Annotated in this window: 112 protein-coding genes, 4 tRNA genes and 1 other RNA gene (2 of these 117 only partly in view); 71 read left to right on the top strand and 46 right to left on the bottom strand. The window is 58.6% G+C overall.

Annotation, left to right across the window (positions count from 1 at the left end; genetic code table 11):
- The 4 genes from JZI28_RS10740 to JZI28_RS10725 all read left to right on the top strand — a co-directional run.
- A protein-coding gene (locus tag JZI28_RS10740) for an ATP-binding protein (RefSeq protein WP_297340534.1) crosses the window boundary here: on the top strand, positions 1–1,314 show its 3' portion. It extends 459 nt beyond the left edge of the window; only the last 1,314 of its 1,773 coding nucleotides appear in the window; its start codon lies beyond the left edge, outside the window; it ends in the stop codon at positions 1,312–1,314.
- 33 nt (positions 1,315–1,347) lie between these two features.
- The gene (locus tag JZI28_RS10735; RefSeq protein ID WP_295451642.1) at positions 1,348–2,685 is read left to right on the top strand and encodes a sigma-54 dependent transcriptional regulator; all 1,338 of its coding nucleotides are present in this window, start codon (positions 1,348–1,350) and stop codon (positions 2,683–2,685) included.
- A 658-nt stretch (positions 2,686–3,343) separates the two neighbouring features.
- Entirely contained in the window at positions 3,344–6,442 is a 3,099-nt protein-coding gene (locus tag JZI28_RS10730) for an Rne/Rng family ribonuclease (RefSeq protein ID WP_375697576.1), read from the top strand.
- Positions 6,443–6,543: 101 nt separating this feature from the next.
- Complete coding sequence (locus JZI28_RS10725; protein WP_375697575.1) at positions 6,544–6,936, top strand: DUF4440 domain-containing protein; 393 nt, start codon at positions 6,544–6,546, stop codon at positions 6,934–6,936.
- A 104-nt stretch (positions 6,937–7,040) separates the two neighbouring features.
- Here JZI28_RS10725 and JZI28_RS10720 read toward each other — a convergent pair whose 3' ends face one another.
- Complete coding sequence (locus tag JZI28_RS10720) at positions 7,041–7,274, bottom strand: sulfurtransferase TusA family protein (RefSeq protein ID WP_375700090.1); 234 nt, start codon at positions 7,272–7,274, stop codon at positions 7,041–7,043.
- A 127-nt stretch (positions 7,275–7,401) separates the two neighbouring features.
- On the opposite strand from JZI28_RS10720, the gene JZI28_RS10715 reads away from it, so the two are divergent.
- From JZI28_RS10715 to JZI28_RS10705, 3 genes are all read left to right on the top strand, one after another.
- Complete coding sequence (locus JZI28_RS10715) at positions 7,402–8,154, top strand: cytochrome c biogenesis CcdA family protein (RefSeq protein ID WP_295451635.1); 753 nt, start codon at positions 7,402–7,404, stop codon at positions 8,152–8,154.
- A 234-nt stretch (positions 8,155–8,388) separates the two neighbouring features.
- Positions 8,389–9,699, top strand: a complete 1,311-nt coding sequence (locus JZI28_RS10710) for a hypothetical protein (protein WP_375697574.1) — start codon at positions 8,389–8,391, stop codon at positions 9,697–9,699.
- Positions 9,696–11,123: a cytochrome P450 gene (locus tag JZI28_RS10705; RefSeq protein WP_375697573.1), complete on the top strand. Its 1,428-nt coding sequence runs from the start codon at positions 9,696–9,698 to the stop codon at positions 11,121–11,123. Before JZI28_RS10710 ends, JZI28_RS10705 begins: the two co-directional genes overlap by 4 nt.
- Here the strand turns inward: JZI28_RS10705 and JZI28_RS10700 are convergent.
- From JZI28_RS10700 to fumC, 3 genes are read right to left on the bottom strand one after another with little or no spacing between them, the layout of a single operon-like run.
- Positions 11,120–11,347, bottom strand: a complete 228-nt coding sequence (locus JZI28_RS10700) for a ribbon-helix-helix domain-containing protein (protein ID WP_375697572.1) — start codon at positions 11,345–11,347, stop codon at positions 11,120–11,122. The two genes, JZI28_RS10705 and JZI28_RS10700, sit on opposite strands and share 4 nt — an antisense overlap.
- Entirely contained in the window at positions 11,344–11,520 is a 177-nt protein-coding gene (locus tag JZI28_RS10695) for a DUF4169 family protein (protein ID WP_348150571.1), read from the bottom strand. The genes JZI28_RS10700 and JZI28_RS10695 overlap by 4 nt, the downstream gene beginning before the upstream one ends.
- The gene (fumC, locus tag JZI28_RS10690) at positions 11,520–12,914 is read right to left on the bottom strand and encodes a class II fumarate hydratase (RefSeq protein ID WP_375697571.1); all 1,395 of its coding nucleotides are present in this window, start codon (positions 12,912–12,914) and stop codon (positions 11,520–11,522) included. Before fumC ends, JZI28_RS10695 begins: the two co-directional genes overlap by 1 nt.
- Positions 12,915–13,235: 321 nt before the next feature.
- On the opposite strand from fumC, the gene JZI28_RS10685 reads away from it, so the two are divergent.
- Positions 13,236–13,775 carry a hypothetical protein gene (locus JZI28_RS10685; RefSeq protein ID WP_375697570.1) on the top strand — a complete coding sequence of 180 codons (540 nt, stop codon included), beginning with the start codon at positions 13,236–13,238 and terminating at the stop codon, positions 13,773–13,775.
- A 309-nt stretch (positions 13,776–14,084) separates the two neighbouring features.
- On the opposite strand, the gene JZI28_RS10680 is transcribed toward JZI28_RS10685, so the two are convergent.
- The 4 genes from JZI28_RS10680 to JZI28_RS10665 all read right to left on the bottom strand — a co-directional run bounded on the left by JZI28_RS10680 (position 14,085) and on the right by JZI28_RS10665 (position 17,668).
- Complete coding sequence (locus JZI28_RS10680) at positions 14,085–14,564, bottom strand: SspB family protein (protein WP_297341806.1); 480 nt, start codon at positions 14,562–14,564, stop codon at positions 14,085–14,087.
- A gap of 149 nt (positions 14,565–14,713) precedes the next feature.
- On the bottom strand, positions 14,714–16,030 hold the full coding sequence (gene chrA / locus JZI28_RS10675) for a chromate efflux transporter (RefSeq protein WP_375697569.1): 1,317 nt from the start codon (positions 16,028–16,030) through the stop codon (positions 14,714–14,716).
- 400 nt (positions 16,031–16,430) lie between these two features.
- Positions 16,431–16,781: a transfer-messenger RNA gene (gene ssrA, locus JZI28_RS10670) on the bottom strand.
- Positions 16,782–16,936: 155 nt separating this feature from the next.
- Positions 16,937–17,668: a FadR/GntR family transcriptional regulator gene (locus JZI28_RS10665; RefSeq protein ID WP_295451615.1), complete on the bottom strand. Its 732-nt coding sequence runs from the start codon at positions 17,666–17,668 to the stop codon at positions 16,937–16,939.
- Positions 17,669–17,992: 324 nt separating this feature from the next.
- Here JZI28_RS10665 and JZI28_RS10660 point away from each other — a divergent pair, with 324 nt between their 5' ends.
- The 9 genes from JZI28_RS10660 (at position 17,993) to JZI28_RS10620 (ending at position 28,385) form a co-directional block, all read left to right on the top strand.
- Positions 17,993–19,096: a dimethylsulfoniopropionate demethylase gene (locus JZI28_RS10660; RefSeq protein ID WP_375697568.1), complete on the top strand. Its 1,104-nt coding sequence runs from the start codon at positions 17,993–17,995 to the stop codon at positions 19,094–19,096.
- A 29-nt stretch (positions 19,097–19,125) separates the two neighbouring features.
- Positions 19,126–20,121 (top strand): acryloyl-CoA reductase, encoded by a 996-nt coding sequence (gene acuI / locus JZI28_RS10655; protein ID WP_295451610.1) that lies wholly within the window; start codon positions 19,126–19,128, stop codon positions 20,119–20,121.
- A 206-nt stretch (positions 20,122–20,327) separates the two neighbouring features.
- Positions 20,328–21,548, top strand: a complete 1,221-nt coding sequence (locus tag JZI28_RS10650; RefSeq protein WP_375697567.1) for an aminotransferase class V-fold PLP-dependent enzyme — start codon at positions 20,328–20,330, stop codon at positions 21,546–21,548.
- Positions 21,549–21,663: 115 nt separating this feature from the next.
- The gene (locus JZI28_RS10645) at positions 21,664–22,104 is read left to right on the top strand and encodes a TrgA family protein (RefSeq protein ID WP_375697566.1); all 441 of its coding nucleotides are present in this window, start codon (positions 21,664–21,666) and stop codon (positions 22,102–22,104) included.
- 100 nt (positions 22,105–22,204) lie between these two features.
- Positions 22,205–23,176, top strand: coding sequence for an IS481 family transposase (locus JZI28_RS10640; RefSeq protein ID WP_375697565.1), 972 nt, complete (start codon positions 22,205–22,207; stop codon positions 23,174–23,176).
- Between the two features lie 16 nt (positions 23,177–23,192).
- The gene (locus JZI28_RS10635) at positions 23,193–24,317 is read left to right on the top strand and encodes an NUDIX domain-containing protein (RefSeq protein WP_375697564.1); all 1,125 of its coding nucleotides are present in this window, start codon (positions 23,193–23,195) and stop codon (positions 24,315–24,317) included.
- Positions 24,318–24,387: 70 nt separating this feature from the next.
- Positions 24,388–25,422: a cysteine synthase A gene (locus JZI28_RS10630; protein ID WP_375697563.1), complete on the top strand. Its 1,035-nt coding sequence runs from the start codon at positions 24,388–24,390 to the stop codon at positions 25,420–25,422.
- Positions 25,419–27,998, top strand: coding sequence for a DUF3772 domain-containing protein (locus JZI28_RS10625; RefSeq protein ID WP_375697562.1), 2,580 nt, complete (start codon positions 25,419–25,421; stop codon positions 27,996–27,998). Before JZI28_RS10630 ends, JZI28_RS10625 begins: the two co-directional genes overlap by 4 nt.
- 297 nt (positions 27,999–28,295) lie before the next feature.
- Positions 28,296–28,385 (top strand) — tRNA-Ser (locus JZI28_RS10620).
- Positions 28,386–28,933: 548 nt separating this feature from the next.
- Here the strand turns inward: JZI28_RS10620 and JZI28_RS10615 are convergent.
- A complete protein-coding gene (locus JZI28_RS10615) occupies positions 28,934–29,446 on the bottom strand; it encodes a TetR/AcrR family transcriptional regulator (protein ID WP_158524522.1) in 513 nt (170 codons plus the stop codon).
- 55 nt (positions 29,447–29,501) lie between these two features.
- Positions 29,502–29,900: a multidrug efflux SMR transporter gene (locus JZI28_RS10610; protein ID WP_281302332.1), complete on the bottom strand. Its 399-nt coding sequence runs from the start codon at positions 29,898–29,900 to the stop codon at positions 29,502–29,504.
- Between the two features lie 284 nt (positions 29,901–30,184).
- On the opposite strand from JZI28_RS10610, the gene JZI28_RS10605 reads away from it, so the two are divergent.
- A complete protein-coding gene (locus tag JZI28_RS10605; RefSeq protein ID WP_375697561.1) occupies positions 30,185–31,042 on the top strand; it encodes a DUF3800 domain-containing protein in 858 nt (285 codons plus the stop codon).
- A 201-nt stretch (positions 31,043–31,243) separates the two neighbouring features.
- Here the strand turns inward: JZI28_RS10605 and JZI28_RS10600 are convergent, their stop codons facing one another.
- From JZI28_RS10600 to JZI28_RS10580, 5 genes are all read right to left on the bottom strand, one after another.
- Positions 31,244–31,633, bottom strand: a complete 390-nt coding sequence (locus JZI28_RS10600) for a hypothetical protein (protein WP_375697560.1) — start codon at positions 31,631–31,633, stop codon at positions 31,244–31,246.
- On the bottom strand, positions 31,633–32,955 hold the full coding sequence (locus tag JZI28_RS10595) for a recombinase family protein (protein WP_375697559.1): 1,323 nt from the start codon (positions 32,953–32,955) through the stop codon (positions 31,633–31,635). The genes JZI28_RS10600 and JZI28_RS10595 overlap by 1 nt, the downstream gene beginning before the upstream one ends.
- Entirely contained in the window at positions 32,952–33,407 is a 456-nt protein-coding gene (locus JZI28_RS10590; RefSeq protein WP_173495939.1) for a DUF2924 domain-containing protein, read from the bottom strand. Before JZI28_RS10590 ends, JZI28_RS10595 begins: the two co-directional genes overlap by 4 nt.
- A 275-nt stretch (positions 33,408–33,682) precedes the next feature.
- Positions 33,683–34,045 carry a DUF3127 domain-containing protein gene (locus tag JZI28_RS10585; RefSeq protein ID WP_375697558.1) on the bottom strand — a complete coding sequence of 121 codons (363 nt, stop codon included), beginning with the start codon at positions 34,043–34,045 and terminating at the stop codon, positions 33,683–33,685.
- 73 nt (positions 34,046–34,118) lie between these two features.
- Complete coding sequence (locus JZI28_RS10580; RefSeq protein WP_375697557.1) at positions 34,119–34,787, bottom strand: S24 family peptidase; 669 nt, start codon at positions 34,785–34,787, stop codon at positions 34,119–34,121.
- Between the two features lie 2 nt (positions 34,788–34,789).
- Here JZI28_RS10580 and JZI28_RS10575 point away from each other — a divergent pair, with 2 nt between their 5' ends.
- The 20 genes from JZI28_RS10575 to JZI28_RS10480 all read left to right on the top strand — a co-directional run bounded on the left by JZI28_RS10575 (position 34,790) and on the right by JZI28_RS10480 (position 51,910).
- Positions 34,790–35,608, top strand: a complete 819-nt coding sequence (locus JZI28_RS10575; protein WP_375697556.1) for a hypothetical protein — start codon at positions 34,790–34,792, stop codon at positions 35,606–35,608.
- Positions 35,609–36,015: 407 nt separating this feature from the next.
- Positions 36,016–36,474 carry a sigma factor gene (locus tag JZI28_RS10570; RefSeq protein WP_375697555.1) on the top strand — a complete coding sequence of 153 codons (459 nt, stop codon included), beginning with the start codon at positions 36,016–36,018 and terminating at the stop codon, positions 36,472–36,474.
- A gap of 27 nt (positions 36,475–36,501) precedes the next feature.
- The gene (locus JZI28_RS10565) at positions 36,502–36,834 is read left to right on the top strand and encodes a hypothetical protein (RefSeq protein ID WP_375697554.1); all 333 of its coding nucleotides are present in this window, start codon (positions 36,502–36,504) and stop codon (positions 36,832–36,834) included.
- Between the two features lie 24 nt (positions 36,835–36,858).
- Complete coding sequence (locus JZI28_RS10560) at positions 36,859–37,347, top strand: hypothetical protein (RefSeq protein ID WP_375697553.1); 489 nt, start codon at positions 36,859–36,861, stop codon at positions 37,345–37,347.
- The gene (locus JZI28_RS10555) at positions 37,347–38,093 is read left to right on the top strand and encodes an ATP-binding protein (RefSeq protein ID WP_375697552.1); all 747 of its coding nucleotides are present in this window, start codon (positions 37,347–37,349) and stop codon (positions 38,091–38,093) included. Before JZI28_RS10560 ends, JZI28_RS10555 begins: the two co-directional genes overlap by 1 nt.
- 21 nt (positions 38,094–38,114) lie before the next feature.
- Positions 38,115–38,630 (top strand): DUF669 domain-containing protein, encoded by a 516-nt coding sequence (locus tag JZI28_RS10550; protein ID WP_375697551.1) that lies wholly within the window; start codon positions 38,115–38,117, stop codon positions 38,628–38,630.
- 65 nt (positions 38,631–38,695) lie between these two features.
- On the top strand, positions 38,696–39,058 hold the full coding sequence (locus tag JZI28_RS10545) for a hypothetical protein (protein ID WP_375697550.1): 363 nt from the start codon (positions 38,696–38,698) through the stop codon (positions 39,056–39,058).
- Positions 39,058–40,002, top strand: coding sequence for a hypothetical protein (locus tag JZI28_RS10540; RefSeq protein ID WP_058243103.1), 945 nt, complete (start codon positions 39,058–39,060; stop codon positions 40,000–40,002). The genes JZI28_RS10545 and JZI28_RS10540 overlap by 1 nt, the downstream gene beginning before the upstream one ends.
- Positions 39,996–41,732: a DEAD/DEAH box helicase gene (locus tag JZI28_RS10535; protein WP_375697549.1), complete on the top strand. Its 1,737-nt coding sequence runs from the start codon at positions 39,996–39,998 to the stop codon at positions 41,730–41,732. Before JZI28_RS10540 ends, JZI28_RS10535 begins: the two co-directional genes overlap by 7 nt.
- The gene (locus JZI28_RS10530; protein WP_375697548.1) at positions 41,729–41,953 is read left to right on the top strand and encodes a DUF6511 domain-containing protein; all 225 of its coding nucleotides are present in this window, start codon (positions 41,729–41,731) and stop codon (positions 41,951–41,953) included. The genes JZI28_RS10535 and JZI28_RS10530 overlap by 4 nt, the downstream gene beginning before the upstream one ends.
- On the top strand, positions 41,953–44,277 hold the full coding sequence (locus JZI28_RS10525) for a DUF3987 domain-containing protein (RefSeq protein WP_375697547.1): 2,325 nt from the start codon (positions 41,953–41,955) through the stop codon (positions 44,275–44,277). The genes JZI28_RS10530 and JZI28_RS10525 overlap by 1 nt, the downstream gene beginning before the upstream one ends.
- Positions 44,278–44,622: 345 nt before the next feature.
- The gene (locus JZI28_RS10520) at positions 44,623–45,096 is read left to right on the top strand and encodes a crossover junction endodeoxyribonuclease RuvC (RefSeq protein ID WP_375697546.1); all 474 of its coding nucleotides are present in this window, start codon (positions 44,623–44,625) and stop codon (positions 45,094–45,096) included.
- Positions 45,093–45,293 carry a hypothetical protein gene (locus JZI28_RS10515; RefSeq protein WP_375697545.1) on the top strand — a complete coding sequence of 67 codons (201 nt, stop codon included), beginning with the start codon at positions 45,093–45,095 and terminating at the stop codon, positions 45,291–45,293. Before JZI28_RS10520 ends, JZI28_RS10515 begins: the two co-directional genes overlap by 4 nt.
- Positions 45,283–45,708 (top strand): DUF6362 family protein, encoded by a 426-nt coding sequence (locus tag JZI28_RS10510; protein ID WP_375697544.1) that lies wholly within the window; start codon positions 45,283–45,285, stop codon positions 45,706–45,708. The genes JZI28_RS10515 and JZI28_RS10510 overlap by 11 nt, the downstream gene beginning before the upstream one ends.
- A gap of 487 nt (positions 45,709–46,195) precedes the next feature.
- Positions 46,196–47,428: a DNA modification methylase gene (locus JZI28_RS10505; protein WP_375697543.1), complete on the top strand. Its 1,233-nt coding sequence runs from the start codon at positions 46,196–46,198 to the stop codon at positions 47,426–47,428.
- Positions 47,425–47,721: a hypothetical protein gene (locus JZI28_RS10500; RefSeq protein WP_370701665.1), complete on the top strand. Its 297-nt coding sequence runs from the start codon at positions 47,425–47,427 to the stop codon at positions 47,719–47,721. The genes JZI28_RS10505 and JZI28_RS10500 overlap by 4 nt, the downstream gene beginning before the upstream one ends.
- A gap of 31 nt (positions 47,722–47,752) precedes the next feature.
- Positions 47,753–48,046 carry a hypothetical protein gene (locus tag JZI28_RS10495; protein WP_058243021.1) on the top strand — a complete coding sequence of 98 codons (294 nt, stop codon included), beginning with the start codon at positions 47,753–47,755 and terminating at the stop codon, positions 48,044–48,046.
- Positions 48,047–48,266: 220 nt separating this feature from the next.
- Positions 48,267–48,863, top strand: coding sequence for a hypothetical protein (locus JZI28_RS10490; RefSeq protein WP_058243020.1), 597 nt, complete (start codon positions 48,267–48,269; stop codon positions 48,861–48,863).
- A complete protein-coding gene (locus JZI28_RS10485) occupies positions 48,778–49,287 on the top strand; it encodes a phage terminase large subunit family protein (RefSeq protein WP_306345408.1) in 510 nt (169 codons plus the stop codon). Before JZI28_RS10490 ends, JZI28_RS10485 begins: the two co-directional genes overlap by 86 nt.
- Positions 49,244–51,910 (top strand): terminase gpA endonuclease subunit, encoded by a 2,667-nt coding sequence (locus JZI28_RS10480; protein ID WP_375697542.1) that lies wholly within the window; start codon positions 49,244–49,246, stop codon positions 51,908–51,910. Before JZI28_RS10485 ends, JZI28_RS10480 begins: the two co-directional genes overlap by 44 nt.
- 25 nt (positions 51,911–51,935) lie before the next feature.
- On the opposite strand, the gene JZI28_RS10475 is transcribed toward JZI28_RS10480, so the two are convergent.
- The gene (locus JZI28_RS10475; protein ID WP_375697541.1) at positions 51,936–52,829 is read right to left on the bottom strand and encodes a DUF1186 domain-containing protein; all 894 of its coding nucleotides are present in this window, start codon (positions 52,827–52,829) and stop codon (positions 51,936–51,938) included.
- A gap of 136 nt (positions 52,830–52,965) precedes the next feature.
- Between JZI28_RS10475 and JZI28_RS10470 the strand changes: the two genes are divergently transcribed.
- From JZI28_RS10470 to JZI28_RS10440, 7 genes are read left to right on the top strand one after another with little or no spacing between them, the layout of a single operon-like run.
- Positions 52,966–53,109, top strand: coding sequence for a phage head-tail joining protein (locus tag JZI28_RS10470; RefSeq protein WP_375697540.1), 144 nt, complete (start codon positions 52,966–52,968; stop codon positions 53,107–53,109).
- Positions 53,110–53,113: 4 nt separating this feature from the next.
- Entirely contained in the window at positions 53,114–54,634 is a 1,521-nt protein-coding gene (locus tag JZI28_RS10465; RefSeq protein ID WP_375697539.1) for a phage portal protein, read from the top strand.
- A 4-nt stretch (positions 54,635–54,638) separates the two neighbouring features.
- The gene (locus JZI28_RS10460) at positions 54,639–55,715 is read left to right on the top strand and encodes a head maturation protease, ClpP-related (protein ID WP_375697538.1); all 1,077 of its coding nucleotides are present in this window, start codon (positions 54,639–54,641) and stop codon (positions 55,713–55,715) included.
- A gap of 6 nt (positions 55,716–55,721) precedes the next feature.
- Positions 55,722–56,093, top strand: coding sequence for a head decoration protein (locus JZI28_RS10455; RefSeq protein ID WP_375697537.1), 372 nt, complete (start codon positions 55,722–55,724; stop codon positions 56,091–56,093).
- A 38-nt stretch (positions 56,094–56,131) separates the two neighbouring features.
- Positions 56,132–57,145, top strand: coding sequence for a major capsid protein (locus JZI28_RS10450; RefSeq protein WP_375697536.1), 1,014 nt, complete (start codon positions 56,132–56,134; stop codon positions 57,143–57,145).
- Positions 57,145–57,456 (top strand): hypothetical protein, encoded by a 312-nt coding sequence (locus tag JZI28_RS10445; RefSeq protein WP_375697535.1) that lies wholly within the window; start codon positions 57,145–57,147, stop codon positions 57,454–57,456. The genes JZI28_RS10450 and JZI28_RS10445 overlap by 1 nt, the downstream gene beginning before the upstream one ends.
- Positions 57,453–58,088 carry a DUF6441 family protein gene (locus tag JZI28_RS10440; RefSeq protein ID WP_375697534.1) on the top strand — a complete coding sequence of 212 codons (636 nt, stop codon included), beginning with the start codon at positions 57,453–57,455 and terminating at the stop codon, positions 58,086–58,088. The genes JZI28_RS10445 and JZI28_RS10440 overlap by 4 nt, the downstream gene beginning before the upstream one ends.
- Positions 58,089–58,095: 7 nt before the next feature.
- On the opposite strand, the gene JZI28_RS10435 is transcribed toward JZI28_RS10440, so the two are convergent.
- From JZI28_RS10435 to JZI28_RS10425, 3 genes are all read right to left on the bottom strand, one after another.
- Positions 58,096–58,185 (bottom strand) — tRNA-Ser (locus JZI28_RS10435).
- 3 nt (positions 58,186–58,188) lie between these two features.
- A tRNA-Leu gene (locus tag JZI28_RS10430) sits at positions 58,189–58,275 on the bottom strand.
- 2 nt (positions 58,276–58,277) lie between these two features.
- Positions 58,278–58,354 (bottom strand) — tRNA-Ile (locus JZI28_RS10425).
- A gap of 42 nt (positions 58,355–58,396) precedes the next feature.
- Between JZI28_RS10425 and JZI28_RS10420 the strand changes: the two genes are divergently transcribed.
- The 21 genes from JZI28_RS10420 to JZI28_RS10320 all read left to right on the top strand — a co-directional run bounded on the left by JZI28_RS10420 (position 58,397) and on the right by JZI28_RS10320 (position 74,314).
- On the top strand, positions 58,397–58,816 hold the full coding sequence (locus JZI28_RS10420; protein WP_375697533.1) for an acyl-CoA transferase: 420 nt from the start codon (positions 58,397–58,399) through the stop codon (positions 58,814–58,816).
- A 25-nt stretch (positions 58,817–58,841) separates the two neighbouring features.
- Positions 58,842–59,780: a phage tail tube protein gene (locus JZI28_RS10415; RefSeq protein ID WP_375697532.1), complete on the top strand. Its 939-nt coding sequence runs from the start codon at positions 58,842–58,844 to the stop codon at positions 59,778–59,780.
- 192 nt (positions 59,781–59,972) lie between these two features.
- Positions 59,973–60,353 (top strand): hypothetical protein, encoded by a 381-nt coding sequence (locus JZI28_RS10410; RefSeq protein ID WP_375697531.1) that lies wholly within the window; start codon positions 59,973–59,975, stop codon positions 60,351–60,353.
- A 161-nt stretch (positions 60,354–60,514) separates the two neighbouring features.
- Positions 60,515–60,751 (top strand): hypothetical protein, encoded by a 237-nt coding sequence (locus tag JZI28_RS10405; RefSeq protein ID WP_375697530.1) that lies wholly within the window; start codon positions 60,515–60,517, stop codon positions 60,749–60,751.
- On the top strand, positions 60,705–63,113 hold the full coding sequence (locus JZI28_RS10400; protein WP_375697529.1) for a phage tail tape measure C-terminal domain-containing protein: 2,409 nt from the start codon (positions 60,705–60,707) through the stop codon (positions 63,111–63,113). Before JZI28_RS10405 ends, JZI28_RS10400 begins: the two co-directional genes overlap by 47 nt.
- Positions 63,110–63,703 (top strand): hypothetical protein, encoded by a 594-nt coding sequence (locus tag JZI28_RS10395; RefSeq protein ID WP_375697528.1) that lies wholly within the window; start codon positions 63,110–63,112, stop codon positions 63,701–63,703. Before JZI28_RS10400 ends, JZI28_RS10395 begins: the two co-directional genes overlap by 4 nt.
- Complete coding sequence (locus JZI28_RS10390) at positions 63,703–64,263, top strand: hypothetical protein (RefSeq protein WP_375697527.1); 561 nt, start codon at positions 63,703–63,705, stop codon at positions 64,261–64,263. The genes JZI28_RS10395 and JZI28_RS10390 overlap by 1 nt, the downstream gene beginning before the upstream one ends.
- A complete protein-coding gene (locus JZI28_RS10385) occupies positions 64,263–64,667 on the top strand; it encodes a DUF6950 family protein (protein WP_375697526.1) in 405 nt (134 codons plus the stop codon). The genes JZI28_RS10390 and JZI28_RS10385 overlap by 1 nt, the downstream gene beginning before the upstream one ends.
- A gap of 3 nt (positions 64,668–64,670) precedes the next feature.
- A complete protein-coding gene (locus tag JZI28_RS10380) occupies positions 64,671–67,328 on the top strand; it encodes a phage tail protein (protein WP_375697525.1) in 2,658 nt (885 codons plus the stop codon).
- Positions 67,328–67,558 (top strand): hypothetical protein, encoded by a 231-nt coding sequence (locus JZI28_RS10375; RefSeq protein ID WP_375697524.1) that lies wholly within the window; start codon positions 67,328–67,330, stop codon positions 67,556–67,558. Before JZI28_RS10380 ends, JZI28_RS10375 begins: the two co-directional genes overlap by 1 nt.
- A gap of 22 nt (positions 67,559–67,580) precedes the next feature.
- On the top strand, positions 67,581–67,892 hold the full coding sequence (locus JZI28_RS10370) for a phage holin family protein (protein ID WP_375700089.1): 312 nt from the start codon (positions 67,581–67,583) through the stop codon (positions 67,890–67,892).
- 78 nt (positions 67,893–67,970) lie between these two features.
- Positions 67,971–68,213, top strand: a complete 243-nt coding sequence (locus tag JZI28_RS10365; RefSeq protein ID WP_375697523.1) for a hypothetical protein — start codon at positions 67,971–67,973, stop codon at positions 68,211–68,213.
- A 120-nt stretch (positions 68,214–68,333) separates the two neighbouring features.
- Positions 68,334–68,978 (top strand): TIGR02594 family protein, encoded by a 645-nt coding sequence (locus JZI28_RS10360; protein WP_375697522.1) that lies wholly within the window; start codon positions 68,334–68,336, stop codon positions 68,976–68,978.
- A complete protein-coding gene (locus tag JZI28_RS10355) occupies positions 68,978–69,232 on the top strand; it encodes a hypothetical protein (RefSeq protein ID WP_375697521.1) in 255 nt (84 codons plus the stop codon). Before JZI28_RS10360 ends, JZI28_RS10355 begins: the two co-directional genes overlap by 1 nt.
- Before the next feature lie 126 nt (positions 69,233–69,358).
- Positions 69,359–69,703, top strand: a complete 345-nt coding sequence (locus tag JZI28_RS10350) for a hypothetical protein (RefSeq protein WP_375697520.1) — start codon at positions 69,359–69,361, stop codon at positions 69,701–69,703.
- Between the two features lies 1 nt (position 69,704).
- Entirely contained in the window at positions 69,705–69,932 is a 228-nt protein-coding gene (locus JZI28_RS10345; RefSeq protein WP_375697519.1) for a hypothetical protein, read from the top strand.
- On the top strand, positions 69,932–71,191 hold the full coding sequence (locus tag JZI28_RS10340) for a head decoration protein (protein ID WP_375697518.1): 1,260 nt from the start codon (positions 69,932–69,934) through the stop codon (positions 71,189–71,191). Before JZI28_RS10345 ends, JZI28_RS10340 begins: the two co-directional genes overlap by 1 nt.
- Before the next feature lie 43 nt (positions 71,192–71,234).
- On the top strand, positions 71,235–71,996 hold the full coding sequence (locus JZI28_RS10335; protein ID WP_375697517.1) for a hypothetical protein: 762 nt from the start codon (positions 71,235–71,237) through the stop codon (positions 71,994–71,996).
- Complete coding sequence (locus tag JZI28_RS10330; RefSeq protein ID WP_375697516.1) at positions 71,997–72,428, top strand: hypothetical protein; 432 nt, start codon at positions 71,997–71,999, stop codon at positions 72,426–72,428.
- Between the two features lie 3 nt (positions 72,429–72,431).
- Positions 72,432–72,947: a hypothetical protein gene (locus JZI28_RS10325; RefSeq protein ID WP_375697515.1), complete on the top strand. Its 516-nt coding sequence runs from the start codon at positions 72,432–72,434 to the stop codon at positions 72,945–72,947.
- A 356-nt stretch (positions 72,948–73,303) separates the two neighbouring features.
- On the top strand, positions 73,304–74,314 hold the full coding sequence (locus tag JZI28_RS10320; RefSeq protein ID WP_375697514.1) for an NAD-dependent epimerase/dehydratase family protein: 1,011 nt from the start codon (positions 73,304–73,306) through the stop codon (positions 74,312–74,314).
- Between the two features lie 47 nt (positions 74,315–74,361).
- Here JZI28_RS10320 and JZI28_RS10315 read toward each other — a convergent pair whose 3' ends face one another.
- Positions 74,362–74,661, bottom strand: a complete 300-nt coding sequence (locus JZI28_RS10315; RefSeq protein ID WP_375697513.1) for a hypothetical protein — start codon at positions 74,659–74,661, stop codon at positions 74,362–74,364.
- Between the two features lie 326 nt (positions 74,662–74,987).
- Here JZI28_RS10315 and JZI28_RS10310 point away from each other — a divergent pair, with 326 nt between their 5' ends.
- Positions 74,988–76,097, top strand: coding sequence for a glycosyltransferase (locus JZI28_RS10310; protein ID WP_375697512.1), 1,110 nt, complete (start codon positions 74,988–74,990; stop codon positions 76,095–76,097).
- 278 nt (positions 76,098–76,375) lie between these two features.
- Here JZI28_RS10310 and JZI28_RS10305 read toward each other — a convergent pair whose 3' ends face one another.
- The 20 genes from JZI28_RS10305 to JZI28_RS10210 all read right to left on the bottom strand — a co-directional run bounded on the left by JZI28_RS10305 (position 76,376) and on the right by JZI28_RS10210 (position 96,912).
- Positions 76,376–77,743: a phosphomannomutase gene (locus tag JZI28_RS10305; RefSeq protein ID WP_375697511.1), complete on the bottom strand. Its 1,368-nt coding sequence runs from the start codon at positions 77,741–77,743 to the stop codon at positions 76,376–76,378.
- Positions 77,740–78,636: a glucose-1-phosphate thymidylyltransferase RfbA gene (rfbA, locus tag JZI28_RS10300; protein ID WP_375697510.1), complete on the bottom strand. Its 897-nt coding sequence runs from the start codon at positions 78,634–78,636 to the stop codon at positions 77,740–77,742. The genes JZI28_RS10305 and rfbA overlap by 4 nt, the downstream gene beginning before the upstream one ends.
- Positions 78,633–79,487: a dTDP-4-dehydrorhamnose reductase gene (gene rfbD, locus JZI28_RS10295; protein WP_375697509.1), complete on the bottom strand. Its 855-nt coding sequence runs from the start codon at positions 79,485–79,487 to the stop codon at positions 78,633–78,635. The genes rfbA and rfbD overlap by 4 nt, the downstream gene beginning before the upstream one ends.
- Entirely contained in the window at positions 79,484–80,536 is a 1,053-nt protein-coding gene (rfbB, locus tag JZI28_RS10290) for a dTDP-glucose 4,6-dehydratase (protein ID WP_375697508.1), read from the bottom strand. The genes rfbD and rfbB overlap by 4 nt, the downstream gene beginning before the upstream one ends.
- Positions 80,533–81,093 carry a dTDP-4-dehydrorhamnose 3,5-epimerase gene (gene rfbC / locus JZI28_RS10285; RefSeq protein WP_375697507.1) on the bottom strand — a complete coding sequence of 187 codons (561 nt, stop codon included), beginning with the start codon at positions 81,091–81,093 and terminating at the stop codon, positions 80,533–80,535. Before rfbC ends, rfbB begins: the two co-directional genes overlap by 4 nt.
- Entirely contained in the window at positions 81,090–82,235 is a 1,146-nt protein-coding gene (locus JZI28_RS10280) for an NAD-dependent epimerase/dehydratase family protein (protein WP_375697506.1), read from the bottom strand. Before JZI28_RS10280 ends, rfbC begins: the two co-directional genes overlap by 4 nt.
- Before the next feature lie 99 nt (positions 82,236–82,334).
- Entirely contained in the window at positions 82,335–83,357 is a 1,023-nt protein-coding gene (locus JZI28_RS10275; RefSeq protein ID WP_375697505.1) for a hypothetical protein, read from the bottom strand.
- A 118-nt stretch (positions 83,358–83,475) separates the two neighbouring features.
- Positions 83,476–84,981: a lipopolysaccharide biosynthesis protein gene (locus JZI28_RS10270; RefSeq protein WP_375697504.1), complete on the bottom strand. Its 1,506-nt coding sequence runs from the start codon at positions 84,979–84,981 to the stop codon at positions 83,476–83,478.
- Positions 84,971–86,182: a glycosyltransferase family 4 protein gene (locus JZI28_RS10265; RefSeq protein ID WP_375697503.1), complete on the bottom strand. Its 1,212-nt coding sequence runs from the start codon at positions 86,180–86,182 to the stop codon at positions 84,971–84,973. Before JZI28_RS10265 ends, JZI28_RS10270 begins: the two co-directional genes overlap by 11 nt.
- Positions 86,183–87,103 carry a hypothetical protein gene (locus JZI28_RS10260; protein WP_375697502.1) on the bottom strand — a complete coding sequence of 307 codons (921 nt, stop codon included), beginning with the start codon at positions 87,101–87,103 and terminating at the stop codon, positions 86,183–86,185. It lies immediately after the preceding gene.
- 17 nt (positions 87,104–87,120) lie between these two features.
- Entirely contained in the window at positions 87,121–88,251 is a 1,131-nt protein-coding gene (locus JZI28_RS10255; RefSeq protein ID WP_375697501.1) for an EpsG family protein, read from the bottom strand.
- A 13-nt stretch (positions 88,252–88,264) separates the two neighbouring features.
- Entirely contained in the window at positions 88,265–89,203 is a 939-nt protein-coding gene (locus tag JZI28_RS10250) for a glycosyltransferase family 2 protein (protein WP_375697500.1), read from the bottom strand.
- Positions 89,196–89,993, bottom strand: a complete 798-nt coding sequence (locus JZI28_RS10245) for a glycosyltransferase family 2 protein (protein ID WP_375697499.1) — start codon at positions 89,991–89,993, stop codon at positions 89,196–89,198. The genes JZI28_RS10250 and JZI28_RS10245 overlap by 8 nt, the downstream gene beginning before the upstream one ends.
- A complete protein-coding gene (locus tag JZI28_RS10240) occupies positions 89,990–90,559 on the bottom strand; it encodes an acyltransferase (protein ID WP_375697498.1) in 570 nt (189 codons plus the stop codon). The genes JZI28_RS10245 and JZI28_RS10240 overlap by 4 nt, the downstream gene beginning before the upstream one ends.
- A gap of 173 nt (positions 90,560–90,732) precedes the next feature.
- Positions 90,733–91,005, bottom strand: a complete 273-nt coding sequence (locus tag JZI28_RS10235) for a UDP-N-acetylglucosamine 2-epimerase (protein ID WP_375697497.1) — start codon at positions 91,003–91,005, stop codon at positions 90,733–90,735.
- A 14-nt stretch (positions 91,006–91,019) separates the two neighbouring features.
- Positions 91,020–92,360 carry a nucleotide sugar dehydrogenase gene (locus tag JZI28_RS10230; RefSeq protein WP_375697496.1) on the bottom strand — a complete coding sequence of 447 codons (1,341 nt, stop codon included), beginning with the start codon at positions 92,358–92,360 and terminating at the stop codon, positions 91,020–91,022.
- A gap of 165 nt (positions 92,361–92,525) precedes the next feature.
- Positions 92,526–92,894 (bottom strand): MarR family EPS-associated transcriptional regulator, encoded by a 369-nt coding sequence (locus JZI28_RS10225; RefSeq protein ID WP_375697495.1) that lies wholly within the window; start codon positions 92,892–92,894, stop codon positions 92,526–92,528.
- Between the two features lie 448 nt (positions 92,895–93,342).
- Complete coding sequence (locus JZI28_RS10220; RefSeq protein ID WP_375697494.1) at positions 93,343–94,440, bottom strand: plasmid partitioning protein RepB C-terminal domain-containing protein; 1,098 nt, start codon at positions 94,438–94,440, stop codon at positions 93,343–93,345.
- 20 nt (positions 94,441–94,460) lie between these two features.
- Positions 94,461–95,342: a ParB N-terminal domain-containing protein gene (locus JZI28_RS10215; RefSeq protein ID WP_375697493.1), complete on the bottom strand. Its 882-nt coding sequence runs from the start codon at positions 95,340–95,342 to the stop codon at positions 94,461–94,463.
- A 70-nt stretch (positions 95,343–95,412) separates the two neighbouring features.
- Positions 95,413–96,912 (bottom strand): recombinase family protein, encoded by a 1,500-nt coding sequence (locus tag JZI28_RS10210; protein ID WP_375700088.1) that lies wholly within the window; start codon positions 96,910–96,912, stop codon positions 95,413–95,415.
- A gap of 266 nt (positions 96,913–97,178) precedes the next feature.
- On the opposite strand from JZI28_RS10210, the gene JZI28_RS10205 reads away from it, so the two are divergent.
- The 4 genes from JZI28_RS10205 to JZI28_RS10190 all read left to right on the top strand — a co-directional run bounded on the left by JZI28_RS10205 (position 97,179) and on the right by JZI28_RS10190 (position 104,551).
- Positions 97,179–97,691 carry a transcription termination/antitermination protein NusG gene (locus JZI28_RS10205; RefSeq protein ID WP_375697492.1) on the top strand — a complete coding sequence of 171 codons (513 nt, stop codon included), beginning with the start codon at positions 97,179–97,181 and terminating at the stop codon, positions 97,689–97,691.
- A gap of 40 nt (positions 97,692–97,731) precedes the next feature.
- A complete protein-coding gene (galE, locus tag JZI28_RS10200; RefSeq protein WP_375697491.1) occupies positions 97,732–98,715 on the top strand; it encodes a UDP-glucose 4-epimerase GalE in 984 nt (327 codons plus the stop codon).
- 8 nt (positions 98,716–98,723) lie between these two features.
- Entirely contained in the window at positions 98,724–99,623 is a 900-nt protein-coding gene (gene galU / locus JZI28_RS10195) for a UTP--glucose-1-phosphate uridylyltransferase GalU (RefSeq protein WP_375697490.1), read from the top strand.
- 1,697 nt (positions 99,624–101,320) lie between these two features.
- Complete coding sequence (locus JZI28_RS10190; RefSeq protein WP_375697489.1) at positions 101,321–104,551, top strand: Hint domain-containing protein; 3,231 nt, start codon at positions 101,321–101,323, stop codon at positions 104,549–104,551.
- A gap of 178 nt (positions 104,552–104,729) precedes the next feature.
- Here JZI28_RS10190 and JZI28_RS10185 read toward each other — a convergent pair whose 3' ends face one another.
- The 6 genes from JZI28_RS10185 to JZI28_RS10160 all read right to left on the bottom strand — a co-directional run.
- Entirely contained in the window at positions 104,730–105,311 is a 582-nt protein-coding gene (locus JZI28_RS10185; protein WP_375697488.1) for an NTP transferase domain-containing protein, read from the bottom strand.
- Between the two features lie 227 nt (positions 105,312–105,538).
- On the bottom strand, positions 105,539–107,956 hold the full coding sequence (locus JZI28_RS10180) for an FAD-dependent oxidoreductase (protein ID WP_375697487.1): 2,418 nt from the start codon (positions 107,954–107,956) through the stop codon (positions 105,539–105,541).
- Between the two features lie 146 nt (positions 107,957–108,102).
- Positions 108,103–109,725: a hypothetical protein gene (locus JZI28_RS10175; RefSeq protein ID WP_375697486.1), complete on the bottom strand. Its 1,623-nt coding sequence runs from the start codon at positions 109,723–109,725 to the stop codon at positions 108,103–108,105.
- Positions 109,722–111,032, bottom strand: coding sequence for an HlyC/CorC family transporter (locus JZI28_RS10170; RefSeq protein WP_353400993.1), 1,311 nt, complete (start codon positions 111,030–111,032; stop codon positions 109,722–109,724). The genes JZI28_RS10175 and JZI28_RS10170 overlap by 4 nt, the downstream gene beginning before the upstream one ends.
- A 135-nt stretch (positions 111,033–111,167) precedes the next feature.
- Entirely contained in the window at positions 111,168–112,154 is a 987-nt protein-coding gene (locus tag JZI28_RS10165; RefSeq protein WP_375697485.1) for a tyrosine recombinase, read from the bottom strand.
- Positions 112,155–112,944: the final stretch of a hypothetical protein gene (locus JZI28_RS10160; RefSeq protein WP_375697484.1), read on the bottom strand. The gene runs 854 nt beyond the window's last position; 790 of the gene's 1,644 nt are visible here — the last part of the coding sequence; its start codon lies beyond the right edge, outside the window — the gene reads right to left on this strand; its stop codon occupies positions 112,155–112,157. It abuts the gene before it with no gap.

Here is a 112,944-nt window from a genome sequence, read left to right as displayed (position 1 = left end):
ACGGTGTTTTCGGTAATCAAGCGCGAGGTGGGCGGGTATCGTTTCACCTATTCGCGTCGCATGGTTGATACCTCTGGGCTGTTGGGGGTGATCGTCATCGAGGTCGACCTGCGCAAGTTTGAGCGGGCCTGGGCCGGGGTGTCGGATGCGGTGATGGTCACCGACAGCAAGGGCAATATCGTGCTCGCCACCGAGGCGCGCTGGCGGGGTCTGAAAGAAGAGGAGGCCCTGGTCCTGCAAACGCCCGAAAGCGCCATTCAGCGTGCCATCCGGGCGACGGCGGACTGGAGCACCCTGCCACCGGATGCCTATTTGCAGGGCGAGGCGGTGATGCGGCTGGAAAACCGGGTGCCGTTTCAGGGCTGGCGGATGACCTCTTTCACCACCTTTGCCTCGATCCGCGAGAAGGTGAACGCGGTATTGGCGCTGGAAATCATGGGATTCGCTATCCTGTTGGCGCTGGCCTTTTATGCACTGAGCCGGAAGACGGCGATCCGGATGGCGCTGTTCCAGCGCGAGTCGGCGGAGCTTCGCGTATTGAATGCGCGCTTGCAGCGGGAAATTGCCGAGCGTGAGCGCATGCAAAAGACCCTCGCCGTGGCCGAACAAAGCCTCGCGCAGAGCTCCAAACTGGCGGCTCTGGGTGAGATGTCTGCGGCTGTCAGCCACGAGTTGAACCAGCCCCTTGCGGCAATGAAAACCTACCTCGCCGGGGCGCGGCTTTTGCTCAATCGCAACCGCCCTGACGAGGCGCTGGCCTCCTTTGGCCGGATTGATGATCTGATTGAGCGCATGGGCGCCATTACCCGGCAGCTGAAATCCTATGCCCGCAAAGGCGGTGATGCGTTCAGCCCTGTAAACCTTGGCGATGCGCTGGCCTCAAGCCTGTCGATGATGGAACCGCAACTGCGGCAGCGCCATGTCAAAATCACCCGCATTCTGCCCGAAGATCCGGTTTTTGTCATGGCGGATCGCATGCGGCTGGAACAGGTTATGGTCAACCTCTTGCGCAATGCCCTGGATGCTACCAAATCCGTAGAGGAGCCGGAGGTCGAGATCCTGTTGGCCGCAGGGGAGACCGCGACCCTGACGGTGCGCGACAATGGGGTGGGGATCGAGGATTTTGGCAGCTTGTTTGATCCGTTCTACACCACCAAACAGGCCGGCGACGGGGTCGGGCTGGGGCTTGCCATCTCCTCTGGGATCGTCAACGACCTAGGGGGCCGGCTCGCGGCGCGCAACGGGCAAAAAAACGGCGCCGTGTTTGAGATGCAATTGCCGATCCTTGTGGACGGCATCGAGGCCGCTGAATAGCGGCCCGTGAAAATAACAAAGAAGGGGTGTCCTATGGCACAGGCCATGAAAATTGCGATCGTTGATGATGAGCAGGATATGCGCCAGTCAATCAGCCAATGGTTGGCGCTTTCGGGCTACGACACCGAGACCTTTGCCAGCGCCGAAGATGCGCTAAAGGAGCTTGGGGCGGATTATCCGGGTATCGTGATCTCGGATATCAAGATGCCCGGCATGGATGGGATGCAGTTCCTGAAAAAACTGATGGGCAGCGACAGTGGCTTGCCGGTGATTATGATCACTGGCCATGGGGATGTGCCCATGGCGGTTGAGGCGATGCGGGTCGGGGCGTTTGATTTCCTGGAGAAACCGTTCAACCCCGACCGGATGTCAGAGCTGGCCAAACGTGCCACCGGTGCCCGCCGCCTGACCCTGGACAACCGGGCCCTGCGCCGGGAGCTGTCTGACGGTGGTCAGATCATGAAGAAACTCATTGGTATGAGCCCGGTCATGGAACGCCTGCGCGAAGACATCCTGGATCTGGGCCAGGCCGACGGCCACGTGCTGATTGACGGGGAAACCGGCACCGGCAAGACGCTTGTCGCCCATGCGCTGCATGCGGTGGGCAGCCGTGCTGGCAAGAAATTTGTGCTGATCTCCTGCGCCGCGCTGGAAGAAGAGGCCCTGTCCAAACGTCTGTTTGGCCCGATGCAGCCAGAAGACAGCCTGTTGCCCGCCCTGGAAGAGGCGCGGGGTGGTACCCTGGTTCTGGAAGGGATCGAGGCGCTGAGCGAAACCTTGCAGGCCAAGCTGTTGAGCGCGATCAACGAGCAAGGCATGCCGGGGGAGACGCGGATCATCGCGATCTCGAACCTGCAGGAAGCCGGGAAAACCTGTGAAGACGCCCTGCGCCCGGATCTGTTTTATCGCCTTGCGGCCCTGCGCATCATGGTGCCACCGCTGCGCCAGCGCGGCGAAGACATCCTGACGCTGTTTACCCGGCTGTGCGAACAGTTTGCCGAAGAATACGGCTGCGACGCTCCGCAGGTCTCGGCGCAGGAGGCGGCGCAGCTGTTGCAGGCGCCCTGGCCGGGCAATGTGCGTCAGCTGATCAATGTGGCAGAACGGGCCGTGCTGCAGGCGCGCCGCGGTTCCGGCACCATTGCATCGCTATTGATGTCCGATCACGAAGAGATGCAGCCGGTGATGACCACCGAAGGCAAGCCCTTGAAGGAATATGTCGAAGCCTTTGAGCGCATGTTGATCGACAACACCATGCGCCGTCACAAGGGCTCTATTGCCAGCGTGATGGAAGAGCTCTGCCTGCCGCGCCGGACACTGAATGAAAAGATGGCAAAATATGCGCTGCAGCGCTCTGACTATCTGGGATAGCGCTGTCCTGCCCACGGGGCACAGGATGTCCTGTGGGTAAGATTGCTTTTTGGTGTAACGCCAGTGATTTGGCCTGGGGATGGCCTCAGCGGAGTGGCGTCGACCCCAGGTTTTTTAATGAAACATTCATCATTTTGCTTTTTACCCGCATTGTTGTGCCATCGATCGGCCTGCAATGACGAATGTCCATTGTCATTTCTGCAGCGCTGGTCTTATGGTGATAACATGGACCGAGGTCTGACGACTGACCCACCATTTTTGAGATTCGCTGTCTCGCACTTTTGACTGGCGCGATCCGACATCGGAACAACCCGACATCGGAACAACCCGACATCGGAACAACCCGACATCGGAATGAACCGAAAAGGCGAGATAGACCGATTGGCTCCGAATTCATACGGAGCAGCTAAGCGCCTCTTTGATCAATCAAAGAGGGATAACAAGGCAGGCAACGGGGTCTCCCGACCTGTCGGAGAAGAAACGCGATGACGCGCGCGCGAGCGAAGAGCATACAGGCACGAGGACCGGACGCAAGTTCCAGGGCCATCTCCTGTAGTGCGCCGTCCCAGATCGCCCTGACAAGACACCCCCCAATACATGCGCGGCCTCCTGATAAGGCAAGGTTTGCGTCTGCGCAGGGCAGGTGCACTAAGGAAACATGGCAAAGAAGATGCTTATTGATGCCACCCACGCGGAAGAAACCCGCGTCGTGGTGGTCGACGGAAACAAGGTTGAAGAGTTTGACTTTGAATCTGAGAACAAACGCCAGCTAGCTGGCAACATTTATCTGGCAAAAGTTACACGGGTAGAGCCTTCGCTACAGGCCGCCTTTGTGGAATATGGCGGCAATCGCCATGGCTTTCTCGCCTTTTCGGAAATCCACCCCGACTATTATCAGATCCCGGTTGCTGACCGCGAAGCCCTGATGGAAGAAGAGCGCGCCTATGCGGAAGCACAGCGTGCCCGCGAGGAAGACGAAGAGGCCAAGCCTTCACGGTCGCGCTCTCGCGGTCGCAAGGGTTCCCGGTCCAAGGCTGCTAAGGTCTCATCTGGGGATGCGGTCGAGACCAAAGAGGTGGCACCCGCGACTACACCTGCCGCTGAAACCAGTGCTGATACGCCGGTGGTTTCGGAAATCGCTGGTATGGAAACCATTGATTTGGTCGACGAAATGGCGCGCGATGAGGCCAAGTTGGCCGAGGTCCCCGAAGGCTCCTCGCCGATGGAACGTGTTGCGGACACCCCGGTAGAAGAGCCCTCCAACCCGGAAGAGACGCGCCCGGAACAGGCCGGCCCAGACGCAGCAAGCGCTGAAGCCGCCAGTGCAGAGGAGCCTGCGCAAGAGGCAACTGCGCCAGCCGCTGCGGATGTAACCGCTGAGGACGCAAGTGTTGAACCCACCGGCGGTGACGCTGCCGAGGATGACGCCGCCCAGAACGACACTGACAAAGGCGCCAGCGATGAGACCGGCGACAAGGCTGAGCAGGACGATGCGCGTGTTGATGCCAGCGCCAAAGACGAAACCATTGAATCGGTTGCTGACGAAGACGACAGCGAAGACATTCGCCCGGCCCGCAAGCCACGTCCACGTCGGTATAAGATTCAAGAAGTCATCAAGGTCCGTCAGGTTCTGCTGGTCCAGGTTGTCAAAGAAGAGCGCGGCAACAAGGGCGCTGCTCTTACCACCTATCTGTCGCTGGCGGGGCGCTACTGCGTTCTGATGCCCAACACCGCGCGCGGTGGCGGCATCAGCCGCAAGATCACCAATGCCGTTGACCGCAAGAAACTGAAAGACATCGCAACCGAAATCGACGTGCCATCGGGTGCGGGGCTTATTGTGCGCACGGCTGGTGCCAAGCGTACCAAGGCGGAAATCAAACGCGATTATGAATATCTGCAGCGTCTCTGGGAACAGATCCGCGCGCTGACGCTGAAAAGCATCGCCCCCGCCAAGATCTACGAAGAGGGCGACCTGATCAAGCGCTCGATCCGCGACCTTTATAATCGTGAGATTGACGAGGTTCTGGTCGAAGGCGAGCGCGGCTACCGCATCGCCAAGGACTTCATGAAGATGATCATGCCGTCCCACGCCAAAAACGTTAAGAACTACCAGGAAACCCTGCCGCTCTTTGCCCGCTTCCAGGTCGAAAGCTATCTTGGTGGTATGTTCAACCCCACTGTGCAGCTGAAATCCGGCGGTTATATCGTCATCGACACCACCGAAGCTTTGGTGGCGGTTGACGTGAACTCTGGCCGGGCGACAAAACAGTCCTCGATCGAAGAAACCGCGCTCAACACCAACCTGGAGGCCGCCGAAGAGGTGGCCCGCCAGCTGCGTCTGCGTGACCTTGCCGGACTGATCGTCATCGACTTCATCGACATGGATGAGCGTAAGAACAACGCCGCCGTTGAAAACCGGATGAAGGACAAGCTGAAGACGGATCGTGCCCGCATTCAGGTGGGCCGGATCTCTGGTTTTGGCCTGATGGAAATGTCGCGCCAGCGTCTGCGTCCCGGCATGATCGAAGCCACCACGGCGCCCTGCCCACATTGCCACGGCACCGGCCTGATCCGTTCGGATGATAGCATGGCGCTGTCGATTCTGCGTCAGATCGAAGAAGAAGGCACCCGCCGCCGTTCGCGCGAGGTTCTGGTGCGTTGCCCGATTGATATTGCCAACTATTTGATGAACCAGAAGCGTGAACATATCGCGCAGATCGAAGCCCGCTACGGCATGTCGGTCCGCATCGAAGGCGATGCACATCTGGTCAGCCCGGATTTCACGCTGGAGAAGTTCAAAACGGCCACCCGTGTGGTGACAGTTCCTGACGCTTCGGTTGTGTCGGCTGATACCTCCCTTATGGCGCAGATCGACGCTGATGAGGCCGAGGCGGATGCTGAGGTTGCAGAGGAAGAACAGCCTCAGGAGGCTGCGGCTCCTGAAGCAGACGAAAGTGAGAACAACGGAGAGGACAAGCCCAAGCGCAAGCGGCGGCGGCGTCGGCGGCGCAAGTCCGGCAACGGCGGGGAAAACTCCGATTCCGATAGCAACGCAGCCGAGGCTGGCGACAAGGCTGAACCCACAGCGGACGGGGAAGAAAAAGCCGACGCAAAAGCAGGTGAAGAGGCCGATTCTGAAGAGAAGAAGCCCGCCCGCAGCCGGACCCGTACCCGCACCCGTGGTGGTCGTTCGCGCAACAAGAAAAGCGAAGAGACCGCAGTTGAAGAGACCCCAGTTGAAGCCGCGCCGAGCGCAGACACAGCTGCCGAGGCGACTGGCGAGGCCCCCAGCGCAGAGCCGGAAGCCACAGCAGCGACCAGTGCCGATCCAGCCAGCAAAAGTGATGGCGAGACCGTAACTGCTGCTGCCACTGAAGAGCCAATTCAGGCTGACAGTGTCGTGCCGGAGCAGACCACAGCTGAACCTGAGGCATCGCAAGCTGAGACATCGCAAGCCGAGGTGTCAGAGGCTCCCGTCGCGGCGGTCGCTGCTGAACCAGTCGCTGAGACACAACCGGTTGCATCTGACACACCGGATTTGGAAACGGCAGCTGCCGCCCAAGCGCCTGCGGATCAAGAGAGTGCAGCTGAGGCCGCCGTTGAGCCAGAGGTGACAGCACAGCCAGAGGTCTCTGACGCAGCTGCTGCTGACCCCGCGCCGGAACCTGTAGCGCCTGCAGATGTGGAAGCCGCGGCTGAGCCAGAACCGACAACCCCGCCCAAGCCCAAGCGGCGCGGATGGTGGTCCATCGGATAAGATAAAAAGGCGGCCTCTGGGGTCGCCTTTTTCTTTGCTGCCGGGGTTTGCGACGCTGGCACAGAGGCGAAACAAACCGACAATACCGGAGGACCGAACACGTGGATCACAACGGGCATTCAACTGTGTTGACAGAAATCCTGGAGCAGGAAACACGGGTCTGGCAGACCCTGGTTGAAGGCAATGCCGAGGCGGACAAGGCGGCACTGCATGCTGATTTTCTTGGCGTCTACCCCAGCGGTTTTGCCACCCGGGCGGATCATTGCGACCAGCTGCAAGAGGGGCCGACAGTCAGCTCATTCGAGCTCACCGACCCCAGGCTGCTACAGCTGGGCAAGGATCATGTCTGCCTGTCCTATTTGGCGGTCTATCATCGGCCAGGAGCCGCCAGCAGGGATACAATGTATGTGTCATCTATTTGGCAGCGTCAGGGGCAGGGCTGGCTGAACCTGTTTAGCCAGGACACGCCAACTGCCGGATCAACACCTGTGTGATCCTGCGTGCCTATCCCTGCGTCCCTGCGAGCTGCATTGGCTCTGGATCTACGCGACCGGGGCCAAAATGGGGCAGCTACCAGGGCAGTTACCGGGGCTGCTGATCAGCCGGTCTTGCGAATTTGATAGATCTGATGGCCATCACCCGTGCCCTGTCCAAGGAACTCATACCCAGACTCGGTGCAGAAATGCGGGATGTCGATGAGCGCAGCGGGGTCATCCGCAAGCACCTGCAGAACCTCGCCCGCAGCCATGGACTTGAGGCGTTTGCGCGCTTTTAGCACGGGCAGGGGGCAGAGCAGGCCAATGGCGTCGAGGGTGGCATCGCTGTCGGAGATAAATTCAGTCATGTCTTTCAGATAATCCGCCACTCACGCGCTGTCCACAAGGATGTGACCAATGCGCCTCGTGACCTTTGGTACTGGCTGGTCTATGGATCGGGAAAGCCTGTTTTAGGGGAATGAGATGTTTGGAATTGAGATCATAGATGCAGCGCTTTTGCCTGCAATGTTTGTGGCGCTCCTGGGCGGTTTGGTCAGCTTTTTGTCACCCTGTGTGCTGCCGATTGTGCCGCCCTATCTTGCCTATATGAGCGGTGTCTCCATTGGTGAGATGCAGGGCACGGCTGCAGCGCGGCGCAAGGTGATCCTGTCGGCGCTGTTTTTTGTTCTAGGCCTGTCGACAGTGTTCCTGCTTCTGGGCTTCACCGCCTCCTTTTTTGGTGCTTTTGTGCTGCAAAATCAGGAACTTTTCGCTCGGGCTTCCGGTGTTGTGGTGATCATCTTCGGCCTGCATTTTTTGTCGGTGTTCCGCATTCCTATCCTGGATCGCGAGGCACGGGTTGACGCCGGTCAGGCCGGTGGATCAGTGCTGGGGGCCTATGTGCTGGGGCTGGCCTTTGCCTTTGGCTGGACGCCCTGCATTGGCCCACAACTGGGGGCGATCCTGTCGCTTGCCGCCTCCGAGGCCTCGGTCAGTCGCGGCACCTTGCTGTTGGGGATTTATGCGCTTGGCCTTGGGGTGCCGTTTTTGCTGGCCGCGATCTTCCTGAACCGCTCGATGGTGGTGATGAACAAGATGAAACGCCATATGGGGTTGATCGAGAAACTCATGGGCGGGCTGTTGCTGTTGGTCGGCTTTATGTTGGTCACCGGCTTGTTCTCGACCTTCTCCTGGTGGTTGCTCGAAGCCTTTCCGTTCCTTGCTACCCTCGGATAATACTAAGGCTCAGGTCACTTAAGGCTCGGGCGACCATTACGAACTTAGCTCCAAACCTTCCTCTGGTAGCCGCCTGGGGGAGGTTTTTCTCTTTGCGCCCAGGCTGGCCCGGTCTTTGTCCATCCATAACCCTGTCTTGGTCCAGTCTCGGCCTTACTCTGGCCGGAAATCTCGACTACTCTGGCGTCAAAGGCAACGAGGCCAGTAAATGAGGCCAGACAACGAGGCCAGGGAATGGATAGCATAGTGCGGGGCGCAACCGGGCAGCAGCCACAGGATAGGCCAGATGACCCAGCCCAGCCGGTGCGGGCGCGGCGGGTTTTCTATATTCCCGGCTATGACCCCATTCATCCCCGGCGCTACCGGGAGCTTTACCGCAAGGAATCAGCCGTTCAGGCAGAGATCAGCGCCTATCAGATATCCATACAGGCGCAGGCGACCGGCAGCAAAGGACAGGGCCAGCGCCCCTATGGCTGGCAGGTCACCGCAGAGATAGACGGCGCGCAGGTGCAGACAGAATTCAGCGTGCTTGTCTGGTCTGACATTGTGCGCGACAGCATGGATGCCTCGATTGCGGGCACCTATCTGCAGCTGGCCCGTACCACCTGGATCTACATAGCCTCTGGCACGTTGCGCCGCCTGATGCGTCTGCGCAAAGGCCCGGTGATTGCCGCGCTCTACCCTGTTGGCATGCTGCTGGTGCAGGCGTTGTTGGCCCTGCTGCTGCTCTGGGCCTGTGGGGCTGCATGGGCGGCGGCGATTGCGCTGCTTATCGATCAGCCGCCCTGGTACGCCCTGCTGCCCGGCTGGGGCGGCGGGGCACTGGCAGCGGCGGTTTTGCTCAGATGGTTCAAAAAACAGGATGGCAAGTTCTTTGCCTATTACCTGATGCATGACTACGCTTATTCAGCCGCCTCGCGCGGCGAGAACCCAGCGGAGTTGGAGGCCCGGATTGCGGCCTTTAAACAAGAGATCGCGGCGGCCTTGGCCGCAGGCGATATTGAGGAGCTATTGGTGGTCGGGCATTCCTCGGGGGCGCATGTCGGGGTGTCGGTTCTGGCGGATCTCATCCGCGATGGGCTGCCTGATACATGCCCCGAGATCGGTTTTCTCACCCTGGGCCAGGTGGTGCCTATGGTCTCTTTCCTGCCCCGTGCCAGTCGGTTGCGCCGCGATCTGCAATACCTGTCACAGCGCGACGAAATTGCTTGGATTGATGTCTCGGCGCCCGGTGATGGCTGCGCCTTTGCTCTGTGTGATCCGGTTGCGGTAAGCGGCGTTGCGCCAGCGGATAAACGCTGGCCGCTGGTGTTTTCCGCCGCCTTCACCCAGACCCTGAGCCCGGCACGCTGGGCTGAGCTGCGCTGGCGGTTTTTCCGCCTGCATTTCCAATATCTTTGCGCCTTTGACCTGCCGGGCGACTATGATTATTTTCGCATCACCGCCGGGGCCCAAACCCTGCGACAGCGCTATCGCACACGTCAGGCCTCTGCCAGCCGGATTGATGTGCCTGTGTCCAAATATACCTCGGTGTCGCCAGAATGAACGCGCCTGACCATGACCACGGCCCTCAGTTTGAAACAGAGGCGCCCAAGCCACAGCCGCCAAAACCAGCTGCCCGGCCGGTGCGAGTGTCCTTGTGGCGCTATGTGCGGCTGTTTCGCGATGACATTTTGTCGGCGCAACCGGCAAAACTCTATCGGGCCTGGATGGCTGAATTCCGCGCCCCGAGCTTTCGCTCGTTTCTGATCAACCAGCCTGACCTGATCAAACGGGTGCTGAAAGAACAGCCCGATGATTTCCCCAAATCCGATCGCATTGCCGAAGGGTTAAAGCCGCTGCTGGGGAATTCGGTGTTCTTGACCAATGGCGAGACTTGGAAACGCCAGCGCCGCATCATCGATCCCGCCTTCGAAGGGGGACGGCTCAAGGCGACTTACCCGGCGATGCGGGCTGCGGCCGACTCGGCCATTGTGCGGTTGCAGGCTCAGGTCGGGCAGGGCGCAAGGGTCGAGGTCGAAGAGGTGACCAGCCATGTGGCGGCGGATGTGATTTTTCGCACCCTGTTTTCAATCCCGATCGAAAACGAAGTGGCGGGAGAGGTCTTTACTCGTTTTCGCGACTATCAGCGCAGTCAGCCTTTGTTGAACCTTGCGGCCTTTGTACCCTTGCCAAAGTGGATGCCCCGGTTTTTTCGGCGCGGAACCCGCCCCAATGCCAAAGTGATCCGGGCGCTGATCAGCAACCTTACCGAAGCCCGAATGGCGGCGATCAAGGCCGGGACCGCACCAGAGGATCTGGCGACCAAAATTATGACCACCGCAGACCCCAAAACGGGAGAGCGTTTTGACGCGCAGGAGATGGTGGATCAGGTGGCGATCTTCTTTCTTGCGGGCCATGAAACCAGTGCCTCGGCGCTGGCCTGGACGCTGTATCTGATGGCGCTATATCCTGATTGGCAAGAGCAGCTGGCGCAGGAGGCCGAGGCGCTGGCGGATGAAAGCTTTGCTGCCATGTCAAAGCTGCGCCTGTCGCGGGATGTGTTCCGCGAAGCCCTACGTCTGTATCCGCCGGTGCCCATGATGGTGCGCGAAGCAACCTGCCCGGTGCAGTTTCGCAATCGAACGGTGCCAAAGGGGGCGCAGATCGTGCTCAGCCCCTGGCATTTGCACCGGCACGAGCGGCTATGGGACAATCCCGACGGGTTTGATCCCAATCGCTGGCAAACGGAAAATGGCAAACAGTGCCAGCGCGAAGCCTATATTCCGTTCTCAGCAGGGCCACGGGTTTGCCCCGGTGCCGGATTTGCCATGGTGGAGGGGCCGCTGATCCTTTCGCTGATCCTGCGGCACTTTAAACTCAGCTGTGTTGGGGGCGCCGCGCCGGTGCCGGTGGCGCATCTGACCGTGCGCTCAAAAAACGGGATCTGGTTGCAGGTCACCCCCCGCGGCAAGGTCGATCAGGCCTAAGCGGCGAGCCGCGCCTGCAAATCGCGCAGCACAAACAGCCGAATGGCAGAGGCCAGGCCGCAATCGGCGCCACGGGCCTCATCAATTTCGGCTGCTAACTCATTGATTGGGCGATTGGTTCTTGCTGCGATCTGGCGAAACTCCAGCCAGAAGGGATCTTCCAGCGAGACCGAGGTTCGATGTCCGCGTAGGGTCAAAGAGTGCTTGCGTGGTCGGCTGTTCATTCGTCGCTCTTGTGGCCATCCAAATCGCGCTTGGCCTTGGCAGCGCGGGCCTCATCCAGCGATTTTTCCAGCTTGCTGCGGCCAAATTTCACAGCGTTCTGGTCAGCGCGGGCCTTATCCTCGGCCCGCGCCTGTGTCTTGCGATACCGGTTCAGATTGACCGGCTTTCCCATCAGTCCTTGGGACCGATCATCTGCTCGGGGCGCACAACCTTGTCAAAGGTGGCTTCATCCACAAAGCCAAGCGCGATGGCTTCTTCTTTGAGGGTGGTGCCGTTCTTATGCGCGGTCTTGGCAACCTTGGTGGCATTGTCATAGCCGATGGTCGGCGCCAGAGCTGTCACCAGCATCAGCGATTCCTTCATCAGTTTGTCGATGCGCGGCTCGTTGGCCTGAATGCCGTTGAGCATCCGTTCGGTAAAGCTGTCGGTGGCATCGCCCAGCAACTGGATCGACTGCAGCAGGTTGTAGGACATCATCGGGTTGTAGACGTTCAACTCAAAATGACCCTGGCTGCCGGCAAATTTGATCGCAGCGTCATTGCCCATGACATGGGCCGCGACCTGGGTGAGCGCCTCCGCCTGGGTGGGGTTCACCTTGCCGGGCATGATCGAGGAGCCTGGCTCATTCTCGGGCAGGATCAGCTCGCCCAGACCTGAGCGGGGGCCGGAGCCCAGAAAGCGGATATCGCTGGCGATCTTGTAGCAGCTACCGGCGATGGTTGCGAGCGCACCGGACAGGAAGACCATGGCATCATGGGCGGCCAGAGCCTCAAATTTGTTGGGCGCGGTGACAAAGGGCAGATCGGTGATTTCGGCCATATTGGCCGCAACGGTCTCGCTCCAGCCCTTTTGGGTGTTCAGTCCGGTGCCAACGGCGGTGCCGCCCTGTGCCAGCTCATAGATGCCGGGCATCGCCAGCTCAACACGGGCAATCCCCTGACGGATCTGGTGGGCATAGCCACCAAATTCCTGGCCCAGGGTCAGCGGTGTCGCATCCTGGGTATGGGTGCGGCCGATCTTGATGATGTCCTTGAACTCTTCTGATTTGGTCTCGAGACCCTTGGCGAGTTTTTCCAGACCAGGCAGCAGCACGTCCCGTACCGACATGGCGGTGGCGATATGCATGGCCGTGGGGAAGGTGTCGTTGGAGGACTGGCCCATGTTGCAGTGGTCATTGGGGTGAACCGGATCTTTCGATCCGATGACGCCGCCCAGCATTTCGATGGCGCGGTTGGCGATCACCTCGTTGGAGTTCATGTTGGACTGGGTGCCAGACCCGGTCTGCCAGACCACCAGCGGGAAGTTGTCGTCAAACTTGCCCTCAATGACTTCGCCAGCGGCAGCGATGACGGCATCCGCGATGCGGTCTTCCATCTTGCCGGAGGCCTTGTTGGCCATGGCGCAGGCCTTTTTGATCACCCCCAGAGCGCGCACGATGGCGACGGGCTGTTTTTCCCAGCCGATGGGGAAATTCATGATCGAGCGCTGGGTCTGAGCGCCCCAATATTTGTCGGTAGGAACCTCTAGCGGACCAAAGCTGTCGGTCTCGGTGCGGGTATCGGACATCTTGTCTATCTCCGTCTGGTATGCCGTTGCATGCCGTTTAACCTCTGCGCCGTCGCGACGCAATTGGCCAGTTGCGCGCAGCATAGCCTATCACCAGCTGGGGTATAGAGAGAATTCTCCAGATCGGGCTTGTTCCATGTCATTGCTAGCCGGGCAGAGATCATTACTCTAAGCTTGAGGCACCCGCTTTGGGAGCCAGCACAGGAGAATACAGTGAAGCAATCGGTCGAATCCTTTTCTCGGGCCACAGCTCATCGGGCCACGGCTCCTCGGGCCAGGGTCAGGGCAGCAACGCGGCCAGGCCACTTTGGGCTAGGGGGCTTGCCTGCGTATCTTTGCCTGCTGGTTTTGACCGTTTTTCTGATCTTTGGCCATGTCGTACGGGCTTCTGCCCATGATATCGGCGATTTTGTTGGTCGCTATAGCGGGTCGGCAGAATTGCCTATGAGCGATGGCACAAAGGATCAGCGGGATCTGAGCATTGTGATCTCGGAAACCGATAAAGGCTTCAAGGTTCAGTGGAATACGGTCACCGAAAAAGAGGATGGTCGGCGCAGAGAGAAATCCTATGAGGTTGAATTTATACCCAGTGACCGCGGCGGGATTTATGCGGCGGCTATGCAGCGCAATGTTTTTGGACATGAGGTCCAGCAGGATCCCATGAAGGGGCAGCCCTATGTCTGGGCGCGGCTCAGCGGCGATACGCTGACGGTATTTTCGATGTTTATTCATCAAAACGGCGATTATGAAATGCAGCAATATGATCGCCGCCTGACGGAAGACGGGCTGTTTCTCGTGTTCAACACCCATCGCAATGGTCAGCCGGTTCGCCGGATAGAGACTGAGCTTCTGCGTCGGTGACAGCCATGGGGGGCTGATGGAGGGTAGATGGGCTTTTTCGCAAGCCTGCTGCTGGCAGCCCGTGCCGCGCCTTGCTGTGTGCAAAGGGAAATTTCCGGGCTAATTTTTTAGAGGGAGGTTTCTGGCCAAGATTTTGCGATCAGCAACGTCTAGTGTTCAAATGTGTGGGCCGCTTTAGTTTGGCCCTGTCTGCTATTGGCCCTGTTTGACATTGGCTCTGACTGCGCAGGTGTGTTGTCCGTTCCGCATCAAAAACCCCGCATCCAAATGGTCCCGCAGCCCCACCTCGGCGGTGGGGGCGGGCGGGCGCTAGTGTTTGCGGAAGCTGTCCAGAGACACGACATCCCCATCCGAGGCGTGCGGTGTTTCCGCGTCGGTTTCGCCGGTTCCCTCGGTGTCGTCATCATCTGTGGGGGCATCGTCGTCGTCATCGTCTTCGGCCGTTTCAAAGCGAAGGCCAAATTCCACGGAGGGATCTACGAAGGTCTCGATCGCATCATAGGGGATATAGAGCGTTTCCGGTGCGTCACCAAAGTTCAGGGTGATGCCAAAACCATTCTCTTCTACGTCAAGATTGTCGTACCAATGCTGCATCACAACAGTCATGGCACCGGGGTAGCGTTCCCGCAGCCAGTCTGCCAATTGCGCATCCGGATGGTTGGTATCAAAGGTGATAAAAAAGTGATGGTTTCCCGGCAGCCCCTTGTCCGCAACATCCTGCAGGACGGTGCGAATGAGCCCGCGCATGGCGGAGTGCATCAGATTTCCGTAGTCGATTTCGCGGGACATGAATGACACCCCTGTTAAATTGCTGCACCAGCATAGGGGATTCTGCCAGAAACTAAAGAGGCGGCCGGGCAGTTTTTGTCATTAATTTGGGGCCCTAGCCAGTGGAGTTGGGCCTGTCGCTGGTGGGGCGTCCTGCGCGACCTTGGGGGCTATGTCAGGGCCAGCAGTGGCGGCATTGCCAGACCCGCCAGAGCCATGAGCGCCAGCAGCCAGAACAAACGCCCCCGCAGCCCATAGGCGACCAGCGGTGCCAGCAGGGTCAACAGCAGGGCTGAGGTGTTCAGGGTGCTCCAATTTGGCCAGGGCATTGCCAAAAGGCCGCTTTGAAGCAGGGTTATATCCTGAAAAAGGACATGCAGGGTAAACCAGACCATCAGGTTCAGGATGACGCCGGTAACGGTGGCGGTTATCGCCTTGAGCGCCGCTGACAGGCGGGGCAGGGCTGCGAGGCGCTCCACATAGGGGGCGGCGGCAAAAATCCACAGGAAGCAGGGCATGAAAGTGGCCCAAAGCGCCGTTACCCCGGCCGCCAGGTACAGCGCAAAACCGCCCTGTTTCAGTCCCGCCAACATGGCCACAAACTGGGTCACCAGGATGAGAGGGCCGGGGGTGGTCTCGGCCAGGCCAAGCGCGTCGATCATTTCGCCTGCGCTGATCCATTGATGGTGTTGCACCACCGCCTGGCTCATATAGGCGAGCACCGCATAGGCGCCGCCAAAGGTGACCACCGCCAATTTGGCAAAGAACCAGCCGATACTGGCCAGAAAATCAGCGCCGACGAGGCTGAGAAGCAGCAGCGGCAGCAGCCACAACCCACCCCAGATGACACAGCTGCGCAGGCTGTGTTGGAGTTTCAGCTGCGGAGCAGTCGCCGTCAAAGCATGGGTTCTGGTGGGTGGCTCCGGGAGCGCTTCTGCTGATTTGGCCTGTGTCGTGCTTGTCAGGGTCATCATGCCAAAGAGACCAGCCCCCAGGATCACCAGTGGAAAGGGCAGGCCAAAGACGAAAAGCGCCACAAAGCCAAATCCGGCCAGCCACCAGTCTCGCCTATGTTTCAAGGCCTTGTGGCTCAGCTTCCAAAGCGCCTGCACAACAATGACCACCACCGCGGCCTTGATGCCGAGAAAGGCCGCCTGCACCGCGGGCAGCGTGCCAAAGACGCTGTAAACCCAGACAAGCGCTGCAATCACCAGGGCGCCGGGCAGCACAAACAGCAGGCCCGCCAGCAGCCCGCCAGCGAACCCGCGCAGGCGCCAGCCGGTATAGGTGCACAGCTGCATGGCTTCGGGGCCGGGCAGTAACATGCAAAAGGACAGGCCGCGCAGAAAGCTCTCCTCGTCCAACCAGGGGCGCTCTTCCACCAGTTCGCGGTGCATCACTGCGATCTGGGCGGCGGGGCCGCCAAAACTCATCAGGCCGATCTTGCCAAAGACCCGCCACATGTCGCGCCAGGAAACTGTCGTCATTTTATCTCATTCCTTGGCCAGGCCCGTACGTGCTCCCCGTTCATGGCGCAGAGAGCTGTTCCCATAGGGGTATCGCAGGTTTGGGGCCGGATGAAAGCACCGATCGCAGGTTGGTTTTGGGGCGGAGAAGGCGGCGGGTAAATCATTGTATGGCCTCTCACGGGGGCGTTGACCATCTACGCGTCCAGGCTGTGATGCGATCAGGACGGTAGTTTGTCAAGCCAGGCCTGGGGCAGGCCGTGTCTCCGTCTGCGGAGAGAGGATTCCGGGCGCGATCGGGCATCGGATTGAGGGCGCTGCCAAACATTCGTGCGCCGCGAGGCATGAAAGCCAGAGAGCCCTGGCGACAAAAGGCCAGCCGACAGAACACGCGGTAGAGCAGCAGGTGAGGGGGAGAGAAAGTGCAGGTTTCTGTTGCCAGGTACCTGCGAACCCCGCCAGTCGCTGCTAGGCGAAAGGACTTAAGTTTCGGTTTTCCGAACTGCTTACGCAGCCAGGGCTACCGGAGCACGATTGTCATTTGCAATTGTACAGTTTTCGCCGATAACGGTGGCAGACAGCCGAAACAAAGCTAACCCCTTTAGACGTCCGTCGATCCTATTTCGACCCCATGATGCCCAAATGAAGCATGTTTGGTGGAGTCGCCGGGTACCGCCCCCGGGTCCGATCCGTGTATTACGAGCGCATTTATGTCCATAGTTCCCGAGGGAACAGAACAAACATAGGGTATTGCGGCGGGGATTTGAAGTGGGGAGGATCCCTTTTTGCCGATATATTTCATTTTCTTGGCAGGGAAAACCAATTGGGGTACCAACCCTGGCCTCTGCGTCGCACCGGCTCCCCCTCGGACATTTCTGGCCAACTGAATATGTACCGGCCCCTTGGTTACCATCCGGGGGACTAAGGTCAGGTTTTGGCGGCGCGGGATGCAAAGACTTTTTTCGCCAGTTGCAGCGTTTCTGTTTCAAGTCTTGTCAGGCCGTCGGAGGCTGCGGTGCCATCGCCCTGGTCGATGGCATCGGCGATCTGGCAATGCAGTGCGACGATACGGGCGCGATCACGCGCAGAAAAGGTGATGATATTCATCAAGGGCTGCATGGCTTCGACCGCGCCGGCCAGTTGATAGGAAAGCACCGGGTTGGCGGCCCCGTCAACGAAGGCGCGATGAAAGGCAACATCAGAGGCGCAGAAGGCTTCATCTGACAGGCCCGGCTGGCCCTGGCGAAAGATTTCGGCCCGCATGGTGGCCAGTTGATCGGCGCTGCGACGGCTGGCGGAGAGCGGCGCGCAGGCGCGTTCCAGCGCGTAGCGGGCTTCGCAGGCGGTCTCAAAGCTCACCTCGTTCATGCTGAGCAGCAGGGTTGACGTGGTCACTTGCTGGGCGTGGGCGTCTTCAAAGCTGAGCCGGTTGACAAAGGCGCCCCCCGTCGCGCCGCGCTGGGTTCGGATCAAGGATTGTGCCGCCAAACGTTTCAACGCCTCGCGGACAGTGGAGCGTGACACCTGGAAGTGATCTGCCAACTCCGCTTCCGAGGGCAGTCGCTGGTCCACATTCAGGTCACCGTTGATGATCGCGGCTTTGATTGACTGGGAGATCTGCGCCGACAAATCTGCTGAGCTTGTTGGATCGATCTTCATTGCGGGTCCAGTTTGGTTAGGCGGTTTTGGATGGGCTGTCGTTTTTATTTGTCTGACATTTAAAAGTCTGACATTTAGAACTTCAGCGGTGAGTCGCTTCTATTTCTACTTGGAGACACCAATGAAAGCCAACGGGCAGCTGCACAGAGAGCTTCTAGGGCAGGGTCTGTTGGGGGAGGTGGTTGTCTTTGATTTGGTGCCAGGCTCAACCCACAGCAGGCTCAGCCCCCAACCAGACTCCAAAAGGGTCGGGGCTGAAATTTCCGGATAGAGCGCGTTCATCTGACGCGCTCGATGAGTTTCCAGTTGCCAGGAGGATGAGTTATGGCATTGATTTCACCGTCACGGCGTTTGCGTAGAACCCCTTTTTCGGAGGGGGTCGAGGCTGCCAATGTTAAGGCCTATACCGTCTACAATCACATGCTGTTGCCAACGGTATTTGAAAATCCAGAGGCAGATTACCACCACCTTAAAAAGCATGTTCAAATCTGGGATGTGGCCTGCGAACGCCAGGTGGAGCTGCGGGGGCCGGATGCTGGCCGCCTGATGCAGATGCTGACGCCGCGGGATCTGCGCGGCATGTTGCCGGGGCAGTGCTACTATGTGCCTATTGTCGACGAAACAGGCGGCATGCTCAATGATCCGGTTGCGGTAAAGCTGGCAGAAGACCGCTGGTGGATTTCAATTGCGGACAGTGATCTGTTGTATTGGGTCAAGGGCATCGCCAACGGCTGGCGTCTGGATGTGCTGGTAGATGAGCCCGATGTTTCGCCGCTGGCGATACAGGGGCCAAAGGCCGAGGCGCTGTTGGAGCGGGTCTTTGGCAGCAGTATTCGTGCTATCCGGTTCTTCAGGTTCAGTACCTTCCAGTTTCAGGGCCGCGATTTGGTGATTGCCCGGTCGGGCTATTCCAAACAGGGCGGGTTTGAGATTTATGTCGAGGATGGAGAAATCGGCATGCCGCTGTGGAACAAACTGTTGGATGCGGGTCAGGACCTTGAGGTGCGGGCAGGCTGCCCCAATATGATCGAGCGGATTGAGGGCGGATTGTTAAGCTACGGCAATGACATGACCGATGATAATACGCCGCATGAATGTGGGCTTGGCCGGTTCTGTGACACGCATACTGCAATCGGGTGCATCGGGCGCGATGCCCTGTTGCGGGTTGCAAAAGAGGGGCCGGTGCAACAGATCCGTGCCATTTCCATTGCCGGCGACCCGGTTCCTGCCTGCACTGAGTTCTGGCCACTCTACGCGGCAGGAAAACGGGTTGGACGGGTGTCTTCGGCAGCCTGGTCTCCGGATTTTCGCACCAATGTTGCAATTGGGATGGTGCGGATGACCCATTGGGATGCGGGCACCAAGTTGGAAGTTGAAACGCCTGAGGGTATGCGTATGGCGACCGTACGTGAAAAGTTCTGGATTTGATGGTCTTTTAGGAAAACGGGAGAAAACACATGTTTAATGCACTGATTGTGAACAAGGATGAAGACAGCGGCTTGGCATCGGCGGCGGTGGAGCAGATCGATCTTGATCAGCTGCCAGAGGGTAATGTCACTGTTGCAGTCGACTATTCCACGGTGAACTACAAGGATGGGCTCTGCCTGAGCCCCAAGGGCGGCGGTTTGGTGCGCAACTACCCCCATATCCCAGGGATTGATTTTGCCGGCACGGTCGAGGCCAGCGAGGATGATCGCTACAAGCCCGGTGACAAGGTGGTTCTGACCGGCTGGCGCGTCGGTGAGGCCTATTGGGGCGGCTATACGCAAAAAGCCCGGGTCAAGGCGGACTGGCTGGTGCCGCTGCCTGCGGGGCTTGATACGCGGCAGGCGATGGCGGTTGGCACTGCTGGTTTTACGGCCATGCTGGCGGTGATGGCACTGGAAGATCACGGCATGAAGCCCGGACAGGGGCCGGTTCTGGTGACCGGCGCTGCGGGTGGTGTTGGATCGGTGGCGACAGCTATTCTGGCCAACCTTGGCTATGAGGTCGCGGGTGTCACTGGACGCCCCGAAACCGAGGAATATCTGCGCAGCTTGGGGGCGACGCAGATTGTGGCACGCGATGAGCTGAACGAGACGGTCAAACGGCCGCTGGAGAGCGAGACCTGGGCGGGCTGTGTTGACGCGGTTGGCGGTGAGATGCTGGCGCGGGTGCTGGGCCAGATGAAATATGGCGGGTCTGTCGCAGCTGTTGGCCTCGCGGGGGGGGCTGGGCTGCCGGCGACTGTGATCCCATTCCTGCTGCGGGGGGTGAACCTGCTGGGGATTGATTCCGTGATGCAGCCCTATGACAATCGGGTGCGCGCCTGGGAACGCCTGGCAACGGATCTGCCGATGGACAAGCTGGAGGCGATGGTGAAACCAGCGGTGCTCTCGGATTTGCCGCAACTAGGGGCGGATATTCTGAAGGGGCAAGTGCAGGGCCGGGTTGTTGTGGATGTAAACGCCTAAGGCGAGGTCGCCCAGCCTGCTTTGAATGAGGACAAATCCAAAAACCTGAATCAGCCCGGAATGCAAACATTCTGGGCTGATTTCATTTGTTGCCCTGTCAATTGTCAATAGAGCCGTCTCAAGGCTCTGGTTTTCATCAGTCAGTCTTGACCTCTTGTGGTGAGAGTTGCATCCATTTGGATAATAACATTTGGGGGCCAAACATAATGCTGGATATTGATTTTGTACGCGGGCAGTTTCCTGCCTTTCAGGAGCCAACCCTGCAGGGACAGGCGTTTTTTGAGAATGCGGGCGGCTCTTATACCTGTGCTCAGGTGATTGACCGGCTAACCCGCTATTACATCCAACGCAAAGTGCAGCCCTATGCCCCCTACGAGGCGTCGCAGCTGGCGGGGGCGCAAATGGACGAGGCCCGGCAGCGGCTGGCGGCGCTGATGGGGGTGGAGACTGACGAGCTGAGCTTTGGACCCTCTACCACCCAAAACACCTATGTTTTGGCCCAGGCCTTTCGCCAGCTTTTGCAGCCTGGCGAAGCGATTATTGTGACCAATCAGGATCACGAGGCCAATACTGGCCCCTGGCGGCGTCTGGCCGATGAGGGGATTGAGGTTCGCGAATGGGAAATTGATCCCCAGACGGGGCATCTGGATCCGCAAAAACTGGAGGCGCTGCTGGACGAGAAGGTGCGCCTGGTGTGTTTTCCACACTGTTCCAATGTTGTGGGGGAAATAAATCCGGTTACCGAAATCACCGCGCTCTCCCATGCGGCCGGGGCGTTTGTCTGCGTCGACGGGGTGTCTTATGCGCCACATGGCTTGCCAAACGTGGGCGACCTCGGCCCCGACATCTATTTGTTTTCGGCCTATAAAACCTATGGCCCCCATCAAGGGGTAATGGTGATGCGGCGCGAACTGGGCACTCTGCTGCCCAACCAGGGGCATTTTTTCAACGGCGACTGCCTGTACAAACGCTTTACCCCAGCGGGACCGGATCATGCGCAGGTTGCCGCCAGCGCGGGCATGGTGGACTATTTTGATGCGCTCTGTGACCAGCATGGCGGCCCTGCCGAAGGCGCAACCGCGCGGGGGGCTTTTGTGCATGATCTGATGCGCGGACATGAAATCGCGCTGCTTCAGCCGCTGCTGGATGCGGTAAAGGATCGAAATGATCTGCGCCTGCTGGGCCCGAGCGAAGCTGCGAAGCGGGCGCCCACCGTGGCGCTGGCCCTGAACCGCCCGGCGCTGGCTGTGGCGCAAAAGCTGGCAGAGCAGGGCATCATGGCAGGCGGCGGTGATTTTTACGCCGGGCGGGCGCTCTCTGCCATGGGCGTTGACCCAGAAGAGGGCGTGTTGCGGCTGAGTTTCGCCCACTACACCAACCGGTCCGAAGTGGACAAACTGATCACGGCACTTGATCAGCTGTTGTAGCCTGATCTGCAAACAAACCAGTTTGTTAAATCAAACAGGTTGTTAAACATAGCTGGCTTTGGGGCGCGTGGTCGCCCTGGCCTGTATCTCGCAACCCCGAGGGATGATCTTCGCAATGCCTACCGCTGCCCGTCTTGTTGCCGCTCTTTGCCTGGGCCTGCTTGCCTTTATTGTTTCCCGGCAGGTGGTGCCGTTGATGCCCGAAGGAACCGATTTTGGGTATTTCTTCCACATCAATATCATTTTGGGCCTGCTGACTGGCTGGATCTTTATGGGGCGGCGGGTTGGTCATGGCCTGGTGCCGGCCATTAACAACGGGCTGACCGGCGCGGCTGTGATGGTGCTGTGGGCTCTGTTTATTCAAGGCGCCTGGGAGATGTTCGATCGTGCCATGCGTAACCGATATGGCGGGCCTTTTGACGCCCTGTTGGCGATCCTAACCCTGTCGCTGGAGTATTTTTTTGTTATCGCGGTGCCAACGGTTTTACTGCCCCTGACTATTGGGGGCTGCTTGGCTGGGCTCTTGGCTGAGAGCATCCATAAACGCTGGTCATAACAATACTTAACTGTTCCATTCCGGACGATCACATAGATTTTCGCCGGTCCGCATTTTTCATGGCAAGATCGGTTTTCGGTGACATTCGGGAGGGCGCTTAATGCTGATCCATCTTCATAACCAAGCGACAACAACGCCTAAGATACGGGCTGCCATCCAGGCGAGCGACGAGCCTGCATGGGTTCTGGCTGAGCGTTTTGGCACAACCGAACAGACAGTTTGGAAATGGCGCAAGCGCGACAGTGTCCATGACCGTAGCCATACCGCTCATCGGCTGCAAACGACGTTGACGCCTGCTCAGGAGGCCGTTGTGGTTGCGCTGCGCAAGATGCTGCTAGTGTCGCTGGATGACCTGCTGGCCGTGGTGCGGGAGTTTCTGAACCCGGACGTCTCGCGCTCTGGACTGGCTCGGTGTCTGCGGCGGCATTGGGTCGGCAACCTGCGCGATCTTAAGCCAAAGGCCGCCCGCCCAAAGCAGAGCGCCTTCAAGGCATACGAGCCGGGATATCTGCATATCGACGTGAAGTACCTGCCACAGATGGCTGATCAAACTTCCCGCCGGTATCTGTTTGTTGCCATTGATCGGGCTACACGCTGGGTTTTTATCCGTATCTACAGCAGCAAGACAGCGGCCAACGCGCGCCGCTTTTTGCATGATCTAGAGCGGGCTTGCCCACTTCGCATCCGAACCATACTCACAGACAATGGAAAGGAGTTCTCCGACCGTCTCTTTGGCCTGCGCAAGCGCGAACAAAGCGGAAAACATGATTTCGACAAGCTCTGCGCCGAACTGGACATCGAACACCGTCTGACGCCGCAAAGATCGCCCCAAACAAACGGCATGGTCGAGCGCTTCAACGGTCGCATCGAAGACGTGCTGCAAAGCCACCACTTCCGATCAGGCGAAGAACTGGAGACCACGCTGCACCGCTATGTTTGGCTCTACAACCAACAGCTTCCGCAATCAGCCTTGGGCAGCAAGACGCCCTTGCAAGCGATGAAGCACTGGCACAAACTCAAACCAGAACTGTTCAACAAACTGCCATACTACCGTCCGGGATGTGACACTTAACAAAGGGTTATAACGCGTGGTTGATCTGTTTTTCTACGGCACACTCCGCCATGTGCCGCTGCTTGAGCTGGTGTTGGGCCGGGCGCACACCGGGCTGGATATCTCTGAGGCCAGCCTGGCGGACCATGGTGTCTATGCGGTGCGTGATCAGATCTTTCCCCTGATCGCGCAGGCCAGTGGAGAGGTCGCCACGGGTCTCCTGGTGCGGGGGCTGACTCCAGCGGATCTGGCGGCGTTGGATTTCTATGAGGGAGGCTTTGACTATGCGCTCCGGCCCATCACCGTCAGGCTTTCTTCTGGAGAAGACGCTGCCGCGCAGGTCTATTTCCCGGCGCCCGGCCAATGGCAGCCGACAGGGGCCTGGGATCTGGAGGCCTGGATTGCCCAGTCCGGGGCTGTAACCCTGCGCGCCGCAGAAGAGGTCATGGCCTATCAGGGGCGGATGACCGCTGAGCAGATGCGGAAGTCTTTGCCATCGATCCGTCGCCGTGCCTCTGCCTGGTTGATGGCACAGTCCGGATCGGAAGATCCGGCCCATGACCTGTCGCAGGATGTGCTGATTGAAAACCACAAACGCGCCTATGTGAACTTCTTTGCGATGGAGGAAATGGATCTCAGGTTTCGGCGCTATGATGGCACCATGAGCCCATCGGTCAACCGAGGCGTGGCGCTGGTGGGGCGGGCCTCGGTGGTTTTGCCCTATGATCCGGTGCGTGACCAGGTGCTTTTGGTCGAGCAGTTCCGCGCGGCCACCTTTATCGCTGGCGAAAAACGCCCCTGGATGTGGGAGCCTGTGGCTGGGTTGATTGACCTGGGCGAAACGCCAGAGCAGGCAGCCTATCGCGAAGCGGTCGAAGAGGCCGGGGTGACGATTTCGCATTTGGAAAAAGTGACGCAAGGCTATCCTTCGAGCGGTGCATCAGGAGAGTTTATTTATATTTTTGTGGGGGTTGCAGACCTTTCTGACATCAGAGGCGGTGGTGGCGTCGCCGGCGAAAACGAAGACCTGCGCAGCGAGATCCTCAGCTTTGATGCCTTGATGCAGGGTATTGATGATCACCGCTATCAGGACATGCCGCTGATCACTGCGGCGCTTTGGCTATCACGTCACCGTGAACGGCTGCGCGCCCAGCTGCGTTAACCGCTGCTTCCCACCTTGTAGAGCTCTGCCCGCTTGGTTACATCTTGGGGGAATGATCGAAAGGGATACCATGCGCATTGCACGCGATCTGGCCGACGCCATTGGCCACACTCCTCTGATCCGTCTGAACCGCGTCAGCGATGAGACCGGATGTGAAATTCTGGGCAAGGCGGAGTTCATGAACCCCGGTCAATCGGTCAAAGACCGGGCGGCGCTTTATATTATCAAGGATGCAATTGCGCGTGGTGATCTGAAGCCGGGCGGAACCATTGTCGAAGGCACCGCCGGCAATACGGGTATTGGCCTGGCGCTGGTTGGCGCCTCGATGGGGTTCAAAACCGTGATCGTGATCCCGGAAACCCAGTCCGAAGAGAAAAAGGACATGCTGCGTCTGGCTGGGGCTCAGCTGGTACAGGTGCCTGCGGCCCCCTATCGCAATCCGAACAATTTTGTGCGTTATTCCGAGCGCTTGGCGAATGAACTTGCCAAAACAGAACCAAATGGCGCGATTTGGGCCAATCAGTTCGACAATGTTGCCAATAAACAGGCGCATGTAGAAACCACCGGCCCCGAGATCTGGGAGCAGACCGGCGGCAAGGTGGATGGCTTTACCTGTGCGGTTGGCTCAGGCGGGACCCTGGCAGGGGTGGCGGAGGCGCTGCAGCCCAAAGGCGTGAAGGTTGCACTGGCGGATCCAATGGGGGCTGGGCTGTATTCCTATTACACCACCGGCGAGATCGCCATGGAGGGATCTTCGATTGCCGAAGGTATCGGCCAGGTGCGGATCACCAAGAACCTGGAAGGGTTGAAGCCCGATTTCAACTATCAGATCTCCGACACTGAGGCGCTGCCGTTTGTCTTTGACCTGTTGCATGACGAGGGCCTGGTGCTGGGGGGATCTTCGGCGATCAATATTGCCGGGGCTGTGCGTATGGCCAAGGACATGGGACCGGGCAATACCATCGTAACGGTCCTGTGTGACTATGGAACGCGCTACCAGTCAAAACTGTTCAATCCAGACTTCCTGCGTGAAAAGGACCTGCCAGTGCCTGACTGGATGACCCATACACCCGCTTCAATCCCGGGCGTCTTCGAGGACGTATGACCACCGCGTTCCGGCAGTCAGCCCGTGCCAGATGTGTGACCACAGCCTTGTGGTCTCATGCCCTTTTGACGCGGCTGATTGCCGTCTTTGCCCTGTGGCTTGCAGTTACAGTTCTGGGGAGCATTGCAGCTGCCGGTCCTGTCTTTGCGCAGATGACGGCGCAGCAACAGACTTATATGCAGGAGTGGGAAAGCACCGCCCTGCGGGCCGAGCAGTCGATTGACAGCAGACGTGCCTCAAGTGCTGCCTTTGAGCAACTGCGCAAGGAACTGACGAGCTTTCGTCAGGATTTCCAGGCCGAGAAAAGCAAAAACAAGCAGCGTATTCAAACGCTGACAAATCAGATTTCGGCGCTCGGCGAGCCCCCCGCTGAGGGCGAGACAGAACCAGAAGACATTGCGGCGCTGCGGGAGCAGCTGACCAGCCAGCTCAACCAGCTAAAATCCCCACGCCTTATCGCAGAATCAGCCTTTAGCCGCGCGGATGGTTTGATCAGCGAAGTTGATAGTATCATTCGCGAACGCCGCACCAAGTATCTGTTGCAGCGCGGCCCGTCTCCTTTGAATCCTGAACTCTGGCCAGACGCCCTGGCGGCCCTGGGCTGGGCGGGGCGGACCCTGTGGTTGGAAACCAAGTCACAGATCGGAAGTGACACCACAGTTGAGAAGATCTGGGGTAGCTTTCCAGAAATTCTGCTGTTGGTCCTGCTTGGCAGTTTCTTGTTGTTGCGCGGCCGCTTCTGGGCGCGGGCGATGGGGGGGCGTCTGCGTATGCTTGGCGCCCGTGGCACTGGGGTGTGGACCTTTATCGTCTCACTGCTGCAGGTTGCCCTGCCATTACTGGGAATTCTCTTGCTGACAACCTCTTTGGAGGTGTCTGGAATCCTGGGGGTGCGGGGCACACTGATGCTGGAGCACCTGCCAGGATGGGCTTTGATCCTGTTCTCTTTCCATTGGCTTGGGGATCAGCTGTTTAAGGCACCCGAGGAGGTCAGTCTGGTGCCCTTTGCAGTGGCGCGTCGCGGGGAAGCCCGCCTGATGATCGACCTCTGGGCGGTTATACTGGTGCTGCAGGATGTTCTGTACGAACTCTATCAGCTGGAAAAAACCTCAGTGGACACCCAGTCGGTGCTGAGCTTTCCTTTGATCCTGGCCGCAGCCCTGGTGATGTATCGGTTGAACATGCTTGGGGTTTCAAAGGCAGAGGCGGAACCGTCAGAACTGGCGCAGGGCGCGGCAGATAAGGCCGAGCCCGACACAGAGCAGGAAACCCGCATCTCGATCGGAGCCAGCCGGCTGTTTGATGTTGTGCGCCGTGGTGCCTTTTTCCTGGGATTTGCAGCCCCACTTCTTGCGGCGGTTGGCTATGTCAATGCTGCAGAGGCGTTGATTTACCCGGCGATCTCGACGCTGTTGCTCTTGGCGGTGCTTTTTGTCGTGCAGCGTTTTGCCGGCGATCTTTATGGTTTTGTGTCAGGGCAGGGGGATGCGGCACGCGACTCGCTTGTCCTGGTGGCGGTTGGGTTTACCCTGTCGTTGATTGCGCTGCCGCTGCTCTCGTTGATCTGGGGTGCCCGGGTCGCAGATATGACCGAACTCTGGTCGACGTTTCTGGCGGGTTTCCAGATCGGTGACACCCAGATCTCTCCGGTTGCCTTTCTGAGTTTTGTTGTGGTTTTTGCCCTTGGTTACGGGGTGACACGGGTCGTGCAGAGCACCCTGCGCACGTCATTGTTGCCAAAGACCAAGATCGACCCAGGCGGCCAGAATGCCATCGTGTCTGGCTTGGGGTATGTGGGCGTCTTCCTGGCGGCGCTTGTGGCCATTTCAATGGCGGGGCTTGATCTTTCCTCCCTGGCGATTGTGGCCGGGGCGCTGTCGGTGGGGATTGGTTTTGGTCTGCAAACCATCGTGTCGAACTTTGTCTCTGGTATCATCCTGCTTGTGGAACGGCCGATCTCCAAGGGCGATTGGATCGAAGTGGGCGGGCTGATGGGCTATGTTCGCGACATCTCGGTGCGCTCTACCCGGATCGAGACCTTTGATCGTAGCGATGTCATCGTGCCAAATTCGGATCTGATCACTGGCACCGTTACCAATTACACCCGTGGCAATACGGTTGGGCGGGTGATTGTGCCGGTTGGGGTTGCCTATGGCACTGATCCGCGCCGCGTCGAGGCCATCCTGAATGAGATTGCCCAATCGCACCCGATGGTGCTGTTGAAACCAGCCCCCAGCGTGATTTTTCAGGGGTTCGGGGCCGATAGTCTTGATTTTGAGATCCGCGCGATTTTGCGGGATGTGAACTGGGTCTTGTCGGTGAAATCCGATCTCAACTACGAGATCGCCGCGCGCTTTGCCGCTGAAGAGATTGAAATTCCCTTTGCCCAGCGTGATCTCTGGATCCGCAATCCAGAGGCATTTGCCCAGAGTAAGGCCAGGGACGCGCAACCGGATCAGAACTCGGTTCAAGCCACTACCGGAGCCAGCACCGGAACCCGGTTAGCTGTCGATCGGCCGGATCTGGACGATATGCACGACAGTGCAGCGGAGGCAGACCCTGACGCAGACCGCTAGCAAGTGGCTGCGCCAGCCGGGGCGTGTGATCCGCACCCGGTGATGGCGGGGGCAGCCAAACGCCACGCAGTCTGCGGAAAACGGGTGAAAGGCTGGCGGCACGACAGTCTCTGGGATGGCAATTGGTATGGGCCAGCGCGAACTGCAGAAAGGGAACCTGATCTGTCGGCATTCTGCCCCCATTCTTCTCCTTTTCGGTCTGTATCTGGTTGATTGAAAAAGGTTTTGAAAAAGATGGTTTTTTTGTCAGAACGGGCCTTGCAATTCCTTTTCTGATCGGTCAAAAGTCCGCCTAACGGAGAGGTGGCCGAGTGGTCGAAGGCGCACGCCTGGAAAGTGTGTAGGCGGGAGACCGTCTCCAGGGTTCGAATCCCTGTCTCTCCGCCACTTACACTTGCCGAAACCGATGATGGGCCCTTATGGGGCCCTTTTTTCTTTTGGTTTCAAAGGGGTTTAGCCGTTGCGACCGCCCTTCGGAGACTGCAAAAACGCTCAAAATCGGTCTCTGAACCCAATTTGTCTCTAATCGACCGCCCTAGGCCCTCGGAAGGACGGTTTAAAAAGAGTGTTTAATTTCAGTGTCTTGTCGTTTTTGCCCGAGCGCCCTTTTCGAAAGTGCAACCGATGGCACAATGCGTTGCGAATCCGGAGGACGGACACAGGGCGGTCGTTTTGGGCGGAAACCGGACCTTAGCTGCGTCTGCGATGGTTCTGTGCCAGAATTGCAAAAGCAGCCATTCAAGCCCTAGCAGACCGAAGCCCCATGCTGCGCTGCACACCAAGGTCGGCTGTGCGCAGATAGTGAACTTTGCAAAGTTTGACCCGTTTCCCGACAGCGGACCTTCGTATAGACTGCGGTGAACGACGGCAGAGAGCCCAGAATACAGAATGCTGCGCGTCGCACGAACGACCGCTTTCGGAAAGTGGGTCGCGAGCTATCCTCGTTTGCCAGCGGAAAAGGTACTCTTCGTCAGAGCTTCGTGCATACTCTTCCGCTCCGGGATCGCCACCCCGAAGTGTTGGGCCAGCCAAGCTCCGTCTACGGCAAACCGAGCAATGCTTAGTTCGACGTTGCCTTGATCTTCACCGTATTCAGAGAGTTGGTCATTCAGCCACTCTGTCCATTTCATCCGAAGAGCCGGATCATCCAGCATGAGGAGCGAAAGAGCGATCCATGTCTGATCCATGGCCGGTTCTTCACCACCAAAGGCCAGATCAATATAGGCACGGGTGAACGCTCCATGCGCAACACGATCCTTCGAGGCCCGAGCCCCAATCTCAGAAGCCAGTTGGTCTAAGACTTCCTCGAAGATCGCATCAATCAAGGCCTGCTTGCTCGGGAAGTGATGAAGGAAGCCGCCTTTAGTGACACCGGCAGCAGACGCAACGGCTTGAACTGTTATTGCCGAGATGCCGCTTTCAATGGCGAGCTTTTTGGCTTCATCCATGAGGCGGCGTCTAACGGCTTGTGGGTCTTTGACGCGTTTATGTGCTTCTGGCATCTCAATGTGAGACGCTACCAGACAGCAAGTTCATGACAAGCACACCGCCGACGATCATAGCAATTCCCGTTACCGCCCAGAAATCCAGAGCCATCTTAAACACGACGACACTGACCACCGCCGTCAGGACGATGCCGAGACCAGCCCAAACGGCGTAGGCCACACCAAGAGGCACCATCTTCAACGCAAGAGAAAGACAGTAAAGGGACAGGATAAAGCAGACCAGCATCCCGAGAGATGGCCACAGCTTCGTAAACTGTTGGGACAATTTCAGCAGGGTCGAACCGCTGACCTCTAGGATAATGGCGGCTCCCAGAGCCGTGTAGGCAGCAAGCATGGCGTTCATTTCAACATCTCCGTCGATTTTCGATAAACATACCATACGAATGGTTTCTTTCAAGGCCACTCTTCTACGTTATTTGTGGTTTTTAGTCATCAGAGCGGTCATTGTTCTCGAAAGGGAAAGGTCTGCTTTGTCCGCATTGTGTAAGTTCGCGACCTGCGTGGCGAAGGACTGCCATTGCAAATTCGCACCGAGATCCATCGGTCCGCTTTGGGCTGACAGCTGGCGTTGCGAACGCTCCGAAGGCGGTTCACTCGCCATGAACTTGGCGCCGCGTCGCCGCAAGTCGGCTTTGAGCCCAAAGGTGACGGATGCTGCGGCGACTATGAATGGCGGCTTTAATGAAGTTGACAATCAAAGCCCGATCGACTACGTATCCCTACGAGGCGCAGACTTGTGTTGCCCTCATTCCGAGGCCCGCGCGCAAGCGCGGGTTTTCGTGTTTTTTGGGGCGTACTTTGACCTACATTGCTTATTTGGATGAGTTTGGCCACATCGGCCCTTACATTGGCCGCGATGATCCCCATCACAACGATAGCCCAGTCTTCGGCCTTGCCGGACTTGTGATTCCCGTCGATGAAGTCCGCAACTTTGGAACTTGGTTTTATCAGCGGAAATGTGAGCTGCTGAAGTTCGAGATCGACTGCTCGCATAAGCATCCATCCGTTTGGGAGAAAAAGGGCTCGGCACTTTATACGGTCCGGAACGTCGAGACCTATCAAGAACTGCGCAAATTTACCAACCGGCTCTTCAATAAGATAAAAACGCTCGGCGGCTTTGCCTTCTATGTCGGTCAGGGCAAGCACGACGCCGCCGACGTCCACGATGCAAACGCGCTCTATAGGCATATTCTGCGTGAGGCGATCAAGCGCATTGACCAGTACTGTGCAGAGGATTGCACACCCTCTGATCAGTTCCTCCTCGCCCTCGACGAACACGACCAGCGGTCGGCCCTCGTTACACAAGCGGCGATCGCCATGTATGGAACCGATCGGCGACGCTGCCTCGTTGAGCCGCCATTTCAATTAGAAAGCCACCGCTACCAGACCATGCAGGCCGCCGATTGGATTGCCGGCCTAACAGGTCGCCTCGGTGCCTATTGGAAGGCCCCTGACGAGTATTCTGAAAACGAGATCTTTGAGACCTACTTCGCCGCGCGACTGCACCGATGTGCGGTTAGAAGTGGCATCAGAGATTAGGCTTTGGTGGGTGCCCGTCGAATTTCGCGTGATGCAGACAGCCATTTTCAGCGAAAGCAGACCTTCAATAAAGTTCACAAAGTCCCGCTCTTCCGACCTTAGCCCGCCGAAAATGCTGCACCCATGCACGAATGTCCGGTCTGGTGAAGCTGCATTACGGCATCGCACCTGACGGCGGAGGTCGGCTCAGGGCCGTTTGCGTTAATTCGGTGCCCCAAACACCACGCCAGCCTGATCCGCCCAAGGCAAGCCCGCACACTCTGACAGCTGCATCACGGTCACGGCAGATACCTCTCGCCGAAACACCAGTCGTTTCAAGACCTCAGGCGCGAGATATGCCAACCGCAGCTGCCTGCTGACATGGCGCTCTGCAAGGTTCACGGCGATTGCCAGGTCGCGCACTGTGCCGAACTCTCCGGCTTCCATCCGACGTCGCCAGGCCCATGCGCGTCCGATGGCACGCAGGATATGCGGATCTTGGATGTTATCCTCGCTGGGCAGGTAATCGGCGGGCGGCATGATTTTGGGCCGCCCGTTTTTCTTCCGCAGCTTGAGAGGAACGAAGACCTGGATGGTGTCGGGTGCAGCCATTATTCCGCAGCCTCCAGCTGGCGCGGGGTCATCATCTCCCGCATGACACCGGCTATCCCGTCGGTCCGCAAGTCGATCACGAGGCCTTCAGCGGTCACTGTGACGCGCCGGACGAGAAGCTGAATGATGCGGGCCTGTTCGCCCGGAAAGAGCTGATCCCAAAGCTTGGGGAAGTGCTGGAGCGCCTCGATGGCCTCTGCCTCGGCGATATCCTCGCGGTCCAGCGCGGCAATGACCTGTGCCGTGGTTTCTGGCGTGCGCAGGACACGGCAGATTTCCGTGATGACAGCAGCCTCAACGGTGTCAGCCGGCAAACGTCGCGGGATGCCGTCCTCAGGCGTTTCGCGGTTCTTAAGAAGGTCCATCGACACGTAGTAGCGATACCGACGCGTGCCCTTCTTGGTGCTGGATGGGGTCATTGCCGCGCCGGTGGCAGTGAACAGCAAGCCCTTCAGCAGCGCAGGTGTTTGCGCCCGGCTATTGTTGGCTCGCTTTCGGGGGCTTTCGCCCATAATGTCATGAACCTGATCCCAAAGCCGAGGGTCGATGATGGCATCATGCTCACCGGGATAGGATTTGCCTTTATGGACGGCCTCGCCGCGATAGACACGATTGTTGAGCAGGCGGTAGAGGTAGCCTTTATCAATCAGCGTGCCTTGCTTGTTGCGGAACCCCTCGCTGCGCAACTCGCGGGCCAGAATAGTCGCGGATCCTATTGCCACAAAACGTTCAAACACCATGCGGACCTTGGCAGCTTCATCTTCGTTCACCACCAGCTTACGGTCGACGACATCGTAACCGAGGGGCACATAGCCGCCCATCCACATACCCTTCATGCGGGAGGCCTTCACCTTGTCGCGAATACGCTCTGCGGTGACCTCGCGCTCGAACTGTGCGAAGCTGAGTAGGATGTTCAAAGTCAGTCGCCCCATGGACGTCGTGGTGTTGAATGACTGGGTGACGGAAACGAAGGTGACGCCGTTCCGATCGAACACTTCGACCAGCTTTGAAAAGTCCATAAGCGAGCGGCTGAGACGGTCGATTTTGTAGACCACGACCACATCGATCAGGCCGTCCTCGATGTCGGACAGCAACTGCTTCAGGCCAGGCCGTTCCAGCGTGCCGCCGGAGATGCCGCCATCATCATATTGATCGCGCACCAAGGCCCAGCCTTCGGAGCGCTGGCTGGTAATGTAAGCCTCACAGGCTTCCCGCTGAGCATGCAGGCTGTTGAACTCCTGCTCGAGCCCTTCCTCGCTCGACTTGCGGGTATAAATGGCGCAGCGCAGGCGGCGGGTGGGTTTTGTCGGAACGTCTGTCATGCCTCACCCCGCTTCCGCTCGCGCAGCCCAAAGAAGCGATAGCCGTTCCAGCGGGTGCCAGTGATGGCCCGGGCAACAGCCGAGAGCGATTTGTAGCGCTGCCCGCCCCAATCGAAGCCGTCCTTCAGCACGGTCACGGTGTGAGCGGTGCCATCCCATTCGCGGACGAGCTTGGTGCCCACCACGGGGTTCCGGGGGTCGGCAATCTGGCCCTTGCGCGTCAGCGTGCCCTCGACTTCGTCGGCCAGCAGGTCCAGCAGGCGGCGCGTTTGCTTGTCCGGGCCACCATAGGTCAGCTCTTGGATCCGATATGCGAGGCGGCTTTCCAAGAATGTGCGGCTGTTGTTTGGGGCCGGCGCATTAAACAGCGCCTGCCATTCGGCCTTCAGGTCATTGACAGACATGGATTTCAAGGCAGCCAAGCGTGCCAGGATGGGGTCTTGTGTGGTCATGCAGATCTCCTCTGAGTTGGAGTTGCAGTACCGCTCTGTTTGCGCGGTAAGTGTAGCGAACTGTCTCCAGCATTCTTGGATAGATCGTCGCGATCGCGTCCCGTGAGGCGCACAACGGCCGTGGCTAGCAGGCCATAAAGCTCTGTGCGGCGTTCATGTGCCGTCATGCGGTCGGGGTGAAGGGGGTTTGGACGTTTCATTTAGGAGCTTCCATGTGGTTGCCCCTAAATATTACTCAATGGCTCCAAAAAACGTCCCAGGGCAGCTGGCTGGCCTCAGAAGGGGATGTCATCATTCAATGGCGGTGCTGAGTGATATGTCGAGATATCTGCGGACGATGGAGCGGCATCTGCATAGGATCTGTCGCCGTCACGAGAGACCTTCCAGGCTTTGACATCCGTGTACCAACGCCCGTTATATTCACGGCTTTCCAGGTCGATCGCTACGGAGATTTGCTCGCCATGTTTGATTTCAAATTGGTCAATCTTATCGCCCCAAGCCATGAAACAGACCTTGCGCGGATATTGGCCCTCAGTCTCCAAAACATACTCTTGCTTGCGCCAGGTCCCATTTGCCGATTGGCCTGATTTTACTGGAAGAACCTCAATTACTTTTCCGCTGATTTCCATTTGATCCATCGCCTCTCTGTTTGCACGGCTTGATTTCGATTTAGTATCGGGGGTGTGGGTGTATTGTCAAAAACGTCCCGTTTTACATTTCGCGACCAAACCAACGCACACGGCCAACGATGTTAATCTCGTCAGCAAGGCACTCATAGGGCGTGTACTGAGGATTATCTGACATGATACGGATCATGGGCGGGTCGCTCATCGGGATATATTCGAGCCTCTTGGCCACCAACCCCATACCATCATTGAGGACAAAAACCCCTGGCGGTTTGGGGCTGCGCTGGTTGAGATCGACCAAGACCGTGTCGCCCGCATGTAATGTGGGCACCATGCTATCACCGTCGACCGCCATAATGCGCAGCATTGATGGCGCCGCGCCCAAACGATCGCGGATCCACGCCCTGCGAAAGTGATAATCTCGGCCACGAGACGGCTCATGGTCGATCTGTATGCCGCCGCCCATTGACGCGCGCGCAGAGACGGACTGAATGACGACAAAATCATTATGGTAATCTTCCGTGATGGGATCATCACCTTCAATGTCGCCTTTCCCCGTCAAGAGCCATTCCGGGCTCGCTCGCACGATGTCGCCAACCCGCTTCAGCTTTTCCAGACTGGGGGTTTGAGAGCGCCCGCGCAGAATGTCATAGACAAAAGACCGATTAACATCCGCATCACGCGCGACTTCTGCAACATTCATTCCCAGCTGGCTGATACGCGCCCGAAGCCGTTCGCTTAACATGATGGACATGGATGGTTATCCCCAAGATTATCCCCAGTGAACTGTCTGGATTGGAAAAAACAGGATTGATCGGCTCGCGTCAAGCGAATACGAACATAAGAGGAACATATTGCGGTTTGGGGGATGGCGCCATGCTGATTGAAAGGGATTGCTTAGAGCTCGATGAGTTGATCGAGGAGTTTGACATAACGCCGGCGGATATCCGGGAAAAAGTCGGCAAGGGGGAGTTGTGTTTATCAGTTCGGCTAGTGGCAAGACCGGTTGAGTTTTTTACCTGGGAGGAGAATATCGATGGGCTGGCTTGTCGGGTGCCGTGGGCACGTGATGTGTATACAGGTGTGGTGGATCTCCATGCGGGCGCAGCTTTTGACCTGGTGAGTCAAGGCTCTGCGACGGTCTGGGAGGTGATAATGCCCAATTCAGAATATGCGCAGATCCAGACGGAAGCGGGGCTCCAATTGACGTGGCATGACGCGCTCGTGCGTGTGGAAAATATCATACCCATGGTGGGGCAGGGTACGGCGGTGGGTGAAGAATATTGCGATATTCCATTTGATTACAGGCACTTTCAATATCGAGATGTATCTTACGCCTTCTCCTACACTCAGGCTAAAGTGCTCCGGTTTATGTACGAGGAATATTGTAGGGGCACGATACAAGTCCATCACCTGCGTCTGCTTGATTCTGTCGGTACGGCCTGCACGCGGGTTGGGAGCCTGTTCAGCCGCCATACCAATTGGCGGGACCTGCTATATGCGGTACCGCGCCGCAGGGGGTATTACATGCTGGACCCGAATTTTTCCGAGTGGCTTGAGCGAGTGCAAAGCTAAGTTATCTCAGCCGATTGCAATGTGTCCCGCCGCGTTTCCGGCGGGTTTTTTTATGTCTAATCGCTTGGGGGGATTCGTATGTAACTGGTTTGTTTTTGGTATGCATTGGTTCGCGCTGGTTCGCGTTTGCCTGCACGCGGCAAAGATTTTGGTTGAAGATCAGGGTGATGGAAAAATCGTCATTTCCGTCCCAAGTGTAGGACGTCTGCATACCAACTCTTTGGCAAAACATCTCCATCAACACGATGGAGATCCAAATGAACACACCAGAGAAATATTCCGGCCTTGGAGCGCAACCTGGACCCACTGCTCGGCAGGCCTTGAGCCGAGGCGACATCTTGAGGCTCGCTCGACGCGCTGCAAATCAGGGGCGCCGTCTGCAGCGCAAACTTGGGCTGCCGGATCATATGGCCGAAGATCTGCAACAGGACTTATTGGTCGATCTCTTTGCGCGGTTGCCAAAGTATGACCCAGCACGAGGCAGCCTTTTAAGCTTTGCCACGATTGTGTTGCGCCACCAGTCCAGCAGGCTGGCGAAACGGCACTGTGAGGCGCTCACCGCGCAAGGTGGCACAATGTTGCCATTGTCCTGCTTGGATGACGGGTCTGCGCCCGTTGATTGGCTCTCCCCCTATGCGAGCCAGCAGGCCGCTCTTCATGAACGTCTCTGTCTGGGAAAGGCAACGAGGTCTTTGAGGCCATGTGATCGCTTGCTGTGTTTGGCTTTGTCTCAAGGCTCGGTAGCAAGCCTGACACGCAGCGGCTTTGCCAGCCGCTCCGGCATTTACCGTCGCATTCACCGCCTCCGCCCGCAGTTGGCGTTATCGGGTTTTGGCCCGAGCTGGGACAGTTTGCGCGACGCCTGAGTAATAGAAACACAAGGAGACATCAGCATGACCATGCACACGACATTTAGGCAAAAGGCGCCGCTCACGGAGATCCAATTCTGTGCTTGGATTGCGCAAGCCTTGCCTGGCGACCGGTTGGAATACCACCGCGGGTTCCTCGCTCTCGACACGTTTCCGGGGCTTTCGCAGCTTTTGGAAGAAGAGCGCAAGGAGCTTGCGCTGCTTGGGCAACGGGCCTTCAGAACGCAGGCGCAAGGCCTTGTTCATCTTGTCCAAGAACGCCTTGGCCCGGACCGGTTTTCTTATCTCGCGATTGCGCGGCCCAGAGCACCGCAGGGCGCTGAAACCGCCACACTTCATTCCGCAGAAGCGGCTTGAACCTACTCCAGAAAGGAACCTCACATGAGCTACCCCCACAACACCCCGAGCGTGGATGACATGCTCAACATGGCGACTGACGATCTGGCACAGATGCCGATCGAATTGCTGGCTGCCCTTCAAGGCGAGCTTGATCACGCGAGAAAACAGCTGAAAGCCGCGACTGTCCGGTTCAACGCTGCCCTCGAGGTGCGCTACGCCACGCGTGCCGCCGAAGCGCGGCGCGCTTGTGGCAAGGACACCGGTACCGTGCGGCTGGCTGACAGCTATTACACCGTAATCGCTGACCTGGCGAAACGGATTGATTGGGATCAGGCGCAACTCGCCCAGATCGCAGAAAACATCGCCTCGGCTGGCGAAGACCCGGCCGAGTTCATCGAGACCACGTTAAAGGTGTCCGAGTGCAAATACACGGCGCTGCCAGAAAGCTGGCGCAAGGGTTTTGAGCCTGCGCGTACGGTCCGGACCGGCAAACCCAAGTTCCGCTTGGTGCTTGGCGAGGAGCTGCGCTGATGGCCATTTCTCTTGCATCTTTGCGCACCAGTTCGGCGCTCCAGCCACCGCGTATCCTGATCCACGGCGTGGCCGGAGTGGGTAAATCCACTTTTGCCGCTGACGCTGACCGCCCCGTCTTCCTCATGACCGAGGATGGCCTGGGCAAATTGCAGGTCCCGCATTTTCCATTGGCGACAAGTTATGCCGAAGTGGCCGAAGCGCTCGACGCGCTTCTGAATGAGGATCACGACTACGGCACCGTCGTCGTGGACAGCGTCGACTGGCTTGAGCCGCTGATCTGGGCTGAGGCGTGCAAACGCAATGGCTGGCAGTCGATCGAAACCCCGGGCTTTGGCAAGGGTTATGCCGAGGCGCTGACCATCTGGCGCGAATACCTCGATAAGCTGAATGCGCTGCGCGACCGCAAAGGCATGGTGGTCATCCAAATTGCTCACACGGATATCAAGCGGTTCGATAGCCCCGAGCATGAGCCTTACGATCGGTATGTGATCAAGCTGCAGACCCGCGCCTCCGCGCTGCTGCAGGAGCATTCTGATGTGGTCCTGTTTGCCAACTACCAGATCTCGGTCGCCAAATCCGATGTCGGCTTCAACAAGAAGGTGACCCGGGCGCTCGGGTCCGGTGCGCGCGTCATGCACACCGAAGAGCGTCCCGCCTTCCTCGCCAAAAACCGTTACGGCCTGCCGGACACGCTACCGCTCGCGTGGTCAGAGTTTCTCGCAGCCATGCCCCAATCCCAATGATTGCCTTGAAAGGATATGACCATGGCACGTTTTGATACGTCCTTTGACGCCACAAGCGTTGAACCCACCACCCCCTATGAGCTGCTGCCTGCAGGTAAATACCGCGCTCAAATCGTCGAGAGCGAAATGCGTGTGACCCGCAACGGTATGGGCCAGTTTCTCTGGTTGATGCTGGATATTTTGGACGGCCAGCATAAAGGCCGGAAGATCTTTGATCAGCTGAACCTCGTGAACCCGAACCCCACCACGGTCGAGATCGCACAGCGGACGCTGTCGGCAATCTGCCATGCGACGGGCCGGATGCATGTGAGCGACAGCGAGGAGCTGCACCTGATCCCGATGACGATCCAGGTGAAGGTCAAGCCGCCGAAGAACGGCTACGGCGAGAGCAACGCGATTGCTTATCTGCCGCCTGAAGGTGCGGGTATCAAGGCCGCTGCGGCAAAGCCTGCTGCAACCCCTTCAGCACCGACCCCGACGCAGGCCGCTTCCGCACCGCCCAAGATGGCCTCTGCGCCCTGGAACAAGAAGGGCTGATCAATCGCGCTGCTCCGCATCCCTGACTGACGGGGCAGCGTCCAACCCCATCTAAGGATATTCCCATGACTGACCTGCATAACGCGGCCCCTCGGGCCGCGATCAGCCCCGGCTTGCCTGATGACCAGCGCCGGTTGATCGAACTCGACGACGATATTGCCAAGATCCGCACGCAGATTGCGACTGCTGATCTGGCACGCCAACGGGGGCAAAAGCCCATCGACCCTGATTGGTTCCACCGGGCACGGACCGCGCTGCGCCACCTGTGCCGTGAACGGGCAGAATTGCTTGCCAAAGGCACCGGCCGTCGTCGCCGTGAAAAGCTGAAAGATGCTCTGATCGGCGTCCTGCGCGAGCGCCATGACCCTGACACTTGGAGCGGGATTCTGGCCGAGGCCCAAGCCCGCAGCGAACGGGAGGGCTTGTGATGGCTGATCTTCCCGCACCACCCACGCCAACGCTGACGGCGATCTACGCCGATTATGAGGCCCGCCAAGGCGATGGCTTCCGTGACCATCTCGGTGCATCCATCATCGGTAAATCTTGCGCTCGCGCGCTCTGGTATGATTTCCGCTGGGTGACGCCGTCACGCTTTTCCGGCCGCCTGCTGCGTCTGTTTGAGACCGGCCAGCTGGAAGAGGACCGTATGGTGCGCAACCTGCGCGCCACAGGGGCCACTGTTTTGGAACTAGACCCCGAAACAGGACGGCAAATCCGCGTGGAGGCCCATGGCGGTCATTTTGGTGGCTCGCTCGATGGCGTCGCCCTTGGACTGCTTGAGGCGCCGAAAACCTGGCATGTGCTCGAGTTCAAGACCCATGGGGTCAAGAGCTTCTCTGAGCTGACCGCCAAGGGCGTCGTGCTGTCCAAGCCGCAGCATGCCGCGCAGATGCAGATCTACATGCGCCTGACCGGTATCACCCGCGCGCTCTACATGGCGGTCTGCAAGAACACGGACGCGCTGCACATCGAGCGGATCGAGGCCGACAGCGCCACGGCCGAACGCCTTCTGGAAAAGGCTGGCCGGGTTATCTTTGCTCAACACCCGCCTGCGCGGATCAGCGAAGACCCAGCTTGGTTTGAATGCCGTTTTTGCGATCACCATGCCGCCTGTCATGAGGGCGGTGGGGCCGCTGTGACCTGTCGGTCTTGTCTGCATTCTACGGCCGTTGATGGTGGATGGCACTGCGCACGCCATGACAGAATGCTGGCGCCTTCTGAGCAGCGCGCCGCCTGCGGCAAACATCTCTTCATCCCCGATCTCGTGCCGGGTGAGGTCATCGATGCGGGGGAGGATATCGTCACCTACCGCATGGCTGATGGCTCCTCCTGGTCAAATGACGCCCGTGTCACGGAGGCCGCGCCATGCTGACCCTGCGCCCATACCAAAACGCTGCGATCTCTTCGATCTACAGCTATTTTAAGACCAACAAGGGTAACCCTCTGGTTGTCATTCCAACAGCCGGCGGCAAGTCGCTCGTCATGGCGTCCTTTATCGAAGGAGTGCTGAAGGCGTGGCCGGATCAGCGCATCCTGATCGTGACCCATGTGCGCGAGTTGATCGCCCAGAACCATGCTGAGATGATCGGGCTTTGGCCAGAGGCACCGGCGGGCATCTATTCGGCGGGCTTGGGCAAGCGCGAGGCGCAGGCCCGTGTTTTGTTTGCCGGCATCCAATCAATCCATCGCCGCGCTCATGAAATCGGCCACACCGATCTGGTGTTGATTGATGAGGCCCATCTGATCCCGGGCAATTCCAGCACGATGTACAGACGCTTTCTGGACGCTCTGCAGGCGATCAATCCTGCGCTGAAGGTGATCGGGCTCACGGCCACGCCGTTCCGAACGGGCAGCGGCATGCTGCATGAGGGCAAGGACGCACTCTTCACTGACATTGCCTATGAGGCGCCGGTGCGTGATCTCATTGATGCAGGCTATCTTAGCCCACTGGTGTCGAAACAGCCCAATACGCGGCTCGACGTCTCGAAGGTTGGTACACGTGCAGGGGACTTCATTGCACGTGATCTGGCAGCCGCAGTCGATCAGGACGCGACGACGCGTGCGGCCGTTACCGAGATCATCACCCATGGAAAAGACCGCAAATCCTGGCTGGCGTTCTGCTCAGGCGTGGATCACGCACGCCATGTGGCCGAAGAGTTCACGCGTCAAGGTATCACCTGCCGCACGATCTTTGGGGACACTCCAAAGGAGGAGCGCGATGCCATCATCGCGGCCTTCAAGCGTGGTGAAATCCGCGCACTGGCCTCAATGGGGGTGTTGACGACCGGGTTCAACGCGCCGGCCGTCGATCTCATCGCGCTGCTGCGCCCGACCAAATCCGCAGGGCTTTATGTCCAAATGGTCGGTCGCGGCACGCGCTTGGCTCCGGACAAGGAAAACTGCTTGGTGCTCGACTTTGCGGGCAATGTGCGTCGCCATGGACCAATTGATTTGGTCCGCCCCAAACGCCCGGGCGATGGCGGGGGTGGGGAGGCACCCACAAAGGTCTGCCCCGAGTGCGACAGCATCATCGCGCTCTCGGCAACGGAATGCTCGGACTGTGGTTATGTCTTCCCGGCACGCGAGGTGAAAATCGCCCCCACAGCGGCCACGCTTCCGGTTTTGTCGCCGAAGGTTGAGTGGCTGCCGGTCCATGGTGTGTCTTACAGCCGTCATGACAAGCGCGGCGGGCGCCCCTCAATGAAGGTCACCTATAGCTGCGGGCTGAAGTCCTACAACGAATGGGTCTGTGTCGAGCATCAGGGCTATGCGCGCCAGAAGGCGCTCGAGTGGTGGCGCAAGCGCGCGCCGGGCTGCCCGATGCCGCACACTGTCGACGATGCCATTGCGCAGGCGGGGGAACTGACCCGGCCAACCGCGATCTCGGTGCGCCCATCGGGCCGCTTTCTTGAAATCTCCGGCTACAGGTTTGATCCATGCGCCACATCCACTCCGGCCTCTGCGCCGTCTGCCACCGGGAACCTCGTGGGTTTGGTTGGTTCAACCCGACATTCATTGTCTCGGATAAACGGCGGGACCAAAGCCGCAGACACCTCTGTTCTCGCACCTGCCAGGACATCTGTCACAGGAGGACAGGTATGATCGATCCCACCCCAAATGAAATGCAGGCCATGAGCGTTGGCGGCCAATATGGTGGCGAATACCTCGAGAGTATCGGCAAATCGGATCTCGCCACCCTGACTGTGACCGAGTGGGATCGCTTTCTTGATGCGGTCATCACCGGATATTGCGATCAACTGCGCGCGCTGGCGGGACAAGACCGCACCCGGCTCGACGCCATGACCCCGGAGGTGCCGTTCTGATGGCTGAGACATCGTACATGGCGCGGTTCGGCGCACGGCTGGTCACCAATGGCTATGGCATCCTGCCAATCGGCCCGGGTACCAAAAAGCCCGGGCAGTTCAAGCGTGGGGCGTGGGCGGACTATCCAGAATGGAACCGGCACACCGAGCGCCCGACCACGGAGGTGGAGGTGACGACGTGGTCGGCCTGGCCCGAGTGTGGCGTCGGGCTTGTTGGCGGTGCGGTTGCGGCCGTCGATATCGACGTTGTTGAGGACGCAGAACTTGCGCTTCGGATCGAGCAATTGGCGCGTGAACGGCTGGGAGATACGCCCGCACTGCGCATCGGTAAGGCGCCAAAGCGGATGCTGATCTATCGCACAGAAACCCCATTCCGGGGCATTAAGCGTCATCCGCTGGAGGTGCTTTGTCTGGGTCAGCAGTTCGTGGCCTACGCCAACCACCCGGACACGGGCGCGCCCTATGCCTGGCCAGAGGAAGGGTTGGCTGATCTCGATATCACGGAGCTGCCTGAAATCACCGCAGAGATGGCACGCGCCTTTCTCGATGAGGCCTATGCGCTGTTGCCCGAGGACTTGCGTCAACGTGGCCTTGCGACAGGATCAACAGGAACGGAGCACCTGCAGGCCCATAGCCAGATGGGGACATTGCCTGCCATTGAAGCCGCGCTGAAATGGCTGCCAAATGCAGAGTTGGATTACGACAGCTGGGTACGGATTGGCATGGCGCTGAAGGGCGCGCTTGGTGAGGCTGGGGGCGATATCTTTGCTGGCTGGTCAGCGCAGGCGGCCAAGGACGTGCCCAGCACCACAACGAAGGCCTGGGCCAGCTTCAAACCCGACCGGATTGGTGCCGGCACGATCTATCATCTCGCGATGGAGCGCGGATGGCAGCCGGGAAGCGATCTGCGCCTTGATGGGGCCACTGTTTCCGATGGCGAGCATCCAGCGGCGGGGCTGTTGTCCAAGCTGGGAGAACAGTCCGAGGGTGATGAGGAACCTTCGGCCACCTCGACATTCACGCTGGCCATACCGGATGGATTAGTGGGTGATTTGACCGATTACATGCTGTCGACAGCCCGGCGTCCTCAGCCGTTGTTGTCAGTCGGTGCGAGCCTTTGCGCGATTGGTGCGCTCATGGGACGGCAGTATCGCACCGAGAGTAACCTGCGCTCGAACCTGTATGTCGTGGGCATTGCGGATAGCGGATCAGGCAAGAACCACGCCCGCGAGATCATCAACGAGGTCTTTTTCGAGGCGGGGCTGGCCCATCATCTCGGTGGCAACAAGATCGCCTCCGGCGCGGGGCTTTTGACCGCGCTGCACCGCCAGCCTGCGATCCTCTTCCAGATCGATGAGTTTGGTATGTTCTTGGCAGCGGCGGCCGACCGGCGGCGCAGTCCACGCCACATCACCGAAATCCTCGACAATATGACCGAGCTTTACACGGCCGCGGGTGGGATTTTCCTTGGTGCGGAATATGCCAACCGTGATGGCTCAAACGAGCGGCGGGATATCAATCAACCCTGCCTGAGTGTATATGGCACCACAACGCCTTTGCACTTTTGGGGCGCATTGCAGGGCGCAAACGTCGTCGACGGCTCGCTCGCACGTTTCCTGATCCTGCCCAGTGATGAGGATTATCCGGACGAGAATATCGCTGTGGGCATGCGCCAAGCCGATCCCGCGCTGATCGCAGGGTTGCGAAGCGTGGCCTCCGGGGGTGGGCACCAGAAAGGCAATCTTGCGGGCAAGACAGCCGATCAGAACACAGCTGTGAACCCGACTATCGTGCCCATGACTGAGGAGGCACGGGCCCGGTTTCGGCTGCTCAGCGCAGAGTTGACGGGTGAGTTGCGCGCGGCAAGCGGAACAGCCTTCACGGCGATCCTGGCCCGTATTGGGGAGAATGCGTTGAAACTGGCGCTGATTGTGGCGGTTGGGCGCGATCCGACAAACCCTGAGATCAATCTGTCGGCAGCAGACTGGGCGATCGATTTTGTGCGCCATTATGCGCGGCGGACCATGGAGGCTGTTGAACGCCATGTCGCTGACACCGAGACAGAAGCGCATTTGAAGCGGTTGAAGGAGATTATCCGGGCGGCAGGTGCGAAAGGCATCGCCAAATCTGAAATCACGCGCGCCTCGCAATGGCTCAAGTCGCGTGACCGTGATGAGATCCTGCTGACCTTGATCGAAAGCGGGGATGTCACGACGGGCATGCGCGGCTCATCGACCAAGCAGGCCATGGTGTACAGGTTGGCCAAGTGGCATGGCCCATGGCGAGATGCTTCAGGGCGCAAAATCAGTCAGAAGGAACCTTGATAATGCATAAGGCTCTAGAATTTATGGAAAAAGTGAGATCCCTCACGTCCTTCAATCTTTCAAGAGGATACCTATTCCCCTCGCGTGTACGCGCGCGATATTAAAAGAGAATGACCTACCTTATGTAATATATAATAATTGAATAATTATATAATACGCATGTCGGTCAACGGGTTAGGTGGAGTAAATCTTCATTTGACCCATTTTGAAACCTAGAACAATCCGCCGGGCGGCCTCGTCGCCCCGCGCCTGACCTGACCAGACCACCCTTCGGGGCCTGGCGAGACCGCAGCCTTCACCGGCCAGCCCTCTCGCCTTGCTCATCAAATCGAAGAGGAGGTCTGCATGACCCTTTCCACCATTCTTGCCCTTGATCTGGGCACCACCACCGGCTGGGCCATCCGTGGCTTTGACGGCCTGATCACCAGCGGGACAGCGTCGTTCAAACCCGGTCGCTACGATGGCGGTGGTATGCGCTATCTGCGGTTCACCAACTGGCTCACGGAACTTGATCGGCTGTCTGGACCGATTGCAACGATCTGGTTCGAAGAAGTTCGCCGCCACGCTGGTACTGACGCAGCCCATGTCTATGGCGGCCTCATGGCCTCACTGACCAGTTGGGGCGAGCTAAGGGGCATTCCCTATGAGGGCGTGCCCGTCGGCACCATCAAGCGTCACGCCACCGGCAAGGGCAACGCCAACAAGGTCGCCATGATCGCCGCCGCCCAGGCGCGCGGGTTCAGCCCCACTGATGACAATGAAGCCGATGCCATTGCCATCCTGCATTGGGCCATCGAGACCCGGGGAGGTGTGGCATGAGGTTTACACCCAGAGGCTATGGCGGACACCGCCGTGATCCCGATCAGGTCAAACGGGACGGTTGGCACGAACAAGGTGTGCTGGCTGTCAGCGTCGACGATCAACGCCTGACCTGGCCGGAACGTGAATTGGTCGAGCAATTGGGCACAAAACTCTACGGGCCACGCCCAACAGGGGAGGTGCGCCATGGCCGATGACTGGACACGCGCTATGGTGGCTGACCGGCTTGAGCTCGCGGCCGAGGTCATGAAATCCCTGCCGCCGGTCCGCCCGCAGGGTTACGTCAGCGCCTGGCCTGAATACATCTCGACCTTCGCTGATCAGGTAGGCCAGGAGCCGAGGATGAAAAAACCGTTGCCCTCACCGCGGATGATCACGGAAGCGGATGAGGCGCTGCTGTGGCTGCGGTGGATGGACAAGGACATCGCACAGATCCTCTGGGCTCGAGCCAACCGCAAGCCCTGGAAGCGGATTACCTGGCACCACGGGATCAGCCGGGCTACGGCACACCGGCGTCATGAGTATGGGCTTGCCGTGATCGTCTGGAAGCTCAACGGCAGACCCGTGCCGCGCAAGCGGTCGATGGAGTACGTGATCGGGCAGACGGTGTGAGCGTCGGGCGGTTGCGTTGTGACCGCCCTGTCAAGTCCTCTCGTGCAAGTGAGACATTTTTCGGTGAGACATCGTAAAGCAAGACAGATACCGAGCGAGGCGCTATAAAACAGATAAGATGACCTTCGTGTGGCTAAGAGAGCCGTGTCGGTTTGAACGGGTTTGTGGGGGTGTAACTGGTGACCGGGTTTCCGAAAAAACTGTCTCCTCTGAAAATGCTGCATAGCGTAACCCATTGAAATTGAACGGGTCCTTCCTGTTTGTGACCGTATTCGGGGGGGCGAGGCGCGAGGCTTTCCCAGTGACATCGCGGAAAATACCCGTTTCGTTTCGTTTTGACGCGAACCCCAATAAACACTGGGCCTGAAGGCTCGTAAAACCCCTTTGAAACGAAACGGGGGTCTGACCCCATTTCGCTTTCGCGGACCTTCGGTTCGTTTCGCGCGCTGACCCCGTTTCGTTTCAGGCCAAATTCAAGGACATTCCCATGGACGTTGTCGACCTGCCGCTTGAGCAGATCATTCCCTATGCGCGCAACCCGCGGAACAACGCCGAGGCTATCGCCACGGTCGCGGCCTCGATCCAAGAGTTTGGCTGGCGCCAACCCATCGTCGTGGACGAGGCGATGGTTGTTCTCGCCGGGCACACCCGTCTTGAAGCGGCCCGCAAGCTCGGTTTCAAAACCGCGCCGGTGCATGTCGCCAAGGGGCTGACGGCATCCCAGGCGCGGGCCTTCCGGATCATGGACAACCGCTCCAGCGAAAACGCGGAGTGGGACAAGGACCTGCTTAACCTTGAGATGGCTGACCTGCTGGAGGCGGATTTTGACCTCGGGCTGACCGGCTTCACCGAGGATGAGTTGAACGCTCTGATGTCGAGCCTCGAGGAAGGCACCGGTCCGCAGGAGGGTGAAGACGACATTCCCGACACCCCGGAGGAGCCGATCAGCCGCCCGGGCGATCTCTGGCTTCTCGGCAATCACAGGCTGCTCTGCGGTGACAGCACGGTCGCCACGGATGTCGAACGGCTGCTTGGCGCGGTCAAACCACTATTGATGTGCACAGATCCTCCATACGGTGTGGAATATGATCCCAGCTGGCGCAACCAGGCAGGTGCGGCCAAGACCAAGCGTACTGGCAAGGTGCTGAATGATGACCGGGCCGACTGGCGCGAGGCCTGGGCGCTCTTTCCCGGCGACGTCGCCTACGTCTGGCATGGGGCGCTACATGCGGCCACAGTCGCCGAAAGTCTCGAGGTCGCAGGCTTCACCATCCGGTCCCAGATCATCTGGGCCAAAGAACGGTTGGTTCTGAGCCGTGGAGATTATCACTGGCAGCATGAACCGGCCTGGTACGCTGTCAAAAAGACCGGCAAAGGCCATTGGGCGGGGGATCGCAAGCAGACAACGCTCTGGCATATTGCAAACAAGGATCAGGACGAAAAAACCGTTCACGGGACGCAGAAGCCCGTGGAATGCATGCGCCGGCCAATTCTGAATAACTCGAGCCCTGGGCAGGCGGTCTATGAACCCTTCATGGGATCAGGAACGACGCTGATCGCGGCCGAGACTACGGGCCGTGTTTGTCTCGGAATTGAGCTAAACCCGGCTTACGTCGATGTGGCGGTTGCGCGTTGGCAGAAATTCACAGGCAAGCAGGCCATTCTTGAAGGTGACGAGCAGACGTTCGATGCCCTGAAATCCGAGCGCGAGGCTGCATGAACCAGTCCCGCCTCATGTCTTTGGTCGAGGCTATCACCAACGTGATTGTCGGCTATGGCGTCGCGGTTGTGACGCAGATCCTGATCTTTCCGATCTTTGGGCTGCAAACAACGTTGGGACAAAATCTTGCGATGGGCGGGATCTTCACGATCGTCAGCCTGTTGCGATCGTTCGCTCTGCGGCGGCTATTTAACCAGCTTGCTGCGCGTCGTGGAGTCGGCGATAGTTTGCCTTATGTCCAAAACGCAGTCGCAAGATACACCGCTTTTAGATGCCGCCAAGGCGGCCGCTAATGTAGAGGATACACGCTCTCCTGAGCGGCGTATGTTGCCCCATGATCTTGATGTGGCGCTCAAATATCTCTCCGATGGGGAGCTTTCAGCGCTTTCGCGTGCTGTGACGGCTGAGTTGGATCGCCGGAATTCTTTGATGGCAAAGCCTCTAATGGAGCCCGCACAGCCCAAGCGGAAGCCAGCTCAAAAAGTTGAGGGCTTAACGCAATCCCAGATCAACCTGATCCAAGCTTCTGTAAAGGCCGGGGTTAAGCCAGCTGTTTTGTCGCGCCAATTTGGGCTCAGCCAAGCGCAAATCCGCGCTGCTTTAAAGGCGGGCGGATAAAAAAGGGCCAGCACATGGCTGGCCCAGTTGTGAGGCACATGACGCCGAGCAGAGAGGCGTCATGGAGCGAGGGTTCATACAGGCGAATCCTCGTGAATAAGCTTTGATGTTTGGCTTTCCGGGGGCAAGGCGTGGGGTTGACGTCCGCGTCAAGAGTCACCGCAATGACACATGTTTTTCCTCTGGGTGTCATCGTGTTGAGGGGAGGGGGGAGCGCACTATGTCAAACGCCACCCAACCCATCAGCGTCATCTCGCGACTCCTCGATCTCTCGGAACGGCGGGTGCAGCAACTGAGCCGCGAGGGTGTGATCCCAAAGGCCGAGCGTGGGCAGTATGACCTGATCGGCTCTGTGCGCGGCTATGTCCGCTATCTGCGCGACCAGGCCGTCAAGGCGCAGGCCGGTGCGCCAGACTATGCCGCCGAACGTGCGCGGTTCATCCGAGCGCGGGCGAACCTCGCTGAAATGGAAGCCGAGGAAAAGCGCCACTCGCTGATCGCAGCGGACCAGATTGAGGCAGCCTGGATCGCCGTGCTTGCGCTTCTGAGAACCCGCCTGTTGGCGCTGCCGGATCGGCTGGCGCCACAGGCCTTTGACCAACCCACCGTCGGAGATACCCGGACCCTGATCCGCACTGCGATCCGCGAGGTGCTCGATGATCTCGCGCAGCCAGACATTGAACTTGAAGCCGACATTGATCTTGAAGGGGTCGCCAATCCTGAAACGGACAGTGGCGAAGGCACTGGCAGTTCTGAAGCCGCCGCCGGACCTGACGATCAGCGATTGGGCAGACCAGAACCGCCGTCTGAGCTCTGAGGCCAGCGCCGAGCCGGGCCAGTGGCGCACGAGCCGCGCGGAATACCAGCGTGGGATCATGGAAGCGGTCTCTGATGCCGCCACCGAAACCGTCGTGATCATGTCCAGTTCACAGGTGGGCAAGGCGCTGGCGCTCGATACGCCGCTAGCGACGCCTACCGGCTGGACCACGATGGCCGACGTACAGGTGGGCGACATCCTTTTTGACGAAACTGGCGCGCCGTGCCGCGTCACGGGCGCCACGGATGTGATGCTCAATCGGCGCTGCTACCGCGTGCGGTTTTCAGACGGCAGTTCGATCATCGCCGATGCCGATCACCTCTGGGCGGTTGACAGCGACACACCAGTGCGCGCGCAGGACGCGATGAGGGACCTGTTCCATGACGATCCACCGGGCGGTCCTGACGACGAAGGAGATTGCTGAAACCGCGCATTACTACGGCGCGAAAAAGCGGAACCGATATGCCATCCCTGTGGCCGGTGCGCTGCAGCTGCCCGAACAGGCCTTACCGATTCCACCCTATGCCCTTGGTGTCTGGCTTGGGGACGGCCACAGCTACGGCTCGCAGATCACCTGTCATCGTGATGATCTGGAAATCGCCGACCATCTGCACGCATGCGGCATGGAGGTTGAGGTGACGTCGAAGGACAGGCGGTTTCCGCACATCCTGACACTGAAGCCGACGTTGCCTTGGCCAGCGCATATCTGCCGCCGCGGGCATGACATGAATGTGCTGGGTCGCCACGGAAATGGAAAGTGCGCGGAATGTGGGCGGCAGTTCTCGATGCAATGGAAGCACGGTTCTGCGGTTGATCCTGTTCTAGAGGAGGGCAAGCCGTTCAGCCTGCGCTTGCGGGAGATGGGGCTGGCGAAGGATCGGAAGACGCCAGAAACCGGCAAACACATACCGCCCGCCTACCTGCGCGCGTCGATAGATCAGCGCATGGCCCTTCTGCAAGGGCTGATGGATACCGACGGCTACATCGCGGAATGCGGCCGCTGCGAGTTCATCACCATTCACCGACGCCTGGCGGATGGCTTTGGCGAATTGTTGGCCTCCTTGGGCATCAAGTTTACTGCCGTCGACAAACAGCCGACGGTGGTGGTTGACGGCGAACGACGTCTTGGAAACCCTGCGACGCGGTTCTCCTTCATGATCTATGACGACACGCCAGTGTTCCGACTGTCTAGGAAGCGGGCGCGCCAGGTCTCCCGTGAGGGACGGCGGACAACGGAAACCGAGCGGCGCCGTATTGTCGCTGTCGAGCCGGTTGAGAGCGTGCCTGTGCGCTGCATTCAGGTCGATAGCCCAAACCGGCTCTATCTGGCGGGGCGGACCATGATCCCGACGCATAATACGGAGATGGTCAACAACGCCGTCGGCTACCACATCGATCAGGACCCGGCACCGATCATGGTGGTGATGCCGACCGAGCGCGACGCGGAAACCTGGTCGAAGGACCGCTTCTCACCGATGGCGCGGGATACGCCGTGTTTGCAGGATAAGATCGCTAATCCGAAGTCGCGAGACGGCAACAACAAGATCCTGCACAAGCGGTTCCCGGGCGGGCATCTGACCATCGTGGGCGCAAATGCGCCCTCTGGCCTTGCGAGCCGGCCGATCCGCTTGCTGCTGTGCGATGAGGTCGATCGCTATCCGTTCAGCGCAGGGGCTGAGGGGGACCCGGTCAACCTCGCGAAAAAGCGGACAGTGACGTTTTGGAACCGCAAGATCGTGCTGGTGTCCACGCCGACGAACAAGGGCGCGAGCCGGATCGAGGCGGCATTCGAGGAGAGCGACCAGAGGCGGTTCTGGGTGCCATGCCCGGCCTGTGGCCACGACCAAATCCTGACCTGGGGACAGGTCAAATGGGACAAGGACGAGAATGGCGGCCATCGTCCAGAAACCGCGCGCTACCATTGCGCCGAGTGCGATGCCGCGTGGAAGGATGAGACCCGCTGGGCAGCCATCTCGAAGGGCCGCTGGATCGCAGACGCGCCATTCAATGGGACTGCAGGCTTCCACCTGAACGAAATCTATTCGCCCTGGGTCCGGCTTGAGGCCATGGCCAAGGCGTTTCTGTCGGCGCGCGCGGGCGGCGACGAGACCATGAAGACCTTCGTCAACACCTCGCTCGGCGAGACCTGGATGGAAAGTGGCGAGGCGCCGGACTGGCAGCGACTGCAGGGTCTGAAGGAAGATTGGCGCGCGGGCATGGTGCCGGCGGGCGGGTTGTTCCTGACCGCTGGGGTCGACGTGCAGAAAGACCGGATTGAGATCGATGTCTGGGCATGGGGCAGGGGCCTGCAAAGCTGGCTCATCGATCACATCGTGATTGAGGGTGGCCCGGGGGATCCGGCGTGCTGGCAGCAACTCTCTGATCTGCTTGGCCGGACATGGCAGCATGAGTGTGGTATCTCGATGACCCTCGCCAAACTGGCGATCGATACGGGCTATGAGACCAGCGCTGTCTATGCTTGGGCGCGGCAGGTGGGGTTTGGACAGGTGGCGCCGATCAAAGGCCTTGAGGGCTTTAATCGGGCAAGCCCAGTGACAGGGCCGACGTTTGTCGACGCGACGATCGCGGGCAAGCGTCTGCGAAGAGGGGCACGTCTGTGGACGATCGCGACCTCGACCTTCAAGGCCGAGACCTATCGCTTCCTGCGGCTCGATCCGCCGGAGGTCAGCAGCCCGGCGGCGGAGGAGAGGTTTCCTCCCGGCTTTCTCCATCTACCGGGCTGGGTCGACGCCGAATGGCTCAAGCAGTTGACGGCCGAGCAACTGGTCACGATCAAGAACAAGCGCGGCTTTGCGAAGCTCGAATGGCAGAAGCTGCGGGAACGCAACGAAGCCCTCGACTGTCGGGTTTATGCCCGAGCTGCGGCTTGGATTCTCGGGGCTGACCGCTGGTCTGATGCGCGGTGGGAGGAATTGGCCGAACAGTTCGCTGTCGCTGAGGCAAAGGGCAGGGCCGTTACCAAAGCACAGAATCCGACGCGCAAAGCAAAGGTCCGCTACGTCGCGCGGTCAACATACATGGGCTAAGAAAGAAATGGGTTTATTGGTGGCATCACTGCAGGCAGCATTTTTTGAACTTTTTGCCGCTATCACAGGGACAAGGGTCATTACGACCGACTTTATCTGCGGCGTTCACAAAAGCCTCGGTCCATGGCGAAACCCGCAATAGATTATCGGCTTTGCGCCGATTTTGTTCTGCGAGGTATTCTGCGGAATAACTGTGCCATTTCGAAAGTTCGTCGATCGCATCTGAGATCAGAGCTTTCTGGTAACGCTGGCCCACTAGCGTGCCATTGGCAGCTAGCGTGGCTTCGTAATCCTCGAGAAAATGCTCGAAGTTGCAGTATTCTTTTGGGATCAAACCTTGATCGAACACATCGCGCACAGGTTGCGACATGTCAGGAATGCCGAGAGCAGCAATAGCTTCAATCCAGCCGGTGAGCACATCAGTCTGTGCCTTAGGGCAGCGTTGACGGAACGTCCGGAAGTACTCCTCAATGACCGCGCGTTGTTCGGAGTGCTGTTGCGCAATCAAGACCAGGGCATCGAGGAGAGAACTTCTGGAAAAGTCATCAGATTTATCGTCTTCGACTGCCTCAAAGATTGGCTGCAAGTCACCATCGAATGTGCCTGCGATGACGCGAAAGCTGGTCTCGGTCACTGCGTCGCCGAGGAGGTGCTCGAGAGCGTGGGTGGGGCGTCGGAGCAGTTGTAGCAATGGCCGATAGGCGCTCGGCTCACGCCATTCACCAAGCAAGTGGAAGATGGGAATGAGTGCCATCACGTCATCAGCCTGCATATCGCGAATGCGTTGCCGCGTGAGACGGTCGATGAGATCGATGAAAACAGGCGCCATATCATCACGCTTGTCGCTGGCCTCGGCCATTGCGGCTTTGGGGAAAATGTCGTCGCGCGCAAGATCGCGCATGATCTCATCTGGGGTCATGGTGTCGGCTGAACTCTCAATTGTTGCGCCTATTGAAGCAATTTAATGAGGGAGGTCAATTCGGATGCCGACAATTACCGATCTTCGTCTACGCCGCGAGGTACTTTCAACGCAGCGCGCCTCTGGTGTGGCGCGAGTGAGCTACGACGGTAAGACGGTCGACTATCGCTCTGTCGCCGAGATCGACCGTGCCCTAGAGGCGCTTGATCGCGACATCGCAGCGGCCGAGGGCCGGCGTATGGTGCGGCATGTTCGCGTGACAACGGCCAAGGGGCTCTGAACGCATGGGACTCTTCGACCTGTTCCGCCGCCCAAAGCCGGGCGGCCCTGAAGCCATGCGCGCGCGTCTGGAAGGGGCGATGGCCAAGCGCCGCTTGCGGGGCTGGAACCCACCGCTGGAAAACATCAACGCTCTGGTCGCCTCCGGCGGCCCAAGGCTGCTGGCGCGATCGCGGGAACTGGTGGTGACCAATGGTTATGCGGCGAACGCCTGTGAGGCCTTTGCGGCCAACCTTGTGGGGGATGGTATCAAACCGTCCTCGCTGATTGGCGACGCGGACCTGCGCGATCAGGTCCAGAAGCTCTGGCTGGCTTGGACGGATGAGGCGGATGCGGATGGGTTGACCGACTTCTACGGCCTGCAGGCCATGGTGGCGCGGGAAATGTTCGTGGCGGGCGAGTGCTTTGTGTGGATGCGGCCGCGGCGGGCCGAGGATGGGTTGTTGGTGCCGCTGCAAATGCAGTTGCTACAATCTGAGATGCTGCCCTTCGAAAAAACGGAAACCGCCCCGAACGGTAACCGCATTCGCTGCGGGATTGAGTTTGACTTGATTGGACGGCGTGTGGCCTATCACTTCCGTCGCCGCCACCCGGGCGACAGCACCGATCATAGGTTGGCGATGCCCGAGACCGTGCGTGTGCCGGCTGAGGATGTGCTGCATATCTACCGCGCCCTGGATGCGGGGCAGATACGGGGTCTGCCGCATGTGGCGCCTGCCATGGTGCGGCTGTTCCTTCTCGACCAATACGACGACGCAGAACTCGACCGGAAGAAAACCGCGGCGATGTTCGCAGGCTTCATCACCAAGACAGCGCCAGAAGACCCAATGATGGGGGAGGGGGAGGCGGACCTTGATGGCGCGGCGCTGGCCAGCTTGGAGCCCGGCACTATGCAGGTTCTGCTGCCGGGGGAGGATGTGAAGTTCTCGAGTCCCGCGGATGTTGGTGGTGGCTATGAGGCGTTCCAGTATCGCACACTCTTGGCGGTCTCAGCCTCACTGGGGCTGCCGTATCACCTCGTCACCGGCGATGTCCGGCAGGCGAACTATTCGAGCCTTCGGGCCGAACTGGTCGAGTTCCGCCGCCGCATTGGCCAGTTGCAGCACGGCGTCATTGCGCATCAACTTTGCCGCCCAATCTGGCGGCGTTGGCTGGAAACGGCTGTGCTCTCTGGTGCACTTGAAACGGATCCGATTACGGCACGGCCTGTCCAATGGATCCCGCCGCGTTGGGACTGGGTTGATCCGCTGAAAGACATTCAGGCACAGGTGCTGGCGATGGAGGCCGGCATTACCTCGCGGCGCAAGGTGGTCGAGGCCACTGGGTATGATGTGGAAGAGGTTGATCGAGAGAACGCGGCCGATGCTGCACGGACCAAGCAACTAGGGCTCAGTTACCGCACCAGCCCTGGAGAGACGCAAGGTGCGCGAGCCACACCGATCCGTCGTCCCGATCCGGAGGACGGGACAGACCAAAGCAACGGCGATGGCGCCGCAGCGGCCGACCGCGCCACCAATCAGGAGTAAAATGATGGACAGTTGGTACACGATCCGCGCCCGGGACACCGGGGCGGAGGTGCTGATCTATGACGAGATTGGCGCTTACGGCGTCAGTGCGAAGGGGTTTCTGGCTGAGCTTGGCGCGCTGCCCGATGATGCGGCCATTGATCTGCGGCTTAACAGCCCTGGCGGGTCAGTCTTTGATGCGGTTGCGATCTACAACGCGCTGACGCGGCATGCCGGTGAAATCACGGTTTGGATTGATGGTATCGCGGCGTCGGCTGCGAGCTATATTGCGATGGCGGGCGATGAGATCGTCATGCCGGAAAACGCCTTCCTGATGATCCATGATCCAAGCGGCGTTGTCATGGGCACGGCTGAAGATATGCGCGAGATGGCTGGGACGCTGGATAAGATCGCGGCCAGTATGACGCGCGGCTATGCGGCCAAATCTGGCAAGTCCGAGGCGGAGATTGCGGCCTTGCTTTCTGCTGAAACCTGGTTTGATGCCAAAGATGCGTTGGACGCCGGTTTGGCCACGCAGTTGGCCGAGTCGGTGAGCATCGCAGCCCGCTTTGACATCAACCGGTTCTGCAATGCGCCACCTGCACTGATTGAGGCCGTCGCAGCAACCGTTGCTGGCCCCGACGGTTCTGAGGACGATCCAGATCAGCCGACGGAGGCAACTCCGCCTGCGGTGCCCGAAAGTGATGTTGGGAAGGACAACATCACCACGCTAGCAGAGGATCCATCGGCGCCGCTTGAGCAGGAGCCGGGTGTTTCCGACGGGAACACCCGCCCGTCCAGCCCGGCCGAGAGCAGTGTTGCAGTCGACAACACTGCTCCGGAGGCCATTGCCATCCGCGCCGAGGCTATCGCTCATGCGCGCGCCGTGATCGACCTCTGCCGCCTAGCCGGTCAGCCGCAGATGGCAGGCTGCCTTCTCGAAGAGGATGTCAGCCTCGACGAGGTCCGGAGCCGTCTTCTCTCGGCCAAGGTAGAGAACACTCCCGACATCATCACAGCGGCCCATGCCCAACCTGGGCAGGCGGCCACCACCCAATCCTGGGGCGATGTGATCGCCCGTACCTTCAAGACGAAAGGCTAACGCATCATGACGACGCTCACTGAAGGCAAGCACGCAGGAGGCTTCCTCGTCTGGGAAGTGCTGCGCGATTACACCCGAGACACCGTGACCATCGCCTCTGGGGCGGGAAAGCTCGCGCCCGGCACCGTGCTCGGCAAGATCACCACGGGCGGCAAATACACCGGGCTCGCACCTGCCGCGACGAACGGCAGTCAGAATTCTGCCGGCATTCTCTGGGCCGGCGTGGATGCCACGGATTCCGATGCGCCTGGCGTCGTGTTTCTGCGCGGTCCCGCAATCGTCAACCGCCACGAGATCATCTGGCCCGAGGGCGCGACCGAGGCCCAGATCAGCACTGCCACCACGGCTTTGGCTGCGCTCGGCATCATCCTGCGCTGAGCCTGACACAAATCCCCAAAATCGAAGGAGGCTGGCTCATGGCCACCATGGACATCTTTGAAGGCGACGCCTTCAGCATCATCGAGCTCACCCGGGCTCTGGAAAACATTCCCTTCAAGCCAGCGATCTTGTCGGGGTCAAACCTCTTTGGGTCGCGCGGCGTGAGGAGCCGCACCGTGATGATCGAAAGCCGCGACGGCACGCTGTCGCTGATTCCGTTCTCGGAACGGGGCTCGGCCTATGAACAGCAGGTGCCCGAACGCCGCGACATGCGTGCCTTTGTCTGCCGTCAGTTCAAGAAGCAGGACGTGCTCTGGGCCTCGGAGATCCAGGGTATCCGTGACTTCGGCTCGGAAACCGCCACCCAGCAGGTGCAGACCGAGGTGGCCCGCAAGATGGGACGGCTTCGCAACGACGCTGAGGCCACGTTCGAGTTCCACCTCTTCAACGGCATTCAGGGCGTGGTGAAGGACCCCAAGGACGGCGCGACGGTGATCAATTACTACAATGAGTTCGGTATCACCCCGGCAGCCGAGGTGGACTTCGACCTCGACAATCAGTCGCCCGCATCCGGCGCCCTGCGCAAACGCTGCCAGGCGCTGATCGAGAGCGTCGAGGATAGCCTCGGCGGGCTCGCGGCCGGACAGGTGCAGCTGCGCGCCGAATGTGGATCGGCATTCTTCGCCGATCTGGTCGCCCACAAGGAGGTGCGTGAGACCTATCTCAATACGGCAGCGGCTGCCGACCTGCGGGGCAGGGTGGGCGAGGAAGTCAGCTTTGGCGGCATTACCTTCCGACGCTATCGCGGTGGCCTCGGCTTTGGCGTGCCGACGGACAAGGCGTATTTCTATCCCGAGGGCGTCGAGGGTCTCTTCGAGATCTACCATGCGCCGGCCGACACCTTCGAGACGGTCAACACGTTGGGTCTGCCACTCTACGCGCGCATGATCCCGGATCGTGATCGGGACGAATGGGTGCGGCTTGAGATCGAAAGCAACCCGCTGCCGATTTGCACCCGGCCGCAGGTCCTGCGTTCTGCCAAGCGAACCTGATGAGCGCCTTCGCCGATGCCCTCGGTGTGTTGTTCCTCGATGCCAATCTCTCGGTTGAGATTTGGCACCGAGACAGCGAGGGACAGTTCACGCGCGCCAGGGGGATCCTGCGCCGCCCAGATGAGATCACCTCGTTTGGTGCGGCCCGTCTTATGTCAGACACCACCCGGATCGATGTCCGGGTGGCGGATATCCCAGCCCCTCGACCACAAGAGCAGATCTTGATTGGAGAGGAGACCTTCCTTATTCAGGGCGAGCCGCAGCGGGATCGAGAACGGTTGGTCTGGACCTTGGAGCTCACCCCCGCATGAAACTCTCCGTAGATATCAGCCCTGACTTGGTTGCGGCGATGGCGGCTGAACTCAAGGCGGGTGAACAGGCCGTGAGTGCTGCGATGCGCGAGGCTGGATCTGATCTTAAAACCGCATGGCGCGGACAGATCGCACAATCCGGGCTTGGTCGACGATTGTCGAATTCCATCCGGAGCCGAACCTATCCTCGCTCTGGTGCAAGCCTGAACGCCGCAGCCTTGGTGTGGTCGAAGGCACCTGTCATCATAGGGGCGCATGACACCGGACCATTGATCCGGTCCAAGGATGGGTTCTGGCTGGCCATCCCTCTGCCAGCTGCTGGCAAAGGGACGCGTGGCAAAGCCTTAACACCGGGCGAGTGGGAGCGACGCCGCGGGTTGCGGTTGCGCTTTGTCTATCGACGGCGAGGGCCGAGCTTGCTTGTGGCCGATGGGCGGCTGAATAGCCGCGGTCTTGGGGTGGAATCGCGCTCAAAGACGGGACGTGGACGCGCCACGGTGCCGATCTTTCTCTTGGTGCCGCAGGTGAAGCTGAAGAAGCGGCTCGATCTGGCGCGGGATGCTGAGCGCGTGCAGGCGGCGGTTCCGAGGTTGATCGTGGCGAAATGGTTGGAACCACGCCTCAAGAGCTGATGGACCTTGGCAGAAGAGGTGGGATTCGAACCCACGGTAGGCTCTCACCTACGCCGGTTTTCAAGACCGGTGCCTTCGACCGCTCGGCCACTCTTCCGCTTGGTACCCACGGCCGGACTCGAACCGGCACGGCCAATTTGGCCAGGAGATTTTAAGTCTCGTGTGTCTACCATTCCACCACGTGGGCTTTGGTAGGTCCGGCAGGACTTGAACCCGCAACCAAAGCGTTATGAGCGCTCTGCTCTAACCAATTGAGCTACAGACCCGCTGGATGGGTATTTGGCGTATTCTGCCTTGGAGCACAAGCGATGCCTTCAATCCGAGAAACCATCCTCGCCGCGCTGCATGCGCGGCTCTCAGCATTGCCTGCCACCGCTCTGCGTGGCGAGGTGCTGCCCGAGCGCGTGCCTGCTGATGGCCTGCTGATCCTGCGCGATGGCGAGCCGGGGGAGCCAGAGGTCACGCTTTCGCCGCTCGCTTACCATTACCAGCATCGCGCCGATATCGAGGCGGTTGTGCAGGACAGCGACCGCGACGTGGCTTTCGACACGCTATCCGCCGGTATTGGGGCAGCGCTCGCTGACGACCGAACGCTCGGTGGTCTTTGCGATTGGATTGAGGCGGAGGCGCCGCAGCCTGTCGATCTACCGGTCGAAGGTGCAACCAGCTTGAAAGCCGCCGTGATCCCGGTGGTGCTGCACTATTCAACGGCTGACCCGCTCAGCTGACCCTAAACATCAGAGGAGTTGAAACATGGCACGAGCCCAAGGGGCGCGGGCGCTAATGGCGTTTGCGTTCGAAACGACTTATGGCCAATCGCCAAGTTCCGGATATACGAAGATGCCGTTTGCGACGGCCTCGCTTGGTGCTGAACAGCCTCTGCAAGCCTCGGAGTTGCTTGGCTATGGGCGGGATCCGCTTGCGCCGCAGAAGGATGTGGTGACGGCGGATGGCACTGTCGTGGTGCCGATTGATGCTCATGCCTTTGGGATGTGGCTGAAGGCGGCGTATGGAGCGCCGACAACCACGGGGTCTGACCCGTACACGCATGTGTTTGAAAGCGGGAATTGGATACTGCCATCGTTCTCGATCGAGACGGGGCTACCGGAAGTGCCGAGCTATGCGATCTATGCGGGCTGTATCGTGGATAAGCTCAGCTGGTCGATGGCGCGCTCTGGTCTGCTGACAGCGTCAGTCGATATCGTGGCGCAGGGGGAGGATTTGGCGACCAGTTCGTCGGCCGGAACACTGGCGACGGTGGCGCTACAGCGGTTTGGGCATTTTAACGGATCGATCAAACGCAATGGGGTCTCCATTGGCAATATTGTGTCGGCCGAGATCGCTTATGCCAACAATCTTGACCGGGTGGAGACCATTCGGTCGGACGGTAAGATCGACGGGGCGGACCCCTCAATCGCGGCGATGACGGGCAAGATTGACGTGCGCTTTGCAGATACCACGCTGCTCACCCAGGCGGTGAACGGCACCTCGTGCGCGCTTGAGTTTGCCTATGAGCTGGCCTCTGGCGAGAGCCTGACGGTGTCTGTGCCGATGGTTTATCTGCCGCGTCCACGCCGGGAGATCACCGGGCCGCAGGGCGTGCAGGTGAGCTTTGATTGGCAGGCGGCGCAACAGGCAGACGGGTCGGCGATGGTGACCGTCACTCTGGTAAACGGGGTCGAGAACTACTGATCCGAAAAGCCAATCTGTTGATAGGTTGCGCTGAACTGTTGCTGGAGGTAATAAAGTAATCGAACCACTGCTCGGTTCACGCCACGCGGCCAGCCCAACGGCCGCACCTCGGAGATGTTACCCCCCAGTAACAAGTCTTATCTCCATGCGCTGCTCTTTTAGAGCGGCGCTTTTTTTTGGGACAAACTGACAATGTTGAAACTTTCTTTAAAGAGCGAGCCAAGCTGGCTCGACCTAGGCCATGGCGTACGTCTGTTCGTTGAGCCGTTGTCCAGTGCGATGATGCTGGCCGCGCGTAGCGATCCGGCGGTGCGCGCCTTGGCAGGCGATCCTGCTCAGGACGAGGGCGGTGAAGCTGTGGTGCAGGAGGAAGCTGTCGCTGTGGTCGTGGCAAAGGCGCTTGCGCGGCTCGTGGTGAAGGACTGGGAGGGTGTTGCCGACGAAACTGGCCAGCCGCTGCCAATCACGCCTGAAGGCCTCGATGCGCTTTTGGATATCTGGCCGATCTTTGAGGCTTTCCAGACGCGCTATGTCGCTGGCGCGATGTTGCTGGACGCGGAAAAAAACGGCTGACCGCTCTCGCCGACTGGGAATTCGGCGGGGGCGGTGAGTATTGCGCAGCCTGCCCATGTGATGGGCGCAGTTTTTGGGGTGCGCCACTCTCGAGCTGTTCGGACTGCCCAAGGCGTCTAAACGCGCCGCAGACGCTTGAGGGCTGGCAGGTCTGGGACCTGGTGCAGCGGCTTGGGGGGCAGGTCCGGGTTGTGGCCGGTGCGCAGGGCGGGGCTGTCACCGGCTGGGACATGAGTGCGGCCTTGCAGTTGGGCGCGGCGCTCGGGGTTGCACCGCGGGTGATCGCAGAGCTGTTGCCGCCGATTGAAGCGGTGATGGTGCGCAAGTTTGGCGAGCAGATTGGGGATCAAGATGGCGACGAAGCAAGTCTCGGTGCGCTTAGCGGCGAGTGGCGGTAAGCAGGTTGAGGGCGAGCTGCGCGGTGTGGGCGAGGCTGGCGAGAAGGCGTTTAAGAAGATCCCGCGCGAGGTGCAGCGGGCCAATGCCAAGCTGGCGGCCTTTGCGCGCGGTGTGAAGTTCGCCGCAACTGGCGCGGCCTCTGCAGCGGCGGCGGGGGCTGTGGCTGCGACCAATGCGGCGATGGACCGGGCGTTTGAGGTGCAAAAGCAGGCGGCGGTTGCCAATGCGGATCCGGAGCAGTTCCAGGGCTGGGCGGCTAGCGCGCAAACGGTCGGCATCGAGGCGGAGAAGCTGTCGGATATTTTGAAGGACGTGAACGACCGTGTGGGGGATTTCCTGCAAACGGGCGGTGGTCCGATGAAGGACTTTTTTGAGAACATCGCGCCCAAGGTCGGGGTGACGGCAGAGCAGTTTGCCAGGTTGTCGGGGCCAGAGGCGTTGCAGCTTTATGTCTCCTCTCTTGAGAAGGCGGGCGCGAGCCAGCAGGACATGACGTTTTATCTTGAGGCGATGGCCTCGGATGCAACGGCCTTGCTGCCGCTCTTGCGCAATAATGGCGCAGAGATGGGGCGGCTTGCCGAGCGGGCGGCGGATCTCGGCGTGGTGATGGATCGCAAGACGCTTGCGGGTCTGAACCGCTCGCGCATGGCGCTGGTGGCTGTGGGCCAGGTGACGGTTGGTATGGGCAATAAGGTAGGCTCGGCACTGGCGCCGGTGCTCGAGGGGCTGGCCAAGACCTTTGTGGATCTTGCGAGCTCCACGGGGCCGATTGGCAAGGCGCTGGATGTGCTCACGGGCAATATCGGGCGCATCTTTGCCTATGCGGGGACGTTTATCACCTTTATGGCCGGCAAGTGGGCCGTGGGCATGGGGCTTGCGGCGGCGTCGGTGCTCAAGACGGCGGGCGCACTCAGGGTCTTGAAGGGCGCGCTCATTCGCACCGGGATCGGCGCGCTGGTCGTGGGGGCGGGTGAGCTGGTCTACTGGTTCACTAAGCTCGTGCGCGGCGCCGGCAGTTTCGGCGAGGCGATGGGTCTCCTGAAGAACCTGGCCTCTGAGGTTTGGTCGAAGGTCTCGCTCTCGGCGCAGGCGGCTTGGGCTGGTGTTGAGGCGTCCTGGGCCGATGCGCAAGCCGCGATCCTCGATGGGTTCCAGTCTGCGGTGGACGGGGCGACGTCCTGGGCGAATAGCACGGTCAACACCTTCGAGGGCACCTTCCTCGCGGTGCAGGCGATTTGGGAGGCCTTGCCTGGCGTGTTCAGCCGGATCGGGGCGCTGGCCATCAATGGTCTTGTGGAGGCGATGGAGAGCGGGCTTGAGGGGCTGACTGAGGGCGTTAATGCTCTGTTGACTCTTGGCGGTCGGCGACCTGAGTGGGCTATCGAGGCGCCGGATCTTTCGGAGTGGAAAAAAACGGTGCCGGCGGCGGCCAATTTGGGTGATGCGGCGCGCGAGGCTTACGCGCGCGCCTTCACCGACTCGCCGTTTGACGCACCGCAGCTGTTTGACGGCATGGCCGAGGATACGCGGCTCCGGGCGTCGGGCTACCGGGAGGCGGCGCGCATGCTGAGCACGGCCGCGGCGGGTCCGATCACCGCTTGGCAGGCGCTGAAGGATGCCGTGACTGGCGCGGGTGATGAGGGCGCAGCGGCGCTCGATGAGGCGGCGGTCTCGGCTGACAAGGTCACGGATGCGCTGACCAAAGCCGGCGGCGCGGCCAAAAGCACCAAGGAGGAGCTTTCCGGTTTTGCGGCCGTGAGCCAGAGCCTCAAAGATTACGCGACCACGGCGATGGATTGGGGGAAGGGCCTTGGCGAGGCGCTGACCGGGGCGTTCTCCGGAGCCGAGTCTGCGTTCCGCAGCTTTGTGGAAACCGGCAAGGTGGACTTTAAGGGACTGGTGAGTTCGATCCTTGCGGATCTGGCCGTGCTGGCGTTCAAGAATGCGGTATTGGGGCCGATTGCAAATGCGCTTTCGGGCGTGTTCGGAGGTGGGTCTGCGCCTGTGGCAGTCTCGCATAATGGGGGCATGGTCGGGATCTCTGGCATGTCGCGGCGGGTGCCGACGGCGGTGTTTGCCGGTGCGCCTCGCATGCATGCCGGCGGTTGGGCTGGGCTTCGGCCGGATGAGGTGCCGACGATCCTGCAGCGCGGGGAGCGCGTGCTCAATCGTCGTGAGGCGGCGGCCTACTCGCCGGGTGGCTCTGCGGGTGGTGGTGTGACGATCTCGATCGATGCACGTGGGGCGCAGATGGGCGTGGCCGAGCAGATCGATCAAAAACTCCGCGCCGCGCTGCCGGAGATCAAGCGGGTTGCGATCCAGAGTGTGAGTGATCGCCGGCAACGGGGGTATGCGGTATGAGCGAGCTGCCTTTGACGCTGGTGGAGTCGATCGAGCGGCGCTTGGCGACGGCGGTTTCGGCGCAGACCTCGCCGTTTACCGGCAGCCAGCAGGTGCAGGACTGGGGCGGTGAATGGTGGGAGGTCACGTTTGATGTGGCGCTCACCAAGGGGCGGAATGGCCGGCGGCTGTCGGCCTTCTTTACGGCGCTCGGAGGGGTGCGGGGCTGGTTCACCTTACGCGATCCTTCGGCGGCGCGCCCTGATCTGGCATCAAAGACCATCTCGGTGGCGGGCGTCGGGCAGTCGGGCAACACGCTTGTCACCTCGGGCTGGGACGCGGAGGCTCTGGCGCTTGAAGCGGGGGACTTCTTCTCGCTCGGCACGGGGTCCGATATGCGGCTGCATATGGTCACGGCGGATGTTGCGGCCGATGCCAGTGGGGTTGCGGTTTTGACCTTCACACCGCGCCTGCGCCAGTCGCCTGTTGATCTGAGCCCGGTGGAGATCGCCGCGCCTGGCGTGGCGCTGCGCTTGACGCAACCGGTGCCCACGCGGATCAGTCGGGCTGATAGCTTCCGCTTCTCTGTGGCGGCACGGGAGGCGCTTTGATGTCGCGTGAGTTCACGGCAGCGGTCGGCGCGGCACTTGAGGCGGGCGAGCTGCGTCTGGTTTTGCTTTTTGAGGGCGAGTTCGCGACCGGTTGGGTGCGGCTTTGGACCGGCGTTGGCGAGGTTGCCTGGAATGACGAGACGTGGCTTGGGGCTGGCAGCTTGCTTGGCATTGGGCCGATCGAGGAAACGCAGCAGGTGGTGGCGAATGGCACCACGGTGTCGCTCTCGGGTGTGCCGCTGGAGCTGGTGGCATTGGCCATCGATGAGGCGCGCCAAGGCAAGCCGGGCCGGGTGTGGCTTGGGCTGTTGACGGAGGCCGGTGAAATCATCGCGGATCCGGTGCGGGCCTTCACGGGGCGGCTCGATGTGCCGGAGGTGGTGGACGGTGGGGATACCTGCACGGTGACCATCTCTTACGAGAACCGGCTGATCGATCTCGGGGCGGCGCGCAATTGGCGCTACACGCATGAAAGTCAGCAGGTTCTGGCGCCGGGTGATCGTGGCTTCGAGTTTGTCACGACCATTCAAGATAAAGAGATCAAGTGGGGGCGCGGGTGATGCGCGTGTCGAATTGGGAAACCCGGCTTGCGCAGGCGGTCGAGGCCGCGCGGGATCTTCCCTTTGCCTGGGGCAGCCATGATTGTGCGACCTGGGCCTTTGATGTGGTGCGGGATCTGAGTGGTGGTGCGGATCATGCAGCGCTATGGCGCGGCCGCTATCGGACGGCGCTTGGCTCGCACCGCGTGATGCGCCGGCTCGGCTGGGCCTCTCTTGAGGCGGGCGGTCGCGCGCTTTTGGGGGATCCGCTTGCCACACCGCTCTTGGCGCAGCGGGGGGATATGTTTTTGGGCGGTGCGGATCCGGCGTTTGGCATCTGCGTCGGCGCGCGCGCGGCATTTGTCGGTCCAGAGGGGCTGACCTTTGTGCCGCTGTTTGCGTGCCACCTGGCCTGGAGGATCTGAGACATGCCACAGGTGGCGATTGGTGCGATCGCGGTCGGGGGTGCCTCGATCGCAGCCGGCGGTTTTGCCGCGGCGATGGCCGCGGGCGGCCTGATCGGCTTTGCGGCGCAGTTCGGGGTCTCGATGCTGTTGTCGGGGGCATCAGCGGCCTTGATGGGCACGCCGTCGCTTGGGCCGCGCACGGTCAGCGTGCGTGAGCCGGTGCGGCCGCGCGACATGGTCTATGGCCGGGTGCGCAAAGGCGGCACGATCGTGTTCATCCACGAGGCCGGCGATGACAACAAGTATCTGCATCTGGTGATCGTGCTGGCCACGCACCGTGTGAAGTCGATTGGCGCGGTCTACTTTGATGGTGAGATGGCGATCGATGAGAGTGGCACGGCGCTGGATCGCTGGGAGGGCAAGGTGCAGAGCGAGAAGCGGCTGGGCCTTCCGGACCAGAGCGCGTTTGTGCTTGAGGAAGAGACGCCTATTGATCCGCCTGTCGCCTATGGGCCGCCGTGGTATGAGGCCTTGCCGCAGGAGCCGTTCGCAGAGCTGAGCGAGGAGGTCTCTGAGCATTGGGGGCCAGATCATCGCCTGGACGGCTGTGCCGCGATCCATCTGCGCCTGACACATAGCGCCAAGGCGTTTCCTGGCGGAATCCCGAGCATCTCTGTCGATGTCGAGGGCAAAGACGACATTCTTGATCCGCGCACGGGCGAGCGGGGCTACACCGAGAACGCTGCGCTCTGCGTAGCAAATTACATGAGCCATGCCGTTTTTGGGCTTGGGGCCGAGATCGGCGCAGAGGATGGGATCGAGACCGCGTCTCTAATCGAGGCGGCCAATATCTGCGATGAGCCGGTGACGCTGGCTTTGCGAGAGGGCGAGGCGGAGGCCGGCACCGAGCCGCGCTACACCTGCAACGGCGTTGTGGTGCTCGATCAAACGCCGCAGACGATCATCGAGGCCATGCTGACGGCGATGGCTGGTCGCTGCATCTGGCAAGGCGGGGCTTGGCGCATCCATGCCGGCGCTTACCGGGTGCCGGATGTGGCGCTCGGGGTGGATGATATCCGCGAGGGCGGCTTGGCGCTGACCACGCGGCAAAGCCGGGCGTCCAACTTCAACGGGGTGCGCGGCCAGTTTATCAGCCCGGAGAATGACTGGCAGCCGGATGACTTCCCGGCCTATTCCTCTGAGGTCTATGTGGCCGAGGACGGCGGCGAGAAGATTTGGCGCGATATCTCGCTGCCATTCACGGTCTCACCTTCGACCGCGCAGCGGATTGCCAAGATCGAGCTGGAGCGGCAACGCCGCCAGCAGGTGGTGAAGTGGTCGGGCAAGCTCAGCGCTTGGAAGGCGGCGGCCGGCGACACGGTGGAGGTGGACTACGCGCGCTGGGGCTTTGCGGGCAAACCGTTTGAGGTGCAATCCTCGCAGCTGGACCTGAGTGTGGTCGGTGATGGCGTGATGCTGGTGCCGGAGCTCATTCTGCGAGAAACCTCGCCGCTGGTCTATGATTGGGATGCCTCTGAGGAGCAGATCTACGCGGCTGCGCCGCGCACCACATTGCCATCCTCGGCATTCACGGCGGTGCCGGGAGCGCCGGAGCTCTCTGAGGAGCTCTACATCACGCGCGATGGTGGCGGTGCAAAGGTCTTGATCACCGCGTCGTGGGTGCCGGCGCCTTCGGCGTTTGTCGAAAGCTACCAGATCGAGGCGCGTCGGGACGGTGGAGAGTGGGTCGACTATGGGCGTCAAAGAAGCACAACGCTTGAGATCCGGGACGCGAAACCGGGCCAGTGGGAGGTGCGGGTGCAGGCGGTCTCTGTTTTGGGTGTGCCGTCGGATTGGCGGGTCGGGTCTGCGGAGATCCTCGGGCTGACCGCGCCGCCGGGGACGCTGGAGAATGTGACGCTGCAGACGGCCGGGGGCCTGGCGATCCTCAAATGGACGCGGGCCGCGGATCCGGATGTGCGGGTGGCGGGAAATATCGTTATTCGCCACAGCGGGGAGGTGCCGGCGACCTGGGCCAATAGCTATTCGATGGACCGGGTCGCGGGATCGGAGGCGATCGCGGTGGTGCCGCTCAAACCCGGCACCTATCTGGTGCGGGCAGAAGATAGCGGCGGGCGCGTCGGGCCGGTGAAGGCTGTTTCCACCAAGGGCGCGCAGGCGGTGGCCTTTGCGTCTGTGGATAGTCTGCAGGCCGATGGCACGTTTCCAGGCTCCAAGACGGATCTGGTGGTCGACGGCACAAGCTTGCGCCTGGTGACGGCGGTGGACGGCTCAGGCGTGCCTTATGTGCTGGAGCCGGAAGGCCTCTATGAGTTCGGGGCTGGCATGGATTTTGGCGCGGTGCGTCGGATCCGGCTGCGCAGCGAGATTGTGGTTGGGGTCTTGGCTTTGCTCGATGAGATCGACGCGCGCTTGGAGCCGATCGACATTTGGGTGGACTTCGACGGCACGGAGGGCGCGGAGATCGATGTGCTGGTGGAGATCCGCGAGACCGATGATGATCCGGCCGGATCGCCGGTTTGGTCCGATTGGAGCCGGATCGACAATAGCGAGATTGAGGCTCGGGCGGTTCAGGCGCGTGCCTGGCTGAAAACGTCGAATACGACCTACACACCGGTGGTTTCGGTGTTGCGGGTTCATGCTGATGAGGTGGCTTGATGGCTCAGACTTCCAGTTATGTGATTGCCAATGACGCGGGTCTTGCGGTGCGCCAGCGCATCAACGAGGTCTTGGCGGCGCTGCAATCGTGCAATGCCGGGGCGACGGCGCCGGTTCACACCCGGCCGGGCATGCTGTGGCTCGATACCGGTGTGGCGGTGCCTGTCTTGAAGATCCGCAATGCCACGGATGACGCTTGGGAGGAGTTCCTCGATGGCGGGACCTACTAAACGCGAAAACAAGGCAGAGCAGATGAACGATCCCAGCTTTATTGAAATGATGGACCGGCTGTTTGGCGGGGCGGTGACGACGCTGATCGGGGCTTTTACGGGGCGGCTGATGTATCACTCGGGCGAGGTAAAGCTGGGCAATCGCCGCTTCTTTGGCAAGGAGCTTTTGTGGGAGATTCCGGTGGCGGTGGGCATGGCGCTGATCGGTGAGGCGGCGGCGAGCTATATGGGGCTTGGCCAGCCGGTCTCGACCGGGTTTGTGGCCACGCTGGCCTATCTGGGCCCGCGCGGCGCGGAGGCCATTCTGGCGTCTTGGCTTGGACGCAAGAAGTAAGACCCATCTTGAAACCATCCCAAGCGATCGCATCTCAAAGATAAGTGAGACGATCATCACATCAGGGAGGGGCGATTTATGACAGAGACGGCAGAGTTGGTCGCGCGATTGGAGCAGGCATCGGACCCCGTTCAAACCGTCAGGGAGATGGTGCTTGCCGAAGGCGGGATCTGGGTTGAGCCAACGCCCGACATACCCGGCATTGTCGAGATCCAACTGGCTGGGGTGCTGGGGATCGGGCCTTCTGTGATGGCCGCCCTGGATGACTGGCTGATGCAGGCAAAGACGGAAGGGAAAGCCGCACATCTGCGGTTTGCCTGAGGTCGACGCCGCCCGGAGACTGCACAGCTTTGAGCGCGCGCGTCCACTGACATCCCATAACAATCGAAAAGACCACAGAAGCCGCCCCCAGGGGCGGCTTTTTTATTGCAGGAGGCAGCCATGCGGATTGGCGATCTGATCTATGAGACCGCGAAGGCGGACGAGGGTGTTTGGGAATGGGCCGAGGGGCACAATCCTCGGGTGCTGGCCTATTACCGCGAGGCCGGCATGCCTCAGGCGAACGATGAGGTGCCGTGGTGTGCGGCTTTCGTTGGCGCGGTGCTGGCGCGCTGCGGGGTACAGGGCACGGGCTCGCTCCTGGCGCGCAGCTATGAGAGCTGGGGCACGTCTGTGCCGCTCGATCAGGCGCGGCGCGGCGACGTGGTTGTGCTGTCGCGCGGCCAGCCGTGGCAGGGCCATGTGGCCTTCTACGAGGGCTCGGCCGGAGGCAATGTGTATCTCCTGGGCGGCAATCAGGGAAACCAGGTGAATGTCACCGCCTATCCAAAGGCGCGCGTGGTCGCGGTGCGCCGGGCGGTTGAGCCGGCGGCGCTGCCCAAGCGGCGCGCGGGCGTGACCGAGAGCACCACGGTGCGCGCGGCGGGGGTTCAGGCGGCGACGGCCGTGGTGGCCGGGCTTGAAGCACTGCGCTCGCTCGATGGCACGGCGCAGGTCGTGGCGCTTGGCGTTGTGGGCTTGGTGCTGGTCTCGGCCATGTGGATTGCGCGCGAGCGGATCCGGAAGATCCTTGCGGGCCTCGGGTGATGAGCTTGTTCGGGATGGCCTTTGGCGCGATCCAGCGCCGGCTGGTCTATGGCGCCTTGATCGGGCTCGCTGTTTTGGCGGCGGTCATTGCGATCTGGCGTCATGGCCGCGCGGCCGGGATCGCGCGGTTTGCGGTCAAGCGCGCCGAGGCGCGGATCCGAACAATGAAACAAGCAGCGGAGGTGCGGCGCGATGTGGGTGCGGATGATGATGCTGGCGTGGCTCGCCGGCTCTCTCGCTGGATGCGGGATTAAGGTCGGGACGGGTTGTGATTGGGCTGAGCCCATCCGGCCGTCGCGCGCCGATCAGCTGACGCCGGGCACGCAGCGCCAGATCTTGGTCCACAATGAAACAGGCGCAAAAATCTGCGGGTGGCAACCATGACGACACAAATCTACGAGGGGCCGGCGATCATGATCGGCTATGCCTACCGGCTTCGGCTAGAGGCGGCTGGAGCACTGTTTCCGGAAGGGGCGGCGTTCACTGGCCATGTGCGGGCAAAGCTGGGGGATGCGGAGGTCTTGGCCACGCTCACCAGCGCCAATGGTGGGCTATCCCGTGTCACGGACAGCGCGCTCGATCTGCAGATCGGGGCTGCTCAGACCGCCGGCATGGCCGTGGGATCAGTCGTGGTCGATGTGGTGCGCACGGACACGGATCCGGATCTGCACCTGGGCTTTGCGCTGGAGATCCCGGTGATCCAGCCGGTGACGCGGGGGCTCTGACATGGCGGACCAGATCGAGGTGATCGGCGCGCGGGTGCCGATCCGTGTGACGCTGTCTGAGGATCTGCCCATTCGCGTCGGGATTGCCTCGGGTCCGGTGGCGGTGCGGGTGCGCGGTCTGCCTGGGCCTGACGGAGATGTGGGGCCGCAAGGGCCCAAGGGCGACCAGGGCGATCCTGGCGTCACGATTTTACCAACAGATGCGCCGATTAATGGAGGGTTCTTCTAATGGCCAACACGATTCAGTTTAAGCGCCGGGTGTCCGGCAATGCCGGCGCGCCGGCGGCGCTCAAATCCGGCGAGGTCGCGCACAATGAGGTGGATGACACGCTTTATATCGGTAAGGGTGATGATGGCGGCGGCAATGCCACGGCGATCGTTCCGATCGGCGGGTCTGGCGCGTTCATGTCCAAGACAGGCACGCAGGCCATCGCCGGCAAGAAAACCTTCAGCACCGTGCCAGCGGCCTCGCAGGATGCCGCGGCCGGCGCGGATCTGGTGCGCAAGTCGCAGATGGACACCGCGTTGGGCGGAAAGGCGAACACCAGCCATAGCCATGCCATCGCGGATGTGACCGGGCTGCAGGGCGCGCTCGATGGCAAGGCGGCTGCGAGCCATGATCACACGGCGGCCGAGATCAGTGACAGCACCTTGGCGGGGCGCGCACTTCTGAAGGCGACCGATGTGGCCGCGCAACGCACGGCTCTGGGTCTGGGCACTGCGGCGCTCATGAACAGCACCGCCTTTGCCGCGGTAGCGCATGGTCATGGCATCTCGGATGTCTCCGGCCTGCAGACGGCGCTCAATGGCAAGGCGCCGCTGGCCTCGCCGAGCTTCACCGGCACGCCAGCCGCTCCCACGGCAGCGGGGGGCACCAACACCACGCAGATCGCCACCACCGCCTTTGTGCAGTCGGCGATCGCGAGCTTTGGCGCCGGTGACATGCTGAAGGCGACTTATGACACAGACAATGATGGCAAGGTCGACGCGGCCGAGTTGGCCGATGCGGTGGCCTGGACCGGAGTGACCGGCAAGCCGGCGACCTTCCCGCCGTCGACGCATAACCATCCGATCAGCCAGGTGACCGGTCTGCAGTCTGCGCTGGATGCCAAGGCGTCCAAGGCCTCGCCAGCCTTTACGGGCACGCCGACGGCGCCGACGGCCGCCGGGGGCACCAGCAACACCCAGATTGCCACCACGGCGTTTGTCTCCGCGGCCATCGCGGCGCTGATCGATGCAGCACCTGGGGCGATGGATACGCTCAACGAGCTGGCGGCCGCACTCGGAGATGATCCGGATTTTGCCACCACGGTGACCAATGGGCTCGCTGGCAAGCTGGCGAAGGCGTCAAACCTTGGCGATCTGCCGAACAAATCAACGGCGCGTTCCAACCTGGGGCTTGGCTCGATGGCCACGCAGGCGGCGAGCAATGTGGCGATCACCGGCGGTTCGATCTCCGGCATCGCGCTGGATGGCGGGACGTTCTGATCCCGCCGACCTCGTCTAGATAGGCAACAAGGAGGCAGGCCACATGGCTGTGAAGATGAAGCGCTCCGCAGTGGCGGGCAAAGTGCCCACGACCGCGCAGCTCGCGCTGGGGGAGTTGGCCGTCAATACCTATGACGGCCGGCTGTTCCTCAAACGCGATGATGGCACTGAGGAAATTATCGAGATCGTGAATTCCGGCCGGCTGATCTCGGCTGGCACGGGGCTGACTGGGGGTGGCTCGCTTGCCGCCAATCGCACGCTCTCAGCCGATATCGCGAGCCAGGCGGAGGCGGAGGCTGGCACTGTCAGCACCAAGCTGATGACGCCGGAGCGCGTGGCGCAGGCCATTGCGGCATTGGGTGGGGCCAGTGAAGAGCTCAGCGCTGGCGATACCATCCGCAGTCGGGTCGATGCTTATGCGCAAAATACAAATCATTACAGTGGTTATGCCACGCGCCACTCGTTCGACTTTGCGCAATCCGGAACGATACGTGTCACATTTGACCGCGCTGCGAGCCGTAGTAGCCCTCAGGCGTTGTTCCGCGTGACGCGCCTTCGTAACGGCGTTGAGACTGTTTTGGGCAGTTGGACAAAAGGCGGCACGGCCTGGACTGCGACAACACTCGATATCGATGTGGTTCCAGCCGACCGCGTGAAAGTTCAATATTACGCGGTGATTTCTTGCTCTGGGTCGGGCAAAGAGATGGTCTGCTACACGAGCTATGCCCGCATTCAGAATGTGCGTTTCCAAACCGGCGGGGAGAACCTGATCCCCGGTGTCTATGCGCCTGTGGAGAACGACTAAATGCAAAACCCGCAATACATGACCGCGGATCAAAGCGTGATCCGTCTTGAGTTGGAGGATGGCGCGCTGCGCATCGTCGATCGCGACGGGCCGTCTGATTTGTTCGCGCGTGCCGAGGCAGGGGAGTTTGGGGCCGTGGCACCGTTTGATCCTGCGCTGGACGTCACACCGCCCGCTGAGCCCGCGATGGCCGTCAGCCGCCTGCAGGCCAAGGCGGCGCTCTTGCAGATGGGGCTTCTCGATCAGGTGGAGACGCTCATGGGCGGCATGGATGCCATGAGCCAGCTCGCCTGGCGTGAGGCGATCTCCTTTGATCGCTCCAGTCCGCTTCTCAATGCACTGGCGCCTTATCTCAGCTGGCCGGATGGTGCCGCGCTCACGGAGGGCGATATCGACCAGCTGTTCCTTCTTGCACAATCAATCGAGGTCTGACCCATGCGATACGAACAGGTAAAACTCGCCGAGGCAGCCCAGCACTTTGGGCGGCTGTCGCAGATTGTGGCGGATGTTCGGGTTAAAACCGGACGTGAGCCGATCGACGCGATGCCCATGTTGGAGGCCTTCGCCAAGCGCGGCGATACGGCTGCTTTGGCGTGGGATGGCAACCAGCTGGTCGGCGTGACCTGCCTTGGTCTCTGCCATCACTTCATCGCGGGGCCGGAGTGGCTGCCGATAAAGGTGCTTCTGGCGCGCGAAGGGTATGATCTCAGCAAGATGGGGTGCTCGCACTTTGTCTACCTCAGCCCAGATTATTGGGGGGGCGGGGGGACGTTCGCGCTCACTGAGGCCTCGCGGCATAGCAACCCAGCGGTGACGCATACGCTCGCGCATACGTTGCCGAGCAAGGAGATGGAGGATTGGGCCGCGGCGCTGCCGGGGATGGTCGATATAGGCCTGCCTAATCCGAACGGCGACCGGGTGTTTGTCAGGGAGTTGGATCCGCAAGAGTAAACCGGCGCTAGCTCAAAGTTCAGCCCCATCCGGTTCGCGCCGGGTGGGGCTTTTTTGCGTTTTAGGGCCATCAGCAAGCAGTGGTAACTTTACTGCGCTTTGGTAGGTCGATGTTTTGGTTATCCCGACCGCATAAAAGGCGACTTCAATGAGGTACAGGTCACGGAAATGTCAAAGCAATCTAAAACGGCCTCCGGAAGTGGTCCACACCAATTGGGGTGGTCGACATGGCTCCGGACCTGACATAGGGTCTCCAGCGTTCAGCTAGTCGCCCGAGAGACGGCGTTTGGTGGGATCCAGTTCAAGACAGGGCTGGCGACGCTTCAGGTGGAATTAAAGGGGCTTGCACTCAGGACATGACGAGTAAACGAGTATTCATTACAGGGGCAGCAGGTTTTATAGGTTTTCATCTTGCTCGGCGAATGCTCGAGGACGGCTGGGATGTCGCAGGATTCGACGGCATGACCCCCTATTACAATCCGAAACTAAAAGAGGCGCGCCTGTCCATTCTTCAGGCCAACGGGAACTTCTTTTTTGAGAAAGGGATGCTTGAGGAAGAAGGGCTTCTGACAAGGCTGATCTGCAAGTTACAGCCCGATGTAATCGTACACCTGGCGGCCCAGGCTGGGGTGCGTTATTCGATTGATGCGCCCCGATCCTATGTCACTTCAAACCTGACCGGTACGCATGAACTTCTCGAGGCGGCACGGGCCTGTCCACCCCAGCACCTGATGATGGCTTCCACGAGTTCGGTCTATGGTGCGAATACCGAAATGCCTTATGGCGAGACCGATCGCGCCGTGCACCCCAAGAGCTTTTACGCGGCTACGAAGATTGCCAATGAGGCGATGGCGCATTCCTATGCGCACCTGTTCTCCCTCCCCACAACGATGTTCCGATTTTTTACCGTTTACGGTCCTTGGGGGCGGCCCGATATGGCACCATTCAAATTTACCAAGGCAATCCTGAATGGCGACCCGATCGATGTTTATAATCACGGCGATATGCAACGGGATTTTACCTATATCGATGACCTCGTTGAGGGCATCCTGCGGCTGGCAGAGGTGTATCCCGGCGCGGACCCCATTGGCCCCATGGACAGCCTGTCGCCCGTTGCTCCGTTTCGGACGGTCAATATCGGCAACGGGGCGCCGGTGCATCTTTCCGAGTTCATCAAGGCGATCGAGGATGCCACAGGTCTCGTCGCAGATCGCAATTTCCTGCCTATGCAGCCCGGAGACGTACACGCGACATGGTCGAAGTCGCAGCTTATCGAGGCTTTGGTAGGCAAGCTGCCGCACACTGATATTCGCGACGGCGTTGCGGCCTTTGTTGATTGGTATCGTGGCTGGAACGACCGTCCATAACCCAACAAAATGCGTAGATCTCATGAGTTGCAGTACAAATACGGTGATTACTCATCATGCCTGTCTTGTTGGGGTAATTCATCAAGGCCGGCCTCGATGCGGGCACGTTTGATTGCTACACTTAGGCTGTTCTCAATTGCGCGGCGCGTACGAAGCCAATCTATTTCATTCCCCGCTGTGAACGACATCGCAACCTGTACAATGCCTGTGAGAAGCCCCTCAAGCATCGCCTCGCGTTGTGCCGGCGTATCTCCTAACAATGGTCCGTTGCGAGCGATATCAGCCAGTGCGCCCTCCAGCACGAGCTGGCGAGCGCGGTCCACGTTTTCTTCCAAATTTTTTGGCATGAATTTTCTTACCTGTTCATCTCTCTAAAAACAGCCGCAGCCTAGGGGAAGCTGAATGGTCACCAGATCAAAAAAACGAAGCTGAATCGCTTCGCTTTTGTAACGAGCAAGCGCTCCCCGAGCATCGCTCAACGCTCGTTAGTATGACAGAGAATTTCGAGCAAGAAAATGTCCTGGGGTCCTGAGTCGGTTGAATTGCGCTAGGGACGCAGATCGGGCTCTTGCGCCGATGCAAACCGGGATGAAACAGCTCGACATTCTCCTTGATCAGAAGTAAGTCACAGAAGACAACTTCTGGGTGATTTCTTTGTTACCGGAGACTGCGTGTGGATGGTCTGAATTTTTCACATTTTGCATTGCAAGAATTTACTTTGGCTGCTCTGGCATTTTGCATTTGTGGTCTCATCTTTCTGCTACGCGCAAAGTTTCCACGGCTCAGCGGACGCGCAGAAGATCTGCACTCGGTTCAATCCATGCACACAAAGCTCACTCCGCGTGTTGGGGGTGTCGGGATATTTGGGGCACTCGCGCTATCGACATTGTTCGCGCCAGTTCAAGTTTCTGAACGCTACGCAGATTTTATATTGGCCACGTCGGTACTCTTCACAGTGGGGCTTGCCGAAGACCTCGGTTTCCATATGTCGCCACGCAGACGACTCTTAGCGGCCATGGCGGCGAGCTTACTTGCAATCTGGCTCTTAGGTGTTTGGCTCCCAAGGACAGGTATACCTGGGCTGGACATGTTTGTAGATCACTGGGCTATTGGCGTTCCGCTTACGCTTCTAGTTACGGCGGCGATTTCAAACGGCTTCAATCTGATCGATGGTGTAAACGGTCTGGCTTCCCTGACGGCGATCGTCGCGGCCATAGCACTGAGCCAAATAGCGCAATTGGCAGGGTATACGACGATGACCCACCTCGCTATGATGGTCGCGGCTGGGATATTCGGTTTTTTTCTGCTGAATTACCCCTTTGGCCTGATATTCCTCGGCGATGCTGGAGCTTACACCATTGGCTTTGTGCTTAGCTGGTTTGGCATAGCAATTTTGCTCAATGCGCCAGATGTCTCGCCTTGGGCAATTCTGTTGACGATGTACTGGCCAGTGGCCGACACTTTGCTAGCGATATATCGTAGGTCTCGCAGCAATAAGGACGTTTCTGCCCCAGACAGGTTACACGTTCACCAAATGGTTATGCGGGCCTTGGAAATCTGTATCCTCGGCCGAGACCAACGTCGTATCGCGAACCCGCTTACGACCTTGGTTTTGATGCCCTTTGTCGTTGCCCCCCCAATCGTGGGTGTTCTGCTGTGGAACCAAAACCAGAATGCGTTTCTGGCTTGCATGGGTTTTGGCGTGTTGTTTTTCGGCAGCTATGCGGCGGCACCAAGTCTGATCCGCCGGTTTCGTTTACCGTCGTCAAACAAGGGGCAGTAGAAACCAAGCGCCGGGGTTGCAGAATTCGACTTGGCGCTCGCTCGCAAGACTGGCTCCCTAACACAAAATAGATCAGAGAGGTTGAACGCGCTGGCGGTCCAGATCTATGGAAGGGGCCGCCTGAGTTGCCGGAAAAGGCCAACAAGGCAGGGTTTCACGTCATTTACCTCGCGAAAGAAACGAAGGATCAGTGCTACTTGCGCATACTTCCACAATGAACGCTCTGTGTGGTCGGAGTTCATGAAATGTTCTACCAGTAGCAAGTGTAAATGGCTACCTCACCCGAGCAAGGCCAGTTTCACGCGCTCCACTCCCTGCGCAACGAGCCCAGCGTCACCACGTGCCTCGACATTCAGCCGCACAACCGGTTCGGTGTTTGAAGTGCGCAAATTGAAGCGCCAATCGCCCATTTCGAAGCCTAAGCCGTCCATTTCGTCGATGGATATTGCTTCGGGTTCAAATTCGGATCTAACCCTCGCGATGGCGGCCTTGGGATCGTCGAGTGTGAAATTGATCTCACCAGAGGATGGGAACGCCGCTTTTCGATCTGCGACAAGATCCGCCAGCCGCCCGTGCCGGCTCACCAATTCTGCAACGAGCAACCATGGGATCATGCCGCTGTCGCAGTAGACGAAGTCGCGGAAATAGTGATGCGCGGACATCTCACCGCCATAGATGGCGTCTTCGTCGCGCATGGCTTGCTTTATGAAGGCGTGACCTGTGCGGGTTTGGACAGCGCGCCCGCCGGCCTTCGACACGAGGTCCCGCGTGTTCCAGATGATCCGTGGATCGTGGATGATCGTCGCGCCTGGGTCTTTGGCGAGGAATGCCTCTGCCAGCAGACCGACGACATATTCCCCGTCGATGAAGGCGCCCGTGTGATCAAAGAAGAAGCAGCGATCGAAATCACCGTCCCAGGCAACGCCAAAATCAGCGCCAGTTGCGCAAACTGCTTCTGCGGTCGCGGGTCGGTTTTCTGGTAGGAGCGGGTTGGGAATGCCTTGCGGGAATGTACCGTCCGGTTCGTGGAATAGACGTTCGAACACCAGCGGTGCGCCAAGCTCTGCCAGTCGAGCCGCAATGGCATCAAATGTCGGCCCGGCAGTCCCATGGCCTGCATTTACGAGTATTTTCAATGACTTCAGAGCAGAGACATCGACAAACTGGCAAATGCGGTCAACGTATGCAGCGCGCGCCTCAGCGGCGACGTCGCGAACATTGCCAAGAATAGCGCTCTTCTCGAACGCATTTTCTTCAGCAAGGTCTTTGATGCGCGCCAAACCACTTGCGGCATCAAGTGGCGCAGAACCAGCCCGCACCATCTTCATGCCGTTGTAATCCATCGGGTTATGTGACGCCGTGACGCAAATTCCGCCATCGGCCCCGAAATGGGTGGTCGCGAAATACATTTCCTCGGTTCCAGAAAGCCCAAGATCAAGCACCGCACACCCTTGATCGATTAGCCCCTGTGCAACGCTTTTCGCGAGTTCCTCCGAGGACGCTCGGACATCACGTCCGAGGACGACCGTTTTGGCCTCAAGCGCCACCGCAAAGGCGGAACCAATCCGATAGGCTATGTTTTCATCCAAATCGACGCCAAGGCGACCACGGATGTCGTAGGCTTTAAAGCAAGTGAGATCACTCATCGAGCGACACCGCTTTTTTTCACTTGAGCCAGATTGCCCAAGTAATCACCATAGGCATTTTTGCCAAATTTTTGGGCGCGATCTGCTAATTGTGCTTGATCAATCCAGCCCATTTCGAATGCCACCTCATCGGGTGATCCCACTTGCTGGCCTTGGCGTTCGGTGAGCGTGCGCACGAAGTTGCCTGCGTCGAGCAGGCTGGCGTGGGTGCCGGTATCAAGCCAGGCATAGCCGCGGCCCATTTTCTGCACTGTCAGCTGGCCGTCGTGCAGGTAGCTTTCCAAAAGCGTGGTGATCTCCAGCTCGCCGCGGGCCGAGGGGCGCACCGCGCGGGCGCGTTCGGACGCTGTGGCATCGACAAAATAAAGCCCTGTGACGGCATAGTTCGAGGGCGGTACGGGCGGCTTTTCGATGATACTTTTGACCGTGCCGTTTGCGTCAAAATCCACCACGCCGTACCGCTCGGGGTCTGACACGCGATAGCCAAAAACCGTGGCGCCAGCGGTGGTTTGATCTGCCTCTTGCAGGAGGTTCGGCAGGCCGTGGCCAAAGAATATGTTATCGCCCAGCACCATGGCCGCAGGGCTGCCGGCCAGAAACTCTTCGGCCAGAATAAAGGCCTGCGCCAGCCCATCGGGGCTGGGCTGCACCTTATACTGCAGCGAGATGCCCCATTGGCTGCCATCGCCCAAGGTGCGGATGAACTGCTCTTGGTCGTGGGGGGTGGTGATGATCATGATCTCGCGGATGCCCGCCAGCATCAGCACGGTTAAGGGATAATACACCATTGGCTTGTCATAAATCGGCAGCAGCTGTTTCGACACACCCATGGTGATGGGGTAAAGCCGCGTGCCCGAGCCACCGGCCAGAATAATGCCTTTGCGCTGTGTCATGTGGATACCCCTAACTGTGTTAAACATTCCTTCAGCCCTGCGTGCCAATCTGGGCGCGCCAAACCAAAAACGGAGGTGGTTGTGTTGCACTCAAGACGGCTGTTCAGCGGGCGGGCGGCTGGCGTGGGATAGGCGCTGGTGGAAATCGCCTGCACACGGGTGGGCCGGCCTGCCTGCCTGAATATCGCGCGGGCAAAGGCGCACCAGCTGGCATCGGGCGCGCCGCTAAAATGATAGGTGCCGGTTTTTTCCGGCGCCTCCTGCAGCTGCTCGGCGATGGCCAAACACGCCGCCGCAATGGCGCGCGCGGGTGTGGGGCCGCCGATTTGGTCATCAACCACGCTGATCTGGTCGCGGGTGTCAGACAGGCGCAGCATGGTTTTGACAAAATTCGCGCCATGGGCGGAAAACACCCAAGAAGTGCGCAAAATGGCATGGGTGCAGCCGCTGGCGCGAATGCCCTCTTCGCCCGCCCATTTGCTGCGGCCATAGGCATTGGCGGGCTGTGCCATATCACCGGGCGCCCAAGGGCGGTGGCCGGTGCCAGCAAACACGTAATCGGTAGAGATATGCACCAAGGGAATATTCAGCGCAGCGCAGGCCAGGGCCATTTCCGCCGGCGCCGCACCGTTGATGGCGGTGGCAAGGTCTTCCTGCGCTTCCGCGCGGTCAACGGCGGTGTAGGCGGCGGCATTGATCACCGCGCGGGGGCGGTGGGCCTGGATGGCCGCCGCACAGGCGCTGGGCTGTGCCAGATCGGCCGCATCGCGCCCCAAGGCCAGAATTGGCGTAAGCTGCTGCAGTTCGCGCGCCACCTGGCCCGTGCGGCCAAAGATCAACAGGCCGCTCATGGTGCGGCCCGGCCCAGCCGCTGGCCCACGCCCTGGCGGCCCAGCAGCGGGCGCCACCAGGCCTCGTTTTCGAGATACCAGCGCACGGTGCGTTCCAACCCCTCTTCCACCGTCACGCTGGGGCGCCAGCCCAGCTCGGCGCGAATGCGCGTGGGGTCGATGGCGTAGCGCGCGTCATGGCCGGGGCGATCGGTGACAAAGGTGATCAAATCGGCATAAGCGCCCGTATCGCGCGGGCGCAACCGGTCGAGGATGGCGCAGATCGTGTGCACCAGCTGCAGGTTTGTGCGCTCGTTCTCGCCGCCGATGTTATAGCTGCGCCCCAGCGCGCCTTTCGTGGCCACCAGCAGCAGCGCATCGGCGTGATCTTCGACGTACAGCCAATCGCGGATATTGCTGCCATCGCCGTAAATCGGCAGCGCCCGCCCCGCCAGCGCGTTCAAAATAACCACCGGGATCAGCTTTTCTGGAAAGTGATAGGGCCCGTAATTATTGGAACAATTGCTCAGCACCACGGGCAAGCCATAGGTTTCAAACCAGGCGCGCACCAGATGGTCTGACGCGGCTTTCGAGGCGGAATAGGGGCTGCGCGGGTCGTAGGCTGTGGCCTCGGTAAACTGCACGGAGGGGTCTGCGGGCAGCGAGCCAAACACCTCGTCTGTCGAGACGTGATGAAAACGAAAGCTATCTGGCCGCCCCGCCGCCTGCCAATATTTGCGCGCGGCCTCCAGCATGTTGAACGTGCCGGTGATATTGGTGTCGATAAAATCGGCGGGGCCATCGATGGAACGGTCAACATGGGATTCGGCCGCCAGATGCAGCACGATATCGGGCTGGTGCGTGGCAAAGGCCGCATCCAGCGCCGCGCGATCGCGGATATCGGCCTGCTGAAAGGCATAAAGAGGGCTATCCGCCACCGGCGCCACATTGGCCAGGTTGGCGGCATAGGTCAGCGCATCAAGGTTTACCACCTGATGCCCGCGCGAGATGGCTAGGCGCACTACGGCCGAGCCAATGAAACCTGTGCCCCCTGTCACAAGAATTTTCATGACGCGCCCTTAAAGGTGAAGGGGCTTTTCCACTGGGTGAAACTGGGCGCGGCGGCATCCTTTTTCGAGAGTATGGGTGGCACCTCGAGCTTCCAGTCAATGCCGAGACTGTCCCACCGAACTGCGCCATCGCATTCTGGCACGTAGAAGTCAGTGACCTTGTACTGCACCTCGGTATTCGGCGTGCGGGTGACGAAACCGTGCAAGAACCCTTTGGGCACGAGTAACTGCTTGCCGTTCTCGGCGGAAAGCTCAACGGCAATCCATTGACCGTAGCTCGGCGAGCCGACCCGAACGTCGACGATGACATCGTAGATAATGCCGCGGGAGCAGCGCACGAGCTTTTCTTGCGAGCGCGGCAACGCCTGAAAGTGCATGCCCCGCAGTGTGCCGACATCAGCCGAAAACGAATGGTTATCTTGCACGAACTCCAGATCAAACCCGGCCTCGGAAAGGGTCATGCGATTCCAACTTTCCATGAACCAGCCCCGCGCGTCGCCAAACCTTCGCGGCGTGATGATTAGTGCGTCTTGGAGCTTTGTGGTTTCGATCTTCATGCGCTGCCTCTTTTCATCAGGCCGCGCTGGCGCATTTCGGCCAACGACCTCTCGTAGGCGCTATTTTCGGGCCCCTGATCTGCCACCCAGACGGCGAAGCGTTCGATCCCGACTTCAAAGGGCACCTGTGCAAGATAACCAAGGCGGTCAGAAATCCGCGTCAGATCGGCATAGTTGTGGCGGATGTCGCCTATGCGGAATTCGCCTGACACACGGTAACCGCCATCGGTACCGAGGTGCCGTCGCAGGCGATCAACCACTTCCAGCACCGTCGTCGGCACGCCGGAGCCGACATTAAATACCTCTCCCGGAGCGTTGTCGTGCTCGATGGCAAGGATCGTCGCGGCGACCACATCGCTAATGAACACGAAATCGCGGCTTTCAAGCCCGTCCTCGAACACATTGATTTCTTTTTTTTGCAGAATGAGGTTCGAGAAGATTGACAGAATACCCGTGTAGGGGTTTGCAAGCGACTGCCCGGGCCCGTAAACATTCTGGTACCGAAGCGCCACTGGCTCGATACCGAGTAACGGTGCTACGGTCATCACCATCTGCTCTTGGACCTGCTTGGTTATTCCGTATACGGAGGACGGGTGAATCTTCGAGTCTTCGTCGGTGGCGCACAACTCGTAGGCAGTCCCGGTGCGCGGATTGATTGGGTCGAACAGGCCGTTCTCGCAGTCGACCATTCGCCGTTGTTTCGGGTAGACGTAACGGCCTTCGTCGTCACGATATCGGCCCTCACCGTAGATTGATCGCGACGAGGCGACCACCATGCGTTTTACCAAATGTGGGACGCTGCCGAGAATGTCCAACATCAGGGTGGTGCCGCCGATATTGACATCGGAATAGCTGTGGACGTTGTACATAGATTGCCCGGTCCCGGTTTCCGCCGCTAGATGCACAATCACATCGGCTTCAGTAAGTTCGAGACTCATAAGCGCCTTGTCGGTGACTGAGCCATGGACCAGCCGCGCTACGCCTTCAAGTGACCGCACCAGCGGCGAAGTAAACGGCGAGGCGCCATGGACCTGCGGTGATAACACGTCCAGCACAGTCACTGCGTAGCCGCGCGCATTAAGGGCGCGGGCCAGATTTGATCCGATAAAGCCAGCCCCACCCGTGATCAGCACTCGTTTCATACTACTTCTCCTTTGTAACGGTGCCCCGATCGGGCGTCGAGCGACGGCTGCATATATGCCTGCGCACCAAAATCCTGTGAAGTGGGCGGCGCGAAGAAATCATGTGTCAACACCATCCCTTGCCTTCTCTATAGCCAAAATGGCTCGCAACCAGTTCGCAATCGAATACCTATCGACGGTCTCGATAGGCAACGGTTCATAGGGCGCTAAAAAGAAGCCTTCATCCAGCTCCGGCCGATACCGGTCGATGATCAACACATTAGACGGCCGAAAAAACGCATGTTTGGAAACTTCGGGATTTGTGGTGATCAACTTGCACCCGACGTCCAGCGCTTCAATCGTCCGCATCGTCAACCCGACCTGGCCGGGGTGCTGAATGTCTAAAACCGCTTTGCTGGCACGCATCTCTTTCTCAATCTCTGAAAGCGGCAATGGCGCGAAAGACAAGTCGTTAAAATTAACACGCCGGAAACCGGCATCGAAAACCCAGCGTAAGAAAAAGTATATTCGGCTGGGGGCGTAAAAGAAAAACCGGGTGGTAAGTCCGATTTGCTCGGCCCGCTTTTGAACGGCCTTACAAACCGCGTATCGGTCGCTGTGCAAGGTACCAAAGAAAGAGATATCAACCGGTATTTGTTTTCTCTCATCAGATCCTGAAAACGCCGAAAACAGGGCAAGGTAACGAAGCCGGTCGTCTGAAGCTGAATCGGCAGCATCGAAGGTAAAAAAGGCGTCCGCTTCCGGGATCAACTCCCGTGCGGCAGGCTTGTTCCGTAATGAATCCCACATGTAGACGGTTGTTATTGGGGCGCCGAGTGCAGTACGGAGGTTTCTAAGAATCCCGGGCGTTACACACTCAGGATTGATGATCAGCAGATGATCAGCCTTCCTGCCTGACAATGATTTTATTACACGGGTGTAATAGTGGGTGACGAGCGGGCGCATCAGGGGCAACACACGCAGTCGGATAATGGCCTTAATGATCGCTTGATTTGAGGGTCGTTCATCAAAAAGCTGAACATCCGCCCCCATTTCCAACAGCTTATCTTTAATTCGTACATCGTAGTCGAAAAACCGCGGACAAAACACTACGATCGACTTTCCGGAAAACTCGGCCATCATTTGCGAGACCCTTGTTGTTACTGGGCCAACAACATCAGTTTTGGTCCCAATTTCGTGATCGGAATTAAGCAAAAGCCAACGCTTAGGTGCGAATCGGAAAGGTCTGTATTAGGCCGGGCTAGAGACGGCAGCGATATCGAGTATACATCGCGCCAAACGCCGAAGCATTCATAGCTATGAAAACGACACTAGCGACTATCCAGACGGTCGCTACCTTGACAAGCAACTGCCAAATGCTGGTTACGATAGGTGCTTCAGAGAACAAAAACATTAGAGCAGTGGCAGTGATAAAAACTGTGATTATCGCTTTTACATAAAAGGCGAAATAGTATCGGAGTTTTACGCGGAAAATGCCCCTGTAAATTACCAATGGTTCCCACCACACGTTGGTTGCCAGGTTTGACACCAGTGTCCCAGCGATCACACCAATAACACCAAGATCAAATATCATGATGAACACCAAAGAAGCGACTGCATTAACGGCCGCCTCAACGATTGCCTTGTGGCGAATATCCCATTGAAAACCAAAAGCGTCGATACTGATGATCGCTGGTCGCCGCAAAACGATTACGAAAAAATTAACCGCAAGCAATATTCCAACAAATTTGGGAAGGACAAAGGTATCCCCAAGCCAAACGTGAATGACATCATCTATGCAGAATGCAATTCCGAGTGCGGCTACTGAAACGAAGTACGAAAATCCTAAAAATATGACCTTGAAAAGCCTATATGCCTCTTGCCCACCCTGGTTTGCGTTGACGCCTCCAATTATGCCTGCCAGTGGGTAAATTAATTGGCCAAGCGCCCCTGACAACTGTTGGACCAGCATGCTGTAGCTGCTGTATAGGCCAAGAGTAGTGATGCCAACGAAGATGGAAATCAGAATATTGTCCGTTCCAGTAACCACAGCCGAGCTAAAACGGTGAAGCACGCCCCCTATGATGTTTCTACGAACACGCACCAGATCCTGTTTGCTTGGAGCCTTGGTGTTTGCGCTGAGGGATTCGCCGAATTTTAACCTCACCAAGTGGCGAAGGAATAAGTTTGACAGCACGTTTGCTAGCATCACGGAGGCCAAAAAAAGGCCGTAACTTTCAAAATACTCCAAAGCCGCCAACTGTAGAAATGCTTTGACCGTTACCAATAGAACACGGGCCGCGGACTCAAGATAGTTTTTCTGCATGGCCAAAGCCAAGACCTTGTATTCTGCAAAAACGTAGCTCGTCGAATAAGCGACGACAAACAGGCCAAAGAGAGAGTACTCGTGCTTACCGATCTCAACGTCAGACAAATAAGGTAACAGCGCGCACGCTACGCCTCCCAGGAGAAGAGTACCTAAAATGATCCAACGGTAGAACCGTGAAAGAACCGCCATCAATCCCCAAATCTTGGCATGGTCACCCTCATTCAAGGGCTTGAAAAAAGCAAATGTTACCGCGCTACCGATACCAAGCTCTGTCAGGGACACGAAAACAATAATACTGGCAAAAAGCGCATCGATTCCAAGCCATTCGACGCCCAAAACCCGAACAAACTCGGCCCGAACAATAAACGCCAGGACTGCCGACCATAGAAAAGCGCCACCACTTGCGAGTGCGTTTGAAATCGACCGTCTAATCGTCATGTAAGTCTTGCAGTGTCTCAAAAAACCGGCGCGCGAAATCGTTGACGCCGAACATTTCAGCCCGGTTACGTGCGTTCAACGCAAAGGCCTTGCGTTGGCCCTCATCCACCAACAGATCGTTTAGGGCCTTGCCGAGACGAGTAGGGAAGTCGACTGAGCTTCCTTTGCGAGGAACGATGATGCCGCAGCCTTCCGAAAGCAGTTCTGGTATACCACCAGAATCTGTCGCCACCACAGGACTGCCTGCGGCCATTCCTTCCAACACCACGAGTGGGCACGGGTCTTCCCAGATCGATGGTACCACGACAATATCGGCTAGGTTGTGAAACTTCGAAACTTCCTGATGTGGCACAAAACCAGTGAAGATTACTTGATTTGTTGCCTCTGCGGCCTCGGCTTCTAGTTTGGTCGCGTACAGATTGGGTGTGTTCGAGCTGAACCAAGACGAGCCGACGATCAACAAACATAAGTCTTCTTGCTTCAGAGTATTGAACGCTTGAATAAGTTCAAGCACTCCTTTGGTGGGATCTAACCTTCCGACAAACAGAATGACTTTTGATGATGGTGCAATACCATACCTCTGGCGTAAGTCGGTCGATGTGTTGGGCGTTTTGACCGTTGAGAAACGATCAATGTCGACACAATTCAATAGACTTTTTACGTTGCGAGAATCAATACAAGTAACCGTTTCTACGCGTTTTTTGATATAATTGCTTACCGCGATCACCCCGTCACAGCCTTGAGCTATTGATGTCGAAAAGGGTGCAGCCGCATTCAGCTTGTCATTGTGAAGATGAAGAATGATCTTTGCTTTAGTTTTCTTTCGTAAAGGGAGTATGAATTCAGGTTGATTCTGGACAACTACAACGTCGAAAAGTTCCCGCTTTAGAAGCGATGCAGCCGCGCGCAAATATAAGTTAAAATAAGCTCTACTTATTCCAAACTTATGAAAAAGGCGCCCAAGCCCACCAGAAATAAACCTTTTTAAAGGGGTATAGTTAAAAAGCTTGTATTGTGTTTTTTTAAAATTTAAATGCTCTGTATTATATTTTGGGCTTTTGATAGAGAAAACTGTCAAATCAATGTCATCCAGCAGGGATACCTCAAGGCTGTCAACCAATTGCTGTACAAGTGTCTCGACAGCGCCGCCTTCAACAGGCGGGACTGGCAACACTCCGGGCGTAACGAGGAGCACTCTCATCTATCGTCTACCGCTATCCTCGGAAAACGTAATCCCGAAATGTTGCAAGACCCGTTCGAGTTGCTCGTCGTTCATTCCAGTCAATACGTTATGATCAGTCAATGTAGTAGATTGCGATCCGGGCAAGGAAAAAACAGGTCGGCTGAAGGGGCGAACTTTAACGACGAGTGTATTTGCCCGATATGCATGAACCTTTAACCAAAGATCATCTGCAGCGAAGCATAACTCTCGGATTAGAGTAGCATCTAGCACCTCTTTGGCAAGACATCCAGGAGGATACAACACTCCACCAACTCCAATCGGCACAAGACTATTTGAAGGCCCTCTAACTCCAGGTGAAGAAAAATTCCATTCTACATAGGGAAGAAGGTTTTTGCCTAAAAACCGCATCTGATGGGCGCGGTGGCAGGAGATGGCCTTCGGCCACAGCAAATAGGATGCCAGCAACTCTTCAATTGTATTTTCTGGATAAAAGGTATCATCGTCAAGCGTGATTACGACAGCGTCAGGCCATTCCTGCATCGTCGTCCAATATTTTTTGTGTGACCGGAGGTCTTCACTGTACTTAACTTCCAATCCTCGTTTCACAAAAGAGGTGACTTCAACAGGAAGGGTAGCGTCGTCGAACTCGTCTCTTGCAAGCCAAAGGACAATACGGTCGGCGCGTACTGTCTGCCGAAAAATTGACTCTAGACAGGAGGGAAGCAATTCTACTCGTTTACCGTAAGTCGTTAGGGAAACAATGACTTCTCGGTCCAGTAGTTCTTTGGCCTGTCTTTGCGCATTGGGCCGAAAGAAGCCGTATTTGTAGGCCGTCGTTATCATAGGTTTCGCGATAGCTTCGACGAAGGAATTCCAAAAGGATGCTCCTCGAATAAAACCATTCGGGATGGTTAATGATGAAAAAAATCTTACGATCATTAGTCCACCTGCTATAGTCATTGCTCTAAGAATGGCGTTAGGTGCGCCCACCTACTCGAAAGTCTGGCGTTGATTTTTTCTTCTGGGCTTGAATAGGTGTTCCCCACGATCAACGCCACCGCATAATTTGTATAGGGAAAGTACTTCATGGGATCGCGATCACTGTAGTATGTAATCCCCTTGATCAAAGAAATGAAGTGAATGAGAACATAAAAAGAAATAATAATAAATTTGTTTGACGGGATGCGCAAAGCTTGGAAAAAGTAAGATAAATAGATCACATACGGGATGAAGAAATAGTGATTGAACCGGTAAAATATAAGAGCGAAAAACTGAAGACAGTAAAATATTACGAACATATAGCTAAGCGCCCGTAGAATTTCGATCGTCGGATCGGTTCGTCGAAAACTCCTTAATAGATATAGGGGAATTCCGTAGATCACGATTTTAAGCAAATTGAATGCGCTGGGGCTGATGCCCTCGAGGTATGAACTTTCTAGGTAAAATGAGTAATCAGAAAAAATTCCATACTGCACTAGAAACAGTACTGCGTTATTAATTTGCAGTCCGACGGCGCCGAGCACAAGCATGAAAAGTATTGAGATCTTGAAATTCAGGCGTTTTATAAACAACGGAAGTGAAAGAAGCACAATCGAAGACTGGTGAAACAAAGTCGCAAATAAAATCAAAAGAATGTATTTTTTAGTATTATTTTTTCTTAATGCGTCAAGGGCGAATAGAAAAATGACAACACTTTGAATTTGTCGAATGGCTGGCTCGAAGAAGTTTCCAAGTAGATAAGTTTGGAACAGGATCAGTATTGCAAATACGGGTTTCGGGGATTTCTTGAAAATGAATCTGAGTATTAAGTATAGATCCAAAGAAAGTAGAAAAAACTTGAAAACTTCAAAGTTCAACCCAAGAGATCGCGCGAGTATTGTGATTGCAGTGTAGCCATACTCGACGCCGCGTGTATAGGTAGGATCGTAAATGTAGTTTGTTTGGTAAGCGGTCCAGTCGATACCGTTTGTGTAGGAAAGGTTCAAGAACAGAGCGAGCACCAAAAATACAATTGTCTCGGAGTACTGAAAATTCTTTGCAAACGCGAGTAGCGTGAGAAATCCGTATATTGAAATGTACGGGATCATGGCAACAGTTTAATTAGGATTTCCTGGTGGCGGAAAATCGGCCAATGCTTCCTCTTAATAAAAGGCCGAAAACAATTGCAGTTTGGCGATTGGGCCGGCCGAATTTTAATGAAGTCAGATACATCTTCAAGGCCGTTACCAAGTCATATTTAATGTGCGCGCGTGTCAACGCCAACCAATGGTTTCTCTGAATTTCGCTGATCTGACTTCTTTTAAAACGGCAAAAATACTGGCTTTGGATTTCATAGATGTTCTGAAGGCCCGTGATCAATCTGTCTGGCCTAGTGTGTCCCGAAGTGATACCGCCTTGGTTGTGAACATGTACTCGTACTAAAGGTTGTGGCATTGATGCAAAGCGCGCGCCGTAATCGACTAGCTTGACACTAAGGTACCACTCTTGTCCCTTTAGCATGGGGCTAAACCCTCCAACGGCATTGAAAAGCGCCATTGGCATGAAAAACGTCGGTGTGCCCAATATCTTTTCCGCAACGGCCGAGAAAAGGAGATTGTCCAAATCTACCGAAGATTTGGTTGTCCTTACAATTCGACCGCCTTTGACGACATCGATCTGGGCGTTTATGAAGCCATTATTATTGGGGAATTGTGCGATATAAAATGCCAATTGAATTTCAAGTTTCTGTGGATAGTATTCGTCATCATCATCTAAGAATGTAATGAATTCACCACGGGCTTGTGCGGCGCCAGTGTTACGCGATTGCGAGCCTCCTTGATTGGTTTCGTGACAGATATATTGAACGCGGTTGTCATCGAAGAAGTCTTCCATGACTTCACTGGTCATAACTTGATTGGGATCGCCAACGCCGTTGTCATCTACAACAATAACTTCCAGATTTTTATAGGTTTGATTCAACACGCTTCGGATGGCTCTCGGTAGCATGGTTGCACGAGAATGTGTTGGAATTATTACGCTGATCAAAGGTTTATTATACATGTCGGAGTCTGTGTATTGCCCTACGGCGAAAAAACTTCATGGCTGCATAGCTTGTCGCGAGAAGGAATACGAAAGTACTGATACGATTTTTCTCCCGTAAGTAGTTCAGGTTTTTCTTTTCAGATATTCGCATAGCCATAATATTTGCGGACAAACCAGATGTGCCGAAGCCAGCTTTCCCTTGGTCATATATAGCGAGTTTTTCAGGAAAGTAGTAGCAGTTAAACGTAAATGCGGCATCCATAAGAAAACGTCCGTCCTCTCCATGCGACATTGTCTCTTCGAAGCCGCCAATACTGTCAAAAACAGATTTTCGGAATACGAGGGTGGATGTCTGCGGAAACATTTTGATAAGAAGAGCGTGAAGCGAGATTTTTGTCAGAGAGGTGAGGCGCCGAACATACAAGTTTACCGGGAAATCATTAATTTCGCAGCCCAAAAGGTCGATATCTTGCCGCCCTAGTAGGATTTGTCTCTGGACTTCCAGTTTTCGCGGCATCCACTCGTCGTCTGCGTCAAGAAGCGCGATCCAATCTTCTGACGCCGCGCGGATCCCGGTATTTCTAGCGCTAGCGGCACCTTGGTTGCGTTGCGATATCAACACAATCGTAGTAGAGTTATTCTCTTGAATGTATTTTTTTAGCTGTTCTACGCAGCCGTCTGTGGATCCATCATCGACGACAATGATCTCAGCAATAGAATCTTTGATGGTTTGCCTCTCGATGGAGCGCAACGCGCGCAGGATCGTGCGCTCTGCATTATACATCGGGATGACTACTGAAAACTTCATTGCGTGATTTCGCCTGGCTTTGCCCACTGATGGATCGTCTCGTCATAGACCTTCACTACTCGGGCAGGGGCACCGACTATGACGCACTTGTCAGGAAACTCTCCCCGAACCACTGAGTTGGCGCCGACGATACAATGCTCTCCAAGTATTGTTCCGGCTTGAATTGCAGCCCCGTAGCCGATAAAACAATTGCGGCCTATCCGCGTTGACCTGACTATCATCTCCTGGTCCATGATGTGTTGGCCAATGTTGCGATAATCATGGTCGATATTTGTGATGAATACATTTCCTGAAATCGTCGTGTCGGAGCCCACGGTCAGGGTCTCCTTGGCTGCTGTGATATGGAAGTTCTGGCCGATCGAAACATTGTCTTCGATCACAATTTCGCCGTGAGAATGTACCTCCAACCTCAGCCCCGGAAATATCCGGACTTTTTTCCCGATTTTGGCGCGGCGAGTGTTTTCAAGGTATGTCGGGCGGCCAATGTAACCTGGCCACCCAAATTTTTTAAAGCGCCCAATGAAGAGAAGGGCCCGAATCGCCCATATGTACTTTTGAAGCTTCATAATGGTGTCTTCATTTTTTAATAAAACGTCGGTGGATCTAAGTTAATTTTCATAGCGTAACCTGCGCTGTAAGGCTGAAACGGACGTATGGGCGTTACATGACGGCGGTTTTGGTTTGTTGGGGTGTGACGTTCATGTCGACAGTTTTGTCGGCAAGCGCGAGCAATGGACGTTTATGCTAGGGAGCCTTTATCGGAAATGACACCGGCTTTACGGCAAGCGTTACGGGTACCGGAGCCAATTTCGAGATTCAGATCCGGCTCCGGCAGTCCGAGCTGTTCGAAGAAAACGGCGTTCATCTCGACATCATAGTGCTGACCGGTGTGAATGAGACGAGCGATAAAGCCTCCATGTTCCCGAAAGGCCTTCAGGATAGGCGCCATTTTCATGAAGTTGGGCCGGGCGCCAACGATGCAGGCGACGCGAATTGGATCGGTGTTTGTCATGGTGGATTCCGGTATCAGGCGAGGACAATCGAAGCGTCCGTAACGCCCGACTTTCGACAGGCGTTACGCGTATCGACCAGCAGCGGCGCATGCGCAGCCATTGCGGCGTAGTCTAAGCCGTCATGATCGGTAACAATCAGCGTCGCATCGTAATCTGCGGTCAAGTCCTCGCGCCAGGCGACACTTTTACGCCCAGCCAACTCGGCGTGCTCGCGGGTCATTGGGATTTTAGGCACGAAGGGGTCGAAATAGTCTATTTTAGAGCCCCGCGCTTCGAGCAACTCAATCAGTTTGAGTGCAGGGCTCTCTCGCATATCATCGACGTTTTTCTTGTAGGCAATACCGCCGATTAGCACACGGGCGCCGTTCAATCCCTTTCCTCCACGCTGGTCGAGGGCGAGCGCCAACTTCTCAACCACACGATACGGCATTGCAGAGTTGATTTCACCGGCCAATTCGATGAAGCGCGTGGTGATGTCGAATTCCTTGGCCTTCCAGGACAAGTAGAAGGGATCGATTGGGATGCAGTGGCCGCCCAGACCTGGTCCCGGATAGAAGGGCATGAAGCCGAATGGTTTGGTTTTCGCAGCATCAATCACTTCCCAGATGTCAACGCCCATGGCCTCGCAGACAATCTTCATCTCGTTGACCAAGGCTATGTTCACGCTGCGAAAGATGTTTTCGGTGAGTTTCACTGTCTCGGCAGTTCTGGTATTCGAAACCATTACCACTTTGTCGATGAATACAGAATAGAAGGCTTCGGCTACGGCTCGAGCCTCTGGAGTATCAGCCCCAACCACTTTTGGAATTGTCGATGTGGTGAAATTCTCGTTTCCCGGGTCCTCTCGTTCAGGCGAGAACGCAAGATAGAATTCCTCATGCGCTCGCAATCCAGACGCTTCAAGGATTGGGCGCATGACCTCATCCGTGGTTCCCGGATAAGTCGTCGATTCCAAAATTATCATCTGACCTGGACGAACCGCCTTAGCGATTTGTTCAGTCGTCCGAATCAAATAAGAGAGATCAGGCTCACGATGCCGAGTGAGCGGGGTTGGAACGCAAATAACCAAGATGTCAGGCTCGGACAGTCGCGCAAAGTCCGTAGTGGCTTCGAACCTCCCTGAACTCGTCAGTTCTGTGATCGCGGCATTTGTGAGGTGCTTCAAGTAGCTTTGCCCTTCGGCCAATGCGGCGCACTTGCTCGGATCAATGTCAAAACCAACCGTCGTTAGCCCCTTGCGTACTGCCGCCATACAAAATGGCAAGCCGACATAACCTAACCCGATCACTCCTGTGACGGCCGTTCGATCGGAAATCTTCTGAAGCAAAGTGTCTTTGGTCGTTCTTGTATCCATGGATCGATTTCTTCTGCTGTGAGCCGCCGTGTTGGCCGAAAGAGGATCTTTTGGGGGCTTTGTGCCTGAGTTTCCGATGGAACCGGTTATTATGGCGAAACGCTAAAATGGGCCGTGATTTGCAAATGGCGACTACGGCACTTCAACCGACGATAACGCAAACTCTCAGCGCCCTCGCTCGGACACTTCTTGAATGTGCTCGCCGAGCTCCGAGGCGAGAGCATCAATCTCCGCCGTCAAAGCCTCATATTCCGCAATCTTTCGCTTCAAGAATTTTCCAGCAATCAATGACTTTTCTTTGATACCTTTCGGCGTCAGTACATAGGCATATCGTCGCTTATCTTCCGCCGCCGTAAAATTCCCCAGTTTCACCAGACCCTTCTCAATTAGTGCATTCAGGACGTAGTGCATGCCCCCAACGCTCACCCCAACTGCCTCTGCCAGCTCACGCTGTGACATTTCGGGGTTCTCTTGCAGAAGGCGAAGCACGCGAAAATGCGTGTCTTCCTGCAGCTTGGTGCGCTTGCCGGTCATTTTGGGATTTCCTCAGGCTACCGCACAAGGACTGCCTGTGGGGCGCCTTGTTGGATGCAAATGTGATGATGAGGACAGTCTGCACATCGTTCAGCTCCGAGCGGTAGCAAATGCTGCGTGCGCAAACAAGAGGGAAATTCAGATATTCAAGAGGTTTTCATCAAGTCGCTCGCAGTAGTCGATCTGCGAGTTCGGCTCTGAGACGCAAGCGCAGCCTTGCGAGGCTCGACGACTGCGGCTGAAACGCACGCACTCTTCCGTGCCAAAGCCCCTGCGTTTAAATGGCTCGAAACTGAACGAACCTGTCAGCACAAGACCACATCATGAACCCAATTGGGCGCCACCCCCGAACAAGGTATGGCGATGGGGCCTCGGCACACGGCCACATGTCGGTTTTGTGTCAGTCAGTTAGCCAAAGATTTCGGAAGCTCATCCCGAGCTGTGCCTATCACCCGAGTTGCCCGTCCCTGCTCGGGTCCGACATTGCATCGTTGCCATCTTGCGATGCTCGGGCCTGTGCTACCGACGTGGTCTCGCTTGGTCCATCCTCTCTCTCGGCCTGTTCCACGGCCTCCTCCATGCTGACCGTATTCAGCACCAGTTCGAACTGCTCCAATATCTCGGCCGCATGCCGCGCCACGTAAGAGCGCACCGCCTCATTTTCCATCAGCTTTTTCAGGTAGCCCTTGGCAACGACAAGGTTCAGGAGCTCGGACCCATAGTTTTCCTCTGCATGCTTGTACTTTTCCTGCACCTGGCTCATCTCGCGCTCGAGCTTGACGATCTGTTCCAGCGGATCGCTCTTTGGCTGCTCCGGCTGTGGTGGCTTGTAGTCGGTGCGCTGTTCGGGCGGTGTGGCCTTCAGCAGGGCGTCCGCATGCGCCGCGGTGATCGTGTTCGCGGCGATCATCAACTCAACCGCTTCGATCTGCCGGGCAGCTTTCATCTTGCGCAGATGCCGGGTCACATCCGGTGTGAACTGGTGATCCTGCAACAGTTCCACCGCCTTGGGGCAGATCCCGTGCAGCAGATTGATCCGACTGTTGATGGTCGAAAGGTTGACGTTGAACGCCCGCGCGAGCCGTTCCTTGCTGACGCCTTTGTCGATGGCGCGGCGCAGCATGTAGTGTTCCTGCACCGTTGAAAGCCGGTTGATCCGGTGATTGTAGGTGTAGGTCTCAAAATCCTTGGCGATCAGGCAGGGCGCGGTGTCCTGACCCAGCTCCTTTAGCGCGAGCACCCGCAAATTGCCGTCAAGCAGCAGAAACCCCGCCGCATCCGTATCTGGCTTGATCACCGAGAGCGGCTCGATCAAACCGATTTCTCGGATTGAGGACACGATCTGTTTGAACTTGCGCGTCGTCATCACGCCGTCCGGCACCTTTTTCGAGGGCATCAACTCTTCGAGCGGGATCTGGAAGGTTTCGAGATCAAAACCGAGCGTCAAGTTCAGCGGGGCCCTGGGATAGGGCGCGTCGCTGTCGTAGGTGTCGGCCTGGGGAAAGGCCCCCGGGTAAAGCGGCTTCACGGTGCTGAGGTCATTCATTGGTTGTTCCTTTTCGGGTTTCAGGCAGTTTCAATGCGGTCGGCAAGATATTTCGGCAGGCTGTCGAGGCCTTCGGCGCGCAGCAGCGTCACGAAGTGCTCGTCGGCAAAGAGGCGTTTCAGTCCCTGGACCACCAAAAGGAGCTGCTGATGCGCATGATCGGCCTTCAGCATCAGTTTGTGCTGGCGGGCGACCTCGCGTTGGTAGGTCTTGACCAGTGAATGCGCCGAGTTTGGCAACTTGGGGCGATCGCCACCGGTTTTCGGACCCTTTTCGCGGCGCTTTTCGATGAGCCGCTTGGCATCCGTGATCTGATGCCCCTTGAGCTGGCCCGTCTTGTAGGCCTCTTCCAGCATGTCGCCGAGGCTTTCATCGTCGTGCTTGGCGCGGGCGATCTCGAGGGCGGTTGTCAGCGGGATTGTGCTGTTTTGTACCGCTTCGATCAGGCGCTCTTCTCCCTTTTCCAGCAGGAAGACGATGTCGCGGACATATTTCTCCGACAAACCCGTGCGCGTGATGATGTCGTCGATTGTGTAATCCCGCGCAAGCAACAGCTCGATATCGGCCAATATCTCCAGCGGTCTGTGCCCTCGCCGGGCGATGTTTTCGGCCAGCGACATGATGAAGGCGTCCTCGTCTGTCACATTGACCACCAGCGCTGGGATGTGGCTTTCGCCCAGCAGGCGGAAAGCGTTCAATCGCCCTTCGCCGCAGACCAGCAAATAGGCGGGCGCCCCATCGGCTCCCTCGCGCTCTGTCACGGTGATTGGCTTTTTCAGGCCAATGGAGCGGATGTTTTCGACGATCTCCTCGAAGACCTTCATGTTGCGATCCCGAGAATTCAGGACCTCAATCCGGTCGATGGGGACGAGCGTGACGCTCTCAGGTGTGTCAGTCATCATGGGCGTGGTTTCCTTCTTTGAAGTGATTGTTCATGCTTTGTACTTTTGTTGATTTTCATAAACTCTACCCTCATCCCCACTTCCGGCGAATGCCGACGCGCTCGGCCATGCCGTAGAAAAAGCCGAGGTCCTCGAAGCGGAAGGCCTCAAAGGCGATGCTGGTGCGGTTGCAGAGGCGGATTTCCTGACGGGGCAGGTCAAGCCAAGGCAGCAGGTAGTAGTCGAGCTCCTCGCGATTGTCGGGATCGAGCCGCACGGCCAGAGTGACGTCCGCCTGATATCGCATCGGGTCAAACCGGATCCGCCAGCGCAACCGCCCGTCGCCCTGCGGCTGGCAACGCGCCAGCACCAAGCTGACAACCATCTCATCGTTGATGGTCAGCAGATCAGTCTTGGGATCGCGCGCCACCGTGCCTCCCACCTCGGCGATCGCGGCCTCTGTTCGGGCGATGATCTCTGGGTGCATCCCACGTAGGCGCTTGTTCAGCGCGATCCGTTCCTGATCCCGGTCCGAGCGATAGCCTATCATCTCATAGGCCCGCGCCAGCGAGCCAAACCGGTTGCGATAAGCAGATGACGAGGGCATGTCCGGCGTCTGGTCGATCAGCACACCCGAAAGCTGGCCTGCGTCCGCGTAGAGCCGTTTCAGGTGATCCAGCAGTTCCTCGTCTGACAGGCGTGCCGACCGCGCCGTGATGATCTCCTGCGCAGTCAGGAAGAACTCCAGCGGCACAATGCCTTCGAAAGCGCCTTCCTTGCGCACCCACATGTCGGGTGGGTTTTCTACATGCAGCTTCTTCAGCTTGAAGGAGGAGCGATTGTAGACGTTGTTTCCGATGTATTTTTCGTTGGTCAGAACCGTCCGAACTGTGCCGGAATTCCATGGCCGCTCCAGATCGGTGGTCACGCCTTCCTCATTAAGGCGGTCGGCGATCTCTCTGAAGGACAGATCCTCCTCGATCAGCCAGCGATACATCTTGTTGACCCAGGCCACTTCCTCGTCAGGGCCGGGCATCAGGATCACGCGGTCGGTCTGTAGCGATTTGTGCTCGCCGCGCTTCAACTCGCCCTTGATCTCGCCGCGCTCATTTACAAGCACCCGGCGCAGCCCAAAGCCGGCCGCGCCGCCCTGACGGAATCCCAGCTCGATCAGGCGGCATTGGCCCGCGAAGACCTTGACCGAAAGCTCTCGGCTGTATTCGCCGGCCATAGCGCGTTTGACGCCTTTCACGATGGTCGAGACCGGAGAGCCGTCGTTTTCGAACTGTTCAGCGCAATAGGCGACGTTGATGCCGGCGCGCTTGCAGATATATTCGTAATAGGCGCTCTCGTCGGCGTCCTGAAAGCGGCCCCAGCGACTGACGTCATAGACCAGGATCACGTTGAAGTCAGCCGCCCCAGATTCCACATCCGCAATCAGCTGCTGCAGGGCGGCGCGCCCGCCGATCGACAGGCCGCTCTTGCCGTCATCGGCATAGGTCTTGATGATTTCGATACCACGCTTCTCGGCATATTCGCGGATCTTGTCGGACTGGTTGTGGGTCGAATACTGCTGGTGCTCCGTCGACATGCGCACATATTGCGCCGCCCGAAACTCGGTAATCTCGCCACTCCCGTCCAACTCAGCCTCCGATCCGTCTTCAAGTCGGTCGGACGTTTGCGTGGGTGGCAAAACGTATCAAGCTGATAGTGCTGGATTATCTAATTATATCAATGTTCTGAGGGCGAGACGTGCCATGACCTTCATCAAAATATCACAAACCTATGGAAAAGCTGACTTGCATCTGTTCAAGTTCGAGCGATATGTGGGCGGTAGAGTATTAATGAGGTTGCAAGATGACATTCCACGATCGCGGCACAAGCTGGTTTTTGGCACAACTGAAGCCGAACTGCGCCAACATCGCGGACAATAACCTTAAGCGTCAGGGCTTCAGAACCTTCCTGCCGATGGAAGAGGAAACCCGTCAGCGGAACGGCAAGTTTGTCACCGCGATGCGCCCCCTGTTTCCCGGCTACATCTTCGTGGCCTTCGATGTGGCCCGCGGGTTCTGGCGAACTGTCAACTCGACTTATGGCGTCACGCGGCTGGTGAGCTTTGGCAAGGAACCGACGGCCGTGCCGCTGGATTTGGTCTCGCAGCTCATGCTGCGCTGTGACGCGAAGGGTAAATTGCTACCGCCGAAGCTTTTGAAGCCTGGCGATCAGGTCACCCTGACCAAGGGGCCATTTGCGAATTTCGTGGCAGAGGTCGAGAAGATCGCAACCGATCGGCGCGTTTGGGTTCTGATGGAGATCATGGGCGGTCAGACCCGAGTGGCGGTCGGGGCGGATCAGCTGAGGGCGGTTTGAACCTGGATATTTCTTAAACGCGTGTTTGGAGGGCAATTGCATGAAACATGTCTTGGTCACGGGTGGCGCTGGCTACATCGGCTCCCATGCCTGCAAACTGCTGGCGCGGCAGGGCTATATTCCAGTGACCTTCGACAGTCTTGTCACAGGCTGGGCCAGTGCTGTGAAGTTTGGCCCCTTCGTTCAGGGCGATCTGCTGGATCGTGCCGCGCTGGATGCGGTGTTTGCCAAATATGAACCGGTCGCAGTGATGCATTTCGCAGCGCTGAGCCAGGTGGGTGAGGCGACACGAGAACCGGGTCGCTACTGGCGCAACAACGTGCTGGGCTCCCTGAACCTGGTCGAAGCCATGGTCGAAGCGGGTTGCAAGCACATGGTGTTTTCTTCGACCTGCGCGACCTACGGCGACCAAGATGGCGTTGTGCTTGATGAACAGAGTGCCCAGATGCCACTCAACGCCTACGGTGCTTCAAAGCGCGCAGTGGAGGAGATCCTGCGCGATTTTGGCGTGAGCCACGGTCTTGAGGCGGTGGTATTTCGGTATTTCAACGTTGCAGGCGCCGACGTTGAAGCAGAAGTGGGCGAGTGGCACCAACCCGAAACCCATCTGATCCCGGTGATGATTGAGGCCGCCGCTGGCAAGCGGGATGCCCTGACCATCTATGGCACGGATTACCCAACGCCGGACGGCACCTGCGTGCGTGATTACGTCCATGTGATGGATTTGGTCGACGCCCACATCAAAGGCCTCGAATGGCTGCTCGAGGGCAAAGGCAGCCGGGTGTTTAACTTGGGAACAGGAACTGGCTTCTCGGTCAAAGAGGTCATTGCCGAATGCAAGGCTGCGACTGGCCATGACGTTCCGCACAGTTTTGGCCCGCGTCGGGCGGGCGATGCTGCGGCGCTGGTATCTGGCAGTAGGCGCGCGACCGAAGAATTGGGCTGGTCGCCCGAGCGCTCAACGCTGCAGTACATGATTGCCGATGCCTGGCGCTGGTATCAAACCGGCGGTTATTCTGGGTAGCGCCCAAGTTGCCGCCACAACTCACCAAAACCACCAGTCCCGTATTTTTAACACAAGACGACGTTCAGAAAGTCTCCCCCAATATGAAACCCGTTCGCAAAGCTGTATTTCCCGTTGCCGGTTTCGGCACCCGCTTCTTGCCGGCCACCAAGGCCATGCCGAAAGAGCTGCTGCCGATCGTCGACAAGCCGCTGATCCAGTATGCTGCAGAAGAAGCCATCGCGGCGGGAATCGACACGCTGATCTTTGTGACTGGGCGCAATAAGCGGGCGATCGAGGACCATTTTGACAGCAATCAGGAACTGGAAGCCGCACTCCGGGCCAAGGGTAAGGCGGACCAAGCCGACATGGTGCGCAACATTCTGCCTCAGGGCGTCGAATGCATTTTCGTGCGCCAGCCAGAGCAGCTGGGCCTGGGCCATGCAGTCCTCTGCGCCGAGCGCGCCGTAGGCAATGAGCCCTTCGCGGTTCTCCTGGCCGACGACTTCCTGACCTACGAGGGGGCAGGTGTAACCGCCGATCTTGTCAAAGGCTATGCAGTCTCAGGTCACACGCAGCTGTCGGTCATGGAAGTCAACGGCCCCGACATCTCGAAATACGGTGTCGTGCAGCCCGGAACCGGTACTGGCAGCGTCGCAGGTCTGGTGGAAAAGCCGGCCTTTGAAGAGGCTCCGTCAAACCTGGCCTCGATCGGCCGCTATGTCCTGACGCCCGACATCTTCGAGATCCTGCGTAGTCAAGCGCCAGGCGCTGGTGGCGAAATCCAACTGGCGGACGCGATCAACACCCAAGCCGCCGCCGGCCAAGTGGAGGCTGTGACGCTGAATGGCCAACGCTTCGACTGTGGGTCCGTGAAAGGGTTCCTCGAGGCCATTATGCATGTGGCGCAGCGCGACGGGTTGGTTTGAGCGTCAACGTCTAGACAACTGGCGAGCGTTCTTATCCCCCTACGGACGACTTTCCATGTGGATCCTCTGGATGCGCCGGTACGCACTCATGTAGATGGAATGAAGGATACGTCTTTCATCCTCATCTCCTGCAATCGGTAACATAAGTGCAGAACGGCGCCACGCTTGGTCAAGGTAGCCATATGGTACCTTATAAATGTCAGTTGTCATTATGCTATCCAGCTGCTCCAGCTGGTCCCGTTCTCGAGCTGGCGAGTCGATTGCTTTAATCAGTTTTGCAGTTGGAGATCGATCAAGAAAGAATGGCAAAAGTGGCATGGCGATCAATCCTCATTTTTCTGTCGGGATATCATCGTCCTGTGACCTGGTCAAAGATGAAGTCTTGGCGGAGTTTGTCCTCGTGATCGCGCCGACTGGCAACATTACGATCCAGAGAATGCGTTTTTGCTACGAGGCCCGAGAGAACCGGTTAACCCGCGAACTCACGTCAGAATCAATGATTACAATAACTTAAGTGGTGGAGAGGGTTCGCCACCAGACCCGTCCCCTCCGCCATTCACCCAATAGAAATACAGTCTACCCAGCTGCATCGCGATTTCGCGACATCTGCGCTTGGCGCGCTGTCCGCGCGGAATTGGGTTCTGTTGTACGGTGTTGTCTAAACTTTCGATATAAACGGCAAAGCAGTGTGGTGCCCCCCCCCCTGTGCGTGTCCTTTGCGATGCTGGGACGGCAGGGACTGAGGTCACCAGACGGCAAAGAACAAAACTGCGTTGGTTCATATCGCGAACGAAGACGTGTGCTCTCTCACCTTCCAGAAGCGGACACTGTAGAAGGGTTTCGGCGGCTGGCTTGCCGACGGTCTGGCGCAATGTGGAAAGGTACAACTGGACGCGGGCCGAATCCGCCGCTTGCGCGGCGCGCCTGTGTTTGCGCCCACTGCTCTCCATTTGCCCTGGCGTGATAGGTCTTTTGGATAGGGATTACTGCGAAATTGTCCTGCGGTAAGGTTGATTCTGCAGTTGGCCGTTGCGCTACTGGAAACAGTTTCTGGAAATTCCACGTATTGAAGCCGATTGTGAAGCGGGCCTCAAAACAGACTTCTGGTTGTTTGCGGTCGGCGTCAAGGGAGGCGAGCCATGCGGTTGTTGCGTGATTGGAAACAAGGGGGCGCGCGAGAACCTGTAATTGTTTCCTGTTGGTGCTCTATTGCCGGTCTTGAGGTGCATTTCTGTATTTTTGGCAACAGTGGTCTCATTCCAGCTGCCAGTGGGCAGCGAAGGAGAGCGCCAAAGAGAGCTGCGGATCGGGGGTCTGTAAAATTTCGTTAAGTTTTTTCTCTTTGTTGAACTAACTGCTTCAGCTATTCATTAACTTGCCCATTGGGGGGTAACATAATCTCTGGTCTCGGGACCGTATAGCGAAGCTGCCAAAGCAAAGCGCGGCGTGAACTGCTCTCACGCTTTTTGCGGATCCTTGATGAACTCGATCTGTTCGACTGTTGTCGTAGCCTGCGCTGTTGCGCTTGGGGTGCGCCTTGGGTCGCGACCGGTGCGATTGTGCTTCTCCTTACATCGGGTTGTTTATTTTTTGTTGCGCTTTTGCGGGAACGCAGTGGCGGTGACTTTGCAATTCGGTTTTGGGCGCTTTGGTCTATGGGGCGGATAAAACGGCCCTTGGCCGATTAGGAGAACGAGATGGCTGACAATTTTGACAACCCGTATTCGGCGAATCTGATTGGTCTTTGGGATTTCCGTCCAGGATATACCGACGACGATAGCGGTCTTGGCGATGGTATTGCCCAGGACGGCATCGGAACTGGTGGCGCCAACTATACAGGCGGCTGGATGTTGGGCGATGGCGGCAGCCAGTTCACCGTGGCGGGCGATAATGACGATCCTTTTGATCTGACGACCGGCACAGTCATTACCACCTTTAAGTCCAATGGCTATCCAGGGGTTGGCGATCAAACGGTTGTCAGCCGTGGGCTGTCCTCAGAAGATGACGCAGACGGTGAGAATTTTGTGATCCGCGCCACTGAGGACGGTACCGTTCAGCTGACCCATGCCGATGATGGCAATCTGGTGGAATTTGCAACCGACCCCGGCTTTTTTGCCACCGGCGATGTTGTCACGGTTTCTTATGGCTGGAGCCCAGGTGGCGTCACACTTGTTGTTGAGAACACCACACAGGGCACCAGCTACACCACTGGCGACGATATTGTCGGCATGACCATGGATGTGGCGGCAGATGGCGAAGACAGCTTTGTCATTGGCGCGGATGGTGACGGTGGCAACGCCTTTAGCGGCGGCATCGACTATGTTGCTGTGCTTGATGACAATGTTGTGGAAATCAACGGTGGTGGCCTTGACGGGATTGTCGAAGGCACTGCTGGTGATGACCTGATCGACACCTCCTACCTCGGCGATCCCGAAGGCGATCGGATCGACAACGGAGACGCGATCAATCCGGCCGATGGGCCAGATGACGACCTGGTGAATGCCGGAACCGGTGACGACACCGTGCTGGCGGGTGAAGGCGACGATACGGTGCATGGCGGCGGCGGTGCTGACAGCCTGAGTGGCGGCACTGGCGATGATGTGCTGGCCGGGGATAGTGATGTTCCGGGCGTCGGTGGTGGCGGTACCCGGGAAGTGTTCCAGTGGGACCTTGCGCCGGATCCCGATGGCGGCGATCCTGTTGACAGCGGTGATGATCTGAGCGGCGGTTTCTCGCAGGATACTGGCTCGGTCACTGTTAATTTCTCGGTCTCCAGCAGTTCGGGTGATACGGCGACGGAATTTACCGACGTGCCGCAGTTTGTTGGTAACATCAACACCGGTGGCGTCACCGCTGACCCGCAAAGCGGGCTGAACGCGGATGTCAGCTCTGATGGCAGCACCGCCGACTACCAGCTGGATTTCTCGGATCCGGTTGGTGATGTGTCTTTCCGTATCAGCGATATTGATGCAGACAGCCAGGTGCAGATCACGGCCTTTGACGCAGCCGGAAACCCCATTGTGGTGAACCTGGCCGGTGGCCCGGCGCTGACGATGGAAGATACCGATGCGATTGCCGGCTATGATACCGCCTCGACGCGCGAAGACGATACCTTTACCAGCGACGACAACCCCAACACCTCGATGTTGGTGACAATTCCCGGCCCGGTGTCGTCGATTGTTATTACCCATACTCAGGATGGCACCATCAACAGCAGCGTTGTTGTCAGCGATGTGTTCTTTGATGCCCTGGGGACGCCGGTGACCAGCATTCCCGGCGATGATACCATCGACGGTGGCGAAGGTGATGATATCCTTTACGGCAACGATGGCGATGACTCGCTGATCGGTGGCGATGGCGACGATATCATCGACGGCGGTGACGGTGCGGACACCATTGAGGGGGGCGATGGCTCTGACAGCGTTGAGGGTGGTGACGGAGATGACGTCATTGATACCTCCTCGGACGACCCAACGCCGCTGCCTGACCGGGGTTTTGACGGCTATACTGGCACCACGCCAAACATCCCTGCGGTGCCAGCCGACGCTGATCCGCTGGATGACCGCGACACCGTGGATGGTGGCGCTGGCAATGATGTGATCCTCACCGGCGACGATAACGATCTGATCACCGGCGGTGCGGGCTCGGATACCATTGATGGCGGTATTGACGATGATACCATTGATGGTGGCAGCGAGGATGACCTGATCACCGGCGGTGAGGGCTCTGACAGTTTGATGGGGGGGGACGGCTCTGACACCATCTATGGTGGCCTGGACCCGGCTTTCCCAGATGGGCTCAATATCACCGATGATGGCTCCGACGGACGTCCTGTGGATCCTGACCCCACCAATGGCATGGATACCATTGAGGGCGGCGCAGGCGATGATGTGATCTATGGTCAGGATGACGATGATCTGATCTCTGGTGGCACTGGCAACGATATGATCGACGCCGGCATCGACGATGACACCGTGACTGGCGGCACAGGGGATGACACCATCCTTGGCGGTCAGGGCGATGATGAGCTGGATGGCGGCGCCGGCTTGGACAGCATTGACCTTGGCGCAGGCGATGGCACCGATTTTGCGCGTGGTGGCACCGGATCGGATACCATTTCAGGCATCAGCCAGAATGACACGGTCTATGGCGGCGAAGACGCGGATGACAGCGATGTCGACGTGCTCGATCTGCGCGGTGTTGCCGAAGAGCAGAACCCAGGCGGCTCGCTTGAGGTGGAGTATGACAGCACCAACCCGGAAAACGGCACTGTCACCTTCCTGGATGCAGGTGGCGCGGTCACCGGCACCGCCGAGTTTTATGAGATCGAAAACGTCATTGTTCCCTGCTTTACGCCGGGCACCCTGATTGCCACCCCCGAAGGGGAGCGCCGGGTCGAAGACCTGGATGTTGGTGACCGGATCATCACCCGGGACAATGGCATCCAGTCCATTCGCTGGCTGGGTAAGCGCAGCCTTGCCACAGCAGAGCTGAAAGCTGCAGAGCATCTGCAGCCGATCCTGATCCGCGAAGGTGCCCTGGGCAATGGTCTGCCCGAGCGCGATATGATGGTCAGCCCCAACCACCGGGTTCTGGTGGCCAACGACAAAACGGCGCTGTATTTTGAAGATCGCGAAGTCCTGGTTGCCGCCAAACATCTGACCGGCCTGGCTGGGGTGGACGCGGTGGAGACCAGCTCGGTCACCTATATCCACTTCATGTTCGACCAGCACGAGGTCGTGCTGTCGGATGGTGCCTGGACCGAAAGCTTCCAGCCTGGCGATCAGACCCTGCGGGGCCTGGATAATGCGCAGCGCAACGAAGTCTATGAGATCTTCCCTGAGCTGAAGTCCGAGGAAGGCCGCGAATCCTATAGCTCTGCCCGGCGTTCGCTGAAACGGCACGAGGCGCGCCTGCTGGTGCATTGATTTTAAACGTGCCTTGGCGCCAGTGGTGATTTCTGGCGGTGATCCGTGGTGGTGATCTGCGGCGCGCAGGACGAGACAAGAATACGGGCGGGACCGCAGGGTTCCGCCCGTTTTTGTTTGACGGCCCATCGTTGAGGTCCATTTTTTTGCGGGGGGAACGCAATCGTTTTGGAAAAACCTATCGTGCGGCGCGCCAACGCGCCCAGGCCTCTGGAGTGTCCAGATCCGTGACCGCGCGTTGGCCGGGCAGGGCGACCAGCTGCAGCTTTTGGCCCTGTAGCACAGCGCGGGCGCCCTGGTCGCCGCTGATCTTACTGAGCGCCTGAAAACAGCGCCGGGGAAACAGCACCGGGTGGCCCGGGGTACCGTCACTGGCGGTGGCGCGCAGCACCGGGCCGTCAGGACCTTGGAAATGGGCGGCCAGATCCAACAAATCCTGGGTTTGCAGTTCTGGCATGTCGCAGGGCAGGATCATCACGGCGTCGATGGTCTGCGGCAGGGCGGCAATCCCGGTGCGGATCGAGGCGGCCATGCCTTCAGCCGCATTTGGGACCGGGATCACCTGGGAGCTGCCGGTGGCAGAGCTGCGCGGATGCGTCGGGCTGGGCAGGGTCACATAGCAGGGCAGCTCGGTTTGTGCTGCACGGCTGCAGATCAGTGACAGCAGCGGCGCTCCCTCAATGTCTTCCATCAGCTTATCACGCCCCTGCATTCGCGCGGAAGCGCCGGCTGCGAGAAGGAGGATGGCAATTTTGCTCATGATCCTGTGTTTATGATCCTGTGTTTATGAAAGTCTATGTTTTGCAAACCTACGCCCCAACAGGCTTAGGTGTCGAGAGCGCGAGAGGCAGGATGCCTCCGGCGGAGGTATTTGGGGAAAGATGAAAGCAATAAGCCCGCGAAACAAAGGGGGGCGCAGAAGGGGAAGGCGGCAGGCGCCAAGGCCATAGCAGCCTTGGCGGGGTGGTTTTTGGCAGAGCTGGTGGCTTAGCCGCGCATGCGGGCGCCATCGGTGTCAAACAGCGGTTCGGTGATCAGCCGGGCCTGATGCATGTTGCCAAGGATTTCGATCTCAACCTCCAGTCCGGGCTGGGCCATTGGTGTGGGGACAAAGCCCAGGGCGATGGATTTCTGGCCGTGGTGGGAATAGCCGCCTGAGGTGCAAAACCCGACGACCTCTCCTTTGATCGAAATCGGTTCGTAGGCGTTGATATCTGCATCTGTTGCGTCCACCTCAAAGGCGCAGAGTTTGCGCTGCGGCCCCTGGGTGCGCTCTGCTTCGGCGGCGGCGCGGCCGATGAAGTCACCGGGTTTCTTGAAGGAGATGAAGCGGTCCAATCCGGTTTCGGCGGCGGTGTAATCGGGGGAATACTCCCGCATCCAGGAGCCAAAAAATTTATCCAGCCGCAGGGACATCATTGTGCGCATGCCAAAGGGCATCATGTCATGGGGTTGGCCTGCCTGCCACAGTGCCTGCCACAGGGCGCGCTGGCTGGGGAGATCGCAGTAGATCTCATAGCCGAGATCACCAGTGTAGCTGACCCGCTGCACCAGACAGTCTACCATGCCAACCGTCATGTGGGCCACATCCATGAAGCGCATCTGCGCAACATCCTGCAGGGTGCAGGCCTGCAGCACCTGTGCCGCCTTGGGACCGGCAATCTGAAATCCATTCAGCCTGTCGGAGATGTTTTCGATTGCCACATCCGGCGTGTGATGTTTGAGGAACCAGCGCATATGATAGGCCTGCGCCCCATAGGAGGCGGTGAGCTGATAGTCTGTTTCGCCGAGACAGGAGATGGTGAAATCGCCAATCAAACGCCCCTTGGGCGACAGCATCGGCGAGAGGCTGATCCGGCCTGGCAGGGGGATCCGGCCGGCCATGATGTGATCCAGCCAGGCGCGTGCGCCCGTGCCGGTGATCCGGTACTTGCCAAAGTTATGCACCTCGTTGATGCCCACACTGCCACGCACCGCTTTGACCTCGCGGGCGGTGGCGTCAAAGGCGTTGGAGCGCCGGAAGGATGGGGTTTCAAAGCGGGGCTCATCCGCCGTGGCAAAATAGTTGGGGACTTCCAGGCCGTATTGCTGGCCCCAGACCGCGCCCATGGTGTCAAAGACATCATACATTGGCGTGGTGCGGAAGGGGCGCGCGGCGGGCAGTTCTTCGTTGGGGTAGGAGATGGAGAACCGTTTTTGATAGTTCTCGATGACCTTGGGTAGGGTATAGCCGGGGGTGATCCAGTCACCAAAACGGGCACAGTCCAGCGCCATGGTGTCGCGCTCTGGCTCGCCTTCGATCATCCACTGCGCCAGCATTAAGCCAACGCCGCCGCCCTGGCTAAAGCCTGCCATGACACCGCAGGCCGACCAGTAGTTGCGCACGCCCGGTACCGGCCCCACCAGCGGGTTGCCATCGGGGGCAAAGGTGAAGGGGCCGTGGATCACGGATTTCACCCCGGCAGCTTGCAGCGCGGGGAAGCGTTTGTAAGCAAAATCAATGGAGTCCTCGATCTTGTCAAAGTCGTCGCCCAGCAGCTCGTGGCCGAAATCCCACGGGGTGCCATTGACCGCCCAGGGTTTGCAGGGCTGTTCATAAAAGCCGATGCACAACCCACGGCCCTCCTGGCGCAGGTAGCTTTCGCCAGCGGGATCCATGACATGGGGGTGTTCGCCGCCCGCGTCGATGATTTCGGCAATCAGTGGGACCTCGTCGGTGACGATATACTGGTGCTCCATCGGGTGCAGCGGGAAGTAGATCCCGGCCATGGCGCCCACTTCCCGTGCCCAGAGCCCGCCGGCATTGACGATATGTTCGGCGTGGATGGTGCCCTTGTCCGTCACCACATCCCAGCTGCCATCGGGGCGCTGATTTGTCTCGATCACCTTGCAATGGGTTTCAATGTCGGCGCCGCCCATACGGGCCGCTTTGGCATAGGCATGGGTGGTGCCGGAGGGATCCAGATGACCATCCAGCGGATCATACAGCCCGCCCACCAGACCCGCTGTATTGGTGGCCGGGGCGATCTTGGCGATCTCTTCAGGGCTAACGATTTCGGTCTCCAGCCCCATGACGCGATGTTTGGCCCGTTCGGCCTTTATCATGTCAAAGCGGTCCTGGCTGTCCGCCAAGGTGACACCGCCGACGTGATGCAGCCCACAGGACATGCCGGTGATCTCTTCCAGCTCGCGGTAGAGATTGATCGTATAGCCCTGCAGGGCCGCCATATTGGTGTCGCCGTTGAGGGTATGAAAACCGCCTGCAGCATGCCAGGTGGAGCCAGAGGTGAGCTCGGACCGCTCCAGCAGCATTACATCAGACCAGCCGAGTTTGGTCAGGTGGTAGAGGACCGAACAGCCGACGACACCGCCGCCGATCACGGCCACGCGGGTGGTGGTTTTCATGAGGCTTCTCCCTGAATGAGGCTTTTCCTTATTCTGGACAGAAGTGAACAGTAGTCCAGTAAAAAAGCGACAAAACCCGTCGCTCCCAGCCAATAGGTGACACAGGCAGCGTGGTTTCGCGCAGATATTGCAGCCTTTATGGGGGGCTAATCGGTGCTACGCAGCGGGCTGAGCTGTACCAGCAGGATCGCGAGCAATGGGATTGCCAGTTTCAATAGCGCCACGGTGATCAGCAGTGCGCCAAGGCTACTGTAATCCGCAGGGGTGATGATCTGACCCTCAGCAGAGCTGACTTCGCGGGTGACCACAAACACCTGGTTGAGGTATTTGGTGCCCAGGCTGGAGGCTGAGAGCGCCAGATTGGTGAAGGAGGCCATCACCGCAAAAAAGGTCGCTTTGAGATTGCTGGGGGCGTTGCGGGCAATCCAGGCCAACATCGGGATCATGGCGATTTGCCCCAGCGGGGATTCCGCCGCCGTATCCACCAAGGCGATAAAGCGCGCATCCACCAACCCGCCCGTGAGCGGAGCCGTCCAGTTGTGGATGCCGTAGTACAGCCCGATATTGGGCAGGCTGAGCAGGGCTTCGGTCAGGGCCAGAAAGGTGATGATCCAGGCGATGGTGTTATTGGCGATCAAGGGGCGCAGCAGGATCATGCCAAACAGCGTCAGCAGGGAGGAAATCAGCGACAGAACCGAAAGGAACTGTTGGTCAAAGCCAAGCGCGTCGATTTCGAACCAGGTGGCTGCCGCGCCATTCAGGGGCGTGGCGCGGTAGACGAAGATGATGATGGCGGTGCCAATTAAGGCACGCGCCTGTTGCGGTGTCAGCGCCTTGATCAACTGGCGCATCAGCAACAGCACGATAAGCATCGAGCCGCCAAAGACCAGCTCCTGCGCCTGCGCGACATCACTGAGCCCCACGCTGAGCGACAGTGCCACAAAGGCGCCACCACCGATAAAATACCACCAGTTGACTGAGACCGGATCCCGCGGCAGCGTCAGGCGGTCCTGGATCTCGGCAGCGCCGAGGCCGAGTTTGCGCAGCTTGGCGCCCAGATGCCTGCGCTGAAACAGCGCCACGGCAATGCCGGTCAGCGACAACAGCGGCACCATCAGGGCCAGCAGATAGACCTGGGCATAAAGCGCGCCCTTCTCCGCCTGGTTCAGGGCATCGGCGCCGTCAAACAGCCAGACATTCATCGCCGCCGCAGCGCTGAAACCACCAATCAGGGTGATCCGTCCCAGGGTCTGCATGGTGGTATGCATGACCCGGTTCTCGGCCTCAGAGAAGGCGCTTCCGTCGAGTTTGCGGTGCGGGATGGCCTCCACAGACATGGCATCGGCCACCACATCCTGCAGCACAAACCCACAGGGGGCGAGCAACGCCGCCGCCACGTACCAGCTGTTGGCGGGCATGATCTGCCCCATGGCATCAGGCGCGATCAACAGACTGGCGATGATGCCATAGCTGGTCGCCATCAGCGTGGCGCCAAGCAGGATCAACAGGTATTTCCAGCGCCAGATCAGATCCACCAGATGCCCCAGCGGCATCTTTAGCGCCCAGGGCAGGCCCACCCAAAAGGCAAGACCGGCCAAAAAGGCTGCCTCCAGATCCATGTATTCCTTGACAAAAAATGTCGCCACAACCGAGGTAATGCCCTGAACACCATAGGCAAAGTAGATCAGCAGCGGCGGCAGGAAGCTCCAGCGGAGCTGTCGCAGCAGGTCCAGAAAAATCTGATCAAACCATGCATAGGCCCGGTTCATGACAGGGGACGCACCTTAAATGCAGTGATCCGGTTGCCCTCGCGTCCGGTGACCTCAAAGCGGAAGCCGTGAAAGGAGAACACCTGACCGGTGGTCGGGATCATCTGGGCCTCATGGATGACCAGCCCGGCGATGGTATTGGCCTCTTCATCCGGCAGGTTCCAATCCATCGCCCTGTTCAGGTCTCGAATGGTGGTGGCGCCTTCGACGGTGTAGTTGCCATCGCTGTCCTTTTTTACCAAGGACTGTTCTGCCGGGTCAAACTCATCGGTGATTTCGCCGACAATTTCCTCCAGGATGTCTTCCAGAGTGATCAGCCCCTGCAGGGCGCCATATTCATCCACCACCAGGGCAAAATGGCTCCGCATCCGCAGAAACTGCCGCATCTGGTCGTCCAATGTGGTGGTTTCAGGGACAAAATACGGGGGCTTGGCCACCGTGGTGATCTCAAATTTGCGTAGCGCACTGGCATCGCCCTCGGGGCCACCAATCTGGGCATACATCTCGCGCAGCAGATCCTTGGCATGGACAATGCCGATGATGTTTTCCGGCTCATCCTTAAATACGGGCAGCCGGGTATGGGGGGAGGTCAGACATTGCTCCAGAATATCCGCCGGTTCTGCTGCGGCGTCGATCATCTGGATATGCGAGCGATGCAGCATGATTTCTTCGACAAACCGGTCTGACAGATCCAGCGCGCCCAAAATGCGGTCGCGGTCTTCTTTTTCCACCACGCCCTCGGAATGGCCCAGATGCAGGGCGCCGGCGATTTCTTCCCGCATTGCCATGATCTGGCTGTCCGGGTCGATCTGCACCCCAAAGAGGCGCAAAATCCCGCGTACCAAAAACCGCACGGCGGCCACGATCGGGGCGAGGATTGTCACCAACACGCCAATGATCGGCGCCACGGCAGAGGCGGCTTTTTCCGCATTAGAGATGGCATAGGTCTTGGGCAGAACTTCGGCAAAGATCAGCACCAGCAGGGTCATGACCAGGGTGGCAAAGGCGACGCCGCTTTCCCCAAAGGTGCGGGTCAAAAGCGCGGTGGCCAATGAGGTGGCCAGGATGTTCACCAGGTTATTGCCCAGCAAAACCGAACCGATCAGCCGCTCGTTGTCTTCGGTGACGTCAAGCGCGCGCTGCGCGCCGTGGGATCCTTTGTCTGCCTGGGTGCGCAGCTTGCCGCGGGAGGCCGCGGTCAGTGCGGTTTCCGAGCCGGAGAAGAAGGCTGAGAGCACCAACAGCAGCGCAATTGCCCCTGCGGAGATCCAGAAGGCGCTGTCCAGAACAGTTTGAGCAGTGTCCATGATGGGTCCAAGTTCAGTTTGTGTTTCTATAGGTTATGGGGTGCGATGGCGCGCCAGACAAGTCCCGTTGCGCCGGGAAAGTCCGGTCAGAAATCGACCAAGGGGGCTGGGATCTGCGCAGCGACTGGCGCTGTCTTAGTCATCTTTGTGCGCTTTACCCCTGGTTGGGCTTTGGCTGGCCTCGCCAGGACGGGACAGCGGGTGGTGTTGCAGAACCAACTCGCTAAGCCGGGCATCCAGCACATGGGTGTAGATCTCGGTGGTGGCGATATCCGCGTGGCCCAGCAACGCCTGAATGGCGCGCAGGTCGGCGCCATTGGCCAATAGATGGGTGGCAAAGGCATGGCGGAGCGTATGGGGCGTCACCTTCTGCGGATCAATGCCACCGGTCACCGCCAGGTCCTTGATCAGCAGATAAAACCAGTGGCGGGTCAGATGACCCTCTTTGCCGCGCGACGGGAACAGGAATTTTGATCCCGGCGCTCCCGTGGCTTGGGCTTTTTCCTCGCCCTCATCGCGGATTTGCAGCCAGACCCGCAGTGCCTCTCGGGCGGGCGGAGACAGCGGCACCATGCGCTCTTTGCCACCCTTGCCCAGCACCAGCAGCATATTGGGATCCCCACGGGCGGAGGCCACAGGCAGCGACACCAGCTCGCTTACCCGCATGCCAGTGGCATAGAGCAGCTCCATCAGGCAGGTGTTGCGCAATCGGTCCGCCGGTTTGCGACCAGTCTGGCGGGCGGCCTCCAGCAGGCGGTCAACCTCGATCACCTCCAGCGTTTGGGGCAGCTTTTTGGCGCGGCCCGGTCCCTTGATCTGAATGGCAGGGTTGTCGGTACGCCAGCCTTCCTCAAAGGCAAAATGGTAAAGCTGACGAATGGCCGACAACCGCCGCGCACGGGTGGCGCGAGACAGACCCTCTGCGTCGCAGGCGATAAGATAGGCCTCGATGTCATCCCGTGCAGCCTGCCCAAAACTGCTGTCACGGTGGGCCAGCCAACCGGCTGCATCCTTCAGATCCCGGCCATAGGCCAGCAAGGTGTTGCGCGCTGCCCCGGCCTCAGCCGCCTGGGCTTCCAGAAAGGTGGAAATCCACTGCAGATCATCGCGCGGCGCGGCCATTCAACCGCGTTCCAGCAGCATCAGCTGCAGGGTTGCCCGCCTTGCGGTGTCCTCCAGTCCAACAGCGCGCAGCGCCGCCAGGGAATTGCTGAGATCGCCAAGATTGCCCTGGGCGCCGCGGGCAAAGAGATCCATGGTGCGCAAAATGGCCTCGCCCAATTGACCATTGTCCAACAGTCTGCGGATTTTGACGGGGACCTCTGCGTCATCGTCAAAACCTTTCATGATCGACAGCATCAGCGGGGTGTGACCACTGCGCGCTGCGGCTGCGGGCTGTGCGCTTTCTGCTTGTGGCTTCTGCGATGGCTCCCCCGCTGGATCAGCCGGGGCGCTGAGGTCGGATCCGGGCTGCCCCGGTGTTCCCTGTGCCAGCGCCGCGAGAAAGCTGTTTTCCAGGCTGTCATCGGGCGGGCTATGGGAGGCGATTTCATAGGTGGGTGCCAAAAGGCGAATGCGCCAGGACAGCTTTGCTGCTTCGCCACTAAGGTTGAAACGCGCCAATTGGGTGGAAAACAGATCGGCAAATCCAACTTCAAGCCCGGCCTGTTGCATGGCCTGCCAGACGGCAGGCAGCGCATTGGCCACCTCGGCGCTGTTGGCGCTGTTGAGCGCCGCCTCAAAGCGTTGCAGGGCCGCGACCCGGTCCCAAATCCCACCAGAGGCTGCCGGGGTGCGATCGGTATAGAGACCCAATAGCTGGTTGGGGTTCAAAGCCCCGGCACGGGTCAGCCGCTCGGCGGCTTCCAATTGGGCTTTCCAGCCAGCCACATCCCGCAAATCTGCCGCCGAA

This window comes from Pseudophaeobacter sp. TrK17 (genome assembly GCF_042192375.1).
Classification (GTDB): Bacteria; Pseudomonadota; Alphaproteobacteria; order Rhodobacterales; family Rhodobacteraceae; genus Pseudophaeobacter.
The sequence above is the reverse complement of the archived record's forward strand: the minus strand, read 5'-3'. Positions and strand labels throughout refer to the sequence as shown.

Coding starts and splice junctions, on each gene's coding strand:
- JZI28_RS10735 (WP_295451642.1), top strand. CDS start 1,348: ATGGCACAGGCCATGAAAATTGCGATCGTTGATGATGAGCAGGATATG.
- JZI28_RS10730 (WP_375697576.1), top strand. CDS start 3,344: ATGGCAAAGAAGATGCTTATTGATGCCACCCACGCGGAAGAAACCCGC.
- JZI28_RS10715 (WP_295451635.1), top strand. CDS start 7,402: ATGTTTGGAATTGAGATCATAGATGCAGCGCTTTTGCCTGCAATGTTT.
- JZI28_RS10710 (WP_375697574.1), top strand. CDS start 8,389: ATGGATAGCATAGTGCGGGGCGCAACCGGGCAGCAGCCACAGGATAGG.
- JZI28_RS10705 (WP_375697573.1), top strand. CDS start 9,696: ATGAACGCGCCTGACCATGACCACGGCCCTCAGTTTGAAACAGAGGCG.
- JZI28_RS10700 (WP_375697572.1), bottom strand. CDS start 11,347: ATGAACAGCCGACCACGCAAGCACTCTTTGACCCTACGCGGACATCGA.
- JZI28_RS10695 (WP_348150571.1), bottom strand. CDS start 11,520: ATGGGAAAGCCGGTCAATCTGAACCGGTATCGCAAGACACAGGCGCGG.
- fumC (WP_375697571.1), bottom strand. CDS start 12,914: ATGTCCGATACCCGCACCGAGACCGACAGCTTTGGTCCGCTAGAGGTT.
- JZI28_RS10680 (WP_297341806.1), bottom strand. CDS start 14,564: ATGTCCCGCGAAATCGACTACGGAAATCTGATGCACTCCGCCATGCGC.
- chrA (WP_375697569.1), bottom strand. CDS start 16,030: ATGACGACAGTTTCCTGGCGCGACATGTGGCGGGTCTTTGGCAAGATC.
- JZI28_RS10665 (WP_295451615.1), bottom strand. CDS start 17,668: ATGAAGATCGATCCAACAAGCTCAGCAGATTTGTCGGCGCAGATCTCC.
- JZI28_RS10660 (WP_375697568.1), top strand. CDS start 17,993: ATGGCATTGATTTCACCGTCACGGCGTTTGCGTAGAACCCCTTTTTCG.
- acuI (WP_295451610.1), top strand. CDS start 19,126: ATGTTTAATGCACTGATTGTGAACAAGGATGAAGACAGCGGCTTGGCA.
- JZI28_RS10650 (WP_375697567.1), top strand. CDS start 20,328: ATGCTGGATATTGATTTTGTACGCGGGCAGTTTCCTGCCTTTCAGGAG.
- JZI28_RS10645 (WP_375697566.1), top strand. CDS start 21,664: ATGCCTACCGCTGCCCGTCTTGTTGCCGCTCTTTGCCTGGGCCTGCTT.
- JZI28_RS10640 (WP_375697565.1), top strand. CDS start 22,205: ATGCTGATCCATCTTCATAACCAAGCGACAACAACGCCTAAGATACGG.
- JZI28_RS10630 (WP_375697563.1), top strand. CDS start 24,388: ATGCGCATTGCACGCGATCTGGCCGACGCCATTGGCCACACTCCTCTG.
- JZI28_RS10625 (WP_375697562.1), top strand. CDS start 25,419: ATGACCACCGCGTTCCGGCAGTCAGCCCGTGCCAGATGTGTGACCACA.
- JZI28_RS10615 (WP_158524522.1), bottom strand. CDS start 29,446: ATGGATGAAGCCAAAAAGCTCGCCATTGAAAGCGGCATCTCGGCAATA.
- JZI28_RS10605 (WP_375697561.1), top strand. CDS start 30,185: ATGAAGTTGACAATCAAAGCCCGATCGACTACGTATCCCTACGAGGCG.
- JZI28_RS10600 (WP_375697560.1), bottom strand. CDS start 31,633: ATGGCTGCACCCGACACCATCCAGGTCTTCGTTCCTCTCAAGCTGCGG.
- JZI28_RS10595 (WP_375697559.1), bottom strand. CDS start 32,955: ATGACAGACGTTCCGACAAAACCCACCCGCCGCCTGCGCTGCGCCATT.
- JZI28_RS10590 (WP_173495939.1), bottom strand. CDS start 33,407: ATGACCACACAAGACCCCATCCTGGCACGCTTGGCTGCCTTGAAATCC.
- JZI28_RS10585 (WP_375697558.1), bottom strand. CDS start 34,045: ATGGATCAAATGGAAATCAGCGGAAAAGTAATTGAGGTTCTTCCAGTA.
- JZI28_RS10580 (WP_375697557.1), bottom strand. CDS start 34,787: ATGTCCATCATGTTAAGCGAACGGCTTCGGGCGCGTATCAGCCAGCTG.
- JZI28_RS10575 (WP_375697556.1), top strand. CDS start 34,790: ATGGTTATCCCCAAGATTATCCCCAGTGAACTGTCTGGATTGGAAAAA.
- JZI28_RS10570 (WP_375697555.1), top strand. CDS start 36,016: ATGGCCGAAGATCTGCAACAGGACTTATTGGTCGATCTCTTTGCGCGG.
- JZI28_RS10565 (WP_375697554.1), top strand. CDS start 36,502: ATGACCATGCACACGACATTTAGGCAAAAGGCGCCGCTCACGGAGATC.
- JZI28_RS10560 (WP_375697553.1), top strand. CDS start 36,859: ATGAGCTACCCCCACAACACCCCGAGCGTGGATGACATGCTCAACATG.
- JZI28_RS10555 (WP_375697552.1), top strand. CDS start 37,347: ATGGCCATTTCTCTTGCATCTTTGCGCACCAGTTCGGCGCTCCAGCCA.
- JZI28_RS10550 (WP_375697551.1), top strand. CDS start 38,115: ATGGCACGTTTTGATACGTCCTTTGACGCCACAAGCGTTGAACCCACC.
- JZI28_RS10545 (WP_375697550.1), top strand. CDS start 38,696: ATGACTGACCTGCATAACGCGGCCCCTCGGGCCGCGATCAGCCCCGGC.
- JZI28_RS10540 (WP_058243103.1), top strand. CDS start 39,058: ATGGCTGATCTTCCCGCACCACCCACGCCAACGCTGACGGCGATCTAC.
- JZI28_RS10535 (WP_375697549.1), top strand. CDS start 39,996: ATGCTGACCCTGCGCCCATACCAAAACGCTGCGATCTCTTCGATCTAC.
- JZI28_RS10530 (WP_375697548.1), top strand. CDS start 41,729: ATGATCGATCCCACCCCAAATGAAATGCAGGCCATGAGCGTTGGCGGC.
- JZI28_RS10525 (WP_375697547.1), top strand. CDS start 41,953: ATGGCTGAGACATCGTACATGGCGCGGTTCGGCGCACGGCTGGTCACC.
- JZI28_RS10520 (WP_375697546.1), top strand. CDS start 44,623: ATGACCCTTTCCACCATTCTTGCCCTTGATCTGGGCACCACCACCGGC.
- JZI28_RS10515 (WP_375697545.1), top strand. CDS start 45,093: ATGAGGTTTACACCCAGAGGCTATGGCGGACACCGCCGTGATCCCGAT.
- JZI28_RS10510 (WP_375697544.1), top strand. CDS start 45,283: ATGGCCGATGACTGGACACGCGCTATGGTGGCTGACCGGCTTGAGCTC.
- JZI28_RS10505 (WP_375697543.1), top strand. CDS start 46,196: ATGGACGTTGTCGACCTGCCGCTTGAGCAGATCATTCCCTATGCGCGC.
- JZI28_RS10500 (WP_370701665.1), top strand. CDS start 47,425: ATGAACCAGTCCCGCCTCATGTCTTTGGTCGAGGCTATCACCAACGTG.
- JZI28_RS10495 (WP_058243021.1), top strand. CDS start 47,753: ATGTTGCCCCATGATCTTGATGTGGCGCTCAAATATCTCTCCGATGGG.
- JZI28_RS10490 (WP_058243020.1), top strand. CDS start 48,267: ATGTCAAACGCCACCCAACCCATCAGCGTCATCTCGCGACTCCTCGAT.
- JZI28_RS10480 (WP_375697542.1), top strand. CDS start 49,244: ATGACGATCCACCGGGCGGTCCTGACGACGAAGGAGATTGCTGAAACC.
- JZI28_RS10475 (WP_375697541.1), bottom strand. CDS start 52,829: ATGACCCCAGATGAGATCATGCGCGATCTTGCGCGCGACGACATTTTC.
- JZI28_RS10465 (WP_375697539.1), top strand. CDS start 53,114: ATGGGACTCTTCGACCTGTTCCGCCGCCCAAAGCCGGGCGGCCCTGAA.
- JZI28_RS10460 (WP_375697538.1), top strand. CDS start 54,639: ATGGACAGTTGGTACACGATCCGCGCCCGGGACACCGGGGCGGAGGTG.
- JZI28_RS10455 (WP_375697537.1), top strand. CDS start 55,722: ATGACGACGCTCACTGAAGGCAAGCACGCAGGAGGCTTCCTCGTCTGG.
- JZI28_RS10450 (WP_375697536.1), top strand. CDS start 56,132: ATGGCCACCATGGACATCTTTGAAGGCGACGCCTTCAGCATCATCGAG.
- JZI28_RS10445 (WP_375697535.1), top strand. CDS start 57,145: ATGAGCGCCTTCGCCGATGCCCTCGGTGTGTTGTTCCTCGATGCCAAT.
- JZI28_RS10440 (WP_375697534.1), top strand. CDS start 57,453: ATGAAACTCTCCGTAGATATCAGCCCTGACTTGGTTGCGGCGATGGCG.
- JZI28_RS10420 (WP_375697533.1), top strand. CDS start 58,397: ATGCCTTCAATCCGAGAAACCATCCTCGCCGCGCTGCATGCGCGGCTC.
- JZI28_RS10415 (WP_375697532.1), top strand. CDS start 58,842: ATGGCACGAGCCCAAGGGGCGCGGGCGCTAATGGCGTTTGCGTTCGAA.
- JZI28_RS10410 (WP_375697531.1), top strand. CDS start 59,973: ATGTTGAAACTTTCTTTAAAGAGCGAGCCAAGCTGGCTCGACCTAGGC.
- JZI28_RS10400 (WP_375697529.1), top strand. CDS start 60,705: ATGGCGACGAAGCAAGTCTCGGTGCGCTTAGCGGCGAGTGGCGGTAAG.
- JZI28_RS10395 (WP_375697528.1), top strand. CDS start 63,110: ATGAGCGAGCTGCCTTTGACGCTGGTGGAGTCGATCGAGCGGCGCTTG.
- JZI28_RS10390 (WP_375697527.1), top strand. CDS start 63,703: ATGTCGCGTGAGTTCACGGCAGCGGTCGGCGCGGCACTTGAGGCGGGC.
- JZI28_RS10385 (WP_375697526.1), top strand. CDS start 64,263: ATGCGCGTGTCGAATTGGGAAACCCGGCTTGCGCAGGCGGTCGAGGCC.
- JZI28_RS10380 (WP_375697525.1), top strand. CDS start 64,671: ATGCCACAGGTGGCGATTGGTGCGATCGCGGTCGGGGGTGCCTCGATC.
- JZI28_RS10375 (WP_375697524.1), top strand. CDS start 67,328: ATGGCTCAGACTTCCAGTTATGTGATTGCCAATGACGCGGGTCTTGCG.
- JZI28_RS10370 (WP_375700089.1), top strand. CDS start 67,581: ATGAACGATCCCAGCTTTATTGAAATGATGGACCGGCTGTTTGGCGGG.
- JZI28_RS10365 (WP_375697523.1), top strand. CDS start 67,971: ATGACAGAGACGGCAGAGTTGGTCGCGCGATTGGAGCAGGCATCGGAC.
- JZI28_RS10360 (WP_375697522.1), top strand. CDS start 68,334: ATGCGGATTGGCGATCTGATCTATGAGACCGCGAAGGCGGACGAGGGT.
- JZI28_RS10355 (WP_375697521.1), top strand. CDS start 68,978: ATGAGCTTGTTCGGGATGGCCTTTGGCGCGATCCAGCGCCGGCTGGTC.
- JZI28_RS10350 (WP_375697520.1), top strand. CDS start 69,359: ATGACGACACAAATCTACGAGGGGCCGGCGATCATGATCGGCTATGCC.
- JZI28_RS10345 (WP_375697519.1), top strand. CDS start 69,705: ATGGCGGACCAGATCGAGGTGATCGGCGCGCGGGTGCCGATCCGTGTG.
- JZI28_RS10340 (WP_375697518.1), top strand. CDS start 69,932: ATGGCCAACACGATTCAGTTTAAGCGCCGGGTGTCCGGCAATGCCGGC.
- JZI28_RS10335 (WP_375697517.1), top strand. CDS start 71,235: ATGGCTGTGAAGATGAAGCGCTCCGCAGTGGCGGGCAAAGTGCCCACG.
- JZI28_RS10330 (WP_375697516.1), top strand. CDS start 71,997: ATGCAAAACCCGCAATACATGACCGCGGATCAAAGCGTGATCCGTCTT.
- JZI28_RS10325 (WP_375697515.1), top strand. CDS start 72,432: ATGCGATACGAACAGGTAAAACTCGCCGAGGCAGCCCAGCACTTTGGG.
- JZI28_RS10320 (WP_375697514.1), top strand. CDS start 73,304: ATGACGAGTAAACGAGTATTCATTACAGGGGCAGCAGGTTTTATAGGT.
- JZI28_RS10315 (WP_375697513.1), bottom strand. CDS start 74,661: ATGCCAAAAAATTTGGAAGAAAACGTGGACCGCGCTCGCCAGCTCGTG.
- JZI28_RS10305 (WP_375697511.1), bottom strand. CDS start 77,743: ATGAGTGATCTCACTTGCTTTAAAGCCTACGACATCCGTGGTCGCCTT.
- rfbA (WP_375697510.1), bottom strand. CDS start 78,636: ATGACACAGCGCAAAGGCATTATTCTGGCCGGTGGCTCGGGCACGCGG.
- rfbD (WP_375697509.1), bottom strand. CDS start 79,487: ATGAGCGGCCTGTTGATCTTTGGCCGCACGGGCCAGGTGGCGCGCGAA.
- rfbB (WP_375697508.1), bottom strand. CDS start 80,536: ATGAAAATTCTTGTGACAGGGGGCACAGGTTTCATTGGCTCGGCCGTA.
- rfbC (WP_375697507.1), bottom strand. CDS start 81,093: ATGAAGATCGAAACCACAAAGCTCCAAGACGCACTAATCATCACGCCG.
- JZI28_RS10280 (WP_375697506.1), bottom strand. CDS start 82,235: ATGAAACGAGTGCTGATCACGGGTGGGGCTGGCTTTATCGGATCAAAT.
- JZI28_RS10275 (WP_375697505.1), bottom strand. CDS start 83,357: ATGATGGCCGAGTTTTCCGGAAAGTCGATCGTAGTGTTTTGTCCGCGG.
- JZI28_RS10270 (WP_375697504.1), bottom strand. CDS start 84,981: ATGACGATTAGACGGTCGATTTCAAACGCACTCGCAAGTGGTGGCGCT.
- JZI28_RS10265 (WP_375697503.1), bottom strand. CDS start 86,182: ATGAGAGTGCTCCTCGTTACGCCCGGAGTGTTGCCAGTCCCGCCTGTT.
- JZI28_RS10260 (WP_375697502.1), bottom strand. CDS start 87,103: ATGATCGTAAGATTTTTTTCATCATTAACCATCCCGAATGGTTTTATT.
- JZI28_RS10255 (WP_375697501.1), bottom strand. CDS start 88,251: ATGATCCCGTACATTTCAATATACGGATTTCTCACGCTACTCGCGTTT.
- JZI28_RS10250 (WP_375697500.1), bottom strand. CDS start 89,203: ATGTATAATAAACCTTTGATCAGCGTAATAATTCCAACACATTCTCGT.
- JZI28_RS10245 (WP_375697499.1), bottom strand. CDS start 89,993: ATGAAGTTTTCAGTAGTCATCCCGATGTATAATGCAGAGCGCACGATC.
- JZI28_RS10240 (WP_375697498.1), bottom strand. CDS start 90,559: ATGAAGCTTCAAAAGTACATATGGGCGATTCGGGCCCTTCTCTTCATT.
- JZI28_RS10235 (WP_375697497.1), bottom strand. CDS start 91,005: ATGACAAACACCGATCCAATTCGCGTCGCCTGCATCGTTGGCGCCCGG.
- JZI28_RS10230 (WP_375697496.1), bottom strand. CDS start 92,360: ATGGATACAAGAACGACCAAAGACACTTTGCTTCAGAAGATTTCCGAT.
- JZI28_RS10225 (WP_375697495.1), bottom strand. CDS start 92,894: ATGACCGGCAAGCGCACCAAGCTGCAGGAAGACACGCATTTTCGCGTG.
- JZI28_RS10220 (WP_375697494.1), bottom strand. CDS start 94,440: ATGAATGACCTCAGCACCGTGAAGCCGCTTTACCCGGGGGCCTTTCCC.
- JZI28_RS10215 (WP_375697493.1), bottom strand. CDS start 95,342: ATGATGACTGACACACCTGAGAGCGTCACGCTCGTCCCCATCGACCGG.
- JZI28_RS10210 (WP_375700088.1), bottom strand. CDS start 96,912: ATGTCGACGGAGCACCAGCAGTATTCGACCCACAACCAGTCCGACAAG.
- JZI28_RS10205 (WP_375697492.1), top strand. CDS start 97,179: ATGACATTCCACGATCGCGGCACAAGCTGGTTTTTGGCACAACTGAAG.
- galE (WP_375697491.1), top strand. CDS start 97,732: ATGAAACATGTCTTGGTCACGGGTGGCGCTGGCTACATCGGCTCCCAT.
- JZI28_RS10190 (WP_375697489.1), top strand. CDS start 101,321: ATGGCTGACAATTTTGACAACCCGTATTCGGCGAATCTGATTGGTCTT.
- JZI28_RS10185 (WP_375697488.1), bottom strand. CDS start 105,311: ATGAGCAAAATTGCCATCCTCCTTCTCGCAGCCGGCGCTTCCGCGCGA.
- JZI28_RS10180 (WP_375697487.1), bottom strand. CDS start 107,956: ATGAAAACCACCACCCGCGTGGCCGTGATCGGCGGCGGTGTCGTCGGC.
- JZI28_RS10175 (WP_375697486.1), bottom strand. CDS start 109,725: ATGAACCGGGCCTATGCATGGTTTGATCAGATTTTTCTGGACCTGCTG.
- JZI28_RS10170 (WP_353400993.1), bottom strand. CDS start 111,032: ATGGACACTGCTCAAACTGTTCTGGACAGCGCCTTCTGGATCTCCGCA.
- JZI28_RS10165 (WP_375697485.1), bottom strand. CDS start 112,154: ATGGCCGCGCCGCGCGATGATCTGCAGTGGATTTCCACCTTTCTGGAA.